Origin of the sequence: Caulobacter sp., from assembly GCF_965279145.1 — a bacterium.
In the GTDB taxonomy this organism is placed as follows: Bacteria; Pseudomonadota; Alphaproteobacteria; order Caulobacterales; family Caulobacteraceae; genus Caulobacter.
In genome coordinates, this window is sequence record NZ_OZ257139.1 from 1,076,319 (window position 1) to 1,186,275 (window position 109,957).

Below are 109,957 nucleotides of genomic sequence, written 5' to 3' on the forward strand. Positions count from 1 at the left end.
CAAAAACACATCACGGTCTCCGGGTTCGCCCCGGCCGCTTCGCGCCTCCCCACTAAACTCAGCGAGTGATCTCGCGTGAGGCTGAAAAGCCGTGCGTTCCAAGATCCTCTCCCCGTGGGAGAGGGGTCGCCCAAAGGGCGACGGAGAGGGGATGCCATGAACAGAAGGGACTTCCCCCTCCGGCCCTTCGGGCCACCTCCCCCGCCAGGGGGAGGATCTTGAGGCCCGCCAGGCCCTCCTCAGCCCAGGAACACATGCCACATCAACCGTCCCGGCAGGAAGGTGAACAGGCCGGCGATGACCAGCCCCCCCACGAACATGCCGGTCATGGTCCGGCGATGCCGGCGAACATCGCGGCGCTTGATGGCGAAGATCCCCATCGGCAGGGCGATCAGGGTCCAGCCGCTGATCAGATGGATGAAGCTGAAATGGCCCGGATTGATCACCTTGATGAACAGCGAGCTGATCGCCGTCAGGGCCATGGCGGCCACCCAGATCCAGCCCAGACGCTTGTGCAGGCCCGTGCCCTTGACCCCGGCCAGCAGGACCGAGCCGATCACGAAGGCGGTCACGGCGCCGGCGATGTGCAGCTGGATGACCAGCGGCGCGGCGGCCAGCAGGGCCAGGTCCGGCGCGTGGGGATGAAAGCCCGCGCGCTCCAGGAACCGGACCGGCGCGGCGACCACGCCGGGGTTCGCCGCCAGGATCGCCATCGTCACGACGCCCAGGCCCAGGACGCCGAAACGTCCGCTCAGGGTGGCGCGTCGCATTGACTTGTCTTGATCGGCCATCTTCATCTCCATTTCGCGGTGGCGCCGCCTCGCGCCGTCGATGTCCCGTTCCTGGAGCGCCCCACCTCGTGCCTCAATCGTCGTTGCGTCAGTCGCCGCCCTCGCTTCGTGAACGGCTGGCCGACGCCGTTCACGCTTCGCGAATGGCGCTGACTCGCCGGGAAGCCTTGCGCGGCTTCGCGGTCTCGGCCGTGGCCGGCGTGTTCCTGGCGATGGTCGGCGCCTTCGGGATGAACAGCGCGCCGCTGCCGGTCCGCCTGGCCTACTGGGTCGGGCTGTGCGTGGCCGGGGCCGTGGTCGGCACGGGCGTCAGCCAGGTCGTCGGCCGCGACGGCCGCGCCGACGAGCGGCCGTGGCTGTACGGCGCCCTGGTCTGTATCGGCATCACCCTGCCCTTCACCGTGGTGGTCTGGCTGGTCACCGAGCTGGCGTTCAGGGGATCGGCGCGGCCTGAGGCCCTGCCCTACTTCCTGCCGCCCGTCTTCATCATCACCGCGGCGATGACGGCGCTGAACGCCCTGGTCCAGCGCAAGCCGCCCGAGACCCACGCGGCCCCGGCCGGCGCGCCGGCGCCGCGTTTCCTGGATCGCCTGCCGCCCCGGCTGCGCGGCGCCCAGCTGTTCGCGGTCCAGGCCGAGGACCACTATCTGCGCCTGCACACCTCGAAGGGTCAGGATCTGATCCTGCTGCGCCTGTCGGACGCCATCGCCGAGCTGGAGGGCATCGAAGGCGCCCAGACCCACCGCTCCTGGTGGGTGGCCAGGGACGCGGTCGAGGACGCCCGGCGCGCCGACGGCCGGGCCGTCCTGTCGGTGCGCGGCGGCGTCGAGGCGCCGGTCAGCCGGGCCTACGCCAAGGCGCTGCGCGACGCCGGATGGTTCTGATCAGCCCCGCCGCGCCCGCCACTCAGCCGCCGTCTGGCCCCAGAGGTCGATGACATGATCCTGGTACGGCGCCGGCATCCGACCCGGTCCGCGATTGATCGAACCCAGACGCTGGGCGACCTTTTGCGATCGCGTGTTTTCGGGGTCGATGCAGTGGATCACCTCGTCCCAGCCCAGATGGTCGAACACCCAGTCGATCGTCGCCGTCGCGGCCTCGACCGCATAGCCCTTGCCCCAGGCCTCGCGGGCCAGCCCCCAGCCGACCTCGGTTCCAGGCCAGTCCTCGGGCTGCCAGGGACCGATCCGGCCCACCCACTGGCCGCTGGACTTCTCGATCACCGAGAACATGCCAAAGCCCTTCAGCACCCATGAACCGGCCATGGTCGCCATGAAGCGCCAGGCGGGCGATCGGGGCTGGACGCCGCCGATGAACCGCGCGGCCTCGGCGTCGGCCATCATCCGGGCCCAGGCGTCCAGGTCCTCGCTGGCCGTCGGGCGCAGGATCAGGCGATCGGTTTCAAGCACGGGACCGGGCGCGACAGTCATCGGACGTTCCTTCTCTTCAGAGCACGCAGGCGGCCAGGCCGTCGCGGCGAACCGTTCCCGAAGCCCGGGTGATCTTGCGCGACCGCTTGGCGACATACTTGCCCGGCTTGACCACCTTCCACTTCAGCGGGCTGGGCAGGATGGCGGCTAGGCGGGCGGCCTGGGCCTGGGACAGCTTGTCGGCGCCGATCCCGAAATAGCGGCGCGAGGCGGACTCGGCCCCATAGATGCCAGGGCCGTATTCGATGGAGTTCAGATAGACCTCCATGATCCGCTTCTTGCCCCAGAAGGTCTCGATCAGCACGGTGAACCAGGCCTCCAGCCCCTTGCGGACATAGGAGCGCCCCGGCCACAGGAAGATGTTCTTGGCGGTCTGCTGGCTGATGGTCGAGCCGCCGCGGATCCGGCCGCCCTTCTCATTGCTGGCATAGGCCTTCTGCAGGGCGTCGAAATCGAAGCCGTGATGGTCGCAGAACTTGGCGTCCTCGGCGGCGATCAGGGCGCGCGGCAGGGCCGGCGAGACCGTGTCGATCGACCGCCAGCGATGATCCAGGCCCTTGCCCTCGACGGCGCGGATGACCATCAGCGGCGTGACCGGCGGCGGCACGAAGCGGAACACGATCACCGCCAGCACCGGCCCCGCGACCAGCACGATGAACAGCGCCAGAAAGATATTCCGCAACAGCTTCACGTATCGTCCCCAGATCCTGCTTGTCTTGACGCTGCGGCCGGATGCTAGCGACCTGAGACGTCCCTGTCGCGGGGGCTTGAAAAGCAAGAGCCTGGGAGTTCGGAATGGATGTTCTCGACGCCGTCAATCGCCGCATGTCGGTGCGCGCCTTCAAGCCTGATCCGGTGGACGGGACCGTCGTGCGCGACCTGCTGGAAGCCGCCGCCAGGGCGCCCTCGGGCGGCAACCTGCAGCCGTGGCGCGTCCAGGCCGTCTCGGGCGAGCCGCTGAAGGCCCTGCTGGCGACGATGCAGACGCGGGTCGCCTCGCCCGACACGCCGGAATACGACGTCTATCCGGCCAACCTCTGGGACCCCCTGCGCAGCCGCCGCTTCCAGGTCGGCGAAGACCTCTATGGGGCGCTGGGCATTCCCCGCGAGGACAAGATGGCTCGCCTGCAATGGTTCGCCAGCAACGGCCAGGGCTTCGGCGCGCCGGTGCAGCTGTTCTTCTCGATCGATCGCCGCTGCGGCCCGCCGCAATGGAGCGATGTGGGCATGTTCATGCAGACCTTCATGCTCCTGGCCGTCGAAAAGGGCCTGGACACCTGCGCCCAGGAATTCTGGTCGCACTATCACCAGGTGGTCCATGACCATGTCGGCCTGCCCGAGGGCCACATGCTGTTTTCCGGCATGGCCCTGGGCTATCGCGACGAGACCGCCCCGGTGAACACCTGGCGCTCGCGGCGCGATGCGTTCGAGACCTGGGGCGAGCTGAAGGGGTTCTAGCCCGCGAAGGTCCGGGGCGCGCTGATGTCGGGGATGTCGATGACCCCCGCCTCGCCGTCCTCGTCGCCCCAGGCCAGACGCTTGCCGTCCGGAGAGGCCGCAAGGGCGCTGATCGCGGCGCCCTTCTCGGCCTTCAGGGTCTCGATTCGGCCGTTGCGCATGTGCGCCGCCCAGATTTTGCCGTTGTCCTGGCCGGCGAACGCCACCGGCTGGGTGTCGAGCCCCGCCACCCGGACCACCATCGAATCGCGTGAGAACCCGATCTCGGCGGCTTCCTTGCCCATCGGGCCGCTGGCGCCGGCGAACGGCCAGACCACCGCGCCATTGGCGCCGGCCGTGACCATCAGGGCGCCCTTGTCGAAGAAGGCCATGCTCTTGATCTTGGCGGGATAGCCGCCCATCCGCATGTCCTTGCCGTCGCCCAGGCGCCAGCCGTGCAGCTGATTCTCCTGCATCGAGGAAACTAGGAACTTGCCGTCCGGACTGAAGGCCACGGCGATGTGGCTGCCGGCCCATTTCAGCACCTGCGGCTTCTGTTCCGCGATCCTGGCCCACCACAGCTGGGCGCCGCCATAGGCGGCCGTGGCCAGGCGCCGGCCCTTGGGATCGAAGGCCAGCCCAGAGACGGTCTTTTCGTGGGCGAAGACCCGCGAGAAGGCCGGATCGGCCACGTCGATCACATGCGCCTCGCGGCCGGCGGTGAAGGCGATCAGGCCCGAGGCGGGGCTGGCGGCCACGTGCTCGATCCACTTGCCCCGAACCTCGGCCAGAACAGTGGCGACCACCTCGCCGCCGTCGATTCGGCTCCAGACCAGACGGCCGTCGTCGCCGCCGGTGATCAGGCCATGACCCGACGGATGCACAACGGCGCAAAGGGCCGCGCCACCCATGGGGCCGCCATGCGCTTCGACGGTGACATAGCCCTCTTCGCTCTGCAGGCGAACGGTGCCGTCGCCCAGGGCGAAGGCGGCGCGACCGGACTTGTCGAAAAGAGCGGCGGTGACAAAGGCGTCGAACGAGAAAATCATGCCCGCGCCATACCCCGACAGGGCCGTGGCGCCTAGCCGGACGGCGCCGGCGCCCTCTCCGATGCGAACGGCGTTACCTCACAAAGAGTCAAAAAGGGGGTTGCCATTGCGCTGCGTCGTCGGGCTTTACTTCCGAGCCCGTCTGAGCCAGACGTGGCGACCTAACAATTGCGGGACCGCGAGTGACGCGGCCCTTGGGAGACAGTCAGGCTATGGCGGCTAAACTCTCTGGCGGTGGCGGTGGTCGCTACTCTCTCGGCCAGAACTCCGAAATCAACGTCACGCCCTTCGTGGACATCCTGCTGGTTCTGCTGATCATCTTCATGGTCGCCGTCCCGATGGCCACCGTGGCGATCAAGGTTGACCTCCCGCCGGCGACGATCCCGCCGCCCAACGCGCCCAAGCCCAAAGAGCCGGTCTTCATCTCGATCCAGAAGTCGGGCGCGCTCTATGTGGCCGACAAGCAGACCAGCCTCGACAACCTCGAGATCGATCTAGACGCCAAGTTCGCCGCGACCGGTCAAGCCGGCGCCAAGGACGATCAGCGCGTCATGATCCGCGCCGACGCCGACGTGCTGTACGCCGACTTCATGGGCGTTCTGAACCAGCTGCAAACCGCTGGCTGGTACAAGGTCGGCCTGATCAACGAAGACATCCACTAAGGATCTTCGGCGACAGCCAAATTCGAAGAGCCCCGGAAGCGACGCTTCCGGGGCTTTTTCTTTGCTCCCCGGCCAATCGTAAAAAATCGTGCCGTGGGCGAGTTCCGCTCGCCCACGGCACGACGCTTGAAACCGACCCTCCCTGAAGGCCCTGGCCGTCCCGTTTCCGAACAGGACGGCCCCAGGGAAGATCCGGGAGAGCCGAATGCTCAACGAATGGAACAGCGAAAGCGCCGCCAACCAGGGCGTGTCGATCGAAGGGGTGCGGATCAACCTCCCGACCCTCGACACCGCGGCCACCGCGGCGATCCGCCGGGCGGAACAGGGCGAGGGCTTCACCCTGTTCACCGTCAATCTGGACCATCTCGTCAAACTGGCTTCGAACGACGCCTTTCGCGGCGCCTATCGCCGCGCGACCTATGTCACCGCGGATGGCTGGCCCGTCGTCTGGCTGGCGGGCCGCAAGAACACCCAGCTGCAGCGCGCCACGGGCGCCGATCTGGTCGAGCCGCTGTGCCAGGCCGCCGCCGCCCGCGACCTGGGCGTCTATTTTGTCGGCCCCGGCCCGAGAGCCCAGGCCGGCGCCCTGGAAAAGCTGACCCAGCGTTTCGAGGGCCTGCGCGTCGCCGGCGCCGAGGCCCCGCAATTGCCTTCGGGCGACAGCGCGGCCATGCTGGCGGCCATGGATCTCGACGCCATGGCCCAGCGGATCAACAGGTCCGACGCCCGCATCTGCTTCGTCTCCCTGGGCGCGCCCAAGCAGGAGATCCTGGCCGACGCCCTGGCCGCCCGCTGCCCGGGCGTGGGCTTCATCTGCGTCGGCGCCGCTCTGGACTTCATCTCGGGCGAAGCCCGCCGCGCTCCAGGCTGGATGCAACGTGGCCGGCTGGAGTGGTTCTGGCGGCTGGCGACCAACCCCCGCCGCCTGGCCATTCGCTATGCCGAATGCGCCATGCTGTTCCTGGCCCTCGCCCTGGGCGCGACCTCGGGCCAGCCGCCCTCGACCGTCGCCGCCGAACCGCGCGGCGTGCTGCGATGATCCCGCCGCTCGCCGGCCAGATGGCGCGACGCTCGGTTCTGGCCTCGGCCCTGGCTCTGGCCGCCTGCGGTCGCGGCGCGGGCAAGGCGGCGGCCGACACCGGCCCGCGCGCGACCCGGACGGGTCCTGTTCCGCTGTTGAAAGACCTGGCGCCGTTCCAGATCGGCACGGAGATCGTCTCGGACCAGTTCGGGACGGCGTTCGACGCCGTGGCCGGCTCGCAGTTCTCGCAGATCACCAGCGGCTACGAGCTGAAGATGGAATACATCCTTCAGCCTGACGGCGCGCTCCGCTTCGACGGCGGCGACCGAATCGCCGACTTCTGCACGGCCCATCGCCAGGCCCTGCACGCCCACACCCTGATCTGGTACATCGACAACCCGCCCGCCTTCCAGAAGCTGGAAGGCGACAGAAAGGCGTTCGACACCGCCTATGGCCAATACATCCAGGCCGTCGCCGGTCGCTATGCCGGTCGGGCACGGGCCTGGGACGTGGTCAACGAGCCGATCAATGACGACGGCGAGACCCTGCGCGAGTCGATCTGGACCCGAAATCTGGGCCTGGAAGGACACTTCATTCGCGCCCACGAGGCGGCGCGGGAAGCCGATCCCAACGCCCTGCTGTTCGTCAACGAGTACGGCCTGGAGAGCAATCCGAAGAAGCGGGCCAGGTTTCTGAATTTCGTCGAGTCGATGCTCAAGCGCGGCGTCCCGATCGACGGCATCGGCACCCAGAACCACGTGAATTTCGAGCTGCCGCCCGGCCAGATCACCGCCGCCCTCCGGGACGCCGCCAGCCTGGGCCTGCCAGTGCATTTCTCCGAGTTCGACTGCTCGCTGCAGTCCGACAAGGTCAGCTTCATGTCGCGGACCGACAGGCTCAAGGCCCAGAGCCGCCTCTATCGCGAAGCGATGGAAGCCTTCGTCGCCCTGCCCGAGAAGCAGCAATACGCATTCACCATCTGGGGCGTGCGCGACAAGGACTCATGGCTGCGCACCGCGACCTGGGTCAAGGACCACACCGACGCGCCGCTGCTGTTCGACGACGAGGCCCAGCCCAAGGAGACGTTCTGGACCCTGATCGACGTGCTGCAGGGCCGCTAGGCCAACGCTCCGATCAAATTTTAAGACTAGGTCGATAGCGTCGACCGCACGTTGCGCGGAGGGCTCGCCGATGAGCGGTCAGCACAAGGATTACGTCGCCGGACTGGACGGCCTGCGCGCCGCCTCGGTCAGCATGGTGATTCTGGGACATGTCGGCCTGGGTGACCTGATCCCCGGCGGCATGGGCGTGACGATCTTCTTCTTCATCAGCGGCTTTCTGATCACCCGACTGCTGTGGTCCGAACGCGACAAGAACGGCGGCGTCGACCTGCTGCGATTCTATGGTCGCCGGACCCTGCGCCTGCTGCCGGAAATGCTGGTGCTGCTGCTGGTCCTGAGCTTCATCGTCGGACCGCTTCTGGGTCAGCACATGCAGCCGCTTCAGGCGCTGGCGGGCCTGACCTACTGGACCAACTACTACATCATCAGCGGTCTGGGCGACTGCGGTAACTGCGCCGTCACCGGACACCTCTGGTCGCTGGCCGTCGAGGAGCACTTCTACCTCGTCATGCCCCTGGCCATGCTGTTGTGCGGTTTCGTCCCGCGCAGACTGGCCGCGCTGTTCCTGATCGCGATCATCGGGGCGGCGGCGTGGCGAACCTATGCCTATGCGGTGCTGCACGTGTCGGAAGTCTATACCTACAAGGCCACCGAGTGCCGGATCGACTCGATCGCCTGGGGCTGCCTGGCCGCCGTGATCGAACGCAAATGGCCGGCCGCCATGACGTTTGTTCAGCGCCGAACCTGGCTGGTGTTCGGCGCGGGCGCCGCGACCATGCTGGCGTCCCTGGCCTATCGCGAGCCGATCTTCCGCGAGACCCTGCGCTATTCGGTGCAGGGCCTGGCCCTGGTCGGCATCATCCTGCCGCTGGTGGCCGCGCCCCGCGCCGCGCCTCTGGTCAGGATCCTGGAAATCGCGCCGCTGCGCTGGATGGGCCGGCGGTCCTATGCCGCCTATCTCTGGCACATGCTGGCCCTGACCCTGGGCGGCATGGCGGTGGGCTTCACCGGGATCATCGAGACCGCGCCCCGCTCGACCCAGCTTGCGGCCCTTCCGTTCGTGGTGGCCCTATCGTGGATCTTCGCCGAACTGAGCTACCGCTTCGTCTATACTCCGGCTCAGAAGCTGAAGCCCTACGTGACGCCGGGCCGTAGGCCCGCAGGCGCCTCCGCAACGCACCAGACGATCGAGGCGCGCAGCTAGCGCCACCTTCGATACGCCCACAACCCTGGCGCGATACTTGCTTGTCCTCCTGACGCCGCCATCGAACGCGGCGCATGCAGAGGGACGCGATGACGGCGATCACCAGCGGCGGGACCTTGACCCAGCAGCTCTACCAGCGACTGTTCGACCGCCTGAACACCAATGCCGACGACGCCGTGTCGTTCGATGAGATGAGCGCGGCTGGAACCAGCTTTTCCAAGGCCGACGCCGCCTTCAATGCCCTCGACGCCAACGGTGACGGCCGGGTCGTCCGGGCGGAGATGACGCCGTCGAGCACCTTCGGCGCTGACACGCTGAACGCCATGCTCTCAGCCCAGACCGGTCAAGCGCCTCAAACCCAAGAGGAAATCATCAAAGCCCTGTTCGCACGGGCCGACGCGGACGGCGACGGCGCGCTCAGCGCCGACGAGATGAAGGCTGAAGCGGCGATCAAGCAGGCGGCCGCTCTCGACGCCGGCTACTCGCCAGACGTGACCTACCTGAAAGTGGCTGGGGACAGCGACGGTCTGTTGCAGCGGGATGAAATCATGGTCGCGCGCCGACTGCACATCCCGGCCTCGGCGATCAGATCGATCGACGAACTGCCGGCTGGAATCGCCGATCGGCTGCGGGACGCGACGCGCGCTTATGGCGAGGAACCCGCGGCTGGTGGGCAAGTTTCGCCGCCGTCCGAGCCTTTGACCCCCGAACAGCGGCAAGCCCGGCTGGACCAGATGAGGGCCGACCTGATCGAACGCGATTCAGGCCCGGCGGGAACGACCCGCTATCTGAGCCGTGAACTGGGTGGACTACGCGATCAGGCTCGCGCCGATCTCGACCAGACGCCGATGACGAACAGCCTGGTCAGCCGGTTGATGCAGCAAATCGTGGCGGGCTGGAGCGCCGCGCCCGCCGACGCGCCGTCTCAGACTTAGGATTTTCGGCGCTTGGCCGCGTTGAATCCCCCAGCCATCAGGGCGACGACAGCCAAGGGCGCGAGCAGCAGCAGCCAAACCAGAATGTTGGCGACCAGATGGACGGTGGCCAGCAGACGATCGTTCAGCGTGAAGGCGGCGAGGGTCAAGGCGAAGTCTCCGTCGGACGGCGTTCCAAAACGGCTCGGAACGCCGGTGCTCGAGAGACCCGTCGCAAGGGGGGCGCCAATCGCCCCCGCCGCTAGAGCTTAAGCCGCGCAGGCCTCGAAGCCGGCCTTCAGTTCAGCCTCGTCCAGGTCGCGGCCGATGAAGACCATCCGGCTGTAGCGCTTGTCGGCGTCGGTCCACGCGCGCTGGAAGTCGCCCTCCAGGATCATGTGCACGGCCTGGAAGACCAGACGGCGATCCTCGCCCTTCACGTCGATGATGCCCTTGGCGCGCAGGATGTCGGGCCCGCGACGGGCCAGCAGGTCATTGAGCCAGACGGTGATCTTCTGACCGTCCACGGGCCGTTCCAGGGTCAGGGAGACACCCTTGACCCCGTCATCATGGATCGCGCTGGCGTGGTCATGCCCATGGTCATGGTGATGACCATGATCGTGGCCGCAATGTTCGTCGTGCACGTGGCCATGATCATGGTCGTGATCATGGTGGTCATGGCCGCAGTGCTCGTCATGGACGTGGCCGGCCTCGCCATGAGCGGGGTTGAGGAAGTCCGGCTCCAGCTCGGTGATCCGCTCCAGGTCGAAGCTGTGCTTGCCCAGGATCGCCGACAGCGGAACATTCGAGCGCTGGGCGCGGTGGATCGGGGCCAGCGGGTTGATCCGACGGATCCGGGCCTCAACGTGGCGCAGGTCATCCTCCGACACCAGGTCGGTCTTGTTGAGCACGATCTGGTCAGCGAAGGCGATCTGCTCGACGGCCTCGCGGCTGTCGCCCAGACGCAGCATGATGTGCTTGGCGTCGACCACGGCGGTGACCGAATCCAGCTGGGTGCGGGCCTTGACGTCCTCGTCGACGAAGAAGGTCTGGGCCACCGGGCCCGGGTCGGCCAGGCCGGTCGTCTCGACGATGATGGCGTCGAAGCCGCCCTTGCGCTTCATCAGGCCCGACAGAACCCGGATCAGGTCGCCGCGCACCGTGCAGCAGACGCAGCCGTTGTTCATCTCGAACACTTCCTCGTCGGCCCCGACCACCAGGTCGTTGTCGATGCCGACCTCGCCGAACTCGTTGACGATCACGGCGTAGCGCTTGCCGTGCTTCTCGGTGAGGATGCGGTTGAGCAGGGTGGTCTTGCCGGCGCCGAGATAGCCGGTCAGCACGGTGACGGGGATCTTGCCGGTGGTGGCGGGGGCGATGTTGGTCATGGCCGCTATTTAGGGGGTCGGAAGCCCGGGCGGAAGCCCGCTGTCAGGTCTTGAAGAAGGCTACGGCCAGACCGACCACGACCAGGGCCGCGCCGAGGATAGTTTCCTCGTAGCGTTCCACCCATTGCAGGCCCAGGCGCTTGAACCCGGCCAGGCTGAGGCCCGTGAAGATCAGCATGCCCGCCGAAGTGGCCGCCATCAGCACGGCGCTCAGCACCAGGAACGCCCGCCAGCCGTGTTCCATGCCCGCCAGATAGTAGGGCAGAAAGGCCTCGCAGGGGGACAGGGTAAGAAGCGTGACCAGGGCCGCGATGGCGGCGCGGTCCGAGGCGTAGGCCCTGCGTCCCGCCTCGGGCAGGGCGTGGTTGTGACGGCCGCGCAGGATGTAGAAGACGCCGACAGCGGTCATCAGCCCCCCAACGATCCAGTGGAACACGCCGCCCAGGCTGGGCTGCAGGGCCAGTCCAGCGACAACCAGGACAAGGCCCAGCACGATCGTCAAGCCTACATGGCCCAGCCCCGCCAGCAGGGTGACGCCGAGGGTGCGGCCCGTAGACCACTTCTGCGCGCGGCCAACCAGCACGAACGGAAGCCAGTGCGTGGGCAGGGCCGCGTGCAGGAAGGCCACGGCGAAACCGGTGGCGGCGATCGAGGCGAAGAAGGTTGAGTTCACGGCCAAGGCTATATACTGTTATATTGTAACGTTCCAGCCCAAATCCGAATTCGGACCGGGCTTGCGTTTCCTGCCCGGGAATCTGTCCGAGACCGTTGACTCAACGTCGACCGGCTGTATAAGTCCGCCCCCTCGCCCGCCGGGTTTCCTTGCGGGCGTTCCCTATTTTGCGAACGCACGTTTCTTAAGGCGCTAACCTATGTACGCGGTGATCAAAACCGGCGGCAAGCAGTACCGGGTCCAAGCCGGCGACCTGCTGGTTGTCGAAAAGCTCGACGGTGAACCAGGCGCGGAAGTCGCTTTCGGCGAAGTCCTGATGCTTGGCGAAGGCGAGGCCGTGACGGTCGGCGCCCCTCTCGTGGACGGCGCTGTCGTCTCCGGCACCCTGATCGAAACCCGCAAGGGTGAGAAGGTGAAGATCTTCAAGAAGATCCGCCGTCAGGGCTATCGCCGCACCCGCGGTCACCGCCAGACCGAGTCGGTCATCCGCGTGACCTCGGTCGCCGGCGCCGGCAAGGAAACCAAGTGGGACGGTGTGGTCGATCTGACCCCGAAGCTGATCCTGGACGCCCGCGCTCGCGGCCTCGGCGACAAGGCTGTCGCTGACGTAGCCTCGATCCCGGTCGCCAAGACCGCGGCTCCGGCCGCTGAAGCCGCCCCGAAGAAGAAGGCCGCGCCGAAGAAGGCCGCAGCCGCCCCGGAAGACGGCGAAGCCTAAGCGGCTGCGCCTCTAGAGATTAGGAGAGCAAGATGGCTCACAAAAAATCAGGCGGCTCGTCCAGCAACGGTCGCGATTCAGACGGCCGCCGCCTTGGCGTGAAGAAGTTCGGCGGCGAGAAGGTTCTCGCCGGCAACATCATCATCCGTCAGCGCGGCACGAAGTTCTGGCCGGGCGCCGGTGTCGGCATCGGCAAGGATCACACCCTCTTCGCGCTCGTCGAAGGCGCGGTGAAGTTCGTGACCAAGAAGCATAACCGCACCTACGTAACGGTAGCGCCGACCGCGCAACCGGCCGAGTAGCACGCACTCGACTTTTTCGGGTCGCGCTTCTCGGACGAGAAGACGACCCGGACAGACGAACCTAAGCGGGGAGTCCGGGAAACGCCGGGCTCCCCGCTTTTGTTTTGTCTGCGACGCCATGAAGCACCGAATCGCCATGGCGGCGTCACGGTCCCCGAGCAAAGAGGGGCCGAGAAACCGGGAGGCGTACGATGTGCGTCATCGACATTAGTCCCCAGATCGAGACTCGGCGGATCACGCTGCGCGCGCCGGCCATGGCCGACGTCTCGCGCCTGACGGCGCTGGGCGGCGATCGCGACATTTCCCGCATGACCACGCGGATGCCCTGGCCCTATGGCCGCGCCGACGCCGAAGACTTCGTCGCGCGCTGCCAGGCGCAGGACCGCCGGCGGGACAACACCTTCGCCATCGACCTGGAAGACGAGGGTGTGATCGGCGTGCTGGGCCTTTTCACGCCGCCGGGCGGTCATCTTGAGATCGGATACTGGATCGGCAAGCCCTACTGGGGGCGAGGCCTGGCCACCGAAGCCTGTCAGGGCGCCCTGAGCTGGACCCGGCAAACATGGCGCAAGAAGCTGGTCGTCGCCGGCCACTTCGCCGACAATCCCGCCTCGGGTCAGGTGCTGATCAAGTCCGGATTTCTCTATACGGGCGTCGTCGAGACAAAGCCGTCGGTCGCGCGCGGCGAGGCTGTCGCGACGCGAATGATGGTGTGGCTCGCGTGAGCGCCGGCTAGAGCATTTTCCGATAAGTGTGAAACGGTTATCGGATAGAAAAATGCTCTAAACTTTTGATTTAGAGCCCTTTTCGCCCGACCCCGATGAAACTATCAGGTCGGAAAGGGCTCTAGGCCGCGCGGTGGGTCGCGATGACCTTCTGCGGGCCTTCGCGGAACCGCCTTTCGGCGGTGACGATGCGCTCGCACAGGGCGTCCAGGTCCGACAGCAGGGAATAGGTGGCGTAGATGGGGATTTCCATCAACGCCACCTGGGCCCGCGGCATGAACTCGCAGTACTTTTTCCACGACAGGTGGGCGTCGCGCGCGCTCATGGCTCTCTGGCCCAGCGGGTTCCAGAGATCCAGATCCATCAGTTCGTCCCGGCACTGCTTCATCACCGGCAGGGCGATGTAGAGGAACAGGAAGGTTGGGGTCGCGGCGCGGGTGAACTGGGGTTGGACCTGCATGTGCCAGATCCGGAAGGCCTCGAAGAAGCCCGCCTTGCGGGCGGGGTCCGGCGGCAGCCAGGTGGCGTCCTGATTGATCAGGTCGCCGGCGGCCGCGGAGCGCTTGACCAGTTCGTCGGCCGAACGACCCGCGGGCATGGTTTTCGAAAGCGCGGTGACCGGAATGTTCAGCCGCTTGGCGACGTCGCTATAGGCCACCTGCTGGCCACCCATCGGCGTCCATTGGCCAAACGACGCGGCGTTCGGCGCGGACGCTCGCTTCATAGCTGCCGACTGATGAAGCAGAAGCTGCTCTTCGCGCTTCTTCTCTGCCTGGATGCGGTCGAACTCTTCCTCGTGCGCGGCCTGCTCCTCGGGAGTCATCCAGCGCGCGCGGCCGGGGCCATAGGTGCGTTCGGTGCGATTGATCAGAACAAGCCCGTGCTCGGGGCTCGGCCGGGTTCCGATATCGGTAAGGAAGGCTCGAAAATCCCGCCAGGTCCCGACCACGCCGGTTCCCCGGCTCATCAGGATGTTGCGATGGATCGACGCCTCGCCGGCATACTTCTTACACAGCGTCTGGAGCGTCAGGTCCCGCAGGTCCTTCGCCAATTCCACTCCGACGTCTGGTGCCGTGGTCAACGCTAGCCTCCCCTCCGCCGAGGAAAAAACGGCGGTTTCGCAGCAAGACGCTTTGTCGCACAACGTGTTTTAACATTTCGTCACACGGCCGAACAGCGTTCAATCCGGCCTTCTGTTCACGGCCTTCGCGCCATTTCGGCTCGACGCAGCAAGCGCCTTGGGACAAAAGACGTCCATGAAGTTTTTGGACCAGTGCAAGATCTATATCCGCTCCGGCAACGGCGGCGGCGGCGCTGTCTCGTTCCGACGCGAGAAGTACATTGAATACGGTGGCCCCGACGGCGGCGACGGCGGCCGTGGCGGCGATATCTGGATCGAGGCCGTGGACGGTCTCAACACCCTGATCGACTACCGCTACCAGCAGCACTTCAAGGCCGAGACCGGGATCCATGGCATGGGCCGCGGGCGCCATGGCGCGGCGGGCGCGGACATCACCCTGAAGGTTCCCGTCGGCACGCAGGTGCTGGAAGAGGACAAGGAAACCCTGATCGCCGACCTCGACACGGCGGGCATGACGGTGCGCCTGTGCAAGGGCGGCAACGGCGGCTGGGGCAACCTGCACTTCAAGGGTCCGGTGAACCAGGCCCCCAAATACGCCAATCCCGGCCAGGAAGGCGAAGAGCGCTGGCTGTGGCTGCGCCTGAAGCTGATCGCCGATGTCGGCCTGGTGGGTCTGCCCAATGCCGGCAAGTCGACCTTCCTGGCGGCGGCCACCGCCGCCAAGCCCAAGATCGCCGACTATCCCTTCACCACCCTGACACCCAACCTAGGCGTCGTGGATCTGTCGACCAGCGAGCGGTTCGTTCTGGCTGACATTCCCGGACTGATCGAGGGCGCCTCGGAAGGCGCGGGTCTGGGCACGCGCTTCCTGGGCCATGTCGAGCGCTCGGCGGTGCTGATCCACCTCGTGGACGCCACCCAGGACGACATCGTCGGCGCCTGGACCACCATCCGGGGCGAGCTCGAAGCCTATGGCGACGAGTTGGGCGACAAGTCCGAGATCCTGGCCCTGAACAAGGTCGACGCCCTCGACGAGGAGACCATCGCCGAGAAGGTCGCCGAGCTTGAGGCCGCCACGGGCGTTAGGCCGCGCCTCGTCTCGGGCGTGTCGGGCAAGGGCGTGAAGGAAATGCTGCGCGCCGCCTATCGCGAGGTTCGCGTTCGCCGGGGCGACGAGATCGAGGAAATCGACGAGGAAGAAGACCACGTCCCGGAGACCCCCGGGGGCTGGAACCCGTGAGCCAGGCCCCGGCCGGGCCGCTGGCCAAGGCCAGACGTATCGTCTTCAAGGTCGGCTCGGCGCTGCTGGTCGACGCCGAGACCGGCGCGGCCAACAACGCCTGGCTGAAGGCCTTCTGTGACGACGCCGCGCTCCTGCGCGCCCGGGGGCAGCAGGTGGTGGTGGTGTCGTCCGGGGCCGTGGCCCTGGGCCGTCGCCGCCTGGGCCTGACCGGCCGCCGGTCCCTGACCTTGCCCGAGAAACAGGCGGCGGCCGCCGCCGGTCAATCGCTGCTGATGCGAGCGTGGGAGGAAGCCTTCGAGCCGCACGATCTCGGCGTGGCCCAGATCCTGATGACCCGCGACGATACCGAGATGCGTCGCCGCTGGCTGAACGCCCGCGCCACGGTCGAAACCCTGCTGAACCTGGGGGTCGTCCCCGTGGTCAATGAAAACGACACCGTCGTCACCGAGGAAATCCGCTACGGCGACAACGACCGCCTGGCCGCCCGCGTGGCCCAGTTGGCCGGGGCCGACCTGCTGGTTCTGCTGTCGGACATCGACGGCCTCTACACGGCCGATCCCCGCCGTGATCCGGCCGCCGAGCACCTGGCCGTGATCTCCGAGATAACGCCCAGTATCGAGGCCATGGCCGGCGGCGCGAACGCCGCGTCCGGCGTCGGCACCGGCGGCATGGCCACCAAGATCGCCGCCGCCCGCATCGCGCGCGCCGCCGGCTGCGCCACCCTGATCACCCTGGGCTCGCGCCCGCATCCGCTGCGGGCCATCGAAGAGGGGGCCAAGGCGACCCTGTTCGAGGCCGGAGCCAGTCCCGCCGCCGCCTACAAGGCCTGGATCGCCGGGTCGCTGGCGCCGCAGGGCTGGGTGTCGGTCGACGCCGGCGCCGCCGCTGCTCTGGCCAAGGGCAAGAGCCTGTTGGCGGCGGGCGTCCGCGCCGTCGAAGGTCCCTTCGACAAGGGCGACGCCGTGCGGGTGCGCGACGAGACCGGCCGCGAGGTGGCCCGCGGCCTGATCCGCTACGACAGCGCCGACGCCCACCGCATCGCCGGCCTGCGCTCCGACGCCATCGAGGCGGAGCTGGGCTTCACCGAGGGTCCGATGATCCACGCCGACGATCTGGCGGTCGCGGAATAGCCGTCATGCCGCCGTCGCCCGCTCCGGTCCGGACGCGCGAATGGCGCGATGTCACCCGCGACACCTTTCGCGACGAAATCATGCCGGCCAATCAGCCCGCCATCCTGAAGGGCCTAGTCGCCCACTGGCCCGCCACGCGGGCGGGCCAAACCTCCGACGAGGCGATGGCCGGCTATCTGATGGGCCTGGACGCCGGCAAGCCGATCACCATTCTGAACGGCGGCCCCGAGATCGGCGGGCGGTTCTTCTACACCGACGACATGGGCGGCCTGAACTTCCGTCGACGCTCGGTTCCGTTGGGCGAAGCCCTGAAGGCGCTGCTGTCGTTCCGCCAGAGTCCTGAACCGCCGGCCCTGGCCGTGCAGTCGACGCCGACGGCCGCGGCCCTGCCCGGGTTCAGCGAGGCCAATGGTCAGCCGCTGCTGGACGCCGAGGTCGGACCGCGTATCTGGATCGGCAACGCCATCACCACGGCGACCCATTTCGACATGAACTACAACATCGCCTGCGCGGTGGCGGGTCGGCGGCGCTTCACCCTGTTTCCGCCGGACCAGCTGAAGAACCTCTATCTGGGCCCGCTGGAATTCACGCCGGCCGGTCCGCCGGTCAGCCTGGTGGATGTCGCTCAGCCGGACCTGGACCGCTTCCCGCGCTTCGCCGAAGCCTGGCGGCAGGCGCAGGTGGCGGAGCTGGAGCCAGGGGACGCGATCTACATCCCCTATTTCTGGTTCCACAATGTCGAGTCGCTGGATCCCTTCACCGTGCTGGTGAACTACTGGTGGACCGAGCCGCGCGCCACGCTGGGCCGTCCGCTGGAGGCCCTGCTACACGCCCTGGCCTCGATCCGCGAGCTCTCGCCCAGCGAACGCGAGATCTGGCGCGGCGTGTTCGATCACTTCGTGTTCAAGACCCATGGCGACCCGGTGGCGCATATTCCGCCCGACCGGCGCGGCTCTCTGGGTGAAATGACGCCCGAGCATATCGCCCGCATCCGCGCCATCCTGATCAGCACCTTGAGCCAGGCGTAGCCAGACTCGAAAAACCCGCTAGGTTCCGCCCGTTCCAAGGAGTCCCCATGGCCTATCGGTCCCTGCGCGAATTCATCGACGTCCTGGAGGCGCAGGGCGAGCTGGTCCGCGTGACCGAACCGGTCTCCACCGTGCTGGAGATGACCGAGATCCAGACGCGCCTGCTGGCCACCGGCGGGCCCGCGGTTTTGTTCGAGAATGTCATCCTGCCCGATGGGTCGCGCTCGCCCATGCCGGCCCTGGCAAACCTGTTCGGCACCGTCAAGCGCGTGGCCATGGGCGTCACCCTGGGCGGCGAGCCGCGCACCACCGCCGGTGAACTGCGCGAAGTGGGCGAACTGCTGGCCTTCCTGCGTCAGCCCCAGCCGCCCAAGGGCCTTAAGGACGCCCTGGACATGCTGCCCCTGGCCAAGACCGTCATGGCCATGCGGCCAGGCACGGTGAAGAAGGCCCCGGTGCAGGAAATCGTCCTGACCGGCGATGACATCGATCTGTCGAAACTGCCCGTCCAGACCTGCTGGCCCGGCGAGCCGGCCCCGCTGATCACCTGGCCGCTGATCGTCACCAAGGGTCCCGGCAAGGACCGCGAGGACGACTTCAATCTCGGCATCTACCGCATGCAGGTTCTGGGCAAGGACCGCTGCATCATGCGCTGGCTGGCCCATCGCGGCGGGGCCCAGCACTATGCCCGCCACAAGCAGGCCGGCAAGCGTGAGCCCCTGCCCGCCTGCGCCGTGCTGGGCGCCGATCCCGGCACCATCCTGGCCGCCGTGACGCCGGTGCCCGATACGCTGTCGGAGTATCAGTTCGCCGGTCTGCTGCGCGGGGCCAAGGTCGATCTGGTGGCCGCCAAGACCGTGCCGCTGATGGTGCCCGCCCATGCCGAGATCGTGCTGGAAGGCCACGTCCTGCTCGACGAGTACGCCGACGAAGGCCCCTATGGCGACCACACCGGCTATTACAACAGCGTCGAGAAGTTCCCGATCTTCCAGGTGACGGCGATCACCATGCGCAAGAACCCGATCTACCTGACCACCTTCACCGGCCGGCCGCCGGACGAGCCCTCGGTGCTGGGCGAGGCGCTCAACGAGGTGTTCATCCCGCTGCTGCGCCAGCAGTTTCCCGAGATCGTCGACTTCTGGCTGCCGCCCGAGGGCTGCAGCTATCGCATCGCCGTGGTCTCAATGAAAAAGGCCTATCCGGGCCACGCCAAGCGGGTGATGCTGGGCGTCTGGAGCTATCTGCGCCAGTTCATGTACACCAAATGGGTGATCGTCGTGGACCACGACATCAACGCCCGCGACTGGAAGGACGTGATGTGGGCGATCTCCACCAAGATGGACCCGGCGCGGGACATCACGGTGATCGAGCACACGCCCATCGACTATCTCGACTTCGCCAGTCCCGAGAGCGGCCTGGGGTCGAAGATCGGTCTGGACGCCACCGACAAGCTGCCGCCCGAGACCCATCGCGAATGGGGCCAGGAGATCCGCATGGATCAGGCCGTGATCGACACGGTCAGTGAGAAGTGGGCGCGGCTCGGCCTGCCCGGCGACGGCAAGCCCATCTGGAAGGCGAAGTAGTTCTGGCGGGGCGTGAAATGCGACACCTAACCTTGGCGGTCCTGGCCGCAGTTCTGATGACGAGCACGAGCATGGCCCAGACGACACCCGCGAAAGCCCCCTGGGACCAGGCCTTCCTGCCCCCTGCCCCGCCGTGGCAGGGCGCCAGCCAGGCGTTGATCCGCAGCGCGTCCGATCCGTGGGTGACGGCCTTCGAGGCGGATCCCGCCCACGACTTCAGCCCCAACTATGTCGACACCCGCGCGTGGTTCGATCGGCTGGACGCGGCGTCCGACCTGATCCGCATCGAGCCGTTCGGCGTCTCGCCGCAGGGGCGCGAGATCTATGCGGTGATCGCCAGCAAGGATAGCGACAAGCTCGACCCAAAGAAGCCTCTGCTGCTGGTCCAGGCCGGCATCCATCCCGGCGAGATCGACGGCAAGGACGCCGGGATGATGCTGCTGCGCGACATCGCCTTCAACGGCAAGGCGGGCCTGCTCGACAAGGTCAATCTGGTCCTGATCCCAATTCTCAGCGTCGATGGCCATGAGCGCGCGTCGGCCTATTCACGGCCCAACCAGCGCGGCCCTCGCATCCAGGGCTGGCGCAACACGGCCACCAATCAGAACTTGAACCGCGACTTTCTGAAGCTGGATCAGCCGGAGATGCAGGCCCTCAAGCGCCTGCAGGCCAAGTATCACGCCGATCTCTATGTCGATGTCCACGTGACCGACGGCATGGACTACCAGTACGACGTCACCTACGGCTTCAATGGCGAGAACGGCGTCTGGAATCGGTCTCCGGCCATCGCCCGATGGCTGGACGGGGTGCTCAAGCCCGTCATGAACAAGAGCCTGGAGGCCGAGGGGCACATCCCGGGCGAGCTGGTGTTCGGGATCGACGAGCATGATCCCAGGAAGGGCTTCTCGGACGGCGGCCTGGGCGAACGCTTCTCCAACGGCTGGGGCGCGGCGGCCCACGTGCCCACCATCCTGATCGAGAACCACAGCCTGAAACCCCATGCCCAGCGCGTTCTGGGAACCTATGTCTTCATCGAGACGGCGATGAAGCTGCTGGCGGAAAAGGGCGGCGACCTGCGCGTCGCCATCGCCGCCGACAGCGCGCTGCGACCGACCGAGGTGCTGGCCAATTTCGTCTCGGACGACAAGCCCGCCTATGTCCGGGCGTTCAAGGGCATCAAGTACGAGACCTATGACAGCCCCGCCTCGGGCCGGAAGGAGATCCGCTGGCTGGGCGAGGCCGATCCCGAGATCTGGAAGGTCCCGTTCTACGGTTCGCATTCCACCCTGAGCCTGAAGCGGCCGGTCGCCTACTATGTGCCCCGCTACCGGGCCGACATCATCGAGCGGCTGAAGCTGCATGGCGTGGCGCTGGAGACCTTGCCGGACGACACGACGCTGAAGGTCGAGATGATCCGCCTGGTTGATCCGAAGATCGCTCCCCGCGCCAATGAAGGCCATGTGCAGATCAGCGTCGATACGGTGACCACCCAGATCCGCGACTGGACCTTCCCCAAGGGTTCGGTGCGTGTCCCGACCGACCAGCCCCTGGGCGATCTGGTCGTGCTGATGCTCGAGCCGCAGTCCAGCGAGAGCGTCTTCGCCTGGGGGATGGTCCCCGAGGTGCTGAGCCGCGTCGAATATATCGAGCCCTACGCCATCGCGCCGCTGGCCGAGAAGATGCTGGCGGCCGACCCCGCGTTGAAGGCCGAGTTCGAGGCCAAGCTGGCCGCCGAGCCGAAATTCGCCGCCGATCCGGACGCGCGCCTGGCCTGGTTCTATCGCCGCACGCCCTTCTACGACGACCATCACCTGCTGTACCCGATCGCCCGCGAACTCGCCCATTAGGGCAGATCGCTTGCCAGTCGGCGCGTGAGAGGGCTTCTATGCGGCCCTCCGCGCCCGGCGCGGCCAACTGAGTAAGGTTTCGCCGATGGACGCCATCACTTCGGGTCACGCCGCCGCCCTCTGGGTGGGCCTGCACGTCTTCCTGATGCTGACCCTCTCGTTGCTGGTCGTGCGCCTGCGCCAGAAGCACAAGGTGGCCCTGGGCGACGAGGGCATCCCCGAACTGGCCCGCGCCATCCGCGCCTTCGGCAACGCCAGCGAGTATATTCCCACCGCCCTGATCGCCATCGCGGTCCTGGCTATCGTCGAGGCGCCGCCCCTAGCCATCCATGTGGCCGGCTTCGTGCTGTTCGCCGGTCGCCTGGCGCACGCCGTGGGCCTGTCCAACAGCGGCGGCACGTCCATCCCCCGCGCGCTCGGCATGGTCGCCACCTGGCTGGCCTACATCTTCATCGGCGTGGCCCTGCTGTTCTACGCGATCGCCTGATCCGGCGCGGCTTGGGAGCGCAGGCGACGCGCTGCGCTTGCCCCCGCCGGTCGGCGTCGTCCATAAGACCCCATGGACGATAATCTGCTAAGCGACGTGGTCTCGGCCGCACTTCGGGCCGGCGCCGACACGGCCGAGGCCGTCTTCGCGCAACGACAATCCCTCTCCGTCAGCGTCCGTCTGGGCGAGCTGGAGGAAGTCGAGCGCGAGGAAGCCCGTGATCTGGGTCTGCGCGTCTTCGTGGGCCAGCGCAGCGCGACGGTCTCCGGCTCCGACATTTCCAGCGAGGCGCGCGCCAAACTGATCGAGCGGGCCGTGGCCATGGCCCGCCTCGCGCCCGAAGACCCCTATGCCAGCCTCGCCCCGCGCGAGCGCCTGGCCAAGGGGCCCTTCCCCGACCTGGACCTGATCGACGCTTACGAGCCCACCGCCGAGGCGCTGGAAACCTCCGCCAGGCTCGCCGAGGAAGGCGCGCGATCGGTCGAGGGCGTGACCAATTCCGACGGCGGCTCGGCCAGCTGGAGCTCGGCTTCGTGGCGGCTGTTCACCAGCGACGGCTTTTCCGGCGCGCACGCGGCCACCGGCCACGCGCTGTCCTGCTCGGCCATCGCCGGCGAGGGCGCCAGCATGGAGCGCGGCGGCGAAGGCCGCTCGGCCCGCCACTTCGGCGACCTGCCCGGCGCCGGCGACATCGGCCGCGAGGCCGGTCGCCAGGCTGTCGCCCGCCTGAACGCCCGCAAGATTGATTCAACCACTGCCCCGGTGATCTTCGAGAACCGCCTGGCCATGTCGCTGATCGGCCCGCTGCTGGGCGCGATCTCGGGCCCCTCGATCGCGCGCGGCAGCTCATTCCTGAAAGACAAGCTGAACCAGCAGGTCTTCGCCCGGGGCGTCAGCCTGATCGAAGACCCGCACCGGGTGCGCGGCCTGGGATCCTCGCCGTTCGACGACGAGGGCGTGGACACGGTGCGCCGCGCCCTGATCGACGACGGCGTGCTGACCACCTGGCTACTCAACACCAGCTCCGCCAGGCAGCTGGGGCTCGAGACCACCGGCCACGCCTCGCGCGGCCTGGCGGGCCCGTCCGGCGTCTCGACCAGCAACCTGACCCTCTCCACCGGGACGCGCGACCTGGAAGGCCTGATGGCGGACGCCAAGACCGGCCTGCTGGTCACCTCGATGTTCGGCCCGTCGCTGAACGGCAACACCGGCGACTGGTCGGTGGGCTGCTCGGGCCTGTGGTTCGAGAACGGCGAGGTCACCGGCCCCGTCACCGAGATCACCGTGGCCGGCAACCTGATCGACATCTACGCCCGGCTGATCCCCGGTTCCGACCTCGAGATGCGCGGAGCCAACAACGCCCCCTCGATCCTGGTCGACGGCCTGGCGATCGCTGGCAAATGACCGACCTGAACCTGATCCTCGACGCGGCGCGAGAGGCCGGGGAACTGGCCCTGAAAGCCCGCGCCGGCGGCCTGAAGATCTGGTCCAAGGAGGGCGGCTCGCCGGTGACCGACGCGGATCTGGCCGTCGATGCGCTGCTCAAGGACCGTCTGGGCGCCGCGCGGCCCGACTATGGCTGGCTGTCGGAAGAGACGATCGACGATCCGGCTCGCCTGACCACCACGCGCCAGTTCGTGGTCGATCCGATCGACGGTACGGTGGCCTTCATGAAGGACAAGCCGTGGTTCGCCGTTTCGGTGGCCGTGGTCGAGAACGGCCGGCCGATCGCCGGCGTGGTTCACGCCCCGGCCCTGAACGAGACCTACGCCGCCGTCCTCGGCGGTGGGGCCACCCTGAACGGCGTCGCGATCTCGCCCAGCGACACCGACGACCTCGAGGACGCCGCCATGCTGGGCGACGCCAAGATGTTCGTGCACCCGGCCTGGACCAATCCGTGGCCGGCCATGCGGGTGGAAAGCCGCAACTCCATCGCCTATCGAGTCTGCCTGGTGGCGGCGGGCGCCTTCGACGCGGCCGTCGCGCTGTCGCCCAAGAGCGAGTGGGACGTCGCCGCCGCCGACCTGATCCGTTCGGAAGCCGGCGCCTGTCTGACGGACCACAAGGGGCGCAGTTTCAGCTACAATCAACCAATTCCGCTGGTTCCGAGCCTAGTTTGCGCCAATGCGGCGCTTGCGCCATTGATCCTTAACCGGGTCGGGCATATCGACCTGCCATAAAGATAATTCCTCGCAGGAACTTGCCCCATCATGCCCGATAAGCAGCTTCTCCATCTCGTCATCGGCGGTGAACTGAAGGATGTCTCCGACATCGAGTTCCGCGACCTCGACAAGGTCGAGTTCGTCGGCGCCTATGCCAGCTACTCGGACGCCCACAAGGCCTGGAAGGCCAAGGCCCAGGCGACCGTCGACAACGCCCATGCGCGGTACTTCATCATCCACGCGCACAAGCTGATGGATCCCAGTTTGGCCTGATAGCCGGGGGGGCAGGTGTCAGCACTCGCCCCCACCGGGTCGCTTCGCGACCGTCCGCCCCCGTAGGGGGCGGATGAGCTCATCTTCCCCCTACGGGGGAGGAGCGCCGCCAGGCGCGGAGGGGGCGAGTCGCCACCCCTATTCCCGTCGCAGAACCTTGTCCGTCAGCATCTTCCCCAACATCCCCGCGCGGAAGGTCTTCTTCATCGCGACGGGGTCGTAGTCGTCGCTTTCGACCCAGTCGGTGAAGCTCAGCCCCTTGGGCTCGCCGCGTTCCAGATATTGCTCGAACACGTAGTCCAGCACGCCGGTATTGCCCGCCTTGATGTGCAGATAGCGGGGCGACAGCTCCTTCATCGCCTCGCGGATCGGCAGGCCCAGACGGTAGTGGGCGTAGAGCACGCTCATGATGCCGGCCCGGTCCGCGCCCGACTTGCAGTGGATCAGGGCCGGATATTCCAGGGTCTCGAACAGCTCCTTGGCGCCGCGCACCCGCTCACGGATGGGGACCTCGCGCGAGGTGATGGTGAAGTCGACCAGGTTCAGCCCCAGGCGCTGACAGGCGTCCTTCTCCAGGGCGTAGAAGCTGCCGTCGAACCCGCCGCGCAGATTGACGATGGTCTTGATGCCGCGCTTCTTCCACCAGGCCAGCTGGAACGGCCAGGGCTGGTTGGCGCGCACCAGTTCAGGGCTCACCCAGTGGGCGTTGGAAAAGCCAAGGCGCAGATAGGCGTGATCGTTCCACAGATAGTGGAGATAGGTCCTGAAGCGCCCCCAAGGCGTGGAGAGGTCGAAATCGGCCAAGGGAGATCCTCTGAAACGTCCGCGCCTAAGTAGGATGGTCCGCCGCGCAATGCAAAACGCGCGGTCATTTCCCGGTCGAGTGATGCGCCGGCGTCCTTGACAGCCCGCCTGTGAAATCCGACCCCTCGCCCATGACCGACGCCGCAGAGCCGCAACCCAGTAACCGCGCCCTCGCCGCGCGGATCTGGCGCGACTACCTCAAGCCCCGCTGGAAGGGCCTGACCGTCTCGCTGGTCAGCGCGGCGATCGTGGCGGCGCTGAACGCCAAGCTGTTCAAGATGATCCAGCCGGCGATCGACGACCTGATCACGCGCCAGACACCCGGCGCGATCGTGTGGATCCCGCTGACCATCGCCGCCCTGGCCATCGGTCGCGGCCTGTTCCAGGTGCTGCAGTCGACCTTCATCAACCGGATCGGCAACGGCGTCGTCGGCGACGTGCAGATCCAGCTGTTTGGCAGGCTGATGCGCGCCGACCTGGCGCGGCTGCGCGGCGCCCACTCCGGCTCCTACGTGGCCTCGGTGCTGTATGACGCCGGCCTGATCCGCGAAGCGGCGACGACCGGCGTGGTCAACTATGTGCGCGAGGGCCTGACCGTGGTCGGGGCGCTCTATGTGATGTTCACCTACGACCCGTGGCTGGCCCTGGGCGTCCTGACCATCGCCCCCCTGGTCAACGCGGTGATGCGCGGCTTTTCCAAACGCACGACCAAGGCGGCCAAGGGCGCCATGGGCGAGACCTCGGCCCTGTCGACGGCGATCATGGAGAGCCTGGACGGGGTCAAGATCGTCAAGCTGGAGAACCGCGAGGCCGACGAGGAAGCCCGCGTCGCCGCCGTCATCCAGCGTCGCCAGGCCCATCTGATCAAGGGCTCGGACGCCAAGGCCCGCGCCACGCCCGCCACCGAGACCATCACCACCCTGCTGGTCGCCCTGGTCTTCGTCTATGCCGGTTGGCGAGCCAAATCTGGCGCGATCACCCCCGGCGTGTTCTTCGGCTTTCTCACCGCGCTGCTCGCCGCAGGCCAGTCGCTGCGCCAGGTCGCCAACCTGCAGACCGTATTCAGTGAGGGCCTGACCGCCGCGCGCCGGCTGTTCTCGGCCCTGGACGTCGAGCCGACCATCGTCGATCCCGCCGACGCCCGGCCGCTGCCCGCCGGTGACAGCACGATCGCCCTGGAGACCGTCAGCTTCTCCTACGGCGGCGACGTCCCGGCGCTGACCGAGGTCTCGATCACCGCCCGCAAGGGTGAGACCGTCGCCCTGGTCGGCCCGTCCGGCGGCGGCAAGAGCTCGATCCTCAACCTGATCCCGCGCTTCTATGACGTGACCGGCGGAGCGGTGACCATAGACGGCCATGACGTGCGATCGGTGACCATCGCCTCGCTGCGCGATCGCATCGCCCTGGTCACGCAGGAGCCGTTCCTGTTCGACGACACCATCCGCGCCAACATCGCCTATGCCCGTCCCGACGCGACCGATGCCCAGATCGTGGCGGCGGCCGAGCAGGCGGCGGCGCATGAGTTCATCACCGCCCTGCCCAACGGCTACGAGACCAGCGTCGGCGAGGCCGGCGCGCGGCTGTCGGGCGGCCAGCGTCAGCGGATCGCCATCGCCCGCGCCTTCCTGAAGGACGCCCCGATCCTGTTGCTGGACGAAGCGACCAGCGCCCTGGACACCGAGAGCGAGGCCCAGGTCCAGGCGGCGCTGGAGCGGCTGATGGCCGGTCGCACGACCATCCTGATCGCCCACCGCCTGTCGACCGTGAAGGGCGCCGACCGCATCTATGTCATCGACAAGGGGCGGGTGGTCGAGACCGGCGCCCACGCCGACCTGATCCGCGGCAAGGGCCTGTATGCCCGTCTGGCCAGGGCCCAGGACCTGGACCATCCGCCCTTGGACGGCCACGAGGGGACGACCGCTTGAAACGCCTGCGCACGCCCTTCGTCATGGGTCTGATGACCCGCCTGTTCGCGGGCTATATCGCCTTCACCTACCGCACCCTGCGCTGGACCCGGGAAGGCCAGGACATCGCCCAGCAGGTTCAGGCTGACGCCCTGGCCAAGGGCGGCGGCGTGATCCTGGCCCTTTGGCACAGCCGGGTGCCGGTGGGCCCCGCGACCTGGCCGCAGGGCTCCGACAAGCCGGAGATCCGGGTGCTGGTCAGCCAGTCGCGCGACGGCGAGTTCATCGCCCAGGTGATCGCCAGGCTGGGCCTGCCGTCCATTCGCGGCTCGTCCCTGAAGAAGACCGACACCGCCAAGAACAAGGGCGGCGAGCAGGCCTTCCGCGACATGGTCAAGTGGGTGAAGGACGGCGGGGCCATGGCGATCACCCCCGACGGTCCGCGCGGTCCCGCCGAGGTCATGCAGAAGGGCGCGGCGGCCCTGGCCCGGGTCAGCGGCGCGCCGGTGCTGTTCGTCGGCGTGGCCATGCAGCCCTGCATCCGCCTCGACACCTGGGATCGCACCATCATCCCCCTGCCCTTCGCCCGCGCCGCCATGGTCTGGGACGGCCCGGTCACCGCCGGCCGCGACGACGATCCGGACGCCCTGACCGCGACCTGGGGCGAGCGTCTGTCGGCCGTCTCGCGCCGGGCCGAGCAATTGGTCGGAGAAGCCGACGGCGCGCCCGTCCGCCATTGATCCGACCGGCCCATGGTGGGATGTAGGGCCATGCCGCACGATCACCCCGGACACGCCCACGATCACCATGATGATCATGATCACGACCATGATCATGAGCACGATCACGCGCATGACCACGGCCATGGTCATCATGGTCACCATCATCACGTCCCCAAGGACTTTGGTCGCGCCTTCGCGATCGGCACGGCGCTGAATCTCGGTTTCGTGGTGGTCGAGGCCGGGGCGGGGCTGTTCACCCATTCACTGGCCCTGCTGGCCGACGCCGGCCACAATCTGTCGGACGTTCTGGGCCTGGTCCTGGCCTGGGGCGCGGCCACCCTGGCCAAGCGCGCGCCCAGCGGCCGTCACACCTATGGCCTGCGCAAAGGCACCATCCTGGCCTCTCTGACCAACGCCGCGTTGCTGCTGGCCGCGACCGGCGCCATCGCCTGGGAGGCCGTCCGTCGCTTCGCCGCGCCGACCCCGGTGGAGAGCGGTCCGGTGATGATCGTCGCCGCCGTGGGCATCGTCATCAACACCGCCACCGCCCTGATGTTCATGCGCGGCTCCAAGGACGACCTGAACGCCCGGGGCGCCTTCCTGCACATGGCCGCCGACGCCGCCGTCTCGGCCGGGGTGGTGGTCGCAGCCCTGCTAATGATGCTGACGGGCTGGCTGTGGATCGACAGCCTCACCAGCCTGCTGATCGTCGCCGTCATCGTGCTTGGCACCTGGGGCCTGCTGCGCGACTCGCTGGACATGGCGCTGGACGCCGCCCCGCGCGGCATCGATCCGGCCGCTGTCCGCGCCTGGCTGGCCGGCCGGCCCGGCGTTTCCGAGGTTCATGACCTGCACATCTGGGCGATGAGCACCACCGAGACCGCCATGACCGCCCACGTGGTGCGCCCGGCGGCCGACGATCACGACCAGTTCCTGCACGACATCTGCTCGGAGCTGGCCAGCAAGTTCAAAATCGGTCACGCCACGGTGCAGATCGAGCACGGCGTCGGCGCCCAGGCCTGCCGCCTGGCCCCCGCGGACGTGGTGTGAGCCTGCCGCTGTCGCTCTGGCTCTACCGGCTCGCCACGGCGGCGCTGGAGCCGGTCGCGCCGCTGCTGCTGAAGCGCCGCGCCTCCCGGGGCAAGGAAGACGCCGATCGCCTGAATGAGCGTCTGGCCCGCCCGACCCTGGCCCGCCCCGCCGGCCCGCTGGTCTGGCTGCACGGCGCCAGCGTGGGCGAGAGCCTGTCGATCCTGCCCCTGGTCGAGCGCCTGCGGGCCGAGCGGCCGGACGCCACGGTCCTGGTGAGCTCCGGCACCGTGACCTCGGCCGAACTGCTGGCAAGGCGCCTGCCCGACGGCGTGATCCACCAGTATGTGCCCGTCGACACCCCCGGCGGCGCGCGGCGCTTCATCGGCCACTGGCGGCCGGACCTGGCGGTGTTCGTCGAAAGCGAGCTGTGGCCCAACCTGCTGCTGGCCGCCAAGGCCGCCGGAACGCGCTTGGCGCTGGTCTCGGCCAAGCTGTCGGACAAGAGCTTTGACGGCTGGCGGGCCCGCCCCTTCGCGGCGCACCTGCTGTTCTCGGGCTTCGACCTGATCCTGGCCCAGGACGCCAGAGCGGCCGAACGCTTCGCCAGCCTGGGCGGCGCGGTCGCCGGCGAGGCCGACCTGAAGTTTGGCGCGGCGCCCCTGCCGGTGGACGAGGCGGAACTGGCCAGGCTGACGGCCGAGTTCGCCGGTCGCGCCGTGCTGCTGGCCGCCAGCACCCATCCGGGCGAGGACGAGATCGTGCTGGACGCCTTCGCCGCCCTGCCGGTCAGGCCGCGACTGGTCATCGTTCCGCGCCACACCGAGCGCGGCCCGGCCATCGTCGAGATGGCCCGGACACGCGGCCTCACCGCCAGCCTGCGCAGCGCCGACCCCGCCGCCCCGACCGCCGAGGTGCTGGTGGCCGACACGCTGGGCGAGCTGGGTCTGTGGTTCCGGCTGGCCGACCTGGCCCTGGTGGCCGGCAGCTTGGTCCCCGGCGTGGGCGGCCACAATCCGCTGGAGCCGGCCCGGCTGTCCTGTCCCATCGTTTCGGGCCCCCATGTCGAGAACTGGCTGACGGCCTATGCCGAGTTGTCGGCGGTCGATGGCCTGGCCCTGGCCGACGCCGGGGTGCTGGGCCATCGCCTTGCCGCCGCGCTCGCCGATCCCGCCCCGGGCAAGGCCCGCGCCGAGCGCGCGGCGGCCTTTGTCGAGTCCCGCGACGCCGAGGCCCGCCAGGGCCTGGCCCGCATCATCGAGCTGGTCCCATGAAGCTGTCGACCCCCCGCTGGTGGTACGTGAAGCGCGGCGGGCCCGCGCCGGTCACCCGCGCCCTGCTGACGCCGCTGTCGTGGATCTGGGCCGCCGCCACCGCCCGCCGCATGGCCAAGGGGCCGGGAAGCGAAGTCGGGGCGCCGGTGATCTGCGTGGGCAATGTCACCGTCGGCGGCGCGGGCAAGACGCCCATCGTCCGCGAACTGCTGCTGACCCTGAGCCAGCGCGGGATCAACGCCCATGGCTTGGCGCGGGGCCATGGCGGCCGGGACAAAGGCCCGACCCTGGTGGACCGCGGCCGGCACACAGCCGCCGACGTCGGCGACGAGCCGCTGATGCTGGCCCAGGACTTTCCGATGTGGGTGGCCCGCGATCGCGCCGCCGGAGCCCGGGCGGCGGCCAGGGCGGGGGCGCAGGCCATTGTCATGGATGATGGCCACCAGAATCCCGATGTCCGCAAGGCCCTGTCGCTGGTCGTCGTCGATGGCGAGACCCGCAATGACGAGTGGCCGTTCGGCGACGGCAAGGTGTTTCCGGCCGGGCCGATGCGCGAGCCGCTGAAGGCGGGCCTGGCCCGGGCCGACGCGGTGATCATTCTGCTTCCGGCCGACCTGCCCCAGGCCGATCCGGCCCTGCTGGCGATGTTCGGCGACAAGCCGGTGCTGATCGCCCGGCTGGAACCCGCCGCCCCGCCACCGAAAGGCCCGCAGGTGGGCTTCGCGGGCGTCGGCAAACCCTGGAAGGTCGAGCGCGCCCTGATCGCCGCCGGCTGCGACCTGGTCGACTTCGCGCCCTTCCCCGATCACGGCGTCTATGACGAGGCCACCCTGAACATGCTGTCGCAGCGCGCGGCGGTCTATGCGGCCGGGCTGGTCACGACGGAAAAGGACTGGGCGCGGCTGTCGCCGGCCTGGCGGGCCAAGGTCACGCCCTGGCCGGTGCGGGCCCGGTTCGAGGACCAGGCGGCGCTGGATGCGGTGCTGGCCAAGGCGGGGCTGTAAATCCTCCCCCTGAAGGGGGAGGCGGCCGGAGGCCGGTGGGGGAAGACCGCACCGAGTCAGCAGCACTTCCCCCTCCGTCGGCTTCGCCGACACCTCCCCCGCTAGGGGGAGGACCTTTACTTCGCCACCACGCCGCCCTTCACCACCGCCGTCACGTGCTGCAGCACCGTCACGTCGCTCAGCGGATCACCCTTCACCGCGATCAGGTCGCCCGCCTTGCCCGGCGCCAGTGAGCCGATCTCGGCCGAGAGGCTGAAGTGGTCGGCGGCGTTGACGGTGGCGGTCTGGATGGCTTCCAGCGGAGTCAGGCCGGCCTTGACCAGCAGGGCGAACTCGCCGGCGTTGTCGCCGTGGGCGCTGACGCCGGTGTCGGTGCCGAAGGCGATCTTCACGCCGCCATCATGGGCGCGGCGAGCCATGGCCAGCATCTTGGGGCCGGCGTCCAGGGCCTTGGCGGTCTGGGCGGGGGTCAGGAAGTTGTTGGGGCCCGTGGCGATCCGGTAGACGAAGTCGCCGGCCATCAGGGTGGGCACCAGATAGGCGCCGTTCTTCTTGAAGGCCGCGATGCTGTCGGCGTCCAGATAGGTGCCGTGCTCGATCGAGTCGCCGCCGGCCTTCAGGAAGCTGTTGATGCCGTCGACGCCGTGGGCGTGGGCAGTGACCTTGCGGCCCATGCGGTGGGCGGTCTCGACGATGGCGGCCAGCTCGGCGTCCGAGAACTGCTGGGCCAGGCCCGCGGCGGTGTTGGACAGCACCCCGCCGGTGGCGGTGATCTTGATGATGTCGGCGCCCAGCCAGACCTGTTCGCGCACCGCCCGGCGGCAGTCATCGGCTCCCGAGCACACCGAGGTCGGCCGCAGCACGTGCATGACCTCCTCGCTGTAGCCGTTGACGTCGCCATGGCCGCCATGGACCGAGACGGCCGAGCCGGCGGCGATGATGCGCGGACCGATCACGTCGCCGCGCTTGATCCCGTCGCGCAGGGCGAAGATCGCGTGGTTCTCGGCGCCCAGGTCGGCCACGGTGGTGAAGCCGGCCATCAGGGTCTTGCGGGCGAAGCCGGCCCCGACCATCGCCTGGTCGGCCGACGACTGGGTCACCTCGTCCAGCCGCGAGGTCGGCCCCTGCTGACCGGTCAGGTGCACATGGCTGTCGATCAGGCCGGGCAGCACGAAGCTGTCCTTGAGGTCGACGACCTTGCCGCCGGGCTCGGAGACATAGCCGTCGGCGATGCGCGCCACCTTGCCGTTCTCGATGACCACGGTCCGGGCGGTCTCGACCTTGCCGGTGGCCGGGTCGGCCAGCAGCCGTCCGGCCTGGACGAACAGGGTCTCGGCGTGAGCCGACACCGCCAGCGACGTCGTCGCCAGAAGGGCGCAGACGCCCGTCGCCAGTTTATGCATCAAGCTCTCAGGCCCCCGCCTTCTGCGCGAAGGTCCAGGCCCCCCGGGCCAGAACCGGCACGCGCGCCTCCATCAGCTGCGCATGGGCGCTGGCGGCGGTGCCGTCACGAACGCGGCCGACGATGCCCTGGCAGATGCCGGCCAGCCTGAAGAGGTTGTAGCTGAAATACCAGTCCAGATTGGGCAGGCCGTCGCGGCCGGTGGCCTTGCAGTAGCGGGCCACGGCCTGCTCGATCGTGGGAATGCCATAGGTCTCCAGGTCGGTGATCTCCGACAGCCCGCCGCGCTGGTCGGACGGCATCACCCAGTTCATCAGGAAATAGCTGAAGTCGGCCAGCGGATTGCCCAGGGTCGACAGCTCCCAGTCCAGCACCGCCACCACCTTCGGCTCGGTGGCGTGCAGGATCATGTTGTCGAGGCGGTAGTCGCCATGGACGATCGAGGTGCGGTCATCCTCGGGGGCCGAACCCGGCAGCCATTCCATCAGCTTGTTCATGTCCTCCAGGTTGGAGGTCTCCGAAGCCTTGTACTGCTTGGTCCAGCGGTCGATCTGGCGCGAGAAGTAGTTGCCCGGCTTGCCATAGTCGGCCAGGCCGACGGCGGCGTAGTCCACATTATGCAGCGCGGCCAGGGTGTCGATCTGGGCCTCGTAGATCGCCCGGCGCTCGGCCGGCTGATAGTCGGGCAGCGTGCCGTCCCACAGGATGCGGCCTTCGACATTGTCCATCACGTAGAAGATCGTGCCGATCACGTCCTCGTCCATGCACAGGGCATAGGCCTTGGCGACGGGGAAGTGGGCCTTGCCCAGGCCCGAGATCACCTTGAACTCGCGGTCGACGGCGTGGGCGCTGGGCAGCAGCTTGCCGGGCGGCTTGCGGCGCAGGACATAGCGCTTGCCCGGCGTGACCAGCTGATAGGTCGGGTTGGACTGGCCGCCCTTGAACTGGCGCACCTCCAGCGGGCCCTGATAGCCCTCGACATGGGCCTCGAGCCACGTCGCCAGCTTGGCCTCGTCGATCGCATGGCGCGGATCGACCGGCTTGGTGCCCGAATTCAGGTCCTGAGCGGACTGTTCAGCGGCCTGCGCCATGCGCTTATCTCCCCAACACTTGTTTGAACGGGAGTTTAGAGGGTGGCGCGCGGGGCGCAAGCATCGATCCTCCCCCTGAAGGGGGAGGCGGCCGTCAGGCCGGTGGGGGAAGACCGCGCCGAGTCAGCAGAACTTCCCCCTCCGTCGCCTGCGGCGACACCTCCCCCGCTGGGGGGAGGACTTTAAAGCGCCCGCCAGCCGATATCGCGGCGATAGAAACCGCCAGACAGGCTGATCTTCTCCAGCGCCGCATAGGCCGCGTCGCGGGCCTCGCGCAGGGTCTCGCCCAGGGCGCAGACGTTCAGCACCCGGCCGCCCGAGGCCACCAGCCGCCCTTCGAACTCGCGGGACGTGCCGGCGTGGAAGACCACGACCTGATCGCCGAAATCGGCGTCGGCGCCCTGGATCCGGCCGCCGGTCACCGGCGCGTCGGGATAGCCCTCGGCGGCCAGCACCACGCAGATCGCCGCCTCGTCGCGCCACACCGGCTTGGCCGCGCTCGCCAGCTCGCCCTTGGCGGCGGCCAGCAGCAGCGGCACCAGGTCGCTTTGCAGGCGCAGCATCAGGGTCTGGCATTCGGGATCGCCGAAGCGGGCGTTGTATTCCACCAGCTTGGGCCCCTCGGGTGTCAGCATCAGGCCGGCATACAGCACGCCCACATAGGGATTGCCCTCGGCGGCCATGCCCTTGACGGTGGGCAGGATGAGCTCGTTCCAGGCCTGGCGCACCAGGGCGTCGGTCAGGACGGGCGGCGGCGAATAGGTGCCCATGCCGCCGGTATTGGGACCCGTATCCCCGTCATAGGCCCGCTTGTGGTCCTGGGCGGCGCCGAACAGCACGGCGGTCTTGCCGTCGCAGATCGCGAACAGCGAGGCTTCCTCGCCGTGCATGAACTCCTCGATCACCACCCGCGCGCCGGCGGTTCCGAACCGCCCGCCCAGCATGTCGAGCACGGCGGCGTCGGCCTGGGCCCGGTCCTCGGCGATGACCACGCCCTTGCCGGCGGCCAGGCCGTCGGCCTTGATCACGAACGGCGCCTGCAGGGTGTCGAGGAAGGCCCCGGCAGAGGGCGCGTCGGTGAACACGCCATAGGCCGCCGTCGGCAGGTCGTGACGGGCGCAGAAGTCCTTGGTGAAGGCCTTGCTGGTCTCCAGCCGCGCGGCGCGCTGGCTGCCGCCGAAACAGGGAATGCCGACTTCGGCGAGCCGGTCGGCGAGGCCGACCTCCAGCGCCGATTCCGGGCCGACCACCACCAGATCGGCGGCGATCTCCTGGGCCAGGGCGACCAGCCCCTCGACGTCCAGCACCTTGACGGCGCGCAGTTCGGCGACGGCCCCGATGCCCGGGTTGCCGGGCGCGGCGACCAGCCGTCCGCAAAGCGGCGACTGGGCGATCTTCCAGGCCAGGGCGTGCTCGCGCCCGCCGGACCCGACGAGGAGGATGTTCAGCTTTTCCATGAGGCCGGGGTGTGGCGCGCGCGGGGGGCCGGGTCAAGGCGCCCAGGGCGCGGGTTCGCGTCCTCGCCGGTTTTCACCGGCGAGTGGGGAGGCGGCGGAGCGTCCGGGCCAGGCCCGGATGAGGGTAGTTGGAGTACCGTTTCGGCCGTGGCCGGAGCGCTCCGCACGGTTGTTTTCCCTCTGGCCGGCACGCGCGGGTCTCGTTCAACCCTTTGCACCACATCCGGGCTGCCCTCCTCGCGACGGACCCAGCCTTGGGCTGCAGCCTCGCCGATTCCGGAGGACCCGGAACGTACCTTCGGACGGGCGGAGGCTTTGGCCTTCCTCCGATGGACAGGTTTACGTCCCCTGTCCTCTTGAACCCGTACAACCGCCCCCACCGCCCGTCAGGTCGCCAGCTGGACGCCCTCCCCTTGCGATGAAGCGAGGAGAAGTATGCGGGCGTTTTTGGGGGTGTTGCGTCGATTTTGGATCGTGACGCTGGATGGGGGGCGGAGGGCGTTGAATTTGCTGGGATCGGGGTGGGGCTATCCTCGTGCGGGCACGGGGATAGAGGCCGGCCGCCGCACGGAACCCCTCTCTCTTTGAGAGAGGGGTTCCGTGCGCGCCGCCTCCGCGCCGGAGGGAGCCGTCGTTACATCTCACGGCGAGACGAGTGGCGGCAGGGTCAAGCAATGATCAAATATCCCACGTGATTGGGGCCCAAGGTTGCTTCTCGGCCCATGCCTTGGCCTGCTCAAGCGTGGGATAGTACGGACACTTCGCCCCGCTGACCGAATAGAGACGTCCATCCGCTCCCAAAGGGACCGGATCGTAGGAGTCGCCGTGAACCTCCGGCCCCTCATAGAGGCAATCGTCGAGCCATTGGGCGTGAGCAGGGTCATGGTCATACGCGACGATCACGACACGTTGTTGGACTGCTCCGTCATAGAGCCACCAGCCACCGAGAACCGGGTCACCTTGGTAGTCATTTAGCGCCATGGCCGGACGCTATCGGCCAGGCCCGAGGGGAACAACCCTCCGCGCCGGATGGAGCCATCCTTACATCTCACGGCGAGACGATCGCCGGTCTGTCCAGGTTGCTCAAGGACGACGCTCCGCGTCGCCGCGGAGCGGCTGGCCGCAGGCCAGTCCTTGACCAACCTGGACAGACCGGCACGCTGCAGCCTCTAAGAGATGTAAGGACGAGCCGGACGCGGGGCGTCGGCTCGCTATCCAAATCGGAGACTTCCGATGTTCATGTGAGGTGTCGACGCCAGGGTCGCTCGCTGGAAAACCACGGCGTGCGCGCAAGCCCATTCAGCGATGATAATCGTAGATTCCAAGCGGTGCCCGGAAGTGACGATGATAGATCTTGAGCCGACTCTTAAACGGATCCGCGCGCTCTTGGCGGAAGATACGGAGCAGAGCGCCACATACGCCGCGCTTGAGGCACGATTGGCACTTGAAAGGGTGTGCTACGACCGACTCCAGCAGCACCACGACTACATTTCGTCCGCGCAGCTAAGGAAGTGGCAGCCTGCCGCCGTGATCAACACTCTAATCGCCGAGGTGGATGAGCACGCCGCAGTGACTCGGACGTTCTCGGTTTCCAAAGGTCCAGCTATCCCTGGAGGAAACCCAGCCGACGAGGAGTACGTGACGGTAGGGACAGAGGTTGGCTTTAATCCGAAATTGGTCGGCGAGCTGTGGAACGCACTCTCTGGGCTGGCGCTGCATGTGAAGCTTCCGAAGAAGCGCGGTGATCACATACCCGACTACGGAGACGCCTGCGCTATTCGCACCAAAGTGGAGGAGGTGCTGACGGAACTGGAGCGCCTCTCTCAAACGACAATGACCTTTTCCGGCTTTGGCCCAGAGGTGTCATTCACATGTTCATGCGGTGAGAAGAATAAGCGCCGGGCTGGTCTGCTAAAGGAGGGCCACTCAACCTTCTGTATAAATCCGAATTGCAAAGCGAGCTACCGCATTACCAAAGATAACGATGAATTCACTTTCGAGTCCGAATTGACCGAGGTCAAATGTGAGAAATGCAACGAGGTGAATTCATGGCCGGTGCGGACCTTTTACTCAATGAAGTACGACCAGACGGCCTCGTTCAATTGCCGTAGCTGCGGGTCTAAGAACTTAGTCAGGTGGCGGTTGATGCGGCGGGTTCGACCGGACGGCGGCCCTACCGCTACCCCCTAAGCCGCCTCAACATCCAGCGAATACCCCGCCGAGCGCACCGTCCGGATCGGATCACCGTCCGCCGAGCCGTTCAGCGCCTTGCGCAGGCGGCCGATGTGCACGTCCACGGTCCGCGCTTCGACATAGACGTCCGATCCCCACACCGCGTCCAGCAGCTGTTCGCGGCTGAACACCCGGCCGGGGTGCTGCATCAGATAGTCGAGCAGGCGGAACTCGGTGGGGCCCAGGTGGATTTCCTTGCCCTGGCGCTTCACCCGGTGGGCGACGCGGTCGATGATGATGTCGCCGACCGTGATGCGGTCGTCGGCCAGGCCCGGGCGGATGCGGCGCAGCACCGCGCGGACGCGGGCGGTCAGTTCCACCATCGAGAACGGCTTGACCACATAGTCGTCGGCGCCGGTGTCGAGGCCCCGGATGCGGTCGCTCTCTTCGCCCCGCGCGGTCAGCATGATGATCGGCACGTTGCGGGTCTCGGCCCGGCCGCGCAGGCGGCGGCAGACCTCGATGCCCGAGACCTTGGGCAGCATCCAGTCCAGGATCACCAGGTCCGGCGCGCGTTCGCTGGCCATGGTGAGGGCTTCCTCGCCGTCGCCGGCGACGCCGATCTGGTAGCCCTCTTTATCGAGGTTGTAGTGCAGCAGGGTGGCCAGGGCGTCCTCGTCCTCGACCACAAGAACATACGGAGTCAAAGCCTGGGTTCCTTAGCGCGGCGTGTCGAGCTTGGGACGCTTGGAGACGATCTCCTCGCCCGTGATCTCGAAGTGAATGATCTCGGCGATGTTGGTGGCGTGGTCGCCGATGCGTTCCAGGTTCTTGGCCACGAACAGCAGGTGGGCGCAGGCGTTGATCGTGCGCGGATCGCCCATCATGTAGGTCAGCAGTTCGCGGAAGATGGCGTTGTAGTGCTCGTCGACCTCTTCATCGCGGCTCCACACGCCGATGGCGCGTTCCAGGTCCGAGGCGCTGTAGGCGTCCAGCACGTCCTTCAGACGGCCCTGCACCAGCTTGCCCATGCGCTCGATCGAGCGGGTCAGGGCGGTCATGGGCTCGGCGTCGGTCAGGATCAGGGCGCGCTTGCCGATGTTCTTGGCCATGTCGCCGCAGCGTTCCAGGCTCATCGAGATCTTCAGCGCGGCGACGGCGTGGCGCAGGTCCACGGCCATCGGCTGGCGCAGGGCGATCAGCTTAAAGGCCTTGCGCTCGATCTCGCCCTGCAGGGCGTCCAGCCGTTCGTCGCGGGCGACGACCTGCTGGGCCAGCGGCGCGTCGCGGCGGGCGATGCACTCGACGGCGTCGGCGATCTGGGCCTCGGCCAGGCCGCCCATGCGGGTGACCTCGGCCGTGAGGTGGTTCAGCTCTTCGCCGTAGGATTTGACGGTATGTTCGGTCATGGCCTGGGTCCTACCGGTTAGCCGAAGCGGCCGGTGATGTAGTCCTGGGTGCGGGTGTCGCGAGGATTGGTGAACATGTCCTCGGTGGTGCCGCTCTCGACCAGCTTGCCCAGGTGGAAGAAGGCGGTCTTCTGCGACACGCGGGCGGCCTGGGCCATCGAGTGGGTGACGATGACGATGCAGAACTGGCTGCGCAGCTCGTCGATCAGTTCCTCGATGCGCGCGGTGGCGATCGGGTCCAGGGCCGAGCAGGGCTCGTCCATCAGGATGACCTGGGGGCTGACGGCGATGGCGCGGGCGATGACCAGGCGCTGCTGCTGGCCGCCGGACAGGCCGGTGCCGGGCTGGTGCAGGCGGTCGGCGACCTCGTTCCAAAGGCCGGCCTTCTTGAGGCTGCTCTCGACGATGGCTTCCAGCTCGGCCTTGCCGGTGGCCAGGCCGTGGATGCGCGGGCCGTAGGCGACGTTCTCGAAGATCGTCTTGGGGAACGGGTTGGGCTTCTGGAACACCATGCCGACGCGCGAGCGCAGGACGACGGGGTCCACCGACTTGGCGTTGACGTCGCTGCCGTCGATCTCGATCGAACCGGTCACCTTGGCCGACGGGATGGTGTCGTTCATCCGGTTGATGCAGCGCAGGAAGGTCGACTTGCCGCAGCCCGACGGGCCGATGAAGGCGGTGACCGACTTGGCCGGGATGTCGATGTTGACGTCGAACAAGGCCTGCTTGTCGCCGTAGAACACGTTGACGTCCTTGGCGCGGATCTTGATCTCGTGGGTCGAGGCCGGAGGATAGATCTTCGGCGCGGCCGTCTTGATCGAGGACGAGGCGACCGAGTCGTCGGGGCTGGCGGTGGTCATGGCGTGTCCCTGGACGAGGGGAAGGGCGGAAGGGTTCAAAATCATGAGGTCTACCAGCGGCGCTCGAAGCGGCGGCGCAGGATGACGGCCGCGGCGTTCATGACGATCATGAAGACCAGGAGGACGATGATGGCCGCGGCGGTGCGTTCATGGAAGGCGCGCTCGGAAGCGTTCTCCCAGATGAACACCTGCACGGGCAGCACGGTGGCGGCGCCGGTGAAGCCTTCCGGAACGCCGGGCACGAACGAGACCATGCCGATCATCAGCAGCGGCGCGGTCTCGCCCAGGGCGTGGGCCAGCGACAGGATGGCGCCGGTCATCACGCCGGGCATGGCCAGCGGCAGCACGTGGTGAAAGACCGTCTGGGTCTTGGACGCGCCGACGCCCAGGGCGGCTTCGCGGATCGAGGGCGGCACGGCCTTCAGCGCCGAGCGGGTGGCGATGATCACCGTGGGCAGGGCCATCAGGGCCAGCACCAGACCGCCGACCAGCGGCGAGGAGCGCGGCACATGCAGCCAGTTGATGAACAGGGCCAGGCCCAGCAGGCCGTAGACGATCGACGGCACGGCGGCCAGGTTGTTGATGTTGACCTCGATGACGTCGGTCCAGCGGTTCTTCGGAGCGAACTCTTCCAGATAGACGGCGGCCATCACGCCCACCGGCACGGCGATCATCGCGGTGATCAGCAGCATCATGGCCGAACCGACCACGGCGCCCAGCACGCCGGCCTGTTCAGGCTCGGTGGAGTCCGAATTGGTGAAGAAGGCGAAGTTGAAGCCGGCCTTGACCGAGCCGTCCTTCTTCAGCTGGTCCAGCCAGTTCAGTTGCTGGTCGTCCAGCTTGCGGTCTTCCTGCGGGGTCGAGCGCTTGATCTGGCCCTTGAAATAGAGGTCGGCGTCGGCCTTGAACGGGCCGGTGACGGTGACGGTCTTGCCGATCAGCGACTTGTCGGCCTTGAGCTGGTTGAGCAGCTGGAAGCCGAAGTCGCGGCTGATCAGGTCCATGACCTTGCCCGAGGTGGTGCCCAGGTCATCGTCCTGCACGCCCAGCTTCTTCATCGTCGCCTCGGCCACGATGTAGTCGTAGTTGACGCCCTCGAGGTCGGTCGTGTCGATGCGGTCCGGGCTGAGATAGACCGGGATGCTCAGGGTGTGGGTCTCGAAGGTGGTGTAGCCCTGGGCCACGATCCGGCCGACCAGCACCACCAGGAAGATCATGGCGATGGTGATCGCGGCCAGGCCCTGGGCCTTGAACCAGACCTCGGCGCGGTGACGCTTCTTCAGGCGGGCTTCCATGGCGGACATCGGCGCGGCGGAACCGACGGGGGCGGTGACGTCAGTCATACTGTTCCCGATACTTCTGGACGATGCGCAGGGCGATGATGTTGAGGCCCAGGGTCACGACGAACAGCGTCAGGCCCAGGCCGAAGGCCGAGAGGGTCTTGGGGCTGTCGAACTCCTGGTCCCCGGTCAGCAGGGTGACGATCTGCACGGTTACGGTGGTGACCGTGTCGAGGGGGTTGGCGGTCAGCTTGGCCTGCAGGCCGGCGGCCATGGTGACGATCATGGTCTCGCCCACGGCGCGGGACACGGCCAGCAGCATGGCGGCCATGATGCCCGGCAGGGCGGCGGGCAGGACCACCTTCTTGACCGTCTCGGACTTGGTGGCGCCCATGGCGTAGCTGCCGTCGCGCAGGCTCTGCGGCACCGAGTTGATGATGTCGTCCGACAGCGACGAGACGAAGGGGATCAGCATGATGCCCATCACCACCCCGGCCACCAGGGCCATCTGGTTCTGGACCTGCATCAGATATTCGGCGACGCCCGGGAAGGGTCCGCCGACCATCATCTCGCCCAGGCCGTTGAAGAAGGCGCGGAACAGCGGCCCGACGGTCAGGGCGGCGAAGAAGCCGTAGACCACGGTCGGCACGCCGGCCAGGATCTCGAGCAGCGGCTTGATCGTCGCGCGCACCGGGCGGCTGGCGTATTCCGAAAGATAGATGGCCGAGTAGAGGCCCACCGGGGCGGCCACGGCCATGGCGATCAGCATGATCAGGAAGGTGCCGGCAAACAGCGGCACCGCGCCGAACGCGCCCTCGGCGGCCACCTGGTCGGCGCGCATGGCGATCTGCGGGCTCCACTCGGTGCCCAGCAGGAACGAGATCGGCGAGATGCTCTGGAAGAAGCGCCAGCTTTCCCAGACCAGCGACAGGACGATGCCCAGGGTGGTCAGGACGGCGGCGATCGAGCAGGCCAGCAGCAGGCCGCCGACCCAGCCCTCGACCCGGTTGCGGGCCCGGAAATCGGCCGAAAGGCGCGGGAAGGCCAGCAGGAAGCCCGCCAGGGCCAGCACCGCGGCCAGACCCAGAACCGAATAGCGGATCAGGTTGTCGATGCGCTTGGCCTCGGCGACCTTGACGTCGAGGGCGGCCTTCAGCTCGCCCTCATAGGCCACTTCGCTGGGCGCGACGCCCTGGGCGATGGCCTGGGCGTCGCTGAAGAAGACGGCCTGGCGGTCGGGGTCCTGGGCGCTGACGATGGCGGGCCGCTGGGCCTGCAGCATGGCGTCCTCGACCCGACCGCCGAACATGGCGCCCAGCAGCAGCAGCATGGCGGCGGGCACGCCGGCCCATAGCGCCGCGTAGCTGCCGTAGTAGCCGGGAAGGGAATGGAGAACGCGCTTGGCGCCGCCAGCGGTCTTCACGGCGCGATTGCGGCCGAGCGTGTAGGCGATGCTCGAAAACAGCGCCAGGAAGATGAGCGAGAGCCAGGTCAGCATGCGTGCGGCGGGGTCTTGCGCGAAGGGTTGCGGAGACGTCGCACAGCGCGCCGTCCCGCCCCGGTAGAGCTATGCCCGCCCGGCGCTGTGCTTATGCGACGGTTACGTGACAGTTTAACGACAGCCCCCGGCCCCTCGTGTCGAAGCCGCCCACAGGGAATGGTGAACGGAAACGCAGCCGTGGCCGTTGTGTGTTTCCCGGGGGGCAAAGCGTTCACGCCCGAGATCGAAAGGGCGAGGCATGACGCTGCAGCAGGGACTGTCGTTTGGTTTGATCGGCGCCACGGTGGTGCTCTTCATCTGGGGGCGGTGGCGCTATGACCTGATCGCCCTGGGCGCCCTGGCCGTGGGCGTCGTCTTCGGGCTGATCCCCATCAAGGCCGCGTTCGACGGCTTTTCCAACGACATCGTCATCATCATCGCCAGCGCCCTGGTGCTGAGCGCCGCCATCGCGCGCTCGGGGCTGGTCGACACGCTGATGGCTCCCCTGCTGCCGCACCTGAAGGACGAGCGCACCCAGGTTCCCGTGCTGGCGACCGTGACCACCGTCCTGTCGATGGCCACCAAGAACGTCGGGGCCCTGGCCCTGATGATGCCGTCGGCCCTGCGGATCGCGCGCAACACCGATGTCTCGCCCAGCAGGCTGCTGATGCCGATGTCGTTCGGCTCGCTGGTCGGCGGGCTGGCGGTGCTGGTCGGGACCTCGCCCAACATCATCGTCTCCGAAGTGCGCCAGCAGGCGCTGGGCAAGCCGTTCAAGATGTTCGACTTCCTGCCGGTGGGCGGAACCCTGGCGGTGATGGCGGTCATCTATCTGGCGTTCGCCTACCGCCTGCTGCCCAAGGCGCGCACCGCCTCGATCGACATGGACGCGGCGCTGGCGGCCAACGCCTATGTCACCGAGGTGGCCGTGCCCGACGGCTGGAGTTTCGAGCAGTCGCGGGTCGCCGACCTGCAGAAATCGGCCGGGAACGCGGTTGTGGTGGTGGCCCTGCTGCGCGGCCGCAAGCGGATGGCCTCGCCCCACCCCAACCGCAAGATCCTGCCCGGCGACGTGCTGCTGCTCGAGGGCCAGCACGAGGCGCTGGACGAGCTGATCGTCAAGGCAAAGCTGAAGCTGACCGACGCCGACCGACCGATCGTCATGGAAGAGCCCACCGACGAGGTGAGGGTCGTCGAGGCCGTCATCGGCGCCCAGTCGGACCTGATCGGCCAGACCGCCAAGGGCCTGACGCTGAACGAGACCTACGGCGTCAACCTGCTGGGGGTCAGCCGGGCCGGCTATCGCATGGCCGGCCGCCTGGCGACCGTGCGGATGCGGGCCGGAGACATCCTGGTGCTGCAGGGCGCAGAACAGCTGCTGCCGGGCGCCCTACAGGCCCTGGGCTGCCTGCCGCTGGCCGAGCGCGAGGTTCGCCTGGGCGGCTTTCGTCACGCCCTGCTGCCGACCGCGATCCTGATCGTGGCCATGGTGCTGGTGGCGACGGGCGTGCTGCCGGTGGCGGCCGGCTTCTTCGCCGCCGCCGTGCTGGTGGTGGCGACGGGCGCCCTGCGCATGCGTGAGGCCTATGCGGCGCTGGATGCACCCGTGCTGGTGCTGGTGGCCGCCCTGATCCCCGTCAGCGACACGGTGCAGGCCAGCGGCGGCACGGACCTGATCGCCGGCTGGCTGTCGGGCGCGTTCCACGGCATGCCGCCGCTGCTGACCCTGACGGCGATGATGGCCGTGGCCATGGCCGCGACGCCGTTCCTCAACAATGCCGCCACGGTGCTGATCGTCGCCCCGATCGGCCTGGGCCTGGCCAAGCATCTGGGCCTGAGCCCCGATCCCTTCCTGATGGCGGTGGCGGTGGGCGCGGGGTGCGATTTCCTGACGCCCGTCGGCCACCAGTGCAACACGCTCATCCTGGGGCCCGGCGGCTATCGCTTCAGCGACTATGCCCGGCTGGGCGCGCCCCTGACGGTGCTGATCCTGCTGGTCGCGCCCAGCCTGATCGCGCTGGTCTGGCCGTTCGTCGGTCGATGAGGCCCAGGCGGCCGGTTCAGCTCAGCCGGTCGCGGAAGTCGGCGTAGTCGAAGCGCTTGACCAGCCGCAGGGCGTCGTCGGCGCTGTTCCACAGGGCGATGGCCGGCAGGGGCACGCCGTTGAAGGTGTTGGTCTTGACCATCGAATAGTGGGCCTGGTCGAGGAAGGCGATGCGCGTTCCCGGCGTAGGCCGCTGGGCGAAGACGTAGTCGCCGATGATGTCGCCGGCCAGGCACGAGGGCCCGCCGATCCGCACGGCGACGCCGTCCTCGGTCTCGCCCATCATCGCCGGACGATAGGGCGCCTCGATCACGTCAGGCATGTGACAGGTGGCCGAGATGTCGGTGATGGCGACGGGCAGGCCGTTGTCGAAGGTGTCGAGGATCTCGCCCACCAGGATGCCGGCGTCCAGGGCGATGGCCTCGCCGGGCTCCAGATACACCTGGACGCCATGGCGCTGGGCGATCTGGCCCAGCAGCACGACCAGATCGTCGATCCGGTAGTCGGCGCGGGTAATGTGATGGCCGCCGCCGAGGTTAAGCCACTTCACGCCGGTCAGCAGACCTTCCAGCTTGGGCTCCAGCGACGCCCAGATCCGCTGCAGAGGCTCGAAGCCCTGCTCGCACAGGGCATGGACGTGCAGGCCGTCGACGCCCCGCATGTGCTCGGGCCGCAGCTGCGACACCGGGAAGCCCAGCCGCGAGCCGCGCTGGCAGGGGTCGTACTTGGCGACCTCGGCCTCGCTGTGCTCGGGATTGAGGCGCAGGCCGATATCGAAGACCTCGCCCTGGGCGCGCGCCGCCGCGATCAGGTCGCCGAAGCGGGCGATCTGGTCGGGCGCGTTGAAGATCACCGAGTCGGACAGCCGCAGGATCTCGGGCAGATCCTCGCGCTTGTAGGCCGGCGAATAGGTGGTCAGGTGGCCGTGATAGAACTCGCGGGCCAGCCGCGCCTCCCACAGGCCCGAGGCGCAGACGCCGTCCAGGTACTCGCCGACCACATCGGCCAGCGACCACATCGAGAACGCCTTCAGCGCCAGCAGCACCTTGGCGCCGCCCCGCTGGCCGACGTCCCGAAGGGTGGCCAGATTGCGCCGCACCGCCGCCTCGTCGACCACGAAACAGGGCGACGGGACGCGGTTCAGATCAAAGCGCGCGAAAGCGCCGGGACCGGCGGCCTTGGTTTCCATGCTGGTTTCCCGGGGTCGTCAGAAGTCGAGCGGCGCCGCCAGGTCCTGGATCTTCCAGGGCAGGCCGTGCTTGTTCAGCATGTCCATGAACGGATCGGGATCCAGCTGTTCCATGTTGAACACGCCCTGGCCCTTCCACTGGCCGGTCAGCATCAGCGCCGCGCCGATCATGGCCGGGACGCCGGTGGTGTAGCTGACCGCCTGGTTGCCGGTCTCGGCATAGGCTTCCTCGTGATCGCAGACGTTGTTGACGTAGACCGTGCGGGCCTTGCCGTCCTTCTCGCCGGTGGCGATCGTGCCGATATTGGTCTTGCCCTTGGTGATCGGGCCCAGCGAGGCCGGCTCCGGCAGCAGGGCTTTCAGGAACTCGATCGGAATGATCTCGCGGCCCTGGAACATCACCGGGTCGATCCGGGTCATGCCCACGTTCTGCAGCACGTCCAGATGCTTGAGATACGAGTCGCCGAAGGTCATCCAGAAGCGGATGCGCTTGATCTCCGGATAGAACTTGGCCAGCGATTCCAGCTCCTCATGATACATGAGGTACATGTTCTTCTCGCCGACCTGGTCGAAGTCGAACACCTGCTTGTGCGACAGGGCCGGGCCCTCGACCCACTGGCCGTTTTCCCAGTGCCGCGACGGCGCGGTCACTTCGCGGATGTTGATTTCCGGATTGAAGTTGGTGGCGAAGGGCAGGCCCGTGTCGCCGCCGTTACAGTCCAGGATGTCGAGCGTGTCGATCCGGTCCAGCAGGTGCTTCTTGGTGTAGGTGGTGAACACCGAGGTCACGCCCGGGTCGAAGCCGCTGCCCAGCAGCGCCATCAGGCCCGCGTCGCGGAAGCGGTCCTGATAGGCCCACTGCCAGCTGTATTCGAACTTGGCTTCCTCGCGCGTCTCGTAGTTGGCGGTGTCGAGGTAGTTCACGCCGGCGGCCAGGCAGGCGTCCATGATGTTCAGGTCCTGGTAGGGCAGGGCCAGATTGACCACCAGGGCCGGCTTGACCGCCTGGATCAGCGCCGTGGTCGCGGCGACGTCGTCGGCGTCCAAGGCGGCCGTGTCGATGGTCACGCCGGTGCGCGACTTCACCGACGCGGCGATGGCGTCGCACTTCGACTTCGTGCGACTCGCCAGCGTGATGTGCGAGAACACATCGGCGTTCATCGCCATCTTGTGGACGGCGACCGAACCGACGCCACCTGCGCCGATAACCAGCACCCTGCTCATCTGTGCCTCTCCTGAACCCTGACAACCTCGGGCGGCATGACTGCCAATATACGGGGCGGGGGTCTTATCATGAGGATGGTAACTCCGCTAACCACCCTTTGATGACGATAGAAACATCCGCCATCACGTTGGTTTACGGTAAAGTTTACCCTCAGACGCGGCTTTCGTTCCCCTGTGTCGGGTCTTGATCCCCTTTTCGCGGACCGGACGCCGAGTCGGCGCGGCCCGCGCGGCGGTCAAGACAGGGCCAGAGCGACCCGATCCGTCTTCGCGCCGCCCAGAGGGAAGATCATCGCCATAAAACGCCCGCGCGACAGATTATCCAGACGATCACAACAGTCCTCGCGAGGCTATCAACAGATTAATCACGCGTATAGAAACATGAACTCCGTGTAATATATCGCCAATGTAATCTACCTTTCCGCCTTGTAACTTGAGATGAAGGCGTCGGATCGGCAGACCTCTGAAGCGTAAGTTTCTCGGGGGGACCGATGACCAGACTCATTCTGCTGGCCACCACGGCTGTTGTGTTGACCGCCGGCTCGGCCTTCGCCGCCGACGCGCCTCAAACCGCCGAGGCCCCGGCGGCGCGGGACGCCAGCCAGAGCGGCGTTCTGGTCTTCACCCCCGACTTCTTCGCCGCCCAGCGCCCCAACACAGCGCTGGACATGGTCAATCGCGTGCCGGGCTTCTCGGTCAACGACGGCTCGGGCGCGCGCGGCTTCGAGGGCGCGGTCGGCAATATCCTGATCAACGGCGCCCGCCCGGCCTCCAAGAACGACACCGGCTCCAACGTCCTGTCGCGCACCCCGGCCAACCAGGTGGAGCGCGTCGAGCTGATCCGCGGCGGCGCGGCGGGCGTCGACATGCAGGGCTATTCGGTGATCGTGAACGTGATCCTGAAGACCACCAACAGCCGGCAGTCAGTGCTGACCTGGAACGCCCAGCTGTTCGACGGCGGCCACGATGTGTACGGCGGCTCCTACCAGTTCACCGCCCGCAACGGCGACCACAGCTGGGGCGTCACCCTGTCGGACGGCATGGGGACGAGCGACTCCAACGGCCCGGGGCGCACGATCCGCCGCGACGGCGCGGGCGCGGTGACGCGCGACGAATTCTACCAGAACGACGGCTGGGGCGGCGGCAACGGGATCCGGGGCAACTACAACGGGCCCCTCGCCGGCGGCAAGCTGGACGCCACGGCCCGCTACGGGATCAACGACTGGCAGGAATGGAGCCTGCAGCGCTCGCCCGTCGCCCTGCGTGAGAGCAACTACGCCGAAGACAGCAAGAGCGGCGAACTGGGCCTGACCTGGACGCGCCCGCTGAAGCCGAAATGGACCCTGGAAACCCGGGTGATCCACGAGTTCGAGCATTTCGACAACGTCTCCACCGGCGACGAGACCCTGGCCGGCGCGGCCAAGCCCCAGCAGCGGTTCAGCGCCGACGGAAAGTCGTCGGAGTCGATCTTCCGCGCCCTGGTGCGCAACGAGCGCTCGGCGGCCCTGACGATCGAGGCCGGCGGCGAGGTCGCCTACAACATGCTGGACGTTCACCAGGCCTTCGCGGTGGGCGGCGTGGCCGTTCCCCTGCCCTCGGCCTCGGTCAAGGTCGAGGAGACGCGCGGCGAGGCCTTCTCCAAGGTGACCTGGCGGGCAAGCCCCAAGCTGTCGCTGGAAGGCGGCCTGCGGCTGGAGACCTCGACGCTGAAGCAGTCTGGCGACGCCGACCAGGAAAAGAGCTTCTTCTTCGCCAAGCCGCGCTTCCTGGCCACCTGGACGCCGATCGAGAAGAACCAGCTTCGCTTCCGGTTCGAGCGCGAACTGGGCCAGCTGGACTTCGAGGACTTCGCCGCCTCGGCCGAGCTGGAGGACAGCAATGTCTATGGCGGCAATGTCGATCTGGAGCCGGAGCAGCGCTGGATCGCCGAGCTGACCTATGAGCGCCGGTTCCTGGGCGAGGGCATCGTCTCGATCGGCTATCGCCACGACAGGATCATCGGCGTCATCGACCGCCTGCCCCTGCCGGGCGGCCTGTCGGCGACGGGCAATATCGGCAACGGCACGCTGGACAAGCTGTCGCTGAACATCGTCCTGCCGGTCGAGAAGCTGGGCATCCCCGGCGGTCGCTTCACCTTCAAGAACGACTGGAACGAGACCCACGTCACCGATCCCACCACCGGCCGGGACCGGCCGATCTCGCGCGTGCGCCCCACCCAGGCCAATCTCGGCTTCCAGCAGGATCTGGTCCGCTACAAGACCCAGTGGGGGGTCAACTGGCTGCCGCTGCTGGGCCAGGGCACCTACGGCCCCGACCAGGCCAGCACCTGGCGCGGCGCGAACTATTACGAGGCCTTCGTCGAGTACAAGCCGACCCCGACCCTGGCGATCCGCGCCCAGCTGAATATCTGGGACGACTATACCCAGCAGCGCATCGTCTATGCCGATCGCACGACGCGGGCGGTGTCGTTCATCGAGGACCGCGCCATCGACCCGAACACCTTCGTGTCGCTGCGGGTGCGGCAGACGTTCTAGGGCGGCGCGGCGTCAGGCCTCGGCCGGCGCCGCCACGGCTGCCTCGACCTCGGCCCCGGCCTTGCACATCGGCAGGTAGACGCCGAACATCGCCCCCTCGCCCTGGATGCTTTCCACCGTCAGGCCGCCGCGGTGGCGGTTCATGATGTGCTTGACGATGGCCAGGCCCAGGCCCGTGCCGGAGCGGTCGCCGCTTTTCTGGCCTTCGACACGATAGAAGCGTTCGGTCAGGCGCGGCAGGTGCTCGCGGGCCAGGCCCGGCCCCCGGTCGGTGACGCGCAGGGCGGCGTAGCGCTCGCCGGCGGCGTGGTCGGGCGTCAGCAGCGACATCCGCGCCGCCGTCGGGTCACGCGGCGCGGCGGCCGCGTCGGCGGACAGGCCGGGATAGAGCTCGATCCGCACCACCCCGTCGCGCGGCGTATATTTGATCGCGTTGTCGATCAGGTTCTGGATCACCTGGATGATCTGGTCGCGATCGCCCTCGACCACCGCCGCGCCGCGCGGCGGCAGGACGGGATCGAAGCTGACGGCCTTTTCCCGGGCCTGGGGGGCCAGGGCGTCGATGACGTCAATGGCGGCCATGGCCAGGTCCACCCGGCCCAGCGGGGCGATGTGCTCGTTCAGCTCGATGCGCGACAGGCTCATCAGGTCATCGATCAGCCGCGACATCCGCTCGGCCTGGGCCAGCATGATGCCCAGGAACTTGTCGCGGGCCCCGGCGTCGTCCTTGGCGTGGCCGCGCAGGGTCTCGATGAAGCCCGACAGCGAGGCCAGCGGCGTGCGCAGTTCGTGGCTGGCGTTGGCCAGGAAGTCGGCGCGGGTGCGCTCGCTGCGGCGGGCGTCGGTCTCGTCGCGCATCACCAGCAGCGCCAGGCGCGTGCCCTCGGGGCCCTCGCTGAGCGGACGGGCATAGGCGATCCACGACCGGCCCTGGGTGCCGCCGGTCTCATATTCGACGGCCCGCTCGATCTCGCCGAACAGGGCCTCGTCCACCGCCTCCAGCACCTGGGGATTGCGCACGGCGGTGACCAGCAGGGTTCCCTCGCGCTGGATCCGGAAAAGCTCGCGGGCGGCGGCGTTGGCGAACACGAAGCGGCGGCCGGTCAGGTCATCGGCCTCCTCGGCGGCGATCACCATCAGCGGATCGGGCAGGCGCTCCAGGATGGTGGCGAACGGCGCGCCGCCAGGCTTGGCGGCGCCGGAGCGGGTGGTGGGCGCCAGGTCATCGACGGGATGGACCGGGACCTCGGCCGCGCGGCGACGGGCGTTCAGATAGAGCCCGCCCGCGCCCGCCGCGATCGCCGCCATCACGGCCGGACCCGTCTGGGCCGCGCCGGTCATGGCCAGGATCAGGATCGTCGCCGGACCCACCATGACAGGCAGGATCGATCGCGCCGCCACGCGCGGGCCGGTCAGGAAGGATTGTTTCGCCGGCGACATGGACACCGCGCCTTGATTCTCGCCGGAAGGGATTCGACGAACCAGATATGGCGCCCTGATACGCCATGCGATAGACGGTTGGCCGCTCTAATGCGTGTCCGTCGCGTCGCCTACCGCAATTTCGCCGCAACGTGACGCAAGTTAGGGTCTGGGTTCTTCTCCGAGGTAACGTACGTAATGAAGCGCAAGGTCCTGGTCGCGACAGTCGCAGCCGCTCCTATCCTGGCTTTGGCGTTCGGCGCTTCGGCTGAAACCACGGTCTCGACGGCCCGTACAACCCCGATCGCCACCTCCACGGCGACGGGAACGGCGGCCGATGACATCAAGGTGACGGCGGACGGGTCGATCAAACCCACCACGTCGGGAGCCCTGGTCAGCCTCGACAGCAACAACAAGGTCACCAACCTGGGGACCCTGGCCACGGTCGGGGTCAATGATTCGACCGGCGTGCTGATTCTGGGCGGCAAGACGGGATCGCTGACCAACTCCAACTCGATCTCGCTGACCGAGGACTACACCCCGACCGACACCGACTCGGACGGCGACCTCGACGGTCCCTTCGCCAAGGGCAGCAACCGCTTCGGCATCCGCCTGACCGGCCCTGGCGCCTTTACCGGCGACATCATCAATGACTCGACCGGCGCGATCGCGATCGAGGGCAACAACTCGGCCGGCGTCTCGCTGGAAAGCCAGCTGATCGGCAACTTCACCAACAGCGGATCGATCACCGTCCTGGGCGACAACACCGCCGGCGTGCGCGTGAACGCCCCGGTCACGGGCAAGGTCACGCTCGGCGGAGGGATCAGCGTCCAAGGCGCCAACGCCGTTGGCGCGGCGCTTGATTCCAACATCAGCGGCAATGCGACCCTGAACGGCTCGGTGACATCGACCGGCTATCGCTACACCTCGCGCGCCGGGACCAAGGCCGCGCTGGACGCGCTGGACGCCGACGACCTGCTGCAAGGCGGCCCCGCCGTCCGCGTCGGCGGCGACGTCGGCGGCGGCCTCCTGCTGCAAGGCGTCAGCAACTCCACCGCCGTGGGCGCGGATGGCAATATCACCACCACGACCGTCACCTCGACGACTTCGGGCACCTCAAGCATCACCAGCTATGGCGCCGCGCCGGCCCTGCTGATCGGCTCCGACACCCGCAACGTCACTCTGGGCGCTGTCGGCGCCTCGGACCTGTCCTTCGGCCTGGTGGCCAAGGGCTCGATCACCGCCTCGGGTGTCTATGACAAGGTCAGCGCGACCGGCGTCCAAATCGGCGGCGGCGCGGGCGGCTTCAGCACCACCCTCGCCGGCGGCGTTCGCAACGACGGCCAGATCAGCGTGACCGCCAGCGAGGCCGACGCCACCGGCCTGAAACTGGGGTCAGGCGCCTCGGCCAACACGATCCTCAATCGCGGCTCCGTCGCCGCCAATTCCAGCTCCTATGCGGCGTCCGGCGTAACCGCCAGCGCCCGGGCGATCGTGATCGGAACCGGCGCCGCCGTAACGGCGCTGAACAACACCAACACTATCGCCGCCCTCAGGACCGGCGAGACCGGCGACGCCGTCGGCATTCTCGACCAGTCCGGCACGCTGAAGACGATCACCAACACCGGCACGATCCGCGCCCTGGTGGCCGCGCCCACCACGACGAACACGGGCGCCGCCGCGACCGCCACCGCAAAGGGCTCGGCCATAGCCATCGACCTGCGCGCCAACGCCTCCGGCGTTAGCGTGATCCAGTCGGGGCCGTCGTCCTTCACGTCGACCAGCACGTTTCCGTCGACCGACACCGTCACCACCACCACCAGCGCCGCGACCGCCCCCACCGCGCCGGCGATCATTGGCGACGTGCTGTTCGGCGCCGGCGACGACAGCCTGAGCGTACAGAGCGGCAGCCTGATCGGCGCAATGTCGTTCGGGGCGGGCGCCGACCGCCTGACCATCGACGGCGGCGCGCTGGCCCTTGGCAACCTGACCGACAGCGACGGCCGTCTGGCCATCACCGTCGGCAAGGGCAGCCTGGGCATCGCCAACGCCGCGACCATCAACGCCACCAGCCTCAATGTCGGCTCGACCGGCAAAATCCTGTTCACCGCCGATCCGACGGCGGGGACCAACACCCGGCTGGCGGTTTCCGGCGCGGCCAACATCGCCAGCGGGGCCGAACTGGGCATCCGCCTGACGGGCCTGGTCAAGCAGCCGACCACCTACACCGTCGTCACGGCCGGCACGCTGACGGTCGGCGCGCTGGGCAGCGGCCTGCTGGCCGATTCGCCCTATCTGTACGTCGCCTCGGGCCGCTCGGACGCCAACAACGTCTATATCGACGTGCGTCGCCGCACGGCCGCCGAGATCGGCATGAGCCGTTCGGAAGCCGGCGCCTATGACGCCGTGTTCGCGGCCCTGGGCAATGACAGCGGAATCGCCACCACCTTCCTGGCCCAGAACGGCAAGGACGGCTTCCTGAACCTGTATGACCAGATGCTGCCCAACCAGGGCGAGGGTCTGTTCGCCTCGCTGCAGTCGGCCAACCAGATGATCTCGGCCGCTACCGCCGTCCGCCCCGACAAGGGCGAGCGCTATGGCCCCGACAGCCTCTGGATCCAGGAAATCAACTCGCTGGTCCGCCGCGACGATGGCGCCACCCAGGGCTCGGACAACCAGGCCTTCGGCTTCGTGGCCGGCTATGAGGCCATGGGCGACGCCGGCGGGGCGCTGGGCCTGACCCTGGCCTATGTGAACGCCGAGGAACACGACACCCGCGCCCAGGTCGGCGAGCAGACCACCGCCTCGTTCGTGCAGGGCGGCGCCTACTGGCGTCGGTCGATCGGCGCCTGGACCCTCAACGCCGGCGGCGGCGCCGGCTATGGCTGGTTCGACGGCGAACGTCGCTTCATCGCGCCGGACGCCAACAGCGACGGCGTGGCGGACCTGATCCGCAAGTACAGCTCCAGCTGGAACGCCGCCACGGCCAACCTGTTCGCCGGCGCGGCCTATGAGGCCAAGTTTGGTCGCTACTTCGCCCGCCCCGAGGGCCGGGTGGACTACGTCATGCTGCGCGAGGGCGCTCATGGCGAAAAGGCCAGCGCGGCCGAGGGCAAGGGCAGCGCCCAATCGATCGCTCGCCGCAACTCCAGCAACCTGTCGGGCGAGTTCGGCATCGCGTTCGGCGCCGACTACGGCAAGGAGCTGTGGTGGCGCCCGGAAGTGCGGGTCGGCTATCGCCAGACCCTGGCGGGCCAAGTGGGCGATACCGTCGCCCGCTTCACCGGCGGCAGCCCCTTCACCCTGGCGGCCCTGGACGACAAGCAGGGCGCCGTGACCCTGGGCTTCTCGCTGAAGGCCGGCACGCCGATGTCGTACCTGGCCCTCGAGGGCGGCGCCGAGGCCACCAAGAAGCAGAAGCGCTACAACCTGCGCCTTGCCGGCCGAGCGATGTTCTAAAGGCTGATCCGGCGGGCGTCTCAGACGCCCGCCGGGCCCGACCTGGGGCCATTTCGATCCGTCAACGGATTGAACTTAAACCTTGTAAACCCTTCATCTCATTGGTTTTAAACGAGATTCGCGGACCGACCGCGACGATAGGTCACGCCTCCAGAAAATCTCAAAGCCGCGTTTCCTAATCTCCATTTAACTACTAGGAATAATCGTCTTCCCTATCACCAACAGGCCGACGCCCGTCGCGGCGCCGGAAGGGGAAGATCCATGACCACCACCAAGACCGCCTTGCGCGTCGCGCTGATCGCCGGCGTTTCGTTCCTGACGATGGCCGGCGCCGCCTCGGCCCAGACCGCCTCGCCCGCCGACGCCGAGGCGCGCATCGCCGCCCTCGAAGCGCAGCTCAGCGCCCTTTCCAGCCAGATCGCCGACCTCAAGGCCGCCACCGCCGCCAGCCTCAAGGACGTCCGCGCCACCCAGAGCGCCACCACCGTCAGCATCGCCGGCGGCAAGCCGACCATCGCCTCGGGCGACGGCGCCTTCAGCGCCACCTTCCACGGCGTCATGCAGCTGGATGTCGCCCAGTATTATCAGGACAAGGGCCTGCCGGCCGTGATCGGCAACGCCCGCGATCTGAATAGCGGCACCAATTTCCGCCGCGGCCGCCTCGGCGTCGACGGCAAGGCCTTCAAGGTGTTCGACTACGGCATCCTGCTCGACTTCGGCGGCGCCGGCACGGACGGCGCGACCGTGCTGCAGGAGTTGTATCTCCAGTACAACTACGCCCCCTTCAAGGTGAAGGTCGGCGCCTTCGCTCCCAATGTGGGCCTGGAAGACGCCGCCTCGACCAACGGCGCTCTGTTCCCCGAGCGCCCGTCGGCCGCCGAGGCCGCGCGCGGCCTGGCCGGCGCGGACCGTCGCATCAGCCTGCAGGCCCAGACCGTGGGCGAGCGCTGGATCCTGTCCGGCGCGGTGACCGGCGCCAAGGCCGGCGACGCCCAGACCTTCGACGAGCAACTGGGCTATGTCCTCCGCTTTGCCGGCACGCCCCTGAAGGGCGAGGACTGGCTGATCCACGCCGGCGTCAACGCCAGCGGCGTGATCACGCCGGCCCAGACCACGGCCCTGACCGGCGCCTATGGCGTCACCCTCCAGGACCGGCCGGAACTGCGCGTGGACGGCCAGCAGCTGGTGTCCACGGGTTCGGTCGATGCGACCGGCGCCCAGCACTACGGCCTGGAACTGGCGGCGCAGAAGAAGAACCTGCTGATCCAGGGCGAGTACTTCGACTACAAGATCGAGCGCCGCAACGCGGCCGCCGGCGTCAGCGATCCGAAGTTCACGGGCTGGTACATCGAGGGCGGCCTGGTGCTGACCGGCGAGACCCGCAAGTACAACACCGGAACCTTCGCCTTCGACGCGCCGACGATCGCCAAGCCCTTCGACCTGAAGAAGGGCCAGTGGGGCGCCTGGGAGCTGGCGGCCCGCTATTCGGTTCTCGATCTGAACCATCACGAGAACGCCGTCCTGGCGGCGGACCGCGTGCGCGGCGGCGAACAGACGATCTCGACGGTCGGCGTCAACTGGTTCCCCAATTCGGTGACCAAGTTCTCGCTGGACTATCTGGATGTCAGTATCGACCGCAAGGACCCGGCCGGCGGTCTGGTTGGCCTCAGCCAGGACTATCAGGCCGTCAACTTCCGCAGCCAGTTCGCGTTCTAGTCAACAGGCGCGTCTGCCCCTCCCCTAAGACCTCCACGAAGGATCGTCCTCATGAGCGAATTCTCAAAGTCCCCCTCTCGCCGCGGTGTCCTGACGGGCGCCTCGGCGGGCGCAGCGACCTTGGCGACATCCGCCATGATGGGCGGTCCGGCGTCGGCCCAGGGCGTCAAACCGCTGACCCTGCTGAACGTCAGCTATGACCCCACGCGGGAGCTCTACAAGGACATCAACGCCGCCTATGCCGCGTACTGGAAGGACAAGGTCGGCCAGACCCTGACCATCAACCAGAGCCACGGCGGCTCGGGCAAGCAGGCCCGCTCGGTGATCGACGGCCTGCAGGCCGACGTCGTCACCCTGGCCCTGGCCTACGACATCGACGAGATCGCCGCCAAGGCCAAGCTGCTGCCGGCCAACTGGCAGTCGCGCCTGCCCAACAACTCCACGCCCTACACCTCGACGATCGTGTTCCTGGTCCGCAAGGGCAATCCCTGGAAGATCAGGGACTGGGGCGACCTGATCAAGGACGGCGTCGACGTCATCACCCCCAACCCCAAGACCTCGGGCGGGGCGCGCTGGAACTATCTGGCCGCCTGGGCCTGGGCGCTGAAGCAACCCGGCGGCAGCCCGGCCAAGGCCCAGGCCTATCTGGAAAAGCTGTTCAAGAACGTGCCGATCCTCGACACCGGCGCGCGCGGCGCGACCACCACCTTCACCCAGCGCGGCATCGGCGACGTGCTGCTGTCCTGGGAGAACGAGGCCTATCTCGCGCAGGAGGAACTGCCGGGCAAGTTCGACATCGTCTATCCGTCGATCTCGATCCTGGCCGAGCCGCCGGTGGCGCTGGTCGACAGGAACGTCGACCGTCACAAGACCCGCCTGGCCGCCGAGGGCTATTTGAACTTCCTCTACAGCCCCCTGGCCCAGGACCTGATCGGCAAGAACCACTACCGTCCGCGCGGCGCGGCGGCGGCGGCGGCGAAATACGCCAGCAAGTTCAAGAATATCCCGCTGGTCACCATCGACGACACGTTCGGCGGCTGGAAGAAGGCGCAGGCCACCCACTTCGCCGACGGCGGCCTGTTCGACAAGATCTACCAGCCGAAATAGGCGCGCGCGCCGACCGCTGATCGCGAGGCGGTTCCTCCCCATTTGTCGCCTCGCGCGCGCGGCGTGGATCCCGGCGGGATTCACGCCGCGCTCTTTTTCGGCCATGTTGGAAACCCGACATAGCGGGAACCCGCCCCTTGCCGGCGCGTTAGCCGCGATGTTGAGCGATGTTGTGGGGGATTGAATGCCAGATCGGCCGATCACATGACGGATGTCTCCGAGACCTCGCGGCTCGACCTCGAAAGACTGGTCGCCGAGCGCACCCTGGAGCTGACCCAGGCGCTGGAGCAGAAGACGGCCCTGCTCCACGAGGTGGACCACAGGGTCAAGAACAACCTCCAGCTCATCTCGTCGCTGCTGCTTCTGCAAAATCGCCGCGTCTCGGACGTGGCGGTCAAGGCGGCGATGCGCGGCATGCTGGACCGGGTCAACGCCATCGCCACCGTTCACCGCCGCCTGTTCCAGAGCGAGGACGTCGAGCGCTTCGACGTCTCGGCCTTCGTGCGCGACCTGGTGGCCGACGTGATGGGCGGCGGCGGTCGCGACGATATCCAGTTCAACCTCGATCTGGAGCGGGTCGATGTGGCGGCGGCCAAGGCCGCGCCCCTGGCGCTGGTGATCAATGAGCTGCTGTCCAATTCCATGCGTCACGCCTTCCCGGACAGCCGCGCCGGGCGGATTTTCGTGGGCATCACCCGGACGGACAACGATTTCCGGATCGAAATCACCGACGACGGCGTTGGTAGGGAGAATTCGGCGAACACGTCCGGTTTCGGCCTGACGATCGTTCAGCTGCTCTGCCAGCAGCTGAAGGCGCGGTGCGAAACCACGGACGCCTCGCCCGGTACGCGCGTTGTGATCAACTTGCCCGTAAACGGCGCGCATCATTAGCTCGGGCGAGGATGTGCCATGAACGAGCAACCGCTCGGCGTTCTGATTGTCGAAGACGAGGTCCTGCTGGCCACCGAGCTTGAGTTCCTGCTCGAAGAGGCCGGCTGCTGCTCGCTGGGCCATGCCATGAGCTCCGACGAAGCCGTCACCCTCGCCCACGATCTGAAGCCCGACCTGGCGCTGGTCGACGTGCACCTGCGCGATGGCCCGACCGGCGTCGAGGTGGCCCGCACCATTCACGCCGACTGCGGCGCCGTGGCCCTGTTCATGACCGCCAACGTCAAGCGCCTGCCCGACGACTTCGCCGGGGCCTGCGGCGTGATCGGCAAGCCCTATTCCAGCAATGGCGTGAAGATGGCTCTGGAATATCTGACCATCTGCATGCGCGAGGGCCAGGCCCCCGGCCTGCCCCCCGTGGGCCTGACCCTGTCGCCGGACTATCTGGCGCTGTGGGGCCTGAACAGCCTGCCCAAGGCGGGCTGACCGTGGCCGCCTCGCCAGCGGCCGTCGCCGTGGGCGTGACGGCGGCCCTGCTGTCGATCACCAGCTTCGCCCCGCAGATCTTCAAGATCTGGAAGGCGCGCGACGCCTCGTCGGTGTCGCTGCGCACCTACATCGTCACCGTGATCGGCTTCACCTGCTGGACGGCCTATGGCGTGATGATCCAGGCGTGGCCGGTCGTGGCGTCCAACCTCGCCTGCCTGACGATGTCATCGGCGGTGCTGATCATGAAATGGCGCTTCGACCGCAAGGCGATCTGAGCGTTTTCCCCATCCTGTTTTAAGTGACAGGGGGGGCGGGGTCCGCTATCGAGACCCGCCCTTTTCGAACAGGATCCGCAACCTTGACCGACGCCGCCGAGGAAGCGGGCTGGGCCACCGCCAAGACCCTGGCCGAGGCCCTGCCCTACATCCAGATCTATGACCGCGAGACGGTGGTGATCAAATACGGCGGTCACGCCATGGGCCAGGAAGACGTGGCCAAGGTGTTCGCCGCCGACGCGGTGCTGCTGAAGCTGCTGGGCGTCCATCCGGTGGTGGTGCATGGAGGCGGTCCGCAGATCAGCCGCATGCTCGAGCGGGCCGGCGTCAAGTCGACCTTCGTGGACGGCCTGCGCGTCACCGACGAAGCCACCATGGAAGTGGCCGAGATGGTGCTGTCAGGCGCCATCAACAAGGAAATCGCCAACTGGATCACCCTGGCCGGCGCGGAAGCCGACGTCCGGGGCGTGGGCCTGTCGGGCAAGGACGCCCGCATGATCACCGCCGAGAAGGTGACCCGCACCAAGCGTGATCCTGACAGCAATATCGAACAGGTCGTCGACCTGGGCTTCGTGGGCGAGCCGACCAAGGTCGATCCGCACATCATCCAGGCCCTGCTGTCGTCGGAAACCGACTACATCCCGGTGATCGCCCCGATCGGCGTGTCCGAGGCCGGCCAGACCTTCAACATCAACGCCGACACCGTGGCCGGCGCCCTCGCCGGCGCGCTGAAGGCCAAGCGGATGCTGATGCTGACCGACATCGCCGGCGTGCTGGACGCCAATGGCCAGCTGATCCGTCAGATGACCATCGCCGAAGCCCGCGAGCTGATCGCCACCGGCGTCGCCAGCGGCGGCATGATCCCCAAGCTGGAAAACGCCATCCACGCCGTGGAATCGGGCGTCGAGGCCGTGGTCATCCTGGACGGCCGCCGTCCGCACGCCATGCTGGTGGAACTGTTCAGCGAACATGGCGCGGGTACGCTCATTTCCAAATGAGCGCCGACCTCGCCCATATCGAGACCTGGCTGTTCGACCTCGACAACACCCTGTATCCCGCCGAGAGCGAATACATGGCCCTGATCGAGGGGCGGATGACCGATTTCGTCGAGCGCGAGACCGGGCTTCCCCGCGACGAAGCGCGGGCGCTGCAGAAGAAATACTATCAGGAGCACGGCACCACCCTGGCCGGGCTGATGGCCCACCACGGCATGGCGCCCAAGGCGTTCCTTGACGAGGTGCACGATGTGTCGATGGACCGGCTGGTCCCTGATGCGGCCCTGCGCCAGGCGATCGACAAGCTGCCCGGCCGCCGGCTGATCTTCACCAATGGCTCGCTGGGCCACGCCGAGCGCGTGCTGGGCCATCTAGGTCTGGACCACCTGTTCGAGGACGTCTTCGCCATCGAGACGGCCGACTATGTGCCCAAGCCGGCCCTGGCCACCTTCGACAAGATCGCCAAGCGCCACGCGATCCATCCCCCGGCGGCGGCGTTCTTCGAGGACAGCGAGAAGAACCTAGTTCCCGCCGCCCGGATGGGCATGACCACCATCCTGGTCGGCGCCCACGCGGCCGCCTCGACCTCGGAATTCGTCCACCATCGCACGCACGACCTCGCCGGGTTCCTGACCTCGGCGCGCCTGAAGGACCTCTAAGCCATGACCACGACCGTCAGCCTTTCCGACCTGCAGACCGAAGTCGAAGCCGCCTGGGAGGCCCGCGACGGCGTCTCGACCGCCACCACAGGCCCGGTCCGCACGGCGGTCGAGGAATCGCTGCTGCTGCTCGACAGCGGCAAGGCGCGGGTCTCGGAAAAGATCGACGGCGAGTGGATCACCCACCAGTGGCTGAAGAAGGCCGTGCTGCTGTCGTTCCGCCTCAACCCCAACACCGTCATGCGCGCCGGAACCCTGGGCGGCGCGGTCGGCCCGTGGTGGGACAAGGTGGCCAACAAGTTCGACGGCTGGGACGCCCCCAATTTCGAGGCCGCCGGATTCCGCGCCGTGCCCGGCGCGATCGTCCGCCGCGGGGCCTATGTGGGCCGAAACGTCATCCTGATGCCCTCGTTCGTGAACATCGGCGGCTATGTCGATGAAGGCACGATGGTCGACACCTGGGTCACGGTCGGCTCGTGCGCCCAGATCGGCAAGCATGTGCACCTGTCGGGCGGCGTCGGCATCGGCGGCGTGCTGGAGCCCCTGCAGGCCAACCCGACCATCATCGAGGACAACTGCTTCATCGGCGCCCGTTCCGAAGTGGTCGAGGGCGTGATCGTCGGCGAGGGCTCGGTCCTGTCGATGGGCGTGTTCCTCAGCGCCTCGACCAAGATCGTCGACCGCGCCACCGGCCAAATCCACATCGGCAAGGTGCCGCCCTACAGCGTCGTCGTGCCCGGCAGCCTGCCCGACAAGAACGGCGGCCCCAGCCTCTACTGCGCCGTGATCGTCAAGACGGTGGACGCCCAGACGCGGTCGAAGACCTCGATCAACGACCTGCTGCGGGACTGATCAAACCGCTCGGCCTGACCCCGTCAGGCCGAGACCCCGAACACCGCGCCGACCCCGGCGGTCAGGGCCATGGCGATCGCGCCCCAGAAGGTCACCCGGACCACGGCCTTGACGATGGGCGCGCCGCCCGCCCGCGCGCCGATGCCGCCCAGCAGCGCCAGGAACAGCAGCGAGGCGACCGACACCGCCGCGACGATGACGCCGGACGGAACGAGGATCGCCGTGACCAGCGGCAACGCCGCCCCAGCGGCGAAGGTCATGGCCGAGGTCAGGGCCGCCTGAATGGGCCGGGCGGTCGTGATCTCGGAAATGCCCAGCTCCTCGCGGGCGTGGGCGCCCAGGGCGTCCTTGGCCATCAGCTGGACGGCGACCACGCGAGCGACCGCCGGTTCAACCCCGCGCGCCACATACAGGCCGGCCAGTTCGTCGAGTTCGGAGTCCGGCTGGGTTTCCAGCTCTGCCTTTTCCCGCGCCAGGTCGGCGCGTTCGGTGTCGGCCTGCGAGCTGACCGAGACATATTCGCCGGCGGCCATCGACATGGCGCCGGCCACCAGCCCCGCGACCCCGACCACCAGGATCTCGCCCCGCCCCTGGGCGGCGGCGGCGACGCCGACGATCAGGCTGGCGGTCGAGACGATCCCGTCATTGGCGCCGAGCACGGCGGCGCGCAGCCAGCCGATGCGCTCGATCAGATGGCGCTCGCGGTGACGGATCATGGGGCATCTCCTGGGGGTCATTAGCCAAAAGCCTATCAGGCGCGCCTGACCTTGACCTGCGTCAAGTTCGTTCAGGTCGCCTAACGCTTGCGTCCGCCCTCGACCTCATAGGGCGTGCCGTCGCGATGCCGATACCCCTCCTCGCCCTCGCGCAGGATCAGGTCGATGTCGGGATAGTCGCAGCCGTCGGTCTGCGGCGCGCGCGTGCCCATTTCCAGCAGCACGGCCACACTGTCGGAGCGGTTCTGGATGTGGTGGCCGTTGGCGACGCCGGCCTTGAAGCCCGCGCAGTCGCCGGCCCGCAGGATCGTCTCGCCCTCATCCTCGACCAGCACCACCTCGCCCTCGATCACCCAGGTGAACTCGTCCTCGGCGGTGTGCCAGTGGCGCTGGCTGGTCCACTGGCCCGGCGGCAGGCGCAGCAGGTTGACGCCGAACTGGGTGAGGCCCACAGCGTCCCCCAGCTTCCAGCGCTGGCGGCCCTGACAGGGCGCGTCGTAGGGCGGCGGATAGGCCGTGCCGAAACGGGTGGGCGCGGCGTCGATGTCGATCTTGGGCATGGGCGCTCTTGGAAGAAGCTTGCGTGGTTTGCGTCAGGCCGGAGGGAAGCCTAAAGCCAGCATCATGACCAGCCCCGCGCCCGTTCCTGTCAGCATCGATCCCGTCGACCTGGCCCAGGCCCTGATCCGCCGCCCCTCGGTGACACCGGCCGACGAGGGCGCGATGGACCTGTTGCAGCGCCAGCTGGAAGGCCTGGGTTTTACCTGTCGCCGGATGAAGTTCGGCGAGATCGAGAACCTGTACGCCCGGCGCGGGACCGCGCGGCCCAATCTCTGCTTCGCCGGCCACACCGACGTGGTGCCCGTCGGCGACGACGCCGCCTGGACGCAAGGCCCGTTCGAAGCCGAGATCGTTGACGGCGTGCTCTATGGCCGCGGCGCGGTAGACATGAAGAGCGCCATCGCCGCCTTCGTGTCAGCCGTCTCGCGGATGCCCGAGACGCCCGGTTCGATCAGCTTCCTGATCACCGGCGACGAAGAGGGCGTGGCCGAGGACGGCACGGTCAAGGTGGTCGAGGCCCTGGCCGCCGAGGGCGAGATCATCGACCACTGCATCGTCGGCGAGCCCACCAGCGCCAATCTGCTGGGCGACATGGTCAAGATCGGCCGGCGCGGCAGCATCAACGCCTGGATCACGGTCGAGGGCCAGCAGGGCCACGTGGCCTATCCGCATCGCGCCGCCAATCCCATCCCGATGCTGGTCTCCATCCTGTCACGCCTGCAGAGCCGGGTGCTGGACGAGGGCTATGAGGGTTTCCAGCCGTCCAACCTGGAAGTCACCACCATCGACGTGGGCAACACCGCCACCAATGTGATCCCGTCCACGGCCCGGGCGCGGGTCAATATCCGCTTCAACCCGGCCCACAGGGGCAAGGACCTGCAGGCCTGGATCGAGCACGAATGCGCCGTCGCCGCCGAGGGCTTCAAGGCCCGCGCCGAGGTGCTGTGCAAGATCAGCGGCGAGGCCTTCCTGACCCAGCCCGGCCCGTTCACCGACGTGATCGTGGCCGCCGTGGGCGAGGCGACCGGACGCGCGCCCGAGCTGTCGACCACCGGCGGCACCAGCGACGCCCGGTTCATCCGCGCCCTGTGTCCCGTGGTCGAGTTCGGCCTGGTCGGCTCGACCATGCACCAGGTTGACGAGCGCGTGCCGGTGGACGAGGTGCGCGCCCTCGCCGACGCCTACACCGCCCTGATCCGCCGCTATTTCGAGGCCTTCGCCTGATGGTCCGCGCCGCCCTGGGCAGCTGGCCTTTCTGGGCCCTGGCCTCGGCAGTGTTCGCGGCGATGACGGCGATCCTGGCCAAGGTCGGCATCGAGGGCGTGGGCTCCAACCTCGCCACCTTCATCCGCACCGTGGTGATCCTGGCCTTCGCCGGCCTGATCCTGACCCTGTTTGGCGAATGGCGGGCGCCGGGCGAGATCTCGCGGCGCTCTTGGATCTTCCTCGTCCTGTCGGGCCTGGCCACCGGCGCCTCGTGGCTGTGCTATTTCCGGGCCCTGAAACTGGGCGACGCCAGCCGGGTGGCTCCGATCGACAAGCTGAGCGTCGTGCTGGTGGCCGTCTTCGCCGCCGCTTTCCTGGGCGAGCGGCCCTCGGCCGTGAACTGGCTGGGCGTGGCGCTGATCGCCGCCGGAGCGGTGCTGGTCGCGGTGCGGGTCTAGACCATGGACGACTTCTCGATCGATCAGGTGCTGGCCGAGGTGGCCGTGCTGGTGAAGCCGCACTTCGGCAAGGGCCGGCCGGCCGACTACATCCCTGAACTGGCGACCGTGCCCGGCCACAAGTTCGGCATGGCCGTGCGGATGATCGACGGCGGCGAGCACGTGATCGGCGACGCCGACGAGCCCTTCTCGGTCCAGAGCATCACCAAGGTCTTCGCCCTGGGCCTGGCCCTCAACCGCTTTGGCGACGAGGTGTGGCGGCGCGTGGGCAAGGAGCCGTCGGGCACGCCCTTCAACCACCTGTCCCAGCTGGAGGCGGAAGGCGGCGTGCCCCGCAACCCGTTCATCAACGCCGGCGCCCTGGCGATCACCGACCACCTGCTCGACACCGTCCGCGATCCCGCCGCCCTGGTGCGCGGCTTCGCCAGCGTGCTGGCCGACGAGGCCGTCGAGATCGACGAGGCGGTCGCCGCCTCGGAACTGGCCACCGCCCACCAGAACCGCGCCATCGCCAACCTGATGCGCGGCAAGGGCACCATCATCCACGACCCCGAGGCCGTGGTCGCCGCCTACTGCCGCCAGTGCGCCCTGACCATGAGTTGCCGGCAGCTGGCCCGGGCGATGCTACCCCTGGCGGCCGGGGGCTTCTCGCCGGTGATCCAGGAGACCATCTTCCCCGACCGCCTGACCCGGCGCCTGAACGCCCTGCTGCTGACCTGCGGCATCTATGACAGCGTCGGCAGCTTCGCCTATCGCGTCGGCCTGCCGGCCAAGAGCGGCGTCGGCGGCGGCATCGTGGCCGTGGTTCCCGGCAAGGCGGTGATCACGGTCTGGTCGCCGGAGCTGGACCGGTTCGGAACCTCCGTGGTCGGAACAGCGGCGCTGGAGGCCTTCGCGCAATTGACCAACTGTTCGGTGCTGTAGCGCCAGGCGCTTGACCCGCATCAAGGCGGCGGCGCGGCGCCCGTGAGAGCCCTCCTTGAAGGAGGCCCTCATGGCCAAGCGCATTCTCGTCCTTCTGGGACATCCCGACTGCCGCCCCGAACGCTTCGGCTCGGCCCTGGCCAGCGCCTATGTCGACGCCGCGACGGCGGCGGGCCATGAGGTGCGGCGCATCGATCTGGCCGATCTCGACACGCCCTTCCTGGCCGGCCAGTGGGAATTTGAAAGTCCGCCGCCGCCCCCGATCCTGGCGGTGCAGCAGGACATCCTGTGGGCCCAGCATGTCGTCGTGCTGTTTCCGCTGTGGCTGGGCGCGACGCCGGCCAAGCTGAAGGCCCTGCTGGAGCAGGTGTTCCGCGCCGGCTTCGGCCTGGAGCAGAGCCCCCGGGGCCCCCTCCCCAAACTCAAGGGACGATCGGCCCGTCTGGTCGTGACCATGGGCATGCCCGCCATCGCCTTCTGGCTGATGTTCGGCGGACACGGCCTGCTGGCCCTGGAGAAGGGGATGCTGGGCCTGGCCGGGATATCGCCCATCCGCAAATCGGTGATCGGCGGCGTGGAAATGATCGGCGGCCGGGGCCGGCTGAAATGGCTGGCCCGTATGCGGCGGTTCGGCAGGTTGGGGGTCTAGTCGGATCTGCGAGCACGTTTCATGCTTCAGAGCGCTGAAACACCAAAACCCCGCTCATCCCCGCGAAAGCGGGGACCCAAGCGGCGCTTGGTCCATAGGCGATCGTGACGGATCCAAGCTCAGCTTGGGTCCCCGCTTTCGCGAGGATGAGCGGTTGAGGGTTCATACCCCACGCCCACCAGATAGAGCCCGTCGGCCGGGGCCACTGGTCCACAGGCCGTGCGGTCCTTGGCCTCCAGCGCCTCGCGCACGTCGGCCGCGCTCCACCGGCCGATCCCGACCTCGACCAGGGTGCCGGTCATAGACCGCACCTGCCGATGCAGGAAGCTGCGCGCCTCGAACGCCAGACAGACCGCCTCGCCCTCGCGCCACACGCGGGCGACGTCCAGCGTCTTGATCGGCGACTTGGCCTGGCAGTGCATGTCTCGGAAGGTCGTGAAGTCGTGCAGCCCCACCAGGGCTTGAGCGGCCGCGTGCATGGCCTGCGCATCCAGCGGCTTTTTGACGTGCCAGACCCGGCCCTTGTCCAGGGCCGGCGGGGCGGGCCGGTTGAGGATGCGGTACAGATAGCGGCGCTCATTGGCCGAGAACCGGGCATGCCAGTCGCCCTCGGCGATCTCGCACGCCAGGATGCTGACCGCCTCGCGCGTCAGGTGGGCGTTCAGGGCGTTCATGACCGTCTGGGCGGGCCAGTCGCGCTCGAGATCGACATGGACCACCTGCCCCGTCGCATGGACGCCGGTGTCGGTGCGGCCGGCCGCCGCGATCCGCAGTTCCTGGCCGCAGAAGGCCTTCACCGCCGCCTCGATGGCGCCCTGCACCGACGGCAGGGTCGCCTGGGCCTGGAAGCCGTTATAGGGCCGGCCATCATACTCGACGAGGAGGCGGTAGCGGGGCATCAGGCCAGCAGGGTTCCGGCGGACAGCGGGAAGCCCCGGATGAAGTCGCCGGCGTCCTGCACGCCCTTGCCCTCGCGCTGGGCCTTGAGCAGGCGCACCGCGCCGTCTCCGCAGGCGATCAGCAGGCTGTCGTCCAGCAGCGCGCCGGGGTCTCCCTGCACGTCCTCGACGCGAGACAGCAGCGCCTTCACGCGCACCGGGCCCTTGTCCGACGGCGCCTCGAACCACGCGCCGGGGAAGGGCGACAGGCCGCGGATGTGGCGGTCGACCTCGGCGGCGGGACGGCTCCAGTCGATGCGGGCCTCGGCCGACTTGATCTTCTTGGCGTAGGTCACGCCGTCTTCGCTCTGCGGCGTCTCGCGGGCCCCGCCGCGCTCGATGGCCCCCAGAGCCACGGGCAGCATGCGCGCGCCGACGGCGGCCAGCTTGTCGTGCAGCGAGGCGGCGGTGTCGACGCTGTCGATCCGCACCTGCTCGGACATCAGGATCGGGCCCTCGTCGAGACCCTCGCTCATCCGCATGACCTGGACGCCAGTCACCGCGTCGCCGGCCATGATCGCCCGTTGTATCGGGGCCGCGCCGCGCCAGCGGGGCAGCAGTGAGGCGTGCAGATTGAAGCAACCCTCGCGCGGGGCGTCGAGGACGGCCTTGACCAGGATCTGGCCGAAGGCGACCACGACGGCGGCGTCGAGATCCAGGGCCTGGAAGGCCTCGATCTCTTCGGGCGTCTTCATCGAGACCGGCGTGCGCACGGGCAGACCCAGGCCCTCGGCGAAGGCGTGGACCGGCGAGGGTTTCAGGTCCTGGCCGCGACCGCGGGGCGCGGGAGGCTGGGAATAGACACAGACGATCTCGTGGCCCGAAGCGACCAGTTCGGCCAGGCAGGCGACGGCGAAATCAGGGGTTCCGAGGAAGGCGATGCGCATGGGCGCGGTTTAGACGTCCCGACGCCGCAAGGAAAGCTTCGGGGGACGGCGCGCTCGGAACCTTGACCTTGGGCGACCGTTGTTTCCCCGACATATCGTCCAGGAGCTTCACCATGCGTTCCACCCTGATGTTCGCCGTCTGCGCCGCGGCCCTGTCGCTGGCCGCCTGTTCGGACCAGCACGCCACCCAGATCAAGGAAGGCGCCAAGGCGGTGGGCTCCGACGTCAAGGACGCCGCCCACGAGATCGCCACGGACCCCGACGTCAAGGAAGCCGGCACGGCGATCAAGGAAAGCACCAAGGAAGCCGGCGCGGACCTCAAGGAAGCCGCCGGCAAGGCGACCGACAAGATGCAGGAAGCGGGCGAAAAGGCCGGCGACGCGGCCAAGGAAGCGGGCTCGGACATCAAGGCCGGCGCCAAGAAGGCCGGTCAGGAAACCAAGGAAGAGGTTCACGAGGCGACCAAATAAACCCGCTCATCCCCGCGAAAGCGGGGACCCAAGCGGCGCTCATCCAGATGTCCTTGCGGAAGGCCCAAGCTCAGCTTGGGTCCCCGCTTTCGCGGGGATGAGCGGTTGGTGTCAGGCCGCCCGACGCGCCTTCTTCACCTTGGTGATGGCGCGGTCGCGGCGCAGGCGCGACAGGTGGTCGATGAACAGCACGCCTTCCAGGTGGTCCATCTCGTGCTGGATGCAGACGGCGTACATGCCCTCGGCCTCGTCGACGACGGTCTCGCCCTGATAGTTCTGGTAGCGCAGCGTCACCTTCGAGGGGCGCTCGACGTCGTCGTAATAATCGGGCACCGACAGGCAGCCCTCTTCGTAGCCTTGCGTCTCTTCCGAGGTCGACAGGATCTCGGGATTGATGAAATAGCGCGGGGCCGGCTCCTCGCCCTCGCGGGCCAGGTCCATGACGATCAGGCGGATCGGCTCGCCCACCTGCACGGCGGCCAGACCGATGCCGGGGGCGTCGTACATGGTCTCCAGCATATCATCCATCAGGCGGCGCAGATCGTCAGTCACCGCCTCGACAGGGGTGGAGATCTTCTTCAACACGGCCAGATCGGCGGCGTTATCGACGGTGAGGATGCGACGGATAGACATGATATCTGTCAGGTAAGGGTCTCATTCCCGAGCGTCAAGGTGGGGGATTGTCCCGTCGAAAGCTTGGTCAGGGCCCGAACACCCTGTTCCACCGGCGCCAGTTCGGCAATTTCCTTGCCTTCGTGGTCGACCGACAGGTCCTCGAACCGGCGGGCCTGGGTCAGGACCTGGCTCTCCAGAGAGCCGACGAACTGGTTGTATTTGCCGACCGCGCTTTCCAGCGCCTTGCCCACCGCGCCGGCATGGGCGCCCATCACCGCCACGCGCTTGTAGAGCTCGCGCCCCACGGCGACGATCGCGGCGGCGTTCTTGGCCTGGTCCTCGACCCGCCAGCCATAGGCCACCGCCTTACAAAGGGCGAACAGGGTGGTGGGCGTGACCAGCAGCACCCGCTTGTCCATGGCCTCGGTCATCAGGTCGGGCAGACGCTCGAGCGCGGCGGCCAGGAAGCTGTCGCCGGGAACGAACATGGCCACGAAGTCGGGCGAGCCTTCCGACGCGAACTGGTCCCAATAGGTCTTGGCCGACAGGCTGGTCATGTGGGCCCGCACACTGGCGGCGTGGCGCACCAGGGCGGCCTCGCGCAGGCCCTCCTCGGTCATTTCCTGGGCTTCCAGGAAGGCGTTCAGCGAGCACTTGGCGTCGATCACGAACACCGCACCGCCGGGCATCCGCACCTTGACGTCGGGCCGGCGCCGGCCCTCGTCGGTGTCGACGCTGAACTGCTCCTCGAAGTCGAAGCGCTTGTTGAGGCCGGCGGCCTCCAGCACGTTGCGCAGGGTCTGCTCGCCCCAGCGGCCCTGCACGCCCGCGCCGCGCCGCAGGGCGGCCGACAGCTTGCGGGCCTCGAACTGGGTGGCGGTCGAGGCTTCCATCAGGGCGGCGATCTGGGCCTTGAGGCCGCCGGTTTCCTCGGCGCGGGATTTCTCGACGGCGGTGACCTGGGCTTCGAACTTGGCCAGGGTCTCGGCGACGGGCTTGAGTTGGGCTTCCAGTCGGGCCGTAGCCAGGGCCTCGCGGCTCTTGAAGTTCTCGTCGGCCCGCTTGATCAGAGCCTCGGCCACGGTGTTGGCGGTCATGGTCGCCTGCTGGGCGGCCTGGGCCCGGATCAGCTCGGCCTGGGTGGCCGACTGGTCCTCCAGCAGCCGCGCCCGTTCGTCGGCCTGGACCAGGCGTTCGTTCAGCTGCCAGGCGCGCGCGTCGGCGGCCGCGGCGCGCCGGCTGGCGGCCAGCGCCCAGAGGGCGGCGGCCAGGGCCATCAGGGCGAAGACGATGGCGAGGATCAGGAACGGATCGGAAAAGTTCATGCTCCGTTCTTAGCCGGAGTCGGGGTCGCGGGGAAGGCGGCTTCCGACGCTGACAGGGAAGGCGATGACCGCTTTTGACGCAAACCTATCTTGTCATCCCGGCCGCAGCGCAGCGGAGAGCCGGGACCCAGGGGCCAAGGCGGTGCGGTTGCCCCTGGGTCCCGGATAGCCTCTGCGAGGCTTCCGGGATGACAAGGTTTTTGGAGCTACAAACCTAGTAAGCGCAGTCGGTGAACACCCGGCTGACATCGCCCTTCCAAGCGCCGTGGTACAGTTCCAGCAGCCGGTCGGCCCGCGTGCGGCCGGTGGCGGCGATCTCTTCCAGTTCGCCCAGATAGATCGTCTCGTCCAGGAAGCCGCCGTTCATGTGGGCCCGGCCCTTCAGGCCCGACTTGGCGATGGCGACGAAATCCCGCGCCACGTCCTGGGCCGAGCGGCCGGCGACCATGGCCTTCAAGCCCAGCTTCGGAACGTCGCGGCGCAGGCCGGCGCGGTCTTCCGGCGTCCAGTCCTTGCAGAGGTCCCAGGCGGCGGCGAGAGCGGCGTCATCATAGAAGACGCCGGTCCACAGGGCCGGCAGGGCGCAGAGGCTGCTCCACGGGCCGGCGTCGGCGCCGCGCATTTCCAAATAGGTCTTCAGCCGCACTTCCGGGAACAGGGTCGTGGTGTGGTCGGCCCAATCCTTGATCGAGGCGCGCTCGCCCGGCAGCTCATCGATCTTGCCGTCGATGAAGTCGCGGAAGCTGCGGCCGGCCAGGTCAATGTATTTGTCGCCGCGCTTGGCGAAATACATCGGCACGTCCAGGGCGTAGCGGGCGTAGCGTTCGAAATCGAAGCCGTCCTCGAACACGAAATCCAGCAGGCCGGTGCGGTCGGCGTCGGTGTCGGTCCAGACATTGGCGCGCGACGACAGGAAGCCGTTGGGCTTTCCTTCCGTGAACGGAGAATTGGCGAACAGCGCCGTGACGATGGGCTGCAGGGCCAGGCTCATGCGGAACTTGGCGACCATGTCGGCTTCGGACGAGAAGTCGAGATTGGCCTGCACCGTGCAGGTGCGCAGCATCATGTCCAGGCCCAGGCCGCCGACCTTGGGCATGTAGTTGCGCATGATGACGTAACGCCCCTTGGGCATCACCGGCACCTCTTCGCGCTTCCACACCGGCGAGAAGCCCAAACCCATGAAGCCCAGGCCCAGCTCGTCGGCGACGGTCTTGACCTCGTCCAGGTGCTGGCCGGTCTCTTCGCAGATGTCGTGCATGGTCAGCAGCGGCGCGCCCGAAAGCTCGAACTGGCCGCCGGGCTCCAGGCTGACATTGGCGCCGTTGCGCTCCAGCCCGATGATCGTCGGGCCTTCCATCACGGGCGTCCAGCCGAAGCGCTGCAGGCCGGTCAGCAGGGCGTGGATGCCCTTGTCGCCCTCATAGGGCACGGGCGCGTGGCTGTTCAGGTAGAAACCGAACTTCTCGTGCTCGGCCCCGACGCGGAAGGCCTCCTTGGGCTTGGAGCCCGAGGCGAAATAGGCGGTCAGGTCTTCGAGCGTCAGCGGACGCTCCTGCAGGCTAGCGATGTCGGCCATGAGCCGTCTCTCCCCAAGGTCTCATACGCATTGAGTAGGGAGAGGCCCTTCCCCCCGACCAGCCGCGAACTCGTAACGCGCAATTGGGCGTTTTCTTTGCGAACCTCAAGAGGGCGTCTTTGCTTTAGCTTTCCCGCCAGTCGCCGGCCGCCGCCTGCCAGAGGGTCAGGGCCGAGATGGCGGCGGTGTCGGCGCGCAGGATGCGGGGGCCCAGTGACACCGGCGTGACGAACGGCAGGGACCGCAAACGCTCGCGTTCTTCCGGCGAAAAGCCGCCCTCGGGACCGATCAGGATGGCGGCGGGCGCAGCGCTTCCGGCCAGGGCCTGGAAGGCCGGCCGGGCGTCGCCGCCCTCGTCGCAGAACACCAGCCTGCGGGCCGGGTCCCAGCCGTCGAGGATGTCGGCGAGTTTTTCCGGATCCTCCACCGTCGGCACGTCCATCCGGCCGGTCTGCTCGGCGGCCTCCATGGCGATGGCGTCCAGACGGCCCAGCTTGACGAAATCGACATTCGTCCGGCGCGTGATGGCCAGCCTCACCCGGCGGACACCCAGCTCGGCGGCCTTTTCGACGATGGTCTCGACCCGGCCGCGCTTGACCAGGGCGATGACCAGGTCGAGATCGGGCCCCAGCGCCATCGGGCGGGCCTGGTCGTCCACCTTCAGCAGCGAGCCGCGCTTGCCGGTCTCGGTCAGGGTGGCGCGCCACTCGCCGTCGCGGCCGTTGAACAGCAGCACCTGGGCGCCGACGGCCTGGCGCATCACCGAGGTGAGATAGCGCGACTGGTCGAGGGTCAGGATGACGCCGTAGCCGGCGGCGAGGTCCTGGGGAACGAAAAGACGGATCATGACCTCCTTCTAGCGCAACTCCCCCTTCTGGCGGTAGGCTCCCGACATGACCAAGACCGCTGACTACGAAGAAGAGCTCGCCACCCTGCAACTGGCCCTGATCGCCCTGCAGAAAAAGGCCATCAAGGACGGCTGGAAGATCCTGACCGTGTTCGAGGGCCGCGACGCCGCCGGCAAGGACGGGGCGATCGCCCGGATCACCGAGCACTTGTCGCGACGCAACACCCTGGTCGTGGCCCTGCCCAAGCCGTCGGACCGCGAACAGGGCGAATGGTATTTCCAGCGCTATGTCGAATGGCTGCCGGCCAGCGGCGAGGCGGTGCTGTTCAACCGCTCCTGGTACAATCGCGGCGGCGTCGAGCCGGTGATGGGCTTCTGCACGCCCGAGCAGCATGCCCAGTTCCTGAACGACGTGCCCGCGTTCGAGAAGATGCTGGTCGACAGCGGCATGCGCTACGGCAAGTTCTGGCTGGATATCAGCCGCGAGACCCAGGCCGAGCGCCTGAAGGCCCGCCGAGAGGATCCGCTGAAGGCCTTCAAGGTCAGCGACCTGGACGCCGTGGCCGAGGCCAAGTGGGACGACTACACCGCCGCCCGCGACGAGATGCTGACCCGCACCCATTCCGAGGCCGCGCCCTGGATCTGCGTCCGCGCCGACCACAAGAAGGCCGCGCGGCTCAACATCATCCGCTGGCTGCTGCACTCGACCGGGGAGAAGAAGCTGCTGAAGGGCGTTGCCAAGCCCGACCCCGAGGTGATCTTCCCGTTCGAGGTTTCGGCCCTGAGCGACGGCCGGCTGGCGCGCTGAGCCCTTCTCCCCTTGCGGGAGAAGGTGGCGCGAAGCGCCGGATGAGGGGTCGCGCTGTGTCGTTCGAGGATTGGCGGCGACGCCGACGGACAAGGTTTTCGACCCCTCATCCGTCGGCTTTCAGCCGCCACCTTCTCCCGCAAGGGGAGAAGGGAAGCCGCTATTTCACCCCGTACAGCGCCATCACGTCCTTGCGGAACGCGGCGCCGCTGTCGGCGCGGCTGTAGAACATGTGGCCGCCCGGATAGAGGGCCAGGCTGACGCGGCCGGCCACGGTGGCGGGCATGGCGTCGACGATCAGGCGCGAGGCGAAGAACGGGCACGACAGGTCGTTGTAGCCGTGGACGATCAGCACCTTCAGCTTCGGGTCGACCGAGACGATCTTGCGCAGGTCGCTGACCGACTCGGTGTCGGCGCCGCGACCGCGATCCCACAGGCGGTTGACGCCGTTGGACAGGGCCTCGTAGCGCGCCTCGGGCTTCCAGCCGACGGTGCGGGTGGTGAAGTCGACGATGGCGCTGGTGGTCGGCGCGATGATCGAGTCCAGGATCGGGTCGTTGGTCTCCTGTTCGGGCGCGAACGGGAAGGGATCGGCCGAGGTGACGTTGCTGTCATAGCGGCTGCCCAGCCGGCCCTTGTCGCGGAACACCTCGCGCAGGAACGACTGGGTCTCCAGCCGCCCGCCCGCCCGGCGCACATAGTCCGGATCCAGGCCCGTCATGGCCGAGACCCTGGTGGTCAGGCGGTCCAGGGCGGCGGGGTCGGAGCCCTTCATCAGGTCGACCATGTATTCGCCGCGCGTATAGTCCTCGACGGCCTTGATCGCGTCGGGCGTCAGCTTGCCGTCGCGCTCGAGTTTCGCGGCGGCGATCGAGGGCAGGGTCCACATCGACGGCAGGGGCGAGACCTCCTGCCCCTGGCGGCCGGCGCTGGTCAGCAGCGGCGAGACCAGCACCACGCCCTTCACCGCCACGCCCAGGTCGGTCTGCAGGGTGTAGGCCAGGCGCGGGCCCCGGAAGCCGCCATAGCTTTCGCCGACGATGTATTTAGGCGAGGCCAGGCGCTCGGTCTTGACCAGATAGTCGAAGACGATGCGCGACAGGTAGTCGATGTCCTGCTTGACGCCATAGAAGCGCTTCTTGGTCTCCTCCTCCGTCGTCAGGCTGCGCGAGAAGCCGGTGCCGACCGGGTCGATGAAGACGATGTCGGTGAAGTCCATCCAGCTGGCGGGGTTATCTTCCAGCTTGACGGGCGCGGACGGGCTGTCGCCCTCGGCGCCGAACTGCACGCGCTTGGGACCCAGGGCGAAGTTCAGATAGACCGACGCCGCGCCCGGGCCGCCATTGAAGGCGAAGGTCAGGGGACGATTGGGATCGCGAGGGCCGTCCAGGGTGTAGGCGGTGAACGCCACCTCGGCCACCTTCTTGCCCTTCTCGTCGCGCACCGGCAGCGAGCCGACCGTGGCGGTATAGCTGATCACCTTGCCGCCCACCGTGGTGGTCTGCTTGACCGACTTGTCGGCCGGGAAGGCCGGCAGTTCGAGGGCCTCGGCTTTCGCGGGCGCCTTGGCGTCCTGGGCGAAGCCGCCGCCCGCCGCGCCCAGCGCCGTCGCCAAAACCAGGCCCGTCAGCGCGGCCTTGAATGAATTTCGCATGCACACCCCCGAAATGAGGCTGAAATTGCTAGTGCATCGACGCCAGCTTCACAACGGCGCCCGGGCGTGGTCCTGTTCCCGCGAGCGAGGATTGACCATGGACCAGACCGCAAGCCCTTCGACCCGGGTCACGACGGCCGTCCGGCTGGGCGTGGGTCTCACCCAGGGCGTCCTGCTGTACCTGTTGCAACACGCGCAGGATCTCAAGGCCTGGCCCGCCACCCAGCCCCTGCTCTTCGCGCCGCTGGTGCTGACGGCCGCCTTCGCCCCGTTCGTGATCCTGGCCGGGGTGGGCGCCCTGCGCCGGACCAGCCTGATCGTCTGGGGACTGATCGCGGCCGCCTTCGCGGCCTATCTGGCCTTCCACGGCGCCTGGAACGGCGTCGATGGCGACAAGATGCCAGACGCGCCGGTGTTCCTCGCCATCGCCGTCGGCCTGTTCATCGCCCACCACCTGATCCAGCCCGCCCAGGCCGAGCGCAAACTCGTCGCCAGCTATCACGGCTATTTCGACGTCACCTGGATGCACGGGGTGCAGATGGTGCTGTCGGTCGGCTTCACCGGCGTGTTCTGGATCCTGCTGTTCCTGGGCTCGGCCCTGTTCAAGCTGATCGGCATCGAGGCGTTCCAGAAGCTGATCACCGAGCCGGCCTTCGCGATCCCGGCCACCACCACCATCTTCGCCGCCGCCGTGCAGCTGACCGACGTGCGCTCGACCCTGGTGCGCGGCGTTCGTACAGTTGCGCTGACCCTGCTGGCCTGGCTGCTGCCGCTGATGGCCCTGATCGCCGCCGCCTTCCTGGCCAGCCTGCCGTTCACCGGGCTGGAGCCGCTGTGGAAGACCAAGGCCGCCACCGCCCTGCTGCTGACCGCCGCCGCCCACCTGATCGTGCTGATCAACGCCGCCTATCAGGACGGCGAGGACGCCCCGCCCGTGGTCCTGAAATGGGCCGCGCGGCTGGCCGGCCTGCTGCTGGTGCCGATCAGCGCCCTGGCCGCCTATGGCCTGTCCCTGCGGATCGGCCAGCACGGCCTGACGCCCGAGCGGGTGTTCGCCGCCGCCTTCGTGGTGATCGCCGCCGGCTACGCCCTGGGCTACACGATCGCCGCCTTGCGGCCGGGCGTCTGGATGAAGGGCCTGGAGCGCGCCAATGTGGCGCTGGCCTTCGTCAGCTTGGCCCTGCTGATCGCCCTGTTCACGCCGATCGCCGACCCGGCGCGGCTGTCGGTGAACGATCAGGTGGGGCGGCTGGAGCGGGGGACGGTGAAGGCCGAGAAGTTCGACTACCAGTTCCTGCGGTTTGACAGCGGGCGGTATGGCAAGGCGGCGCTGGAGCGGCTGAAGACCAGCAAGGTGGCGGGGGTCGCGGCCCGCGCCAAGGCGGCTGCGGCACTGAAGATCAAGACCGCGCCGGTTATCGAGAAGATCGATCTGTCGAAGCTGACGGTCTATCCGGTCGGCCGCGCCCTGCCCGAAAGCTTCCTGCGCCAGGACTGGCGCGACGACTCCGGATCGGGCTGCATCGGCCAAGGCTCGCAGTGCTCCGCCCTGCTGCTCGACGTCAATGCGGACGGGAAGGACGAAGTCCTGCTCGCCAGCGGCGCCAGTTTCGACGTGTTCAGCTTCGACGGCGCGCGGTGGCGCAAGACGGCCGAGACACCCTATGTCTGCGACGCCGTTGATCTGGCCGCCGCCCTGAAGGCGGGAACTGTCCTGCTGGCCGAGCCCACGCCGCGCCGGGATATACTGGTCGGCGGACGCAGGTTGTTCCTGGTTCCGGCGGGTGACGGCTGCGCCGGCGCAGAATCCAAATCCGACCGTCCAAAAGGCCCACCGGTCGCGCCAAGCCCCCTCAGCAACGCGCCTTTCTAACCCACGCCCTCGCTCACCGCGTTCAACCGCGCATAGACCCCGCTCTTGGCCTTCAACTCGGCGTGACGGCCCTCTTCCACGACACGGCCCTTCTGGAACACCAGGATGCGGTCGGCGCCGCGCACGGTCGACAGGCGGTGGGCGATGACGATGGTGGTGCGGCCGGCCATCAGGGCCTCGGCGGCGATCTGGACCTGGCCTTCCGTCTCCACATCCAGCGACGAGGTGGCCTCGTCCAGCACCAGGATCGGGGCGTCAGCCAGGAAGGCGCGGGCGATGGCCACGCGCTGGCGCTCGCCGCCCGACAGCTTGACCCCGCGCTCGCCGACCAGGGTGTCATAGCCCTTGGGCAGGCCCAGGATGAAGTCGTGGGCGTGGGCCTTGCGGGCCGCCGCCTCGATCTCGGCGCGGGTCGCTTCGGGGCGACCATAGGAAATGTTCTCCAGCAGCGTGCGGTGGAACAGGGCCGGGTCCTGCGGCACCACTGCGATGGCGCGGCGCAGCGAGCCCTGAGCCACCGCCGCCACGTCCTGGCCGTCGATGACGATGCGGCCGCCCTGCAGGTCGTGCAGGCGCTGGATCAGCTTGACGAAGGTCGACTTGCCCGAGCCCGTCGGCCCCACCAGCGCCACCCGCTCGCCGGGCGCGATGGTCAGCGAGAAGCGGTCGTACAGGGGCGCGCCCGCCGCCTTGTAGCGGAAGGTCACGTCCTCGAAGGCGATGGCGCCGGGGCCGACCTGGAAGGCGGGGGCGTTGGGCGCGTCGGCGATCTGCGGAGCCAGGCGCGCCCAGGCGGCCACATCCTCGGTGTCGTCCAGGCCCTTCTGCAGCATGCGGATGTTCTCGCCCATGTTGCGCAGATAGCCGCTCATCAGCATGAAGGCGGTGATCGCAAAGGCGACGTCGCCGGGCGTGGCGGTGCCCTGGCTCCAGCCCCAGACCATCGAGCCGGTCAGCCCGGCCTGCAGCAGCACCAGCAGCAGGTTCTGGCCCAGCCACACGTCGGTGAAGCGGCTCCAGGTGACCATCACCGCGTCGCGCCACTGGGCGGTGACCTCCGCGATGCGGGCCGTCTCGCGAGCCTCGGCCCCGAAGCTCTTGACGGTGGGGTTGGAGGTCACCGCGTCGGCCAGCGCCCCGCCGATCCGGGAGTCCAGGGCGTTGGAGCGCAGGTTGCTGGGCCGCACATAGCGCTCGGTGACCACCAGATTGGCGCCCATATAGGCCGCCACCACCACCAGCGAGACGACGCCGGCCAGCGGCTGGCGAACCAGCATCATCAGCGACAGGCCCGCCAGCACGATGATCCCGGGACCCAGCCAGATGGTCGCGGCGTCGGTGACGCTGTCATAGCCCCACATCGCCCGGGTCAGCTTGCGCACCGTGGCGCCGGCGAAGCTGTCGGCGTGCCAGTCCGACGAGAACGCCTGCACCCTGGCGAAGCCCTCGTTGGTCATCTCTTCCATGTTGCGGGCGGCCAGCGGGATCCAGAACCGGTGCGAGATGTTGCGCACCACCGCGAAGGCCAGATAGACGCCGACAAACACCCACAGGGCGGCCCAGGCGGCCGGATCACCGCGCGGCCTGTCGACCACCGCGTCGACCAGACGGCCCGAGGCGTAGGGCATGGCCAGATCGAAGCCGATCGCCGCCAGGGTCAGGCCCACGCCCAGCGAGAACAGCACGGGCCGCCGCCCCCAGAACCGCGCGATGAAGCCCAGGACCTGCCGATTGGACAGGGCCCGCTTGCGGACGCCGGTTTCGTCCTCGTCGTCGATGAAGTCGCTCATGATGCGGGGGTAGATAGGGGTTTTGCCGCGCGCAGGCGACCCCGCTAGCGCCTGCGTCCGCCGCCAAACGGCCGCCAGCGCAGGAACCACCGGATCGCCGGACCCACGATCGGGGTTCGCAGCAGGGGCCGCACGGCGTGGGGCCGGGTCTTCAGGAAGCAGACCACCGCCCCGATCCAGAACACCGTGGTCGGCATGCCCGGCGTGACGATGCCCACGGCCCCGATCGCCACCAGGGTTCCCCCCAGACCATCGACCGCCCAGCGCTCGGCGCGCGACAGGCGGCGGCGGCGGCGGCGGCGTGGTCTGGGATCATTCGGGGGCGGAGCCGTCATCGCCGAAACACTATCGCTGAAATAGACAACCGTCATTCCCGCCCTTGTGGCGGGAACCCCTTTATCCGCCGCAGGTGCGGAAGACTGGCGGGCTAGCCCCCACGGCGCTTCACTCGCAAACTGAACCAGGGGTTCCCGCCACAAGGGCGGGAATGACGGCGAAATGGAGCCTTAGGCTTCGCAAACCCCGCCGATGCGACGCGGCGCCGGGCGGTTCAGCCGGCGTCGAATGCGCGGCCCGAACTTGGTCGCCGACAGCAGTCGCTGGACCATGGCGTCGTCTCCGCCGCGGGCAAAGGCCCGGCTGGCCGCCGTCCAAAGCCCGGTGGTGACCACCGCCGGCATGGCGATTCCGGCCAGGCCGCCCAGCATGAGCAGCGTCCAGCCCAGACCTCGGAAGGCCAAAGCGGCGGGATCGGCGGGACGGGCGGTGGACATCGGAAAACTCCTGATCGGCAACGGTGAGGGGGAGGACGGCGGGCGGGGGTTTGGCCGCCCTCCCCGAACCGTCGAACAGTCCCGGGGGCGGGGACCTATTCGGCGGCGACGGGAGCGTCGAAGACGATCCCGAGACGTTGGGCCACCCCGGCGGCATAGGCCGGGTCGGCGTGGTGGAAGTGAACCAGCTGGCGCCGCTGGATCTCGACCGGCACGCCGTGCATGGCCGCAGCGATGTTGTCGAACAGCTGGCGCTTCTGGTCGGCGTTCATCAGCCGGAACAGGTCGCCCGGCTGGGTATAGTCGTCACTGACCCCGCGATGGTCGAAGCGGTCGGCGTCGCCCGACAGCGGCAGGGCCGGCTCGGCGAAGCGCTTGTCCTCGACCGGACCGCCGAACGAGTTGGGCTCGTACCAGGCGTTGGTGCGCGGCGGGCTGTCGAAGCGCATCGCGCCGTCGGCGTGCTGGGTGTGAACCGGGCAGCGCGGACGGTTGACCGGCAGGGACTCGTAGTGGGTCCCCACGCGATAGCGGTGGGCGTCGGCATAGGCGAAGATCCGCGCCTGCAGCACCTTGTCCGGCGAGAAGCCGATGCCCGGCACCACGTTCGAGGGGCTGAACGAGCTCTGCTCGATCTCGGCGAAATAGTTGTCGGCGTTGCGGTTCAGCTCGACGATCCCGACCTCGATCAGCGGATATTCCGCATGCGGCCAGACCTTGGTCAGGTCGAAGGGGTTCCAGCGGAAGGTTTCCGCTTGAGCTTCCGTCATCACCTGGATGCAGAACTTCCAGCGCGGGAAGTCGCCGCCTTCGATGGCCTCGAACAGGTCGCGCTGGGCGCTCTCGCGGTCATTGGCGATGACCGCATCGCCCTCGGCGTTGGTCCAGGTCTTGATGCCCTGCATCGACTTGAAGTGGAACTTCACCCACACCCGCTCATTGGCGTCGTTGATGAACGAATAGGTGTGGCTGCCAAAGCCGTGCATGAACCGGTAGCCCTGCGGCAGGCCGCGATCGGAAAACAGCGTCGTCACCTGGTGCAGGCTTTCGGGGCTGAGCGACCAGTAGTCCCACATCGCCGTCGGCGAGCGCAGGTTGGTGACGGGGTGGCGCTTCTGGGTGCGGATGAAGTCGGGGAACTTCAGCGGATCGCGGACGAAGAACACGGGGGTGTTGTTGCCCACCATGTCCCAGTTGCCCTCCTCGGTGTAGGCCTTGATCGAGAAGCCGCGCACGTCGCGCTCGGCATCGGCGGCGCCGCGCTCACCGGCCACGGTCGAAAAGCGCATCAGGATCTCGGTCTTCTTGCCGACCTCGGACAGGAACTTGGCCCTGGTGAAGCGGGTGACGTCCTGGGTGACGGTCAGCGTGCCATAGGCGCCCGAACCCTTGGCGTGGACCACCCGCTCGGGGATGCGCTCGCGGTTCTGGTGGGCCAGCTTTTCCAGCAGCTGGTAGTCCTGCATCAGCAGCGGGCCGCGAGGGCCGGCGCTGAGGGAATTGTTGTTGTCGGCGATGGGCGCGCCGCCCGTCGTGGTCAGGATCTTGTCGGTCATGTTGGCCTCCGCCGTGTTGGTGCGCACAAGGTGAAGGTTGCGGGGCGATAAATCCAATTGATCGTTTTTCTCGACAGCATTGACTGAGACTATGACAGCCAGCGCTGGACGCCCCGCGTCTTCCCGGTTTGGCAGAAGCTCGCTAAGCCTGCGCCATGACCGCCATCCTGCCCGACGCCGCCGCGACCAACTGGGTCGACCGCCACGCGCCACCGGCCCTGCGCCCCTGGCTGAAGCTGGGCCGGTTCGACCGGCCGGCGGGGATCTGGCTGCTGATGCTGCCCGGCTGGCAGGGCATCGCCCTGGCCGGGGCCGAGAAGGGCCAGTGGCCAAACCCGTTGCTGCTGCTGGCGGTCTTCGTCGGCGCGGCCCTGATGCGGGCGGCCGGCTGCGCGTTCAACGACATCGTCGACCGCGACTTCGACGCCCAGGTCACCCGCACGGCCATGCGGCCCATCCCGGCGGGGCTGATCAGCGTCAAGCAGGCCTGGGCCTTCGTGATCGGCTGCTGCGGGGTCAGCTTCCTGATCCTGATCTGCCTGGGCTGGCTGGCGATCGGGCTGGGCGTGCTGTCGCTGGGTCTGGTCGCCGCCTATCCGTTCATGAAGCGCATCACCTGGTGGCCGCAGGCGTGGCTGGGCCTGACCTTCAACTGGGGCGTGCTGCTGGGCTACGCCGCCGCCACCCATCACCTGTCATGGTCCGCCGCCCTGCTCTACGCCTCGGGCCTCTTCTGGACCCTGGGCTACGACACCATCTACGCCATCCAGGACATCGAGGACGACGCTCTGGCCGGGATCAAGTCCTCCACGCGCAGGCTAGGCGAGAGGGTGCAGATCGGCGTGGCGGGCTTCTATGCCGCGTCCTTCGTGCTGGCCGTGGCGGCGGCCTGGGTCGGCGGTCTGGGCGCGCTGTTCCTGCCGCTTTCGGCGCTGTTCGCCGTGCACCTGTCGCGGCAGGCGGCCGCCGTGCGGATCGATGACGGGGCCGGGGCGCTGAAGCTGTTCAAGTCCAACACCGTGGCCGGCCTGGTGCTGTTCGCGGCGCTGGTGGCGGGGCTGTGGAAGCCGGAGACGCGGTTCTAAGTCCGTTAAAACTGTCATCCCGGGCGTAGCGTAGCGCGCCGAGCCGGGACCCAGGGGCCGCCGCGTTGCGGTTGCTCTAGGTCCCGGCTCTCCGCTTCGCTGCGGCCGGGATGACAAGGTTTTTGACGGCGCTATTTAGAACGGCCCGTTGCTGTAGATCCGCTCCATCCCCTTCTCCAGATCGGCCAGCCGCCGGTCATAGGCTCGGTTCAGGCAGGCCTTGTTGGCCCCGCACTTGCGACGGTCGTTCAGCCATTCCTGCTGCTGGTCCATCAACGCGCCGCGTCCGCCCATGGCCAAGGTGCGCTTGTTGATTCCGTACAGCTCGTTCATCCGCACGTCCTTGTCGTTGAGGGCGCGTTCGGCGCAGATCGCCTTTTCGTCGGCGGTGCGGGCCTTCCTGCAGTCGAAGCTGGCGGCGCTGGCCGAGCCGGCGATGAAAGCCAGACCAAGGGCGAGGGCGGGGATCAGGCGGCGCATTTCTCTCTCCGGGAACCGTGACGTCGGGTCATCCTGTCAGGCCTAATCTGAATGTGCGATGATCGTTCCATGGCCGTCGCATCGCGCGTCAAACCCCTGGACCTGTTCACGCCCGAAGAGTGGGCGAAGATCTCGGCGCGCTCGTCATGGCGCGGGATTTTCATGGTCGGCCACGCCTGGGCCGTGATCCTCGCGGCCGGCGCCCTGTTCGTCGCCTTCCCCAATCCCCTGACCTATATCCTGGCCGTGATGCTGATCGGCGCGCGGCAGCTGGGCCTGGCGATCCTGATGCACGAGGCGGCCCATGGCGGCCTGCACCCGAACCTCAAGGTCAATGACTGGATCGGCGAGTGGCTGTGCGCGGCGCCGATCGGCGCGTCCCTGGCCAGCTATCGCCCCTATCACCTGACCCATCACAAATACGCCCAGCAGGCGCAGGATCCCGACCTGATCCTGTCGGCGCCGTTTCCGACCACGCGACGGTCGCTGCGCCGCAAGATGATCCGTGACCTGACGGGCCAGACCTTCTTCAAGCAGCGGTTCGGGCCCCTGCTGGGCAAGCTCAAGGGGGATCAACCGAAAGGCGCGATCTTCACCGGCGAGATCGCGCGGCAGAAGCCGTTCCTGCTGTGGAATCTCGGCCTGCTGGTCGTGCTGTCGGCGCTCGGCCTGTGGTGGGCGTGGCTGGCCCTGTGGATCGTGCCGATGGCGACCTGGTTCCCGCTGGTCACCCGCCTGCGCAACATCGCCGAACACGCCCTGGTCGCCAAGGACGAGCCCGACCCGTTCCGCCACGCCCGCACCACGAAGGCCAACTGGATCGAGCGCGCCCTGATCGCGCCCTACCACGTCAACTTCCACGCCGAGCACCACATGTTCATGCACACCCCGTGCTGGAACCTGCCGCTGGCGCACCGGCTGCTGGAGCGGAAGGGGCTGACGGAGGGCATGCTGACCGCGCCGGGCTATCTGGCCGTGCTGAACGAAGCCTCAAGCAAGGTCCCGGCCTGAACTCAATCCGTCATTCCCGCTCTGACATGACGGGGATGCACCGACGCCGGCAACCTCGGTCGCTGGCCCCAAAGCGGACATGGTAATCGCCTGTTCGGGGTGATGAGCAGACGTTGTCATGTGTCGATGAAAAACGGCCCGACGTAGTTCCATTGAATGCCGACAACGATGCCATCCCTCAGGCGGAGGGCGACAACTCCATTCTGCCAACTCGTGTCGCGATAGACCGCCTGTGCTTCCCCTACCAAGACTGGATAATCAAGATATTGGACGGAGCTGTTTGGCTCATTGGACCAGCCGGCCTTGTGGTAGGGCTTGCCGACATTGGCCTGCTGTCTCAGCGCGCGATCAGCCTCGCTCCAAGTATCGCCAATGTGGACGCCCAGTTTGCCTCCCTGCTCAATCGATCCGTGAGACTGCCGAAGAAGAATGGCGGTTCGCTCATCTAGCGGCCCGAACTTGGCCCACCCGGTCAAACCGACGCCCAAGGCCAACACGGTCGCCAAGATGATCAGCCAAGTCCTCATTCGACGAGACTATCGTCGCTACCCACAAAGGCAATCGAACGTCGCCTTTGGGTCGAAGCATGCGTTGGGCTTTCGGCCGACACGGACATTCAGATCGCCACCGCGGGCCATTGTTCAGTCTCGGGTGACTCCCGCCCTTGTGGAACGACGGAAGATAAATGAGCATGCTTGATGGCCTCGCCAATGCTCTAAGCGCGCCATGATCGACCAGACGCTGGAAGGCCGCCGCGCCTTCATTCTTGAAAACACCCGCGTCCAGCCACCGCCGCATGCGCCGGAGCTGTCGTTGCACCTGGCCGACGAGATCACCCCGATCTGGAAGCTGACCGAGGAAGCCCTGGAAGAGCTGGGCCTGCCGCCGCCGTTCTGGGCCTTCGCCTGGGCCGGGGGTCAGGCGCTGGCGCGCTACATTCTCGACAACCCGCAGATCGTGGCCGGCAAGACCGTGGTCGATTTCGCCACCGGCTCGGGCCTGGTGGCCATAGCGGCGATGAAGGCCGGCGCGAAAAGCGTGCTGGCCAACGATATCGACAGCTTCTGCGAGGCGGCGGTCAGCGTGAACGCCCAGGTCAACGGCGTGGAGATCGCCTTCACCGACCGCAACCTGCTGGACGCCCCGCCCCCGGCCTGCGACGTGCTGCTGGCCGGCGACATCTGCTACGAAAAGCCGATGGCCGAGGCGGTGATGACCTGGCTGCGCCAGGGCCGCGCCGCCGGAGCCGCCGTGCTGATCGGCGATCCGGGCCGCACCTATTTCCGCAAGGACGACCTGATCAAGCTGGCCGAATACCAGGTCGAGACCACGCGCGAGCTGGAAGATTTCGCCGTCAAGCGCACCTGCGTCTGGACTCTGCCGTGACGGCCTTTTAGAACATTAGAAGAACACTTCTGGAGATCGCGACCATGCGCGAAGACGGCAAGATCGACTATATCGAATGGCCCGCGACCGACCTGCCGGCCACCAAGGGCTTCTATCAGCAGGCCTTCGGCTGGGCCTTCACCGACTATGGCCCCGACTACGCCGCCTTTGAAGGCCAGGGCGCCGACGGTGGCTTCACCACCCCGCAGGAAGGCTCGACCGACAAGCCGCTGGTGGTGCTGTACGCCCACGACATCGAGGCCATGGCGGCCAAGGTGACGGCCGCCGGCGGCGTGATCACCGCGCCGATCTTCAGCTTCCCGGGCGGCCGGCGGTTTCACTTCACCGACCCGTCGGGGAATGAGCTGGGTGTCTGGAGCGAGATTTGACGTTTTGATCACCGCTCATCCCCGCGAAGGCGGGGACCCAAGCGGAGTCAGTCAGTGAGCCCTGAAACTCGGCTTGGGCCCCCGCCTTCGCGGGGGTGAGCGGATGGGTGGGGCCTTTGCGACTGAAGCCCCCGCAGCATCAAACCGTCACATCCCGCCGCTAATGTCCGCCAGCGGAGCATTTGGGGCGCGGGATGGCGGACAGGTCGTGCGGGGACTGCGGTCTCTGCTGCAAGCTGATGGGCGTGCAGGCGATCGACAAGCGCCCGCACACCTGGTGCCAGCATTTCCGCAAGGGCGCGGGCTGCGCGATCTATGAGACGCGCCCCAGGGCCTGCGCCGACTTCTCCTGCTACTGGCTGCGCGCCGAGGGCCTGGACGACCGCTGGCGGCCCGACCGCGCGCGCTTCGTCCTGCACCGCGAGCACGACGGCCAGACCCTGATCGTCGAGGTCGATCCGGCCTCGCCCCAGGCCTGGCGGCAGGAACCGTTCTATTCGACCTTCAAGACTTGGGCGGCGCGCGGCGCGCCCAAGGGGCTGACCCTGAACGTGCTGGTCGGTCGCCGCGCCTATGAAATCCTGCCCGATCAGGACATCGATCTGGGCGAAGTGCGAGCGACGCCGGCATGACCGACACCCCCCTCACCAAGAGCTGCGGCGACTGCGGCATGTGCTGCAAGGTCCTGCACATCAGCGAGCTGAACAAGGACGCCGGCGTCTGGTGCGGCCACTTCAAGAAGGGCGGCGGCTGCGGCAATTACGAGGCCCGCCCCTCGGCCTGTCGCACCTTCACCTGCCTGTGGCTGACCTCCGACAAGCTGGGCCCCGAATGGCGGCCCGAAAAGGCCGGCTTCCTGATGTACGCCAAGGACGACGGCAAGCGCCTGAACGTCGTGGTCGATCCCGGCAAGCCCGCCGCCTGGAAGCGAGAGCCCTATTATTCGCGGCTCAAGCAGATGTCGCAGCGAGCCTATGACGGCTACGAGCTGATGATCTGCGTCGGCGACCGGCGGATCGTGATGTTCCCGTCCGAGGACGTCGACCTGGGCGTGCTCAACACCGACCACAAGGTGGTCAGCGGCTATGTCGAACGCGACGGGGCGCAGGTGCCGTTCGCCATGGTGCTGAGCGACGCGGAGTGAAACTCCCTTCCCCCTTGATGGGGGAAGGGCTGGGGATGGGGGTGATGCGGCGGCTCAGCCGGCAAGCGCCCTATAACCCCCACCCAACCCTCCCCCATCAAGGGGGAGGGCTTTAAAATTTGGGCCGGAAATCCCGCGGCGCCCAGCCGAAATCCGTAACCGCGTCGCGGCTGTCGAAGGTCAGGTCCTGGCCCATCCGCGTGGCCATGGCCGCCGTGGCGCCGGGCAGGAACGGCGAGGCGGCCTTGAGCATCAGGCCAAACAGGGCCGGCGGCAGCGAGAACACCACCGGCCGCCGGCGCATCCCCTCGAACACCCGCGTCGCCATGGCGTGATAGGTCAGGGTCTCGCCCCCCACCAGGTTATAGGCGCGGTTCTCGGCGGCGGCGGACTGGGCGGCCGCGACAGCGCCGATCGCCAGGTCCTGCGCGTGGACCGGCTGGCGCAGACCATCGCCGGGACCCGACAGCGGTAGGATCCCGAAGCGCCGGATCAGCCCGGCCAGGCGGCTGACATTGCCGTCGCGGCCCTCGTCATAGATCAGGGTGGGCCGCAGGATGGTCCAGGCCACGCCGTTGGCCGCGCAGAACTGCTCCACGTCCGCCTCGGCCTGGGCAAGGCTGGCGGCGACGGCGCGCTCCTCGGGAACGTCGGAGGCCTGCTTGGTGAAGCGGCTGGTCGAGGAGAAGGCCACCAGCCGGGTCATGCCGTTGGCCTTCAGGGCCGGCAGGGCGGCGGGCAGCAGCCAGATCGGCGACAGCGAGAACACCGTCGCCACCGGCGGCAGGGCCTCGTCCAGGTTGGGATCGGACAGGTCGGCGTCCAGCCAGCAGGCCTCGCCCGACGGCGGGCGGCGGCTGATCGCCACCGGATCGACGCCCGCCGCCCGCAGGCGGTCCAGCAGATAGCCGCCGATCAGACTGGTCGCGCCCAGCACCAGCACCGGCGTCTTGAGGGTATTCTCGGCGGTCATGATGCTCATATAGTCAGGGAACGGGAGGGGCGCCCATGGCCATGACATTCGACGCGGTGCGCGCCTATGCCTTCGGCCTGCCCGGCGTGACGGACGGGACCAGCTACGGCTATCCGTCGATCAAGGCGCACGGCAAGTTCCTGACCCGGCTGCTGGACGACGGCGACAGCCTGGTCTGCCCCGGCGTAGGCTTCGACGAGCGCGAGATGCTGATGCAGGCCCAGCCCGAGGCCTTCTATTTCACCGACCACTATCGAAGTTATCCCTACGTCCTGATCCGCCTGTCGCACGCCCATCCGGGCACGGTGCAGAGCCTGCTGCTGCGCCAGTGGCGCGCCACGGCGCCGAAGAAGACGCTGAAGGCCTGGGACGCCGTACACCCGACGACGGAGACCGCATGAACGCCTGGCGCATCCTGATCGCCGCCGTCGCCTGCCTGGGCCCGGCCCTGCAATACGGCCTGATGATCCACGACGAGAGCTGGGCGACGGGCCCACAGAAGTCCGTCGAGTTCTTCAGCTACTTCACGATCATCAGCAATATCCTGGCCGCCGTGGCCCTGACCGCGCCGCTGCTCGCCCCGGCGTCTGGCCTGGCGCGCTGGGCCGATGCCACGTCGACCCGGATCGCCATCGCCGTCTATCTGGCGATCACGGCGGTGATCTATCACACCCTGCTGGCCCACCTGTGGGACCTGCCGCCCTGGCGCCAGGTCTCCTCCCACATCCAGCACACGATCACCCCGGCCCTGTTCCTGATCGACTGGCTGTGGCGCGGCGGCCAGGGCGAGGCGCGGTGGAGCGCGGCCGTGAGCGCCGTGCGTATTCCGGCGGTCTATGGCGCCTGGACCCTGATCCACGGGGCGCTGTCGGGCTTCTATCCCTATCCGTTCCTCAACGTGGCCAAGCGGGGCTATCCCGCCGTCCTGGTGACCATGGCGGTGATGTTCATCGGCTTTCTGGTGGTCGCTTTGGCGTTCACCGCGTTGCACAGGGCGCGGGCCAGGCTGGCGCCCATGCAGGCCGACCCTATATCGGCGTAGAGCGTGATAGCCGAAAGTGCGCGCGGTTTCGGCGGCGATCACGCTCTAGATGTTTGAGTCACACTCCGGAGTCGTCCATGTCCAAGCTCGTTCCCGCCATCCGCTCGGGCGATGTCCTGATCCCCGCCATCGGTTTCGGCACCTGGCAGCTGGACAACGGCGCGGCCCAGCCACTGGTCGAGCAGGCGCTGGAGATCGGCTATCGCCACATCGACACCGCCCAGATCTATCGCAATGAGCGCGACGTGGGGGCCGGCATCGCCGCCAGCGGCGTCAAGCGTGACGAGATCTTCCTGACCACCAAGGTGTGGATCGACCACTTCGCCGACGGCCCGCTGCAGGCCTCGGTCGAGCGCAGCCTGGAGAAGCTGAAGGTCGACCACGTCGACCTGCTGCTGCTGCACTGGCCCAAGCCCGACGTGCCGATGGCCGAAACGATCGCCGCCCTCAACGACGTGAAAGAGCGCGGCCTGACCCGGGCCATCGGCGTCTCCAACTTCCCCTCGGCCGTGCTGGCCCAGGCCCAGGCGCTGTCGAAGGCCCCGCTGGCCACCGACCAGGTCGAGTACCACCCCTATCTGTCGCAAAAGGCCCTGATCGCCGCCGCCCACGCCGCCGGAACCTCGATCACCGCCTGGTCGCCCCTGGCCCAGGGCAAGGTGGCGCAGGACCCCGTGCTGATCGCCATCGGCGAGGCCCACGGCAAGACCCCGGGCCAGGTCACCCTGCGCTGGCTGATCCAGCAGGGCGTGATCGCCATCCCCCGCACCAAGACCCCGGCCCGCGTGGTCGAGAACTTCGACATTCTCGACTTCGAGCTGACGGATGCCGAGATGGCGGCGGTGTTCGCGTTGGCGCGGCCGGATGGGCGGATTGGGGACTGGATCGACGCGGCGTTCACGTGGGATGTGGACTGAGGCGCCCGAACTTGACAAGACGCGCCCAAACTCGCCCTCTGCGATGATATTTGCGGATTGAACGCGGAGAGTGAGCTTGGCGCCGTGGTTGTCTCGCAGCGCGACGGCGTTGGTCGCGCTGGTCCTGACCGGCGCCGCCCCGGTCGATCTTCCGCTGGATTCGCTGCTGAAAAGCCCCGAAGCGGCGCGCACCTTCGACTACTGGCGACTGCGGGAGGGGCGCGATCCGCAGGCCATCAAGGCGCTGGGTTCGACCATCACCGCCGACGATGACCGGGTCTGTCGCAGCGACGCCGAACGTGAAATCAAGCTGGGGCTGCAGACGGCGGCGGAGGCGCCCTCGCGCAGCCAATGGCAGGCCGACAGGACGGCGGGCGCCGAGGCCGTCCGGCTCTACGACGCGGCGCGGGACAAGGCCTTGGCGGGCCAGCCCAGCGGAGCCAAGGGCCTGGACGAAAACCTGCCTGTCTATCTGGCTCAGTCCAGAGCCGCCAAGACCTCGCTCGGCCGCGAACTGCTGCGCCGAATGGCCGCCGAGCAGGCGCCGATGGTGTCATGGTCCGCGCCCTGGACCGAAGGCTTGGCGGATGGGGCGCAACTGCGGCTCTTCGCCGTCCTGGAGCACGAGCAGTGCGTCAATGCCCACGCCAACGCTGAGTGGTTGAAAGGCGAAATCGCGAAACAGGGCTGGCCGACAATCTCCCGGGACGGCGCAGAGGCGGACAAGGCCGCCTGGATTCTTGTGCAGCACGCCGACCATGACCCCCAGTTCCAGAAGGACGTTCTGGAACGGTTGACCGCGTTGCGGACCAAGGGCGAAACCAACCCCAGCAACTACGCTTATCTGCATGACCGCGTCGCCGCCAATGCTGGCCGTGAGCAACGCTATGGCACCCAAGGCGGCTGCAAGGCCGGACAATGGACCGTCAAGCCGCTGGAGGATCCGGCCAATGTCGATCGCCGCCGCGCCGACGTCGGCCTCAAACCTCTGGCCGACTATGTCGCCCTGTTCCGCTGCCGGGCCTGACGGCGCCTAGGCAAAGCTCGCTCAGCCTTCAACTGGATCAACAGGGCGTTCGGGTGGGACGTGGCGTGGCGGAAGGCGGAGGTGCGAGGAGCGGACCAAGCCCTTTCCCGTTCTCCCCGGCGAAAGCCGGGGCCCAGATCGAACCCCGAGAGCTGATCGCGCTTGGCGAGGTCAGAAGGCGCATCATCCCCAGACGCTCAGGCTGAATCTGGGCCCCGGCTTTCGCCGGGGAGACGGATGAAAAAGAGTAAAGTGCGGACCTTCACAGCGTCGGCAACGGGTGGGGAACGGACAGGTCCTGCGTCCTTCGAGGCCCGCTGCGCGGGCGCCTCAGGATGAGGTGCTCTACTGCTTTCCTCATCCTGAGGTGCGAGCCAACGGCGAGCCTCGAAGGACGCAGGGCGCTGGCCAGGACAGATCCTCCCCCCCTCTGGAGGAGGTGGCCCAGCGGGCCGGAGGGGGCAGCGCGGCGCTAGCCCATATGGAGCTCCACTCAACTCACACCGGCGCGGCCCCCTCAGTCGCTCCGCGACAGCTCCCCCAGAGGGGGAGCATCGGGCGTCCGCCTAGGCTCGAAAGCGCCCTTTGCCTTCCCGCCAAAAAGCCGACGCCCCCGCGTCGGGCCAAGCCTTACATCTCTTGGAGGCTGCAGCGTGCCGGTCTGTCCAGGTCAGTCAAGGACGACGCTCTCGCGTCGCCGCGGCGCGGCGGCCCGCAGGGCCGTCCTTGAGTGACCTGGACAGACCGGCGATCGTCTCGCCGTGAGATGTAAGGAGGGCTCCCTGCGGCGCGGAGGTGAGCTTGCGCCTCTCCACTACAGCACCGTCATTCCCGCCCTTGTGGCGGGAACCCCTCTGTCCGCCGCAGGTGCGGGAGGGGCGAAGGGCGCACGCCCTTCGCTGGCGCTTCACGTGTCGCCTGAACCAGGGGTTCCCGCCACAAGGGCGGGAATGACGGTGGCGTTTAGGGGGCGCTCTATCCCCGTCCCGCCTCGGGGATAACCCCACTCCCACCCCAGCAAATTCAACGCTCTGACCCCGCCACCCAGCGTCACGATGCAAAATCGACGCAACACCGTTCAAAACGCCCGCATACTTCTCCTCGCTTCATCGCAAGGGGAGGGCGTCCAGCTGGCGGCCTGACGTGCGGTGGGGGCGGTTGTGCGGGGCCACCGGTCGGACGAATGTCCGGGCCGGACGGCTTAAAGTGAGGACAGGGGACGTAAACCTGTCCATCGGAGGAAGGCCAAAGCCTCCGCCCGTCCGAAGGTTCGTTCCGGGTCCTCCGGAATCGGCGAGGCTGCAGCTTGAGGGCTGGGTCCGTCGCGAGGAGGGCAAGCCCGGATGGGGGTGAAGGGTTGAACGAGACCCGCGCGCCCCGGCCAGAGGGATAACAACCGTGCGGAGCGCTCCGGCCACGGCCGAAACGGTACTCCAACTATCCCCATCCGGGCCTGGCCCGGACGCTCCGCCGCCTCCCCACCTTCAGCGGGCCAACCGCGTGAAGCCGAAAAGCCGTGTCTCGGGCGCCAAAGCTCACTCCGCCTTCAGACAAACGAGGTTCCCCCTCGCCACGAAAGCGCCTAGGTAAGGCTCAACCTGAGCATATCTTGGGACGGTAGGGCAGATGGACGACGCGGGCGTCAGCTTGCAGGCGACGATGGTGGCGATGGGCGAGGCGGCCCGTGCGGGCGCGCGCGCCTTGCGTCTGGCCTCGGCGCAGCAACGCACCGTCGCGCTCCACGCCATGGCCAGGGCGATCCGCGAGGACGCCGCCAAGATCCTCGCCGCCAATGCACGCGACATCGAGCAGGCCAGGGCCAACGGGCTGTCCGGCCCGATGCTGGACCGCCTGCTGCTCGACGAGACGCGCCTCGAGGGCATGGCCCAGGGGGTCGAGACCGTGGCCGCCATCCCCGATCCGCTGGGCGTGGCCACCTCGCGCTGGACCCGGCCCAACGGCCTGGACATCAGCCGCGTGCGCACGCCGATCGGCGTGATCGCCATGATCTATGAGAGCCGGCCCAACGTCACCGCCGACGCAGCGGCGCTGTGCGTGCGCTCGGGCAATGCGGTGATCCTGCGCGGCGGCTCGGAATGCCTGGCCTCGAGCCTGGCCATCCACGCCGCCATCGTCCGGGGCCTGGAGGCCGCAGGCCTGCCCGCCAGCGCCGTCCAGGCGGTGAAGACCGCCGACCGCGCCGCCGTCGGCCTGCTGCTGACCGGTCTGGACAAGACCATCGACCTGATCATTCCGCGCGGCGGCAAGAGCCTGGTCGCCCGCGTCCAGGCCGAGGCCCGCGCCCCGGTGCTGGGCCATCTGGAAGGCCTCAACCACGTCTTCATCCACGCCGGCGCCGATCTGAAAAAGGCCGCCGAGATCGCCCTGAACGCCAAGATGCGGCGTGTGTCGGTCTGCGGCTCGGCCGAAACCCTGCTGATCGACAAGGCCGCCGCCGGCAAGCTGCTGCCGCCGATCGCCGACCTGCTGATCAAGGCCGGCTGCGAACTCCGCGGCGACGCCGCCGCCCGCGCCATCGAGCCGGACATGAAGGCCGCCGTCGAGGCCGACTGGACCACCGAATATCTGGCCCCAATCCTGTCGGTGGCCATTGTCGACGGCGTGGCCGGCGCCGCCGACCACATCGCCCGCTACGGCTCGGGCCACACCGACGCGATCGTCACCGAGGACGCCGCCGCCGCCGAGGCCTTCGCGGCCGAGGTCGACAGCGCCATCGTGCTGATCAACGCTTCCACCCAGTTCGCCGACGGCGGAGAATTCGGCTTCGGGGCCGAGATCGGCATCGCCACAGACAAACTCCATGCCCGCGGTCCGGTCGGGGCCGAGCAATTGACGACATTCAAATATGTGGTTCGCGGGACCGGCCAGACTCGTCCCTGAGGCCGGCCGACCAGGCGCGCAGCGTCTCGGGTTCCATCTGGAACCGGGGATGCGCGTCGGGCTGTTCGGCGGCAGCTTCAATCCGGCGCACGAGGGTCACGCCCACGTCGCCGAGACCGCCTTGCATCGCCTGAACCTCGACAAGGTGATCTGGCTGGTGTCGCCGCAGAACCCGCTGAAGTCGTCGGCCGAGACCCGCCCCCTGGCCGAGCGGCTGGCCGGCGCCCGGCGACATGCTCGCGGCAATGCGATGATCGTTTCGGACGCCGAGACGCGGCTGGGCTCGCAATACACCATCGACACCCTGCGGGTGCTGCGGGCCCGCTATCCGGGCGTGAAGTTCGTCTGGGTGATGGGCGCCGACAGCCTGGCCACCTTCCATCGCTGGCGGGGCTGGACCCAGATCATGCGCGAGGTTCCGGTGGCGGTGATCTCGCGGCCCTGGGCGGCCCTGAAGTCGCGCACCTCGCCCGCCGCCCGCCGTTTCGCCCACGCCCGCCGGCCCGCCAGCGCCGCCGCCACCCTGCCCGACGCCACCGCCCCGGCCTGGGTCTATCTGACCGGCCCGCTGAACTTCGCCTCGTCCACGGCGATGCGCGAGCGGCTCAACAAGGCCCCCTAAATCGCCTCCAGGCCCGCCCGAAAAGGGCTGACCCGGACTCTGAACCTGGTCGCGTGATCGCCGCCGAAACCGGCTTCCACTTTCGGCTATCACGCTCAATCGAGCGCCACTGCACGCAACCCCTCACCTTTTCGACTCATCCATGCTATGAGGAGAACCCGCGCGACCCCATAAGGAGCATTCCGCTGCGTAGCGACCCCGCGCAAATTGCGCACGATGACACGGCAGCCGCCGAGTCCTCGACCCACAAGCCAGACCTCAGTCTGGACCAGAGCATCAAGGCTCTGGAGACCCTGATCCTGTCGCGCCTCGACGACGACAAGGCGCAGGACATCGTTCACATCGACCTGACGGACAAGAGCTCGGTGGCTGACAGCCTCATCGTGGCGTCCGGCCGTTCGCACCGTCACGTCGGCGCCCTGGCCGACCACATCATCCGCGCCCTGAAGGAAAACGGGTTCGGCAAGGCGCGGGTCGAAGGCCTGCCGCACTGCGACTGGGTGCTGATCGACGCCGGCGACGTGGTGGTTCACCTGTTCCGCCCCGAGGTGCGCAGCTTCTACAATATCGAGAAGATCTGGGCGATCGACGCCCCGCACCGGATCGCCAGCACGGCGAACTGAGACTTTTCATTCCGTCATCACCCGGTTTATCCGGGTGACCCAAGCTGAGTTCCCAGCGAAAATCTGGCCATCTCGGCTTGGGTCCCCCGGACGAGCCGGGGGATGACGATCGAATAGATGAAGCTCACCATCCTCACCGTTGGAAAGCTCGGCCGCATGGTCGAGGCCCAGATGGCGCTGGACTACATGTCCCGCGCCACGGCGTCGGGCCGCGCCCTGGCCCTGGGCCCGGCCGAGATCATCGAGGTCGAGGCCCGCAAGCCCGGCAAGGCCGCCGAGGCCGAGGTGCTGCGTCCGCATCTCGAGGGCGCCCATGTCATCGCCTGCGACGAGCACGGCAAGGTTCGGCCCAGCCGCGCCTTCGCCGAGCATATTGGCCGACTGCGCGACGATGGGACGCGGAAGGTCGTGTTCCTGATCGGCGGGGCCGACGGCCTTGATCCGACCATCCTCGCCAACGCCAACGAAACCCTGGCCTTCGGGCCCCAGACCTGGCCGCACGCCCTGGCCCGGGCGATGCTGGCCGAGCAGATCTATCGCGCCGTCACCATCCTGGCGGGCTCGCCCTATCATCGGGATTGAGGCAAGAGAGCGGGAGATGCTTCGCCGCCCCTCGCCCGTCGCCCTGTCCGTGATCGCCTTCGCCCTGGCCCTGTCGGCGGCCGGCGTCGGCCTGGCGCGCCAGGACCAGCGGGCCCGCGACCGCCAGTCGGCCATCGACACCCGCCGCGAGATCGAAGACCTGCGCGGCGAGCTGTCGCGCCTGGACCATGCCAGGGTGGCGGCCGGCGACGATGTGGCCCTCAAGCGCGCCCGGCTGGAAGCCCTGAACGCCCGCGAGGCCTCGGTGCTGGCCGAGCTGGGCCGCGACCGCCACCGCCTGGCCCGGCTGCTGTCGGCGCTGCAGCTGTTCCGGCGCAATCCGCCGCCGGCCCTGCTGGTATCGCCCGGCGACGCCCGCGACGCCGTGCGGGCCGCGATCCTGATCCGCGCCATGACCCCGGACCTGCAAAGGCGCGCCGACGCCTATGCCCGCCAGGCCTCGGCGGTGGGCGCCCTGCGGCGCGAGGCGGCGGCGGCGGCGGCCGAGCTGTTCACCGCCGAGAGCGTCGTGGCCGACCGCAAGGGCGAGATCGAGCGCAAGATCATCGAGAAGACCCAGCTGGAACGCGCCTACGCCCAGCAGGCCCTGGTCGAGGCCAGCGAGCTGCGCACCCTGGGCGCCCTGACCGATGGCCTGCCCAGCAAGACCCCCACGGGGCCCCTGACCCTGGCCTCGCCGGTCGCCGGCCCCATGATCCGCCGCTTCAACGACACCCTGCCCGCCGGCGGTCGCTCGCCCGGTGTCGCGTTCCGCGCGGAAAAGGGGCGAACCGTGACCAGTCCCGCCGCGGGAACCGTCGAATATGCCGGCGCGCTGAGCGGATGGGGCGTTGTCTTGATCCTACGGGCCCAGGGCTCCTACCATCTGGTGCTCGCGGGCCTGGATCAGGTTTCGGTGGCGCCCGGACAATCCGTCGCGGCCGGAGCCCCGATCGGAAAGATGTCGGATCATGTATCCTCGGATCAGGAGCTCTATCTGGAGGTTCGCGAGGACGGTGTTCCGGTCGATCCCGAACGGTGGATGAAGCGGGGGTCGCCGTAGACGGCTTTTTCAGCAATGATGGCCGCAAATAGAACGTTCTTGCCCGGGATGGTCGGGGACGAGTCATCAAGAGTGCGACGTTCGCGTCGCGAGGGAGCCTTCAGGGCCTAATGCGCAAGTACCTGCTCATCGGAGTTTCGGCCTTTGTCCTCGGCGCGGGGACCATGGCCTATCTTAGCCCCATCGCCCAGGCGAACATCCCGCCCAAGACCAAGACCTACAAGCTGCTGGAACTGTTCGGCGACGTGCTGGGCACGGTCGAAGACCAGTATGTGGCCGAGGTCGATGACAAGAAGCTGATCGAGGCCGCTCTCGACGGCATGCTGACCAGCCTCGACCCGCATTCGGGCTATCTGTCGCCCGACAGCTTCGAGGACATGCAGGACACCACGCGCGGCGAATATGGCGGCCTCGGCATCGAGGTCACCAGCGAAGAGGGCGTGGTCAAGGTGATCTCGCCCATGGACGGCACGCCCGCCGCCCGAGCCGGCATCCAGGCCGGCGACTACATCACCGCCGTCAACGGCCAGAGCGTGCTGGGCCTGACCGTCAACGAGGCCGTCAAGCAGATGCGCGGCGCGGCCGGCGAGCCCGTCACCCTGACCATCGCCCGCGAGAAGACCGACCCGTTCGACGTCAAGCTGATCCGCGAAGTGATCAAGCCCAAGGCCGCCATCGCCCGCATGGAAGGCGACTACGGCTATGTGCGCCTGCCCGGCTTCAACGAGAAGGCCACCGAGGCCCTGGTCGCGTCGATCAACGACCTGAAGGCCAAGAACCCCAAGATGAAGGGCCTGGTCTTCGACCTGCGCAACAATCCGGGCGGTCTGCTCGACCAGGCCGTCAGCGTGGCCGACGTGTTCCTGGACGGCGGCGAGGTGGTCAGCCAGCGCGGTCGCGATCCCCGCAACATCCAGCGCTACAACGCCCGCCCCGGCGACATGCTCAACGGCCTGCCGGTGGTGGTGCTGATCAACCAGGGCTCGGCCTCGGCAGCTGAAATCGTCGCCGGCGCCCTGCAGGACCGCCACCGCGCCGAACTGGTCGGCCTGACAAGCTTCGGCAAGGGTTCGGTCCAGACCGTGATCCCGCTGCGCGGCGGGGCGGACGGCGCCCTGAAGCTGACCACGGCGCGCTACTTCACGCCGTCGGGTCGCTCGATCCAGAAGACCGGCATCGCGCCGGACCTCGAGGTCGCCCAGACCCGCGACCAGGCCCAGGACATCGCCAACCGCGTGTGGTTCAGCGAAGCCAGCTTCAAGAACGCGCTCAACGCCGACGAGGGCAAGGCCCGCCAGGGCGCCCACACCCCGGCCGAAGCCCCGCCCGCGACCTTCGACGACAAGAAGGACGACTTCCAGCTGCAGCGCGCCCTGGCCGTGCTGAAGTCCGGCTCGGTCGCGGCCACGCCGAAAATGCCCAAGCCGGCCGCCAAGATCGCCGAGGTCACGGCCAAGGCCGCCGCCATGGGCAAGCCGCCGATCGAGAAGAAATAGGCCTCGCCAAAGGCCCCCGTCTTCGTGACGGGGGCCAATTGGTCGCAGGTTCTTGTTAACCATAAATTTGAAGCTTGCCGGCTAGGGTCGTCGACGATGGCCGCCATGTTCTCCCGCAAGCCCGCCTATGCCGCCGCCGCGCCGGTTTCGGACGCGAACGGAGACCTGCGCGCACGCCTGATGGCGGCCGTGGCCAATCCCTATATCGCCGCCAGCGGCGCGGCCTTTCTGTTCCTGATGTCGCTGGCGGGCCTGGTCCTGGTCACGGGCGATCCCAAGGCCGGCGCGCCGTCCATCCGGGTCGAACTGACCAAGATCGGCGCCACCAAGAACGCGCCCGAAGGCTGGAAGGAAGCCCTGGCCAATGAGGGCGAGCACGAAGCCGGCTTCGTGCCCGACACGCTGGACCTTTCGGCCAAGCCGATCGTCAACGCACCGGCCGAGGCCTCGATCTCCTTCCCCGGCGAGACCGACGCCGCCCCCGTCCACGCGCCCGGCGGCGCCCTGCCCCAGGCGCCGATCGCGGGCCTGTCGGGACCCGGTCCCGGCGGCGCGCCCCTGCCGATCATCGCCGCCAATGGCAGGACGGCGGCGGAGGCCTATGCCCGGCCGTTCACAGCCAACGGCCGCCCCAAGGTCTCGGTCGTCATCGGCGGCCTGGGTCTGAACCCCCAGACTACCCGCGCCGCCATCGAGACCCTGCCGGGCGAGATCACCCTGTCGTTCGCGCCCTATGCCGAGGGCCTTCAGGGCTGGATCGACCTGGCCCGCGCCAACGGTCACGAAGTGCTGCTGGAAACCCCGATGGAGCCGGCCGACTATCCGGCCAACGACCCGGGCCCCTACACCCTGATCGCCGCAAACCGGCCGGAAGACACCGTGCGCAAGCTGGAATGGCTGATGTCGCGCGCCACCGGCTATTTCGGCCTCAGCAACTATCTGGGCGCCCGCTTCGTCGAGTCCGACGCGGCGATGAACACCTTCAACGCCGCCCTCAAGTCGCGGGGCCTGGCCTTCGTCGATGACGGCCTGGCCGCCCGGCGCGGCGGCGCGATCCCCCGCGCCTCGGCCGACCGGGTGATCGACGACGACCTGTCGGCCGAAGCCATCAACATCCAGCTGCGGGCGCTGGAGACCGGCGCCGGCGCGCGCGGCCAATCCCTGGGCTCGGGCTTCGCCTATCCGGTGACCATCAATCAGGTTCGCGCCTGGGCCGCCGGCCTGAACGCGCGCGGCATGCAGCTGGCCCCGGCCTCGGCGCTGGCCCGCCGATGACCACGCCAGACGATCTGCCCAAGCACCGGCCCAATGTGGGCGTGGTGCTGTTCCATCCCGACGGCCGGGTCTGGCTGGGCCGCCGCAACCAGCAGCCGCCGCCGCACAACTGGCAGTTCCCGCAGGGCGGCGTCGACGACGGCGAAGACCTGCTGGACGCCGCCCGTCGCGAGCTGGCCGAAGAGACCGGCGTGACCTCGGTCGTCCTGCTGGACCGCACCCCCGGCTGGATCGCCTATGACTTCCCGCCCGAGTTGGTCGGCTCCAAGCGGGCCCGCGGCTGGCTGGGCCAGAAGCAGGTGTGGTTCGCGTTCCGTTTCGTCGGTGCAGAGACGGAAATCGACCTTGAAGCCCATGGCGAGGTCGAGTTTGACGCCTGGCGATGGGGAAAGCTCGACGAGACCCCCGAACTGATCGTACCCTTTAAACGGGGCGTCTACGAAATCGTGGTCGCCGCATTCAGCAAGTACGCGGGCGACTGATCGCCCCGACTGGGAGAGCGATCGGCATGGCCAAGACCATTCTGATGATCCATGGCTTCGGCTGCGCGGGCGACAGTTGGGCGCCGGTGGCCGAAAGGCTGCGCGCGGAGGGTTATCGCGTCGAGACCCCGACCCTGCGCGCCGAGCAGCGCAAGGTGTCGGCGCCGGGCGCCGGCCTGGCCGATCTCGGACTGGCCGACTATGTCGCCGACATGAGCGCCCTGGCCGCCTCGCTGGCCCAGCAGGACGGTGAAGCCCCGATCGCCTTTGGTCACTCGATGGGCGGCATGATCGCCCAGAAGCTGGCCGAGGCCGGCCTGATCGCCGGCGCGGTGCTGTTCGCTCCCGCCTCGCCCGCCGACGCGCGCGGCAGACCCAAGCTCTCGCCGGTCTTCGCTTTCCTGAACGCCGCGCTCATGCCCAGTCCCGAGACCAAGACGGTCAAGCAGTGGAAGACGGGCTTCAAGTGGGGCGTGATGAACGCCGTGCCCGCCAGCCGCCACGACGCGCTCTACGCCAGGATGGTCTTCGATTCCGGGCGCGTGCTGTCCAACCTGGCCTGGCCCGACAAGGATCCCCACAAGACCGCCACGGTCGATGTCGACAAGGTAAAGGTGCCCCTGCTGGTGGTGGCCGGCGCCCTGGACCGTACGACGCCGGTCGATGACCTGCGCCTGGTCGGGCAGAAATACTCCGCCGTCGGCGGCGACTATGTCGAATATCCCAACAACGCCCACTGGCTGATCGACGAGCCCGGCTCCGACGTGATCCTGGGCGACGTCATCGCCTGGCTGAAGAACAAGGCCCTGGTCGTCGCTCCGGCCAAGCCGGCGCCCGCCGCCGCTCCCGTCGCCGCCCCGGTCGTCGCCAAGGCCCCGGTTGAGAAGGCCCCGGCCAAGGCCGCTGCGCCCGCTGCCGCTAAGCCGGCCAAGCCAGCGGTCGCCAAGGCCGCCGCGCCCGCCAAGGCGGCTGCGGTGAAGGCCGAGCCCGCGCCGAAAGCCGCCGCCAAGCCCAAGGTCGTCGCGGCCAAGCCCGCGCCGGCCGCCAAGGCCCCCGCGAAGGCGGAGGCCAAGCCCGCTCCCGCGAAGGTCGCCGCCAAGCCGAAGGCCACGCCCAAAGCCGCGCCCGTCGCAGCGCCGGCCAAGGTCGAGACCAAGGCGCCCGCCGCCAAGGCTCCGGCCAAGCCCAAGGGCGCCGCCGCCAAGCCCGCTGCTGCGCCGAAGGCCGAGGCCCCGGCCAAAGCAAAGCCCAAGGCCGCCGCCAAGCCTGCGCCGACCAAGGCTCCGGTCGCCAAGGCGGCCGCTGCGCCCAAGGTCGCAGCGAAGGCGCCGGCAGCCGCGAAGCCGGCTGCGACACCAAAGCCCGCCAAATCTTCGCCTAAGCCCAAGAAGAGCGTGTAGGTTCAAGCCGTCGGCTGTTTCGCCGACGGCGTTCGAAAGGCGTCCATGCCCGCACCCGTCATCATGGTCCACGGCGCCTTCTGCGGCGGCTGGACGTTCGACCTGTTCCGCCAGCCTTTCGAGGCCGCGGGTCATGCGGTGTTCACGCCCGATCTGCTGGGGCGCGACGGCCAGGGCGCCGTCGCCGGCCGGTCGATGACCGACTTCGCCAAGCAGATCGCCGTCCTGTGCGAGGCCTGCGACGAGCCTCCGATCCTGATCGGTCACTCCATGGGCGGCCTGGTCGCCCAGATGGCGGCCGCGCGGGCCAAGGTCTCGCGACTGATCCTGCTGGCGCCCTCGCCGCCCTGGGGCGTGTCGGGCGCGAGCCTGGAGGAAGCGGTCTCGGCCGTGAGCCTCTATGCCCTGGGTCCCTACTGGCTGCAGGCCGTGGCGCCCGACTATGGCGTGGTCAAGCGCTACAGCCTCGACCGCCTGGAGCGCGCCGATCGCAAGGCCCTGTACGCCCGCATGACGGCCGAGAGCGGCCGGGCCCTGTGGGAGACCCTCAACTGGTGGCTCGACCCCTTCATGACCACCAGCGCCGCGCCCTCGGGCGCGCCGACCCTGGCCATCGCCGGCGGCAAGGACGTAATCCATCCGCCCGCCACCGTTCGCCAGACAGCCGCGCGCCTGAACGGCGTGGTCGAGGTGTTTCCGGAGATGAGCCACTGGCTGCCGGGCGAACCGGGCTGGGAGGCCGTGGCGGCCTCGTGCCTGACCTTCATCGCGGCCGAGGATCGCGCGGCGGCCTAGAGCATTTTCCGATAAGTGTGAAACGGTTATCGGATCGAAAAATGCTCTAAACTTTTGATTTAGAGCCCTTTTCGTCCGCCCCTGATGAAGCCATCAGGTCGGAAAGGGCTCTAGGCTTCAGTTATTTCGGCACAATTTTGCTTGTCATCCCGGCCGCAGCGCAGCGGAGAGCCGGGACCCAGGGCCACTGCAGTGCGGTTGCCCCTGGGTCCCGGACAGCCTCTGCGAGGCTTCCGGGATGACAAGATTGTAGAGATGGAAGCGGTGTTCACGCCGTCGGCGTGAACACCTTCAGCCCCAGGATACCCGCCACGATCAGGCACAGGCAGGCCAGCCGCGCCGCCGTGGCCGGCTCCTTGAACAGCACGATGCCGACCAGGGCCGTGCCGACCGCGCCGATGCCGGTCCACACCGCATAGGCCGTGCCGAGCGGCAGGGTCTTCACCGCCCAGCCCAGCAGACCCATCGACAGCGCCAGGCTGATTGCCGTCAGAGCAATGGGGATCGGGCGGGTGAAGCCTTCGGTGAACTTCAGGCCCACGGCCCAGCCGATCTCGAACAGACCAGCGATGAAGAGAATGATCCAGGCCATGACGCACACCAAGAACTTGGGGTCGTCCCCGGAAACGCGAAAAGGCGCGGGGTCGTCCCCGCGCCTTTCCTAGATAGAACCGGCCCCGTCGAGGGGCAAGTCAGCCTTAGCGGCTGGTGGTGCTGTACAGGATCTGGGCCTGTTCGAAGTTCTTGCCCACTGACGAGCCGTCCGGCTTCTTCAGGCGCATATAGACCAGGCCGGCGGCGCCGTTGGCCCAGGCGTCGTCCCACGAGACGGTGAAGCGGCGGAAGTCGCTACCGGCGATCTGGTCGTTGCGGATCAGGCGCAGCTGCGGGCTGTTTTCCCACGTCGCCCAGTCGTGCAGGGCGGTGGCCAGGGCCTGGGCCTGCTCGTCGCCCTGAGCGTACTGGATGGTGAGGGTGCAGACGTTCTTGTTGGAACCGGGGTTGTCCAGGGCGATCAGGTAGGGCTTGCCCAGGTCCATCACCCACTGTTCTTTTTTCTTCTTCAGACCGGCCGCCTTGACCAGGGCCTGGAAGTCGCCGCCGACCACGGCCGGCTTGCAGATCTTGTCCAGCACGCCCAGCACCTGCAGCGCCAGGGGATCGGTTGAGGGCGGCGGGCGCACCGGAGCGACATAGGTGTCGGCGGGCGCGGCGGTGGCGGCCGGAGCCGGAACCACGGGCGCGGCGGCCGGGTCAGCCGGAGCGGGCGCGGGAGCGGGCGTCTGGGCCGGAGCCGCGGCCGGAGCGGCGGCTGGAGCCGGAGCGGTCTGCTCCTGGGCGACGGCGGCGGTCGAGACCGCGCCAAGGGCGATCAGGCTGGCGAGCGCGAGGCGCATTATCGAGATATCCCCAACAGGCAAGAGGTCGGCATTAAAACCGACAGACGGTCCCTCGCAACCCTTATGGCGACAGATTGCGACGGAGATGAGGCCACAAGTGTAATTTTAATCGCCAAGTGCGCGCGGATCTTCCCGTCAGGCGCGAAAACGCCTCCGACCCGGGCGGGACGGAGGCGTTTCCGAATCAGTATCGAAGAGGCTCAGACCGCTTCGACGGCGTGCTCGGCCAGGATCGTCAGGCCATCGGGACCCACGTCGGCGAAGCCGCCCTGGATGTCGAACAGCTTGGTGGTCGCGCCGTCCTTCACGGTGACGCGGCCTTCGCGCAGCGTCGTCATGAACGGGGCGTGGTTGGCCAGGACCCCGAAGTCGCCTTCGGCGCCGGGAGCCTGGACCATGTCGACCTCGCCCGAGAACAGTTCGCGTTCCGGAGCGACGAGAGAGAAGTGCAGCTTAGCCATTATTCCACGATCTCCACGTCGCCGAGAGCCGCCTCGACGTCTTCGTCGGTCTGGATCTCGGTGCCGCAGAACGGGCAGAAGCGGATGGTGGCCAGCACGACGCCGGTCTCGCCTTCTTCTTCCCGTTCGCCAAGGTTGAGCAGGATCAGGCCGCTGTCATGCTGGACGAGCGCGTCGGCCGGGTCCGAAGAGACCGCGTCCTCCAGCTCCTCGCAGCAGAAGCCGACCAGATCGTGTTCGTCGGTCATCAGGCTTCGCTCGCCAGCTTTTCGGCCTTGGCCACGGCTTCCTCGATCGGGCCGACCATGTAGAAGGCGGCTTCCGGCAGGTGGTCGTATTCACCGTCGACGATGCCCTTGAACGAGCGGATCGTGTCCTTCAGCGCGACGAAGGCGCCGGGGGTGTTGGTGAACTGCTCGGCCACGTGGAAGGGCTGCGACAGGAAGCGCTGGATCTTGCGGGCGCGGGCGACCGTCAGCTTGTCCTCTTCCGACAGCTCGTCCATGCCCAGGATGGCGATGATGTCCTTCAGCGCCTTGTACTGCTGAAGCACTTCCTGGACCGAGCGGGCCACGTTGTAGTGCTCTTCGCCGATGACCAGCGGGTCCATGATCCGCGAGGTCGAGTCCAGCGGATCGACGGCGGGGAAGATGGCCTGGGCGGCGATGTCGCGCGACAGAACGGTGGTGGCGTCCAAGTGGGCGAACGAGGCGGCGGGCGCCGGGTCGGTCAGGTCGTCGGCGGGCACGTAGATGGCCTGGACCGAGGTGATCGAACCCTTGTTGGTCGAGGTGATGCGCTCCTGCAGGTTGCCCATCTCGGTGGCCAGGGTGGGCTGATAGCCCACGGCCGACGGGATGCGGCCCAGCAGAGCCGACACTTCGGCGCCGGCTTGGGTGAAGCGGAAGATGTTGTCGACGAACAGCAGCACGTCCTTGCCTTCTTCGTCACGGAAGTATTCCGCGATCGACAGGCCGGTCAGGGCGACGCGGGCGCGGGCGCCCGGGGGTTCGTTCATCTGGCCGTAAACGAGGGCGCAACGCGAGCCTTCCGTCGAGCCGTTGTTGGCCTTCGGGTCGGTGTTGACGTTGGACTCGATCATCTCGTGATAGAGGTCGTTGCCTTCGCGGGTGCGTTCGCCCACGCCGGCCAGAACCGAATAACCGCCGTAAGCCTTGGCGATGTTGTTGATCAGTTCCTGCATCGTCACGGTCTTGCCGACGCCGGCGCCGCCGAACAGGCCGATCTTGCCGCCCTTGGTGTAGGGGCACATCAGGTCGATGACCTTGATGCCCGTGACCAGGACTTCAGCCGTGTTGGTTTGCTCGGCGAACGAAGGGGCGTCGCGGTGGATGGTGCGGAAGATGTCCGACTTGATCGGGCCCTGTTCGTCAATCGGCTCGCCGATGACGTTCATGATGCGGCCCAGGGTGCCGGGACCGACCGGAACGCGGATCGACTCGCCGGTGTCGCGCACGGCCTGACCGCGAACGAGGCCTTCAGTGGCGTCCATGGCGATGGCGCGGACGGTGTTCTGACCCAGGTGCTGGGCGACTTCGAACACCAGGCGCTGGCCGGAAGCCTGGTTGACGGTTTCCAGGGCGTTCAGGATCGCCGGCAGCTCGCCAGTGAACTCGACGTCGACGACGGCGCCGATGACCTGAACGAGCTTGCCGGTCGCCGCGCCGATGGTGGCCGGAGCGGCCTGGGTCGCCTTCGGAGCCGCGGCCTTGGGGGCGGCGGGCTTCTTGGCGGCCGGAGCCTTGGCGGCGGCGGCGGGAGCGGCGGCGGCCGCCTTCGGAGCGGCGGCGGGCTTCTTCACGGCTGCCGGCTTGTCAGCGGCGGCGGCGGGAGCCTTAGCGGGGGTCTTGGCCATGGCGTGCGGGTCTTTCGTGCGTGCTCGTGCGTGCGTTTTTTACGTTAGGCTTTTGATCAGACGGCTTCGGCGCCGGAGATGATCTCGATCAGCTCCTTGGTGATCTGGGCCTGGCGGGAACGGTTGTATTCGAGGGTGTAGCGCTTGATCATGTCGCCGGCGTTGCGCGTGGCGTTGTCCATCGCCGTCATCTGGCTGGCGTAGAAGCCGGCCATGTTGTCGAGCAGGGCCGACAGGATCTGGACCGTCAGGTTGCGCGGCAGCAGGGTCTCGAGAATGGCCTCTTCCGAGGGCTCATACTCATAGACCGCTGAAGCGCCGGTCGTCGGAGCGGCCGAACCGTCAACGACCGCCGGGATCAGCTGCAGCGCCGTCGGGGTCTGGATGACCACCGACTTGAAGCGGCTGTAGAACAGCGTGACCACGTCGATGTCGCCGGCCTCATAGAGGCGCGTGACGACGTCGGCGATCGGCTGGGCCACCGACAGGGTGAACTGGCGATAGGCCGACAGGTCGAAGTTCTCGACGATGCGGTCGGCGTACAGGCGGCGCAGCTGGGCGGTCGCCTTCTTGCCGACGCAGACGATCTTCACGTCCTTGCCTTCGCGGATCAGGCTGTCGATCCGCTCGCGCGAGGCGCGGACGATCGACGAGGTGAAACCGCCGGCCAGGCCCCGATCGGCGGCGGCGACGATGATCAGGTGCCGATCATCGCGACCCGTGCCGGTCAGCAGGGCCGGAGCCCCGTCGCCGGACACCCCGGCCGCCAGGTTGGCGATCACCGCCGCCAGACGCCGGGCGTAAGGACGCGCCGCTTCGGCGGCGTCCTGGCTCCGGCGCAGCTTGGCTGCGGCCACCATCTGCATCGCTTTCGTGATCTTCTGCGTCGCCTTGACGCTAGAGATCCGATTGCGCATTTCCTTCAAGCTGGCCATTCGGCGCTACTCTCTCCGAGCGTTCCGAGGGGGCTTAGGCGAAGGTCGACGAGAAGCTGTCGAGCGCGCTCTTCAGCGTGTTCTCCAGGTCCTTGTCGAGGGCCTTCTTGGTGCGGATGCCGTCCAGCAGATCCTTGTGCTGGCTGTGCAGGCGGGCCAGGAACTCGGCCTCGAAGCGGCGAACCGCCGAGGTCGGGATCTTGTCCAGATAGCCGCGCGTGCCGGCGTAGATCACGCAGACCTGCTCTTCGACGGCCTGGGGCGCGTACTGGGGCTGCTTGAGCAGCTCCGTGAGGCGCTCGCCGCGGGCCAGCATCTTTTGCGTGGAGGCGTCGAGGTCCGAACCGAACTTCGCGAAGGCGGCCATTTCGCGATACTGGGCCAGTTCGCCCTTAATCGCGCCGGCGACTTGCTTCATGGCCTTGATCTGGGCCGACGAGCCGACGCGCGACACCGAGATACCGACGTTCACGGCGGGGCGGATGCCCTGGTAGAACAGGTCGGTTTCCAGGAAGATCTGGCCGTCGGTGATCGAGATCACGTTGGTCGGGATGTAGGCCGAGACGTCGTTGGCCTGGGTTTCGATGATCGGCAGAGCCGTCAGCGAGCCCGAACCGTTGTCTTCGTTCAGCTTTGCGGCGCGTTCCAGCAGGCGGGAGTGCAGGTAGAACACGTCGCCCGGATAGGCTTCGCGGCCCGGCGGGCGGCGCAGCAGCAGCGACATCTGGCGGTAGGCGACGGCTTGCTTGGAAAGGTCATCATAGATGATCAGGCCGTGCAGGCCGTTGTCGCGGAACCACTCGCCCATGGCGCAGCCCGAGAACGGCGCCAGGTATTGCAGCGGGGCCGGCTCGGAGGCCGAGGCGACGACGACGATCGTGTATTCCAGAGCGCCGTGCTCTTCGAGCGTCTTGACGATCTGGGCGACGGTCGAACGCTTCTGGCCGATGGCGACATAGACGCAATAGAGCTTGGCGCTCTCGTCCTTGCCAGCGTTGGCAGCCTTCTGGTTCAGGATGGTGTCGATGGCGACGGCGGTCTTGCCGGTCTGACGGTCACCGATGATCAGTTCGCGCTGGCCGCGGCCGACGGGGATCAGGGTGTCGATCGACTTCAGGCCGGTCTGCACGGGCTCGTGCACCGACTTGCGGGGGATGATGCCCGGCGCCTTGACGTCGACGCGGCGACGCTCGGTCGAAACGATCGGGCCCTTGCCGTCGATCGGCTCGCCCAGCGGGTTGACGACGCGGCCCAGCAGGCCACGGCCGACCGGAACGTCGACGATCTCGCCGAGGCGGCGGACTTCGTCGCCTTCCTTGATGGCCTGGTCCTGACCGAAGATCACGCAACCGACGTTGTCGCGCTCCAGGTTCAGGGCCATGCCCTTCACGCCGGCTTTCGGAAACTCGACCATTTCGCCGGCCTGGACGTTGTCCAGACCGTAGATGCGGGCGATGCCGTCACCGACGGACAGCACCTGGCCGACGTCGGACACGGCGGCTTCTTCGCCGAAATTGGCGATCTGCGACTTGAGGATGGCCGAAATCTCGGCGGCGCGGATGTCCATGGCTGTCTTGGGCTCTCTGCGATTTTTATCTTTTGACGCGCTTATAAGGCTTTAGGCGCGCTTCAGGGCGAATTTCAGGGAATCGAGCTTCGAACGGAGCGAAGCATCGAACAGGCGGGAGCCGACACGCACCTTGACGCCGCCCAGGATGGACGGATCGACGCGGGTCGAAAGTTCAGGAGTCTTGCCGAGGGCTTCGGCGAGGGCGGTCTGGACGCCCTTGAGCTGGGCGGCGGTCAGGACGGTGGCCGAGATCACCTCGGCCGAGACGACGCCGCGATGCTTGGCCGACATTTCGGAAAAGGCGGTGATGGCGCCCATCAGGTCGCCCGCCCGGCCGTTGCTGGCCACAAGGCCAAGGAACTTGGTCGTCAGCGGCTGGAAGCCCGCCTTCTTGGCGATCGCGGCCAGGCCCAGAGCTTTGTCCTGGGCGGAGAAGGCCGGCGAGGCGACAAGGCGACGCAGATCGGCGCTGTCGGCGTACATCGCCTTCAGCGACTTCAGGTCGGCCTCGACCTTGGTCAGTTGATTGCCTTCGATCGTCAGTTCGAACAGGGACTGCGCATAGCGCTGACCCGCATCCGTCGCCTTGGTTTCGTCCGCCACTTGGTATCCGCCCGGTGCGTTGCAATGGCCGCGGACAAGAAGATTAACCCTTGTCCCGGCTTAAAGGCTTGAGCACGCTTGAAAAAAGCGCATGGAGGGCCGGCGCTGATGCGCCACCCCGTCCGAAGCCGCGCGCCTGATAACACGGGCTTTTCGCAGTCGCAACCAAAGCGGCGCGATCAGGCCTCGACGCGACGAAAGACGGCCGACGCGGCCGCCGCGAGGCTTCCGTTACGGCGCCGGGCTTCGGCCTGGGCGAAGACGAGGCTTCGGGTCGAGCGTTCGACCCAGGCCCGGACAGCCGCGCCGGCGTCTTCGCCGTCGGGACCGTAGTCGACGGTCATGGAGGAAGGGCGGGACTGCGCCCCGGCGACATCGCGCAGGGCGGCTTCAAGCTGGGCGGCGAGGGTCGTTGTCATGAGGAGCCAAGTTAGCCGAAGATCGGACAAAAGAAAAAGGGCGGCGGGACAGGCCCGCCGCCCCATCAAGGCGAATGCTCGAGGAAACAGCCAGACAGGGCGAGATCGCCCCAACGCGTCTGGGTACTGGGTAGAACCTTATTTCGAGGCGACGGCGGCGCCCTTGGCCGAGGCGTTGCAGCGTTCCAGGTCGTCGGCGTCGAGCGACTTGGCTTCGCCGCCGAACGCCGACACGCGGCCGACTTCCTTGGCCAGCGCCTTGCAGGACACGGCGGTGATGGCGCGCGAGGGAGCCGACAGCGAGACGCATTCAGCGCCGTCGCAGACGAACACGGCGCCGCCGGCGACAACCTTGGTCTTGGCGGCGACGGGCGCTTCGAGAGCGGCGGCGACGCGGCCATCGGCCAGGGCGGCGCCGGCGAACATGGAAACGGACAGGGCGGCGACGGCCGCCAGGGTGCGGAGCTTCATAAGAGCCCTCCAACGTTCAGGGGAGTTGTGAGAAGATCGGTGATCGGCGAAAAGCGTTACTGGTTGTCCTGACTTCGGGGATGCAGGCGTCGGTATCCCCACCGACGCCACGAAGTCGAACTAAGCAGTGCTTAGATATCAGCGCCCCGAAATTGCGCAAGCGAAATTTATTCGCGTTAAGTTTTTTTTAGAAACGGCGAGTTTCACGGAAAACGGCGAGGCTGATCCGCGCGCGGTCGTCGCTCGGCGGCCCTTCGCCTAGAGCCCCAGGATGGACTCGATCCGGCTCTCGGCCTTCTGATGGATCTGGCGGTCTTCAATCATGCCCTGGACCCGGGCGTAGCGGCCGTCCTTGCCGGCCTTGCGGCGAACCTCGTCTCCGGTCAGCACCGTGACGGTCTTGGGGTCGGAGATGGTTCCCATCACGGCCGCGAGAACCGCGCCGATGAAGGCCACGCCCACCGGTATGGCCGCGCCGACCCAGTCCTCGCCGAACAGGCCCTCAAGGCGGCCGATCAGCACTTCGCGGTTGGGCTGGCTGTGCAGCATCTCGATCAGCATCAGGGCGCCGCCCTCGACCCCGGCGATCAGCAGCACCGCCACCGCGACGCCGAGAAGCCGCGGCCGGACGAACAGTCCAAGCGCGGCGCCAAGGATCGCGGCTGTCGCCATCATGATCATGGCGACGATCGTACGGCCGGGCTGGTCAAGGCCAGGTTAAGAACGACGTTCCGCAACGGCACGATTTGGCCGTGACCAAGCGACGCGCATAGTCGGCTCCAGACACCAAAAAAAGACGCGAGGGAGGCTAGGCCATGGACTTCACCTTACCGCCGGAACTGACGGCCTATCTGGCCGTGCTGGACCAGTTCATCGAGGACGAGATCGCGCCCCTG

Annotated in this window: 110 protein-coding genes and 3 pseudogenes (1 of these 113 running past the window's edge); 65 read left to right on the forward strand and 48 right to left on the reverse strand. The window is 67.8% G+C overall.

Translation table 11 applies throughout. The annotated features are described in order from the left end of the window. Positions 1–239 precede the first annotated feature (239 nt). On the reverse strand, positions 240–791 hold the full coding sequence (locus tag ACQY9P_RS04950) for a DUF2306 domain-containing protein (RefSeq protein WP_421736375.1): 552 nt from the start codon (positions 789–791) through the stop codon (positions 240–242). A gap of 143 nt (positions 792–934) precedes the next feature. Between ACQY9P_RS04950 and ACQY9P_RS04955 the strand changes: the two genes are divergently transcribed. Continuing rightward, complete coding sequence (locus tag ACQY9P_RS04955; RefSeq protein ID WP_421736374.1) at positions 935–1,675, forward strand: LytTR family DNA-binding domain-containing protein; 741 nt, start codon at positions 935–937, stop codon at positions 1,673–1,675. On the opposite strand, the gene ACQY9P_RS04960 is transcribed toward ACQY9P_RS04955, so the two are convergent. Then, positions 1,676–2,221: a GNAT family N-acetyltransferase gene (locus tag ACQY9P_RS04960; protein ID WP_421736373.1), complete on the reverse strand. Its 546-nt coding sequence runs from the start codon at positions 2,219–2,221 to the stop codon at positions 1,676–1,678. A gap of 16 nt (positions 2,222–2,237) precedes the next feature. Next, positions 2,238–2,927, reverse strand: a complete 690-nt coding sequence (gene mtgA, locus ACQY9P_RS04965) for a monofunctional biosynthetic peptidoglycan transglycosylase (protein ID WP_421738253.1) — start codon at positions 2,925–2,927, stop codon at positions 2,238–2,240. An 89-nt stretch (positions 2,928–3,016) separates the two neighbouring features. On the opposite strand from mtgA, the gene ACQY9P_RS04970 reads away from it, so the two are divergent. Further along, positions 3,017–3,679: a nitroreductase gene (locus ACQY9P_RS04970; RefSeq protein WP_421736372.1), complete on the forward strand. Its 663-nt coding sequence runs from the start codon at positions 3,017–3,019 to the stop codon at positions 3,677–3,679. Here the strand turns inward: ACQY9P_RS04970 and ACQY9P_RS04975 are convergent. Then, on the reverse strand, positions 3,676–4,707 hold the full coding sequence (locus ACQY9P_RS04975) for a WD40 repeat domain-containing protein (RefSeq protein WP_421736371.1): 1,032 nt from the start codon (positions 4,705–4,707) through the stop codon (positions 3,676–3,678). The genes ACQY9P_RS04970 and ACQY9P_RS04975 overlap by 4 nt on opposite strands. A gap of 212 nt (positions 4,708–4,919) precedes the next feature. Between ACQY9P_RS04975 and ACQY9P_RS04980 the strand changes: the two genes are divergently transcribed. The 5 genes from ACQY9P_RS04980 to ACQY9P_RS05000 all read left to right on the forward strand — a co-directional run bounded on the left by ACQY9P_RS04980 (position 4,920) and on the right by ACQY9P_RS05000 (position 9,650). After that, positions 4,920–5,369: a biopolymer transporter ExbD gene (locus tag ACQY9P_RS04980; protein WP_421736370.1), complete on the forward strand. Its 450-nt coding sequence runs from the start codon at positions 4,920–4,922 to the stop codon at positions 5,367–5,369. Positions 5,370–5,574: 205 nt separating this feature from the next. Further along, entirely contained in the window at positions 5,575–6,408 is an 834-nt protein-coding gene (locus ACQY9P_RS04985; protein ID WP_421736369.1) for a WecB/TagA/CpsF family glycosyltransferase, read from the forward strand. Continuing rightward, positions 6,405–7,511, forward strand: a complete 1,107-nt coding sequence (locus ACQY9P_RS04990) for an endo-1,4-beta-xylanase (protein ID WP_421736368.1) — start codon at positions 6,405–6,407, stop codon at positions 7,509–7,511. The genes ACQY9P_RS04985 and ACQY9P_RS04990 overlap by 4 nt, the downstream gene beginning before the upstream one ends. A gap of 70 nt (positions 7,512–7,581) precedes the next feature. Continuing rightward, a complete protein-coding gene (locus tag ACQY9P_RS04995; protein WP_421736367.1) occupies positions 7,582–8,715 on the forward strand; it encodes an acyltransferase family protein in 1,134 nt (377 codons plus the stop codon). Positions 8,716–8,804: 89 nt separating this feature from the next. Beyond that, positions 8,805–9,650: a hypothetical protein gene (locus tag ACQY9P_RS05000; RefSeq protein ID WP_421736366.1), complete on the forward strand. Its 846-nt coding sequence runs from the start codon at positions 8,805–8,807 to the stop codon at positions 9,648–9,650. On the opposite strand, the gene ACQY9P_RS05005 is transcribed toward ACQY9P_RS05000, so the two are convergent. The 3 genes from ACQY9P_RS05005 to ACQY9P_RS05015 all read right to left on the reverse strand — a co-directional run bounded on the left by ACQY9P_RS05005 (position 9,647) and on the right by ACQY9P_RS05015 (position 11,690). Next, complete coding sequence (locus ACQY9P_RS05005; RefSeq protein ID WP_421736365.1) at positions 9,647–9,799, reverse strand: hypothetical protein; 153 nt, start codon at positions 9,797–9,799, stop codon at positions 9,647–9,649. The genes ACQY9P_RS05000 and ACQY9P_RS05005 overlap by 4 nt on opposite strands. A 99-nt stretch (positions 9,800–9,898) precedes the next feature. Further along, on the reverse strand, positions 9,899–11,017 hold the full coding sequence (locus tag ACQY9P_RS05010; RefSeq protein ID WP_421736364.1) for a CobW family GTP-binding protein: 1,119 nt from the start codon (positions 11,015–11,017) through the stop codon (positions 9,899–9,901). Between the two features lie 43 nt (positions 11,018–11,060). Further along, positions 11,061–11,690 (reverse strand): hypothetical protein, encoded by a 630-nt coding sequence (locus ACQY9P_RS05015; RefSeq protein ID WP_421736363.1) that lies wholly within the window; start codon positions 11,688–11,690, stop codon positions 11,061–11,063. Between the two features lie 199 nt (positions 11,691–11,889). Here ACQY9P_RS05015 and rplU point away from each other — a divergent pair, with 199 nt between their 5' ends. The 3 genes from rplU (at position 11,890) to ACQY9P_RS05030 (ending at position 13,435) form a co-directional block, all read left to right on the forward strand. Further along, positions 11,890–12,408: a 50S ribosomal protein L21 gene (rplU, locus tag ACQY9P_RS05020; protein WP_421736362.1), complete on the forward strand. Its 519-nt coding sequence runs from the start codon at positions 11,890–11,892 to the stop codon at positions 12,406–12,408. 32 nt (positions 12,409–12,440) lie between these two features. Further along, positions 12,441–12,710 carry a 50S ribosomal protein L27 gene (gene rpmA, locus ACQY9P_RS05025; RefSeq protein WP_421736361.1) on the forward strand — a complete coding sequence of 90 codons (270 nt, stop codon included), beginning with the start codon at positions 12,441–12,443 and terminating at the stop codon, positions 12,708–12,710. Between the two features lie 191 nt (positions 12,711–12,901). After that, positions 12,902–13,435 carry a GNAT family N-acetyltransferase gene (locus tag ACQY9P_RS05030; protein WP_421736360.1) on the forward strand — a complete coding sequence of 178 codons (534 nt, stop codon included), beginning with the start codon at positions 12,902–12,904 and terminating at the stop codon, positions 13,433–13,435. 121 nt (positions 13,436–13,556) lie between these two features. Here the strand turns inward: ACQY9P_RS05030 and ACQY9P_RS05035 are convergent, their stop codons facing one another. Next, positions 13,557–14,516 carry a hypothetical protein gene (locus ACQY9P_RS05035; RefSeq protein WP_421736359.1) on the reverse strand — a complete coding sequence of 320 codons (960 nt, stop codon included), beginning with the start codon at positions 14,514–14,516 and terminating at the stop codon, positions 13,557–13,559. 175 nt (positions 14,517–14,691) lie between these two features. Here ACQY9P_RS05035 and obgE point away from each other — a divergent pair, with 175 nt between their 5' ends. The 9 genes from obgE (at position 14,692) to ACQY9P_RS05080 (ending at position 24,269) form a co-directional block, all read left to right on the forward strand. Next, the gene (obgE, locus tag ACQY9P_RS05040; RefSeq protein ID WP_421736358.1) at positions 14,692–15,756 is read left to right on the forward strand and encodes a GTPase ObgE; all 1,065 of its coding nucleotides are present in this window, start codon (positions 14,692–14,694) and stop codon (positions 15,754–15,756) included. Next, positions 15,753–16,889, forward strand: coding sequence for a glutamate 5-kinase (proB, locus tag ACQY9P_RS05045; RefSeq protein ID WP_421736357.1), 1,137 nt, complete (start codon positions 15,753–15,755; stop codon positions 16,887–16,889). The genes obgE and proB overlap by 4 nt, the downstream gene beginning before the upstream one ends. Before the next feature lie 5 nt (positions 16,890–16,894). Then, positions 16,895–17,917: a cupin-like domain-containing protein gene (locus ACQY9P_RS05050; RefSeq protein WP_421736356.1), complete on the forward strand. Its 1,023-nt coding sequence runs from the start codon at positions 16,895–16,897 to the stop codon at positions 17,915–17,917. Between the two features lie 47 nt (positions 17,918–17,964). Further along, positions 17,965–19,500, forward strand: a complete 1,536-nt coding sequence (locus ACQY9P_RS05055) for a UbiD family decarboxylase (protein ID WP_421736355.1) — start codon at positions 17,965–17,967, stop codon at positions 19,498–19,500. A gap of 17 nt (positions 19,501–19,517) precedes the next feature. After that, the gene (locus tag ACQY9P_RS05060; RefSeq protein ID WP_421736354.1) at positions 19,518–21,347 is read left to right on the forward strand and encodes a M14 family metallopeptidase; all 1,830 of its coding nucleotides are present in this window, start codon (positions 19,518–19,520) and stop codon (positions 21,345–21,347) included. Between the two features lie 85 nt (positions 21,348–21,432). Then, positions 21,433–21,834, forward strand: coding sequence for an MAPEG family protein (locus tag ACQY9P_RS05065; protein WP_421736353.1), 402 nt, complete (start codon positions 21,433–21,435; stop codon positions 21,832–21,834). Positions 21,835–21,906: 72 nt separating this feature from the next. After that, the gene (locus tag ACQY9P_RS05070) at positions 21,907–23,238 is read left to right on the forward strand and encodes a TldD/PmbA family protein (protein WP_421736352.1); all 1,332 of its coding nucleotides are present in this window, start codon (positions 21,907–21,909) and stop codon (positions 23,236–23,238) included. Further along, entirely contained in the window at positions 23,235–24,014 is a 780-nt protein-coding gene (locus ACQY9P_RS05075) for a 3'(2'),5'-bisphosphate nucleotidase CysQ (protein ID WP_421736351.1), read from the forward strand. The genes ACQY9P_RS05070 and ACQY9P_RS05075 overlap by 4 nt, the downstream gene beginning before the upstream one ends. Before the next feature lie 30 nt (positions 24,015–24,044). Beyond that, entirely contained in the window at positions 24,045–24,269 is a 225-nt protein-coding gene (locus ACQY9P_RS05080) for a DUF4170 domain-containing protein (RefSeq protein ID WP_421736350.1), read from the forward strand. Between the two features lie 138 nt (positions 24,270–24,407). Here ACQY9P_RS05080 and ACQY9P_RS05085 read toward each other — a convergent pair whose 3' ends face one another. Continuing rightward, positions 24,408–25,073, reverse strand: coding sequence for a fused DSP-PTPase phosphatase/NAD kinase-like protein (locus tag ACQY9P_RS05085; RefSeq protein WP_421736349.1), 666 nt, complete (start codon positions 25,071–25,073; stop codon positions 24,408–24,410). A 131-nt stretch (positions 25,074–25,204) separates the two neighbouring features. Here ACQY9P_RS05085 and ACQY9P_RS05090 point away from each other — a divergent pair, with 131 nt between their 5' ends. The 5 genes from ACQY9P_RS05090 to lpxK are packed head-to-tail and all read left to right on the forward strand — an operon-like array spanning position 25,205 to position 31,006. Next, a complete protein-coding gene (locus ACQY9P_RS05090; protein ID WP_421736348.1) occupies positions 25,205–26,998 on the forward strand; it encodes an ABC transporter ATP-binding protein in 1,794 nt (597 codons plus the stop codon). Continuing rightward, positions 26,995–27,717, forward strand: coding sequence for a lysophospholipid acyltransferase family protein (locus tag ACQY9P_RS05095; protein ID WP_421736347.1), 723 nt, complete (start codon positions 26,995–26,997; stop codon positions 27,715–27,717). Before ACQY9P_RS05090 ends, ACQY9P_RS05095 begins: the two co-directional genes overlap by 4 nt. Positions 27,718–27,747: 30 nt before the next feature. After that, positions 27,748–28,749 (forward strand): cation diffusion facilitator family transporter, encoded by a 1,002-nt coding sequence (locus ACQY9P_RS05100; protein WP_421736346.1) that lies wholly within the window; start codon positions 27,748–27,750, stop codon positions 28,747–28,749. Then, complete coding sequence (locus tag ACQY9P_RS05105) at positions 28,746–30,002, forward strand: 3-deoxy-D-manno-octulosonic acid transferase (protein ID WP_421736345.1); 1,257 nt, start codon at positions 28,746–28,748, stop codon at positions 30,000–30,002. Before ACQY9P_RS05100 ends, ACQY9P_RS05105 begins: the two co-directional genes overlap by 4 nt. Next, complete coding sequence (gene lpxK / locus ACQY9P_RS05110) at positions 29,999–31,006, forward strand: tetraacyldisaccharide 4'-kinase (RefSeq protein WP_421736344.1); 1,008 nt, start codon at positions 29,999–30,001, stop codon at positions 31,004–31,006. Before ACQY9P_RS05105 ends, lpxK begins: the two co-directional genes overlap by 4 nt. 116 nt (positions 31,007–31,122) lie before the next feature. Here the strand turns inward: lpxK and ACQY9P_RS05115 are convergent, their stop codons facing one another. From ACQY9P_RS05115 to purD, 3 genes are all read right to left on the reverse strand, one after another. Continuing rightward, positions 31,123–32,412, reverse strand: coding sequence for an amidohydrolase family protein (locus tag ACQY9P_RS05115; RefSeq protein WP_421736343.1), 1,290 nt, complete (start codon positions 32,410–32,412; stop codon positions 31,123–31,125). 4 nt (positions 32,413–32,416) lie between these two features. After that, positions 32,417–33,499, reverse strand: a complete 1,083-nt coding sequence (locus ACQY9P_RS05120; RefSeq protein WP_421736342.1) for a phosphotransferase family protein — start codon at positions 33,497–33,499, stop codon at positions 32,417–32,419. A 182-nt stretch (positions 33,500–33,681) separates the two neighbouring features. Further along, complete coding sequence (gene purD / locus ACQY9P_RS05125; RefSeq protein ID WP_421736341.1) at positions 33,682–34,956, reverse strand: phosphoribosylamine--glycine ligase; 1,275 nt, start codon at positions 34,954–34,956, stop codon at positions 33,682–33,684. A gap of 1,344 nt (positions 34,957–36,300) precedes the next feature. Here purD and ACQY9P_RS05130 point away from each other — a divergent pair. Next, positions 36,301–37,146, forward strand: coding sequence for a hypothetical protein (locus ACQY9P_RS05130; protein ID WP_421736340.1), 846 nt, complete (start codon positions 36,301–36,303; stop codon positions 37,144–37,146). On the opposite strand, the gene phoB is transcribed toward ACQY9P_RS05130, so the two are convergent. Genes phoB through pstC form a run of 5 tightly spaced genes read right to left on the reverse strand, consistent with a single transcriptional unit; the run spans position 37,143 to position 42,175 of the window. After that, on the reverse strand, positions 37,143–37,835 hold the full coding sequence (gene phoB, locus ACQY9P_RS05135; protein ID WP_421736339.1) for a phosphate regulon transcriptional regulator PhoB: 693 nt from the start codon (positions 37,833–37,835) through the stop codon (positions 37,143–37,145). The genes ACQY9P_RS05130 and phoB overlap by 4 nt on opposite strands. Positions 37,836–37,847: 12 nt before the next feature. Beyond that, positions 37,848–38,537, reverse strand: a complete 690-nt coding sequence (phoU, locus tag ACQY9P_RS05140; RefSeq protein ID WP_421736338.1) for a phosphate signaling complex protein PhoU — start codon at positions 38,535–38,537, stop codon at positions 37,848–37,850. A gap of 17 nt (positions 38,538–38,554) precedes the next feature. Next, positions 38,555–39,397: a phosphate ABC transporter ATP-binding protein PstB gene (gene pstB / locus ACQY9P_RS05145; protein WP_421736337.1), complete on the reverse strand. Its 843-nt coding sequence runs from the start codon at positions 39,395–39,397 to the stop codon at positions 38,555–38,557. A gap of 50 nt (positions 39,398–39,447) precedes the next feature. Next, positions 39,448–40,740: a phosphate ABC transporter permease PstA gene (gene pstA / locus ACQY9P_RS05150; RefSeq protein WP_421736336.1), complete on the reverse strand. Its 1,293-nt coding sequence runs from the start codon at positions 40,738–40,740 to the stop codon at positions 39,448–39,450. After that, a complete protein-coding gene (gene pstC / locus ACQY9P_RS05155) occupies positions 40,733–42,175 on the reverse strand; it encodes a phosphate ABC transporter permease subunit PstC (protein ID WP_421736335.1) in 1,443 nt (480 codons plus the stop codon). The genes pstA and pstC overlap by 8 nt, the downstream gene beginning before the upstream one ends. 241 nt (positions 42,176–42,416) lie before the next feature. On the opposite strand from pstC, the gene ACQY9P_RS05160 reads away from it, so the two are divergent. Continuing rightward, positions 42,417–44,201, forward strand: coding sequence for an SLC13 family permease (locus ACQY9P_RS05160; RefSeq protein WP_421736334.1), 1,785 nt, complete (start codon positions 42,417–42,419; stop codon positions 44,199–44,201). A 16-nt stretch (positions 44,202–44,217) separates the two neighbouring features. On the opposite strand, the gene ACQY9P_RS05165 is transcribed toward ACQY9P_RS05160, so the two are convergent. Next, positions 44,218–45,390, reverse strand: a complete 1,173-nt coding sequence (locus tag ACQY9P_RS05165; RefSeq protein WP_421736333.1) for a carboxynorspermidine decarboxylase — start codon at positions 45,388–45,390, stop codon at positions 44,218–44,220. 18 nt (positions 45,391–45,408) lie between these two features. Next, entirely contained in the window at positions 45,409–46,614 is a 1,206-nt protein-coding gene (locus ACQY9P_RS05170) for a saccharopine dehydrogenase C-terminal domain-containing protein (RefSeq protein WP_421736332.1), read from the reverse strand. A gap of 491 nt (positions 46,615–47,105) precedes the next feature. On the opposite strand from ACQY9P_RS05170, the gene ACQY9P_RS05175 reads away from it, so the two are divergent. Then, positions 47,106–49,148 (forward strand): TonB-dependent receptor plug domain-containing protein, encoded by a 2,043-nt coding sequence (locus ACQY9P_RS05175; RefSeq protein ID WP_421736331.1) that lies wholly within the window; start codon positions 47,106–47,108, stop codon positions 49,146–49,148. 12 nt (positions 49,149–49,160) lie between these two features. Here ACQY9P_RS05175 and ACQY9P_RS05180 read toward each other — a convergent pair whose 3' ends face one another. Then, positions 49,161–50,522, reverse strand: coding sequence for a sensor histidine kinase (locus ACQY9P_RS05180; RefSeq protein WP_421738252.1), 1,362 nt, complete (start codon positions 50,520–50,522; stop codon positions 49,161–49,163). Positions 50,523–50,765: 243 nt separating this feature from the next. Between ACQY9P_RS05180 and ACQY9P_RS05185 the strand changes: the two genes are divergently transcribed. From ACQY9P_RS05185 to dapD, 9 genes and pseudogenes are all read left to right on the forward strand, one after another. Next, the gene (locus tag ACQY9P_RS05185) at positions 50,766–54,026 is read left to right on the forward strand and encodes an autotransporter domain-containing protein (RefSeq protein ID WP_421736330.1); all 3,261 of its coding nucleotides are present in this window, start codon (positions 50,766–50,768) and stop codon (positions 54,024–54,026) included. Between the two features lie 261 nt (positions 54,027–54,287). Then, complete coding sequence (locus ACQY9P_RS05190; protein ID WP_421736329.1) at positions 54,288–55,742, forward strand: OprO/OprP family phosphate-selective porin; 1,455 nt, start codon at positions 54,288–54,290, stop codon at positions 55,740–55,742. Positions 55,743–55,793: 51 nt separating this feature from the next. Next, a complete protein-coding gene (locus ACQY9P_RS05195; RefSeq protein WP_421736328.1) occupies positions 55,794–56,849 on the forward strand; it encodes a sulfate ABC transporter substrate-binding protein in 1,056 nt (351 codons plus the stop codon). Between the two features lie 237 nt (positions 56,850–57,086). After that, positions 57,087–57,740: pseudogene (locus ACQY9P_RS05200) on the forward strand (sensor histidine kinase); the annotation flags it as partial. Positions 57,741–57,758: 18 nt separating this feature from the next. After that, a complete protein-coding gene (locus ACQY9P_RS05205) occupies positions 57,759–58,223 on the forward strand; it encodes a response regulator (protein ID WP_421736327.1) in 465 nt (154 codons plus the stop codon). 2 nt (positions 58,224–58,225) lie between these two features. Further along, positions 58,226–58,501 carry a SemiSWEET family sugar transporter gene (locus tag ACQY9P_RS05210; RefSeq protein WP_421736326.1) on the forward strand — a complete coding sequence of 92 codons (276 nt, stop codon included), beginning with the start codon at positions 58,226–58,228 and terminating at the stop codon, positions 58,499–58,501. Positions 58,502–58,584: 83 nt separating this feature from the next. Then, positions 58,585–59,499, forward strand: coding sequence for an acetylglutamate kinase (argB, locus tag ACQY9P_RS05215; RefSeq protein WP_421736325.1), 915 nt, complete (start codon positions 58,585–58,587; stop codon positions 59,497–59,499). Then, a complete protein-coding gene (locus tag ACQY9P_RS05220; RefSeq protein WP_421736324.1) occupies positions 59,496–60,155 on the forward strand; it encodes a pyrimidine 5'-nucleotidase in 660 nt (219 codons plus the stop codon). Before argB ends, ACQY9P_RS05220 begins: the two co-directional genes overlap by 4 nt. A 3-nt stretch (positions 60,156–60,158) precedes the next feature. Then, a complete protein-coding gene (gene dapD / locus ACQY9P_RS05225; protein WP_421736323.1) occupies positions 60,159–61,007 on the forward strand; it encodes a 2,3,4,5-tetrahydropyridine-2,6-dicarboxylate N-succinyltransferase in 849 nt (282 codons plus the stop codon). Positions 61,008–61,030: 23 nt separating this feature from the next. Here dapD and ACQY9P_RS05230 read toward each other — a convergent pair whose 3' ends face one another. Both ACQY9P_RS05230 and ACQY9P_RS05235 read right to left on the reverse strand, forming a co-directional pair. Next, on the reverse strand, positions 61,031–61,723 hold the full coding sequence (locus tag ACQY9P_RS05230) for a VIT1/CCC1 transporter family protein (RefSeq protein ID WP_421736322.1): 693 nt from the start codon (positions 61,721–61,723) through the stop codon (positions 61,031–61,033). Positions 61,724–61,803: 80 nt separating this feature from the next. Then, positions 61,804–62,283 (reverse strand): cupin domain-containing protein, encoded by a 480-nt coding sequence (locus ACQY9P_RS05235; protein ID WP_421736321.1) that lies wholly within the window; start codon positions 62,281–62,283, stop codon positions 61,804–61,806. 64 nt (positions 62,284–62,347) lie between these two features. Between ACQY9P_RS05235 and dapE the strand changes: the two genes are divergently transcribed. The 4 genes from dapE to ACQY9P_RS05255 all read left to right on the forward strand — a co-directional run bounded on the left by dapE (position 62,348) and on the right by ACQY9P_RS05255 (position 65,521). Continuing rightward, the gene (gene dapE / locus ACQY9P_RS05240) at positions 62,348–63,508 is read left to right on the forward strand and encodes a succinyl-diaminopimelate desuccinylase (RefSeq protein ID WP_421736320.1); all 1,161 of its coding nucleotides are present in this window, start codon (positions 62,348–62,350) and stop codon (positions 63,506–63,508) included. Continuing rightward, positions 63,508–63,948, forward strand: coding sequence for an EamA family transporter (locus ACQY9P_RS05245; RefSeq protein WP_421736319.1), 441 nt, complete (start codon positions 63,508–63,510; stop codon positions 63,946–63,948). The genes dapE and ACQY9P_RS05245 overlap by 1 nt, the downstream gene beginning before the upstream one ends. Before the next feature lie 3 nt (positions 63,949–63,951). After that, positions 63,952–64,872, forward strand: coding sequence for a glutaminase (locus tag ACQY9P_RS05250; RefSeq protein WP_421736318.1), 921 nt, complete (start codon positions 63,952–63,954; stop codon positions 64,870–64,872). 70 nt (positions 64,873–64,942) lie between these two features. Next, positions 64,943–65,521, forward strand: coding sequence for an NAD(P)H-dependent oxidoreductase (locus ACQY9P_RS05255; protein WP_421736317.1), 579 nt, complete (start codon positions 64,943–64,945; stop codon positions 65,519–65,521). A gap of 119 nt (positions 65,522–65,640) precedes the next feature. Here the strand turns inward: ACQY9P_RS05255 and truA are convergent, their stop codons facing one another. Beyond that, positions 65,641–66,420: a tRNA pseudouridine(38-40) synthase TruA gene (truA, locus tag ACQY9P_RS05260; protein ID WP_421736316.1), complete on the reverse strand. Its 780-nt coding sequence runs from the start codon at positions 66,418–66,420 to the stop codon at positions 65,641–65,643. Then, positions 66,420–67,346 carry a methionyl-tRNA formyltransferase gene (gene fmt, locus ACQY9P_RS05265; RefSeq protein ID WP_421736315.1) on the reverse strand — a complete coding sequence of 309 codons (927 nt, stop codon included), beginning with the start codon at positions 67,344–67,346 and terminating at the stop codon, positions 66,420–66,422. Before fmt ends, truA begins: the two co-directional genes overlap by 1 nt. Before the next feature lie 113 nt (positions 67,347–67,459). Here fmt and ACQY9P_RS05270 point away from each other — a divergent pair, with 113 nt between their 5' ends. Then, the gene (locus ACQY9P_RS05270; RefSeq protein ID WP_421736314.1) at positions 67,460–67,816 is read left to right on the forward strand and encodes a cell surface protein; all 357 of its coding nucleotides are present in this window, start codon (positions 67,460–67,462) and stop codon (positions 67,814–67,816) included. Positions 67,817–67,927: 111 nt separating this feature from the next. Here the strand turns inward: ACQY9P_RS05270 and def are convergent, their stop codons facing one another. Both def and ACQY9P_RS05280 read right to left on the reverse strand, forming a co-directional pair. Beyond that, entirely contained in the window at positions 67,928–68,449 is a 522-nt protein-coding gene (gene def / locus ACQY9P_RS05275; RefSeq protein ID WP_421736313.1) for a peptide deformylase, read from the reverse strand. A gap of 8 nt (positions 68,450–68,457) precedes the next feature. Continuing rightward, positions 68,458–69,756 (reverse strand): DNA recombination protein RmuC, encoded by a 1,299-nt coding sequence (locus ACQY9P_RS05280; protein ID WP_421736312.1) that lies wholly within the window; start codon positions 69,754–69,756, stop codon positions 68,458–68,460. Between the two features lie 64 nt (positions 69,757–69,820). On the opposite strand from ACQY9P_RS05280, the pseudogene ACQY9P_RS05285 reads away from it, so the two are divergent. After that, positions 69,821–69,922 (forward strand): annotated as a pseudogene (locus ACQY9P_RS05285) (hypothetical protein); the annotation flags it as partial. 48 nt (positions 69,923–69,970) lie between these two features. Here ACQY9P_RS05285 and ACQY9P_RS05290 read toward each other — a convergent pair. Together ACQY9P_RS05290 and ACQY9P_RS05295 are read right to left on the reverse strand one after the other, a co-directional pair. After that, on the reverse strand, positions 69,971–71,332 hold the full coding sequence (locus tag ACQY9P_RS05290; RefSeq protein WP_421736311.1) for a glutamate--cysteine ligase: 1,362 nt from the start codon (positions 71,330–71,332) through the stop codon (positions 69,971–69,973). Between the two features lie 124 nt (positions 71,333–71,456). Next, a complete protein-coding gene (locus ACQY9P_RS05295) occupies positions 71,457–72,179 on the reverse strand; it encodes a 16S rRNA (uracil(1498)-N(3))-methyltransferase (RefSeq protein WP_421736310.1) in 723 nt (240 codons plus the stop codon). A gap of 46 nt (positions 72,180–72,225) precedes the next feature. On the opposite strand from ACQY9P_RS05295, the gene ppk2 reads away from it, so the two are divergent. Continuing rightward, positions 72,226–72,987, forward strand: a complete 762-nt coding sequence (gene ppk2, locus ACQY9P_RS05300) for a polyphosphate kinase 2 (protein WP_421736309.1) — start codon at positions 72,226–72,228, stop codon at positions 72,985–72,987. A gap of 160 nt (positions 72,988–73,147) precedes the next feature. On the opposite strand, the gene ACQY9P_RS05305 is transcribed toward ppk2, so the two are convergent. Beyond that, a complete protein-coding gene (locus ACQY9P_RS05305) occupies positions 73,148–74,641 on the reverse strand; it encodes a S10 family peptidase (RefSeq protein ID WP_421736308.1) in 1,494 nt (497 codons plus the stop codon). A gap of 97 nt (positions 74,642–74,738) precedes the next feature. Between ACQY9P_RS05305 and ACQY9P_RS05310 the strand changes: the two genes are divergently transcribed. Beyond that, a complete protein-coding gene (locus ACQY9P_RS05310; protein WP_421736307.1) occupies positions 74,739–76,514 on the forward strand; it encodes a DUF4153 domain-containing protein in 1,776 nt (591 codons plus the stop codon). Here the strand turns inward: ACQY9P_RS05310 and ACQY9P_RS05315 are convergent. The 4 genes from ACQY9P_RS05315 to ACQY9P_RS05330 form a co-directional block, all read right to left on the reverse strand. Beyond that, positions 76,511–78,304, reverse strand: a complete 1,794-nt coding sequence (locus ACQY9P_RS05315) for an ABC transporter ATP-binding protein (protein WP_421736306.1) — start codon at positions 78,302–78,304, stop codon at positions 76,511–76,513. The two genes, ACQY9P_RS05310 and ACQY9P_RS05315, sit on opposite strands and share 4 nt — an antisense overlap. 44 nt (positions 78,305–78,348) lie before the next feature. Continuing rightward, the gene (locus ACQY9P_RS05320; RefSeq protein ID WP_421736305.1) at positions 78,349–78,639 is read right to left on the reverse strand and encodes a DUF454 family protein; all 291 of its coding nucleotides are present in this window, start codon (positions 78,637–78,639) and stop codon (positions 78,349–78,351) included. 171 nt (positions 78,640–78,810) lie between these two features. Next, positions 78,811–79,077: a hypothetical protein gene (locus tag ACQY9P_RS05325; RefSeq protein ID WP_421736304.1), complete on the reverse strand. Its 267-nt coding sequence runs from the start codon at positions 79,075–79,077 to the stop codon at positions 78,811–78,813. A 95-nt stretch (positions 79,078–79,172) separates the two neighbouring features. Beyond that, the gene (locus tag ACQY9P_RS05330) at positions 79,173–80,633 is read right to left on the reverse strand and encodes a catalase (protein ID WP_421736303.1); all 1,461 of its coding nucleotides are present in this window, start codon (positions 80,631–80,633) and stop codon (positions 79,173–79,175) included. 155 nt (positions 80,634–80,788) lie between these two features. Between ACQY9P_RS05330 and ubiA the strand changes: the two genes are divergently transcribed. Further along, positions 80,789–81,718, forward strand: a complete 930-nt coding sequence (gene ubiA, locus ACQY9P_RS05335) for a 4-hydroxybenzoate octaprenyltransferase (protein WP_421736302.1) — start codon at positions 80,789–80,791, stop codon at positions 81,716–81,718. A 135-nt stretch (positions 81,719–81,853) separates the two neighbouring features. On the opposite strand, the gene ACQY9P_RS05340 is transcribed toward ubiA, so the two are convergent. Continuing rightward, positions 81,854–82,198, reverse strand: coding sequence for a lysozyme inhibitor LprI family protein (locus ACQY9P_RS05340; protein WP_421736301.1), 345 nt, complete (start codon positions 82,196–82,198; stop codon positions 81,854–81,856). Positions 82,199–82,267: 69 nt separating this feature from the next. Between ACQY9P_RS05340 and ACQY9P_RS05345 the strand changes: the two genes are divergently transcribed. Next, positions 82,268–83,209, forward strand: coding sequence for a fatty acid desaturase family protein (locus tag ACQY9P_RS05345; RefSeq protein ID WP_421736300.1), 942 nt, complete (start codon positions 82,268–82,270; stop codon positions 83,207–83,209). Between the two features lie 116 nt (positions 83,210–83,325). Here ACQY9P_RS05345 and ACQY9P_RS05350 read toward each other — a convergent pair whose 3' ends face one another. Beyond that, positions 83,326–83,715 (reverse strand): hypothetical protein, encoded by a 390-nt coding sequence (locus ACQY9P_RS05350; RefSeq protein WP_421736299.1) that lies wholly within the window; start codon positions 83,713–83,715, stop codon positions 83,326–83,328. 220 nt (positions 83,716–83,935) lie between these two features. Here ACQY9P_RS05350 and ACQY9P_RS05355 point away from each other — a divergent pair, with 220 nt between their 5' ends. From ACQY9P_RS05355 to ACQY9P_RS05370, 4 genes are all read left to right on the forward strand, one after another. Further along, positions 83,936–84,595 (forward strand): class I SAM-dependent methyltransferase, encoded by a 660-nt coding sequence (locus ACQY9P_RS05355; protein WP_421736298.1) that lies wholly within the window; start codon positions 83,936–83,938, stop codon positions 84,593–84,595. Positions 84,596–84,639: 44 nt separating this feature from the next. Next, on the forward strand, positions 84,640–84,984 hold the full coding sequence (locus ACQY9P_RS05360) for a VOC family protein (protein ID WP_421736297.1): 345 nt from the start codon (positions 84,640–84,642) through the stop codon (positions 84,982–84,984). Positions 84,985–85,178: 194 nt separating this feature from the next. Then, positions 85,179–85,616 (forward strand): YkgJ family cysteine cluster protein, encoded by a 438-nt coding sequence (locus tag ACQY9P_RS05365; protein WP_421736296.1) that lies wholly within the window; start codon positions 85,179–85,181, stop codon positions 85,614–85,616. Then, positions 85,613–86,128, forward strand: a complete 516-nt coding sequence (locus tag ACQY9P_RS05370; protein ID WP_421736294.1) for a YkgJ family cysteine cluster protein — start codon at positions 85,613–85,615, stop codon at positions 86,126–86,128. The genes ACQY9P_RS05365 and ACQY9P_RS05370 overlap by 4 nt, the downstream gene beginning before the upstream one ends. Positions 86,129–86,240: 112 nt before the next feature. On the opposite strand, the gene ACQY9P_RS05375 is transcribed toward ACQY9P_RS05370, so the two are convergent. Continuing rightward, complete coding sequence (locus tag ACQY9P_RS05375) at positions 86,241–87,101, reverse strand: NAD-dependent epimerase/dehydratase family protein (RefSeq protein WP_421736293.1); 861 nt, start codon at positions 87,099–87,101, stop codon at positions 86,241–86,243. A gap of 35 nt (positions 87,102–87,136) precedes the next feature. Here ACQY9P_RS05375 and ACQY9P_RS05380 point away from each other — a divergent pair, with 35 nt between their 5' ends. From ACQY9P_RS05380 to ACQY9P_RS05395, 4 genes are all read left to right on the forward strand, one after another. Further along, on the forward strand, positions 87,137–87,502 hold the full coding sequence (locus tag ACQY9P_RS05380) for an MmcQ/YjbR family DNA-binding protein (RefSeq protein ID WP_421736292.1): 366 nt from the start codon (positions 87,137–87,139) through the stop codon (positions 87,500–87,502). Continuing rightward, complete coding sequence (locus ACQY9P_RS05385; RefSeq protein ID WP_421736291.1) at positions 87,499–88,143, forward strand: Pr6Pr family membrane protein; 645 nt, start codon at positions 87,499–87,501, stop codon at positions 88,141–88,143. Before ACQY9P_RS05380 ends, ACQY9P_RS05385 begins: the two co-directional genes overlap by 4 nt. A gap of 77 nt (positions 88,144–88,220) precedes the next feature. Beyond that, positions 88,221–89,060, forward strand: coding sequence for an aldo/keto reductase (locus ACQY9P_RS05390; protein ID WP_421736290.1), 840 nt, complete (start codon positions 88,221–88,223; stop codon positions 89,058–89,060). Positions 89,061–89,148: 88 nt separating this feature from the next. Next, complete coding sequence (locus tag ACQY9P_RS05395; protein WP_421736289.1) at positions 89,149–90,087, forward strand: DUF6624 domain-containing protein; 939 nt, start codon at positions 89,149–89,151, stop codon at positions 90,085–90,087. A gap of 296 nt (positions 90,088–90,383) precedes the next feature. On the opposite strand, the pseudogene ACQY9P_RS05400 reads toward ACQY9P_RS05395, so the two are convergent. Next, positions 90,384–90,506: pseudogene (locus tag ACQY9P_RS05400) on the reverse strand (hypothetical protein); the annotation flags it as partial. A 1,207-nt stretch (positions 90,507–91,713) separates the two neighbouring features. On the opposite strand from ACQY9P_RS05400, the gene ACQY9P_RS05405 reads away from it, so the two are divergent. The 10 genes from ACQY9P_RS05405 to ACQY9P_RS05450 all read left to right on the forward strand — a co-directional run bounded on the left by ACQY9P_RS05405 (position 91,714) and on the right by ACQY9P_RS05450 (position 101,326). Further along, positions 91,714–92,988 carry a glutamate-5-semialdehyde dehydrogenase gene (locus tag ACQY9P_RS05405; RefSeq protein WP_421736288.1) on the forward strand — a complete coding sequence of 425 codons (1,275 nt, stop codon included), beginning with the start codon at positions 91,714–91,716 and terminating at the stop codon, positions 92,986–92,988. Further along, positions 92,954–93,610: a nicotinate-nucleotide adenylyltransferase gene (locus tag ACQY9P_RS05410; protein ID WP_421736287.1), complete on the forward strand. Its 657-nt coding sequence runs from the start codon at positions 92,954–92,956 to the stop codon at positions 93,608–93,610. The genes ACQY9P_RS05405 and ACQY9P_RS05410 overlap by 35 nt, the downstream gene beginning before the upstream one ends. Before the next feature lie 185 nt (positions 93,611–93,795). Continuing rightward, positions 93,796–94,233 carry a ribosome silencing factor gene (gene rsfS, locus ACQY9P_RS05415; RefSeq protein WP_421738251.1) on the forward strand — a complete coding sequence of 146 codons (438 nt, stop codon included), beginning with the start codon at positions 93,796–93,798 and terminating at the stop codon, positions 94,231–94,233. A 117-nt stretch (positions 94,234–94,350) separates the two neighbouring features. Continuing rightward, positions 94,351–94,815 (forward strand): 23S rRNA (pseudouridine(1915)-N(3))-methyltransferase RlmH, encoded by a 465-nt coding sequence (gene rlmH / locus ACQY9P_RS05420; RefSeq protein ID WP_421736286.1) that lies wholly within the window; start codon positions 94,351–94,353, stop codon positions 94,813–94,815. Between the two features lie 16 nt (positions 94,816–94,831). Then, on the forward strand, positions 94,832–95,878 hold the full coding sequence (locus ACQY9P_RS05425; RefSeq protein ID WP_421736285.1) for a murein hydrolase activator EnvC family protein: 1,047 nt from the start codon (positions 94,832–94,834) through the stop codon (positions 95,876–95,878). A 110-nt stretch (positions 95,879–95,988) separates the two neighbouring features. Then, the gene (locus ACQY9P_RS05430) at positions 95,989–97,374 is read left to right on the forward strand and encodes a S41 family peptidase (RefSeq protein ID WP_421736284.1); all 1,386 of its coding nucleotides are present in this window, start codon (positions 95,989–95,991) and stop codon (positions 97,372–97,374) included. Positions 97,375–97,470: 96 nt separating this feature from the next. After that, positions 97,471–98,649: a divergent polysaccharide deacetylase family protein gene (locus tag ACQY9P_RS05435; protein ID WP_421736283.1), complete on the forward strand. Its 1,179-nt coding sequence runs from the start codon at positions 97,471–97,473 to the stop codon at positions 98,647–98,649. Next, complete coding sequence (locus tag ACQY9P_RS05440; protein WP_421736282.1) at positions 98,646–99,131, forward strand: RNA pyrophosphohydrolase; 486 nt, start codon at positions 98,646–98,648, stop codon at positions 99,129–99,131. The genes ACQY9P_RS05435 and ACQY9P_RS05440 overlap by 4 nt, the downstream gene beginning before the upstream one ends. Positions 99,132–99,157: 26 nt before the next feature. Beyond that, positions 99,158–100,531, forward strand: coding sequence for an alpha/beta hydrolase (locus tag ACQY9P_RS05445; RefSeq protein ID WP_421736281.1), 1,374 nt, complete (start codon positions 99,158–99,160; stop codon positions 100,529–100,531). Positions 100,532–100,576: 45 nt separating this feature from the next. Next, entirely contained in the window at positions 100,577–101,326 is a 750-nt protein-coding gene (locus ACQY9P_RS05450; protein ID WP_421736280.1) for an alpha/beta fold hydrolase, read from the forward strand. Between the two features lie 268 nt (positions 101,327–101,594). On the opposite strand, the gene sugE is transcribed toward ACQY9P_RS05450, so the two are convergent. From sugE to ACQY9P_RS05505, 11 genes are all read right to left on the reverse strand, one after another. Beyond that, on the reverse strand, positions 101,595–101,918 hold the full coding sequence (sugE, locus tag ACQY9P_RS05455) for a quaternary ammonium compound efflux SMR transporter SugE (RefSeq protein ID WP_421736279.1): 324 nt from the start codon (positions 101,916–101,918) through the stop codon (positions 101,595–101,597). A 106-nt stretch (positions 101,919–102,024) separates the two neighbouring features. Further along, on the reverse strand, positions 102,025–102,723 hold the full coding sequence (locus ACQY9P_RS05460) for a hypothetical protein (RefSeq protein ID WP_421736278.1): 699 nt from the start codon (positions 102,721–102,723) through the stop codon (positions 102,025–102,027). 203 nt (positions 102,724–102,926) lie between these two features. After that, on the reverse strand, positions 102,927–103,187 hold the full coding sequence (locus ACQY9P_RS05465; protein ID WP_421736277.1) for an ATP synthase F1 subunit epsilon: 261 nt from the start codon (positions 103,185–103,187) through the stop codon (positions 102,927–102,929). Beyond that, positions 103,187–103,435 carry a hypothetical protein gene (locus tag ACQY9P_RS05470; protein WP_421736276.1) on the reverse strand — a complete coding sequence of 83 codons (249 nt, stop codon included), beginning with the start codon at positions 103,433–103,435 and terminating at the stop codon, positions 103,187–103,189. Before ACQY9P_RS05470 ends, ACQY9P_RS05465 begins: the two co-directional genes overlap by 1 nt. Continuing rightward, positions 103,435–105,063 (reverse strand): F0F1 ATP synthase subunit beta, encoded by a 1,629-nt coding sequence (gene atpD / locus ACQY9P_RS05475; protein WP_421736275.1) that lies wholly within the window; start codon positions 105,061–105,063, stop codon positions 103,435–103,437. Before atpD ends, ACQY9P_RS05470 begins: the two co-directional genes overlap by 1 nt. Positions 105,064–105,119: 56 nt before the next feature. Further along, the gene (locus tag ACQY9P_RS05480; RefSeq protein ID WP_421736274.1) at positions 105,120–105,998 is read right to left on the reverse strand and encodes a F0F1 ATP synthase subunit gamma; all 879 of its coding nucleotides are present in this window, start codon (positions 105,996–105,998) and stop codon (positions 105,120–105,122) included. 34 nt (positions 105,999–106,032) lie between these two features. Next, the gene (gene atpA, locus ACQY9P_RS05485; protein WP_421736273.1) at positions 106,033–107,565 is read right to left on the reverse strand and encodes a F0F1 ATP synthase subunit alpha; all 1,533 of its coding nucleotides are present in this window, start codon (positions 107,563–107,565) and stop codon (positions 106,033–106,035) included. A gap of 51 nt (positions 107,566–107,616) precedes the next feature. After that, positions 107,617–108,171 carry a F0F1 ATP synthase subunit delta gene (locus ACQY9P_RS05490; protein ID WP_421736272.1) on the reverse strand — a complete coding sequence of 185 codons (555 nt, stop codon included), beginning with the start codon at positions 108,169–108,171 and terminating at the stop codon, positions 107,617–107,619. Positions 108,172–108,350: 179 nt separating this feature from the next. After that, on the reverse strand, positions 108,351–108,590 hold the full coding sequence (locus ACQY9P_RS05495; RefSeq protein ID WP_421736271.1) for an acyl-CoA thioesterase domain-containing protein: 240 nt from the start codon (positions 108,588–108,590) through the stop codon (positions 108,351–108,353). Positions 108,591–108,728: 138 nt separating this feature from the next. Then, the gene (locus ACQY9P_RS05500; protein WP_421736270.1) at positions 108,729–109,061 is read right to left on the reverse strand and encodes a CC_3452 family protein; all 333 of its coding nucleotides are present in this window, start codon (positions 109,059–109,061) and stop codon (positions 108,729–108,731) included. Between the two features lie 258 nt (positions 109,062–109,319). Next, positions 109,320–109,742, reverse strand: coding sequence for a hypothetical protein (locus ACQY9P_RS05505; RefSeq protein ID WP_421736269.1), 423 nt, complete (start codon positions 109,740–109,742; stop codon positions 109,320–109,322). A gap of 134 nt (positions 109,743–109,876) precedes the next feature. Between ACQY9P_RS05505 and ACQY9P_RS05510 the strand changes: the two genes are divergently transcribed. Continuing rightward, positions 109,877–109,957: the 5' portion of an acyl-CoA dehydrogenase family protein gene (locus ACQY9P_RS05510; RefSeq protein ID WP_421736268.1), read on the forward strand. Its footprint extends 1,221 nt past the window's final position; 81 of the gene's 1,302 nt are visible here — the first part of the coding sequence; it begins with the start codon at positions 109,877–109,879; its stop codon lies beyond the right edge, outside the window.

Bases quoted from the DNA above. Each gene is read 5' to 3' on its own strand.
- ACQY9P_RS04950 (WP_421736375.1), bottom strand. From the start codon at position 791: ATGGCCGATCAAGACAAGTCAATGCGACGCGCCACCCTGAGCGGACGT.
- ACQY9P_RS04955 (WP_421736374.1), top strand. From the start codon at position 935: ATGGCGCTGACTCGCCGGGAAGCCTTGCGCGGCTTCGCGGTCTCGGCC.
- ACQY9P_RS04960 (WP_421736373.1), bottom strand. From the start codon at position 2,221: ATGACTGTCGCGCCCGGTCCCGTGCTTGAAACCGATCGCCTGATCCTG.
- ACQY9P_RS04970 (WP_421736372.1), top strand. From the start codon at position 3,017: ATGGATGTTCTCGACGCCGTCAATCGCCGCATGTCGGTGCGCGCCTTC.
- ACQY9P_RS04975 (WP_421736371.1), bottom strand. From the start codon at position 4,707: ATGATTTTCTCGTTCGACGCCTTTGTCACCGCCGCTCTTTTCGACAAG.
- ACQY9P_RS04980 (WP_421736370.1), top strand. From the start codon at position 4,920: ATGGCGGCTAAACTCTCTGGCGGTGGCGGTGGTCGCTACTCTCTCGGC.
- ACQY9P_RS04985 (WP_421736369.1), top strand. From the start codon at position 5,575: ATGCTCAACGAATGGAACAGCGAAAGCGCCGCCAACCAGGGCGTGTCG.
- ACQY9P_RS04990 (WP_421736368.1), top strand. From the start codon at position 6,405: ATGATCCCGCCGCTCGCCGGCCAGATGGCGCGACGCTCGGTTCTGGCC.
- ACQY9P_RS04995 (WP_421736367.1), top strand. From the start codon at position 7,582: ATGAGCGGTCAGCACAAGGATTACGTCGCCGGACTGGACGGCCTGCGC.
- ACQY9P_RS05000 (WP_421736366.1), top strand. From the start codon at position 8,805: ATGACGGCGATCACCAGCGGCGGGACCTTGACCCAGCAGCTCTACCAG.
- ACQY9P_RS05010 (WP_421736364.1), bottom strand. From the start codon at position 11,017: ATGACCAACATCGCCCCCGCCACCACCGGCAAGATCCCCGTCACCGTG.
- rplU (WP_421736362.1), top strand. From the start codon at position 11,890: ATGTACGCGGTGATCAAAACCGGCGGCAAGCAGTACCGGGTCCAAGCC.
- rpmA (WP_421736361.1), top strand. From the start codon at position 12,441: ATGGCTCACAAAAAATCAGGCGGCTCGTCCAGCAACGGTCGCGATTCA.
- ACQY9P_RS05030 (WP_421736360.1), top strand. From the start codon at position 12,902: ATGTGCGTCATCGACATTAGTCCCCAGATCGAGACTCGGCGGATCACG.
- obgE (WP_421736358.1), top strand. From the start codon at position 14,692: ATGAAGTTTTTGGACCAGTGCAAGATCTATATCCGCTCCGGCAACGGC.
- ACQY9P_RS05050 (WP_421736356.1), top strand. From the start codon at position 16,895: ATGCCGCCGTCGCCCGCTCCGGTCCGGACGCGCGAATGGCGCGATGTC.
- ACQY9P_RS05055 (WP_421736355.1), top strand. From the start codon at position 17,965: ATGGCCTATCGGTCCCTGCGCGAATTCATCGACGTCCTGGAGGCGCAG.
- ACQY9P_RS05060 (WP_421736354.1), top strand. From the start codon at position 19,518: ATGCGACACCTAACCTTGGCGGTCCTGGCCGCAGTTCTGATGACGAGC.
- ACQY9P_RS05065 (WP_421736353.1), top strand. From the start codon at position 21,433: ATGGACGCCATCACTTCGGGTCACGCCGCCGCCCTCTGGGTGGGCCTG.
- ACQY9P_RS05070 (WP_421736352.1), top strand. From the start codon at position 21,907: ATGGACGATAATCTGCTAAGCGACGTGGTCTCGGCCGCACTTCGGGCC.
- ACQY9P_RS05075 (WP_421736351.1), top strand. From the start codon at position 23,235: ATGACCGACCTGAACCTGATCCTCGACGCGGCGCGAGAGGCCGGGGAA.
- ACQY9P_RS05080 (WP_421736350.1), top strand. From the start codon at position 24,045: ATGCCCGATAAGCAGCTTCTCCATCTCGTCATCGGCGGTGAACTGAAG.
- ACQY9P_RS05090 (WP_421736348.1), top strand. From the start codon at position 25,205: ATGACCGACGCCGCAGAGCCGCAACCCAGTAACCGCGCCCTCGCCGCG.
- ACQY9P_RS05100 (WP_421736346.1), top strand. From the start codon at position 27,748: ATGCCGCACGATCACCCCGGACACGCCCACGATCACCATGATGATCAT.
- lpxK (WP_421736344.1), top strand. From the start codon at position 29,999: ATGAAGCTGTCGACCCCCCGCTGGTGGTACGTGAAGCGCGGCGGGCCC.
- ACQY9P_RS05120 (WP_421736342.1), bottom strand. From the start codon at position 33,499: ATGGCGCAGGCCGCTGAACAGTCCGCTCAGGACCTGAATTCGGGCACC.
- purD (WP_421736341.1), bottom strand. From the start codon at position 34,956: ATGGAAAAGCTGAACATCCTCCTCGTCGGGTCCGGCGGGCGCGAGCAC.
- ACQY9P_RS05130 (WP_421736340.1), top strand. From the start codon at position 36,301: ATGATAGATCTTGAGCCGACTCTTAAACGGATCCGCGCGCTCTTGGCG.
- phoU (WP_421736338.1), bottom strand. From the start codon at position 38,537: ATGACCGAACATACCGTCAAATCCTACGGCGAAGAGCTGAACCACCTC.
- pstB (WP_421736337.1), bottom strand. From the start codon at position 39,397: ATGACCACCGCCAGCCCCGACGACTCGGTCGCCTCGTCCTCGATCAAG.
- pstA (WP_421736336.1), bottom strand. From the start codon at position 40,740: ATGACTGACGTCACCGCCCCCGTCGGTTCCGCCGCGCCGATGTCCGCC.
- pstC (WP_421736335.1), bottom strand. From the start codon at position 42,175: ATGCTGACCTGGCTCTCGCTCATCTTCCTGGCGCTGTTTTCGAGCATC.
- ACQY9P_RS05160 (WP_421736334.1), top strand. From the start codon at position 42,417: ATGACGCTGCAGCAGGGACTGTCGTTTGGTTTGATCGGCGCCACGGTG.
- ACQY9P_RS05165 (WP_421736333.1), bottom strand. From the start codon at position 45,390: ATGGAAACCAAGGCCGCCGGTCCCGGCGCTTTCGCGCGCTTTGATCTG.
- ACQY9P_RS05170 (WP_421736332.1), bottom strand. From the start codon at position 46,614: ATGAGCAGGGTGCTGGTTATCGGCGCAGGTGGCGTCGGTTCGGTCGCC.
- ACQY9P_RS05175 (WP_421736331.1), top strand. From the start codon at position 47,106: ATGACCAGACTCATTCTGCTGGCCACCACGGCTGTTGTGTTGACCGCC.
- ACQY9P_RS05180 (WP_421738252.1), bottom strand. From the start codon at position 50,522: ATGGTGGGTCCGGCGACGATCCTGATCCTGGCCATGACCGGCGCGGCC.
- ACQY9P_RS05185 (WP_421736330.1), top strand. From the start codon at position 50,766: ATGAAGCGCAAGGTCCTGGTCGCGACAGTCGCAGCCGCTCCTATCCTG.
- ACQY9P_RS05190 (WP_421736329.1), top strand. From the start codon at position 54,288: ATGACCACCACCAAGACCGCCTTGCGCGTCGCGCTGATCGCCGGCGTT.
- ACQY9P_RS05195 (WP_421736328.1), top strand. From the start codon at position 55,794: ATGAGCGAATTCTCAAAGTCCCCCTCTCGCCGCGGTGTCCTGACGGGC.
- ACQY9P_RS05205 (WP_421736327.1), top strand. From the start codon at position 57,759: ATGAACGAGCAACCGCTCGGCGTTCTGATTGTCGAAGACGAGGTCCTG.
- ACQY9P_RS05220 (WP_421736324.1), top strand. From the start codon at position 59,496: ATGAGCGCCGACCTCGCCCATATCGAGACCTGGCTGTTCGACCTCGAC.
- dapD (WP_421736323.1), top strand. From the start codon at position 60,159: ATGACCACGACCGTCAGCCTTTCCGACCTGCAGACCGAAGTCGAAGCC.
- ACQY9P_RS05230 (WP_421736322.1), bottom strand. From the start codon at position 61,723: ATGATCCGTCACCGCGAGCGCCATCTGATCGAGCGCATCGGCTGGCTG.
- ACQY9P_RS05235 (WP_421736321.1), bottom strand. From the start codon at position 62,283: ATGCCCAAGATCGACATCGACGCCGCGCCCACCCGTTTCGGCACGGCC.
- dapE (WP_421736320.1), top strand. From the start codon at position 62,348: ATGACCAGCCCCGCGCCCGTTCCTGTCAGCATCGATCCCGTCGACCTG.
- ACQY9P_RS05245 (WP_421736319.1), top strand. From the start codon at position 63,508: ATGGTCCGCGCCGCCCTGGGCAGCTGGCCTTTCTGGGCCCTGGCCTCG.
- ACQY9P_RS05250 (WP_421736318.1), top strand. From the start codon at position 63,952: ATGGACGACTTCTCGATCGATCAGGTGCTGGCCGAGGTGGCCGTGCTG.
- ACQY9P_RS05255 (WP_421736317.1), top strand. From the start codon at position 64,943: ATGGCCAAGCGCATTCTCGTCCTTCTGGGACATCCCGACTGCCGCCCC.
- truA (WP_421736316.1), bottom strand. From the start codon at position 66,420: ATGCCCCGCTACCGCCTCCTCGTCGAGTATGATGGCCGGCCCTATAAC.
- fmt (WP_421736315.1), bottom strand. From the start codon at position 67,346: ATGCGCATCGCCTTCCTCGGAACCCCTGATTTCGCCGTCGCCTGCCTG.
- ACQY9P_RS05270 (WP_421736314.1), top strand. From the start codon at position 67,460: ATGCGTTCCACCCTGATGTTCGCCGTCTGCGCCGCGGCCCTGTCGCTG.
- def (WP_421736313.1), bottom strand. From the start codon at position 68,449: ATGTCTATCCGTCGCATCCTCACCGTCGATAACGCCGCCGATCTGGCC.
- ACQY9P_RS05280 (WP_421736312.1), bottom strand. From the start codon at position 69,756: ATGAACTTTTCCGATCCGTTCCTGATCCTCGCCATCGTCTTCGCCCTG.
- ACQY9P_RS05290 (WP_421736311.1), bottom strand. From the start codon at position 71,332: ATGGCCGACATCGCTAGCCTGCAGGAGCGTCCGCTGACGCTCGAAGAC.
- ACQY9P_RS05295 (WP_421736310.1), bottom strand. From the start codon at position 72,179: ATGATCCGTCTTTTCGTTCCCCAGGACCTCGCCGCCGGCTACGGCGTC.
- ppk2 (WP_421736309.1), top strand. From the start codon at position 72,226: ATGACCAAGACCGCTGACTACGAAGAAGAGCTCGCCACCCTGCAACTG.
- ACQY9P_RS05305 (WP_421736308.1), bottom strand. From the start codon at position 74,641: ATGCGAAATTCATTCAAGGCCGCGCTGACGGGCCTGGTTTTGGCGACG.
- ACQY9P_RS05310 (WP_421736307.1), top strand. From the start codon at position 74,739: ATGGACCAGACCGCAAGCCCTTCGACCCGGGTCACGACGGCCGTCCGG.
- ACQY9P_RS05315 (WP_421736306.1), bottom strand. From the start codon at position 78,304: ATGAGCGACTTCATCGACGACGAGGACGAAACCGGCGTCCGCAAGCGG.
- ACQY9P_RS05320 (WP_421736305.1), bottom strand. From the start codon at position 78,639: ATGACGGCTCCGCCCCCGAATGATCCCAGACCACGCCGCCGCCGCCGC.
- ACQY9P_RS05325 (WP_421736304.1), bottom strand. From the start codon at position 79,077: ATGTCCACCGCCCGTCCCGCCGATCCCGCCGCTTTGGCCTTCCGAGGT.
- ACQY9P_RS05330 (WP_421736303.1), bottom strand. From the start codon at position 80,633: ATGACCGACAAGATCCTGACCACGACGGGCGGCGCGCCCATCGCCGAC.
- ubiA (WP_421736302.1), top strand. From the start codon at position 80,789: ATGACCGCCATCCTGCCCGACGCCGCCGCGACCAACTGGGTCGACCGC.
- ACQY9P_RS05340 (WP_421736301.1), bottom strand. From the start codon at position 82,198: ATGCGCCGCCTGATCCCCGCCCTCGCCCTTGGTCTGGCTTTCATCGCC.
- ACQY9P_RS05345 (WP_421736300.1), top strand. From the start codon at position 82,268: ATGGCCGTCGCATCGCGCGTCAAACCCCTGGACCTGTTCACGCCCGAA.
- ACQY9P_RS05355 (WP_421736298.1), top strand. From the start codon at position 83,936: ATGATCGACCAGACGCTGGAAGGCCGCCGCGCCTTCATTCTTGAAAAC.
- ACQY9P_RS05360 (WP_421736297.1), top strand. From the start codon at position 84,640: ATGCGCGAAGACGGCAAGATCGACTATATCGAATGGCCCGCGACCGAC.
- ACQY9P_RS05365 (WP_421736296.1), top strand. From the start codon at position 85,179: ATGGCGGACAGGTCGTGCGGGGACTGCGGTCTCTGCTGCAAGCTGATG.
- ACQY9P_RS05370 (WP_421736294.1), top strand. From the start codon at position 85,613: ATGACCGACACCCCCCTCACCAAGAGCTGCGGCGACTGCGGCATGTGC.
- ACQY9P_RS05375 (WP_421736293.1), bottom strand. From the start codon at position 87,101: ATGACCGCCGAGAATACCCTCAAGACGCCGGTGCTGGTGCTGGGCGCG.
- ACQY9P_RS05380 (WP_421736292.1), top strand. From the start codon at position 87,137: ATGGCCATGACATTCGACGCGGTGCGCGCCTATGCCTTCGGCCTGCCC.
- ACQY9P_RS05385 (WP_421736291.1), top strand. From the start codon at position 87,499: ATGAACGCCTGGCGCATCCTGATCGCCGCCGTCGCCTGCCTGGGCCCG.
- ACQY9P_RS05390 (WP_421736290.1), top strand. From the start codon at position 88,221: ATGTCCAAGCTCGTTCCCGCCATCCGCTCGGGCGATGTCCTGATCCCC.
- ACQY9P_RS05405 (WP_421736288.1), top strand. From the start codon at position 91,714: ATGGACGACGCGGGCGTCAGCTTGCAGGCGACGATGGTGGCGATGGGC.
- ACQY9P_RS05410 (WP_421736287.1), top strand. From the start codon at position 92,954: ATGTGGTTCGCGGGACCGGCCAGACTCGTCCCTGAGGCCGGCCGACCA.
- rlmH (WP_421736286.1), top strand. From the start codon at position 94,351: ATGAAGCTCACCATCCTCACCGTTGGAAAGCTCGGCCGCATGGTCGAG.
- ACQY9P_RS05425 (WP_421736285.1), top strand. From the start codon at position 94,832: ATGCTTCGCCGCCCCTCGCCCGTCGCCCTGTCCGTGATCGCCTTCGCC.
- ACQY9P_RS05430 (WP_421736284.1), top strand. From the start codon at position 95,989: ATGCGCAAGTACCTGCTCATCGGAGTTTCGGCCTTTGTCCTCGGCGCG.
- ACQY9P_RS05435 (WP_421736283.1), top strand. From the start codon at position 97,471: ATGGCCGCCATGTTCTCCCGCAAGCCCGCCTATGCCGCCGCCGCGCCG.
- ACQY9P_RS05440 (WP_421736282.1), top strand. From the start codon at position 98,646: ATGACCACGCCAGACGATCTGCCCAAGCACCGGCCCAATGTGGGCGTG.
- ACQY9P_RS05445 (WP_421736281.1), top strand. From the start codon at position 99,158: ATGGCCAAGACCATTCTGATGATCCATGGCTTCGGCTGCGCGGGCGAC.
- ACQY9P_RS05450 (WP_421736280.1), top strand. From the start codon at position 100,577: ATGCCCGCACCCGTCATCATGGTCCACGGCGCCTTCTGCGGCGGCTGG.
- sugE (WP_421736279.1), bottom strand. From the start codon at position 101,918: ATGGCCTGGATCATTCTCTTCATCGCTGGTCTGTTCGAGATCGGCTGG.
- ACQY9P_RS05460 (WP_421736278.1), bottom strand. From the start codon at position 102,723: ATGCGCCTCGCGCTCGCCAGCCTGATCGCCCTTGGCGCGGTCTCGACC.
- ACQY9P_RS05465 (WP_421736277.1), bottom strand. From the start codon at position 103,187: ATGGCTAAGCTGCACTTCTCTCTCGTCGCTCCGGAACGCGAACTGTTC.
- ACQY9P_RS05470 (WP_421736276.1), bottom strand. From the start codon at position 103,435: ATGACCGACGAACACGATCTGGTCGGCTTCTGCTGCGAGGAGCTGGAG.
- atpD (WP_421736275.1), bottom strand. From the start codon at position 105,063: ATGGCCAAGACCCCCGCTAAGGCTCCCGCCGCCGCCGCTGACAAGCCG.
- ACQY9P_RS05480 (WP_421736274.1), bottom strand. From the start codon at position 105,998: ATGGCCAGCTTGAAGGAAATGCGCAATCGGATCTCTAGCGTCAAGGCG.
- atpA (WP_421736273.1), bottom strand. From the start codon at position 107,565: ATGGACATCCGCGCCGCCGAGATTTCGGCCATCCTCAAGTCGCAGATC.
- ACQY9P_RS05495 (WP_421736271.1), bottom strand. From the start codon at position 108,590: ATGACAACGACCCTCGCCGCCCAGCTTGAAGCCGCCCTGCGCGATGTC.
- ACQY9P_RS05500 (WP_421736270.1), bottom strand. From the start codon at position 109,061: ATGAAGCTCCGCACCCTGGCGGCCGTCGCCGCCCTGTCCGTTTCCATG.
- ACQY9P_RS05505 (WP_421736269.1), bottom strand. From the start codon at position 109,742: ATGATCATGATGGCGACAGCCGCGATCCTTGGCGCCGCGCTTGGACTG.